Origin of the sequence: Clostridium sardiniense, from assembly GCF_019753795.1 — a bacterium.
Taxonomy (GTDB): Bacteria; Bacillota; Clostridia; order Clostridiales; family Clostridiaceae; genus Clostridium; species Clostridium sardiniense.
This window is the reverse complement of the sequence record NZ_JAIKTU010000002.1, coordinates 57,672-173,014: the sequence shown is the minus strand read 5'-3', so window position 1 is coordinate 173,014 and position 115,343 is coordinate 57,672. Positions and strand designations below refer to the sequence as shown.

The 115,343-nt window shown below is 28.2% G+C and carries 100 protein-coding genes (2 of these 100 cut by a window edge); 78 read left to right on the top strand and 22 right to left on the bottom strand.

Going from position 1 to position 115,343, the window contains the following annotated elements:
• On the top strand, positions 1-1,295 hold the end of the coding sequence (locus K5V21_RS02625) for an endo-alpha-N-acetylgalactosaminidase family protein (protein ID WP_221858896.1). 4,177 nt of this gene lie to the left of the window's left edge; only the last 1,295 of its 5,472 coding nucleotides appear in the window; the start codon falls outside the window, past its left edge; it ends in the stop codon at positions 1,293-1,295.
• Between the two features lie 80 nt (positions 1,296-1,375).
• On the top strand, positions 1,376-4,855 hold the full coding sequence (locus K5V21_RS02620; RefSeq protein ID WP_221858894.1) for a sialidase domain-containing protein: 3,480 nt from the start codon (positions 1,376-1,378) through the stop codon (positions 4,853-4,855).
• Between the two features lie 102 nt (positions 4,856-4,957).
• Here K5V21_RS02620 and K5V21_RS02615 read toward each other — a convergent pair whose 3' ends face one another.
• Positions 4,958-5,290 (bottom strand): hypothetical protein, encoded by a 333-nt coding sequence (locus K5V21_RS02615; protein ID WP_221858892.1) that lies wholly within the window; start codon positions 5,288-5,290, stop codon positions 4,958-4,960.
• A 12-nt stretch (positions 5,291-5,302) separates the two neighbouring features.
• Positions 5,303-5,575, bottom strand: coding sequence for a hypothetical protein (locus tag K5V21_RS02610; protein ID WP_221858890.1), 273 nt, complete (start codon positions 5,573-5,575; stop codon positions 5,303-5,305).
• 123 nt (positions 5,576-5,698) lie between these two features.
• On the opposite strand from K5V21_RS02610, the gene K5V21_RS02605 reads away from it, so the two are divergent.
• From K5V21_RS02605 to K5V21_RS02595, 3 genes are all read left to right on the top strand, one after another.
• A complete protein-coding gene (locus K5V21_RS02605) occupies positions 5,699-6,139 on the top strand; it encodes a GNAT family N-acetyltransferase (protein WP_221858888.1) in 441 nt (146 codons plus the stop codon).
• A gap of 276 nt (positions 6,140-6,415) precedes the next feature.
• A complete protein-coding gene (locus K5V21_RS02600; RefSeq protein ID WP_221858887.1) occupies positions 6,416-7,120 on the top strand; it encodes a response regulator transcription factor in 705 nt (234 codons plus the stop codon).
• Positions 7,107-9,275, top strand: a complete 2,169-nt coding sequence (locus tag K5V21_RS02595) for a sensor histidine kinase (RefSeq protein WP_221858886.1) — start codon at positions 7,107-7,109, stop codon at positions 9,273-9,275. The genes K5V21_RS02600 and K5V21_RS02595 overlap by 14 nt, the downstream gene beginning before the upstream one ends.
• 197 nt (positions 9,276-9,472) lie before the next feature.
• Here the strand turns inward: K5V21_RS02595 and K5V21_RS02590 are convergent, their stop codons facing one another.
• Positions 9,473-10,234: a 5'-methylthioadenosine/adenosylhomocysteine nucleosidase gene (locus K5V21_RS02590; RefSeq protein ID WP_221859175.1), complete on the bottom strand. Its 762-nt coding sequence runs from the start codon at positions 10,232-10,234 to the stop codon at positions 9,473-9,475.
• Between the two features lie 492 nt (positions 10,235-10,726).
• Here K5V21_RS02590 and K5V21_RS02585 point away from each other — a divergent pair, with 492 nt between their 5' ends.
• The 11 genes from K5V21_RS02585 (at position 10,727) to K5V21_RS02535 (ending at position 26,304) form a co-directional block, all read left to right on the top strand.
• Positions 10,727-11,791 carry a DUF2776 family protein gene (locus K5V21_RS02585; protein ID WP_221858885.1) on the top strand — a complete coding sequence of 355 codons (1,065 nt, stop codon included), beginning with the start codon at positions 10,727-10,729 and terminating at the stop codon, positions 11,789-11,791.
• Between the two features lie 258 nt (positions 11,792-12,049).
• Positions 12,050-12,700: a DUF975 family protein gene (locus K5V21_RS02580; RefSeq protein WP_245000616.1), complete on the top strand. Its 651-nt coding sequence runs from the start codon at positions 12,050-12,052 to the stop codon at positions 12,698-12,700.
• Positions 12,701-12,890: 190 nt separating this feature from the next.
• Positions 12,891-13,442, top strand: coding sequence for an N-acetyltransferase (locus K5V21_RS02575; RefSeq protein ID WP_221858884.1), 552 nt, complete (start codon positions 12,891-12,893; stop codon positions 13,440-13,442).
• A 35-nt stretch (positions 13,443-13,477) separates the two neighbouring features.
• A complete protein-coding gene (locus K5V21_RS02570) occupies positions 13,478-14,254 on the top strand; it encodes a MurR/RpiR family transcriptional regulator (RefSeq protein WP_221858883.1) in 777 nt (258 codons plus the stop codon).
• A 290-nt stretch (positions 14,255-14,544) separates the two neighbouring features.
• Positions 14,545-16,131: an alpha-glucoside-specific PTS transporter subunit IIBC gene (locus K5V21_RS02565; protein WP_221858882.1), complete on the top strand. Its 1,587-nt coding sequence runs from the start codon at positions 14,545-14,547 to the stop codon at positions 16,129-16,131.
• A 59-nt stretch (positions 16,132-16,190) separates the two neighbouring features.
• Positions 16,191-16,703: a hypothetical protein gene (locus K5V21_RS02560; RefSeq protein WP_221858881.1), complete on the top strand. Its 513-nt coding sequence runs from the start codon at positions 16,191-16,193 to the stop codon at positions 16,701-16,703.
• A 220-nt stretch (positions 16,704-16,923) separates the two neighbouring features.
• Complete coding sequence (locus tag K5V21_RS02555; protein WP_221858879.1) at positions 16,924-18,249, top strand: 6-phospho-alpha-glucosidase; 1,326 nt, start codon at positions 16,924-16,926, stop codon at positions 18,247-18,249.
• Positions 18,250-18,421: 172 nt separating this feature from the next.
• Positions 18,422-19,408, top strand: a complete 987-nt coding sequence (locus K5V21_RS02550) for a GH25 family lysozyme (protein ID WP_221858877.1) — start codon at positions 18,422-18,424, stop codon at positions 19,406-19,408.
• 240 nt (positions 19,409-19,648) lie between these two features.
• Positions 19,649-24,982, top strand: coding sequence for a discoidin domain-containing protein (locus tag K5V21_RS02545; protein WP_221858875.1), 5,334 nt, complete (start codon positions 19,649-19,651; stop codon positions 24,980-24,982).
• Positions 24,983-25,149: 167 nt separating this feature from the next.
• Positions 25,150-25,575 carry a hypothetical protein gene (locus K5V21_RS02540; RefSeq protein ID WP_221858873.1) on the top strand — a complete coding sequence of 142 codons (426 nt, stop codon included), beginning with the start codon at positions 25,150-25,152 and terminating at the stop codon, positions 25,573-25,575.
• Positions 25,576-25,689: 114 nt separating this feature from the next.
• The gene (locus K5V21_RS02535; protein ID WP_221858871.1) at positions 25,690-26,304 is read left to right on the top strand and encodes a PH domain-containing protein; all 615 of its coding nucleotides are present in this window, start codon (positions 25,690-25,692) and stop codon (positions 26,302-26,304) included.
• 88 nt (positions 26,305-26,392) lie between these two features.
• Here K5V21_RS02535 and K5V21_RS02530 read toward each other — a convergent pair whose 3' ends face one another.
• Entirely contained in the window at positions 26,393-27,031 is a 639-nt protein-coding gene (locus tag K5V21_RS02530) for a lactate utilization protein (RefSeq protein WP_204595382.1), read from the bottom strand.
• Positions 27,032-27,155: 124 nt separating this feature from the next.
• Between K5V21_RS02530 and K5V21_RS02525 the strand changes: the two genes are divergently transcribed.
• Both K5V21_RS02525 and K5V21_RS02520 read left to right on the top strand, forming a co-directional pair.
• The gene (locus tag K5V21_RS02525) at positions 27,156-28,187 is read left to right on the top strand and encodes a DNA polymerase beta superfamily protein (RefSeq protein ID WP_221858869.1); all 1,032 of its coding nucleotides are present in this window, start codon (positions 27,156-27,158) and stop codon (positions 28,185-28,187) included.
• 173 nt (positions 28,188-28,360) lie between these two features.
• A complete protein-coding gene (locus K5V21_RS02520; RefSeq protein WP_221858867.1) occupies positions 28,361-28,807 on the top strand; it encodes a DUF4829 domain-containing protein in 447 nt (148 codons plus the stop codon).
• A gap of 60 nt (positions 28,808-28,867) precedes the next feature.
• Here the strand turns inward: K5V21_RS02520 and K5V21_RS02515 are convergent, their stop codons facing one another.
• From K5V21_RS02515 to K5V21_RS02500, 4 genes are all read right to left on the bottom strand, one after another.
• Positions 28,868-29,260 (bottom strand): PqqD family peptide modification chaperone, encoded by a 393-nt coding sequence (locus K5V21_RS02515; RefSeq protein ID WP_221858865.1) that lies wholly within the window; start codon positions 29,258-29,260, stop codon positions 28,868-28,870.
• Between the two features lies 1 nt (position 29,261).
• Complete coding sequence (locus tag K5V21_RS02510) at positions 29,262-31,232, bottom strand: OPT family oligopeptide transporter (RefSeq protein ID WP_221858863.1); 1,971 nt, start codon at positions 31,230-31,232, stop codon at positions 29,262-29,264.
• A 76-nt stretch (positions 31,233-31,308) separates the two neighbouring features.
• Positions 31,309-32,763, bottom strand: a complete 1,455-nt coding sequence (locus K5V21_RS02505; RefSeq protein WP_221858861.1) for an aminoacyl-histidine dipeptidase — start codon at positions 32,761-32,763, stop codon at positions 31,309-31,311.
• 501 nt (positions 32,764-33,264) lie between these two features.
• Positions 33,265-34,272 (bottom strand): PLP-dependent cysteine synthase family protein, encoded by a 1,008-nt coding sequence (locus tag K5V21_RS02500; RefSeq protein ID WP_221858859.1) that lies wholly within the window; start codon positions 34,270-34,272, stop codon positions 33,265-33,267.
• Between the two features lie 232 nt (positions 34,273-34,504).
• Here K5V21_RS02500 and K5V21_RS02495 point away from each other — a divergent pair, with 232 nt between their 5' ends.
• From K5V21_RS02495 to K5V21_RS02450, 10 genes are all read left to right on the top strand, one after another.
• Positions 34,505-35,668 (top strand): galactokinase, encoded by a 1,164-nt coding sequence (locus tag K5V21_RS02495; protein WP_221858858.1) that lies wholly within the window; start codon positions 34,505-34,507, stop codon positions 35,666-35,668.
• A 9-nt stretch (positions 35,669-35,677) separates the two neighbouring features.
• Complete coding sequence (gene galT, locus K5V21_RS02490) at positions 35,678-37,195, top strand: UDP-glucose--hexose-1-phosphate uridylyltransferase (protein ID WP_221858856.1); 1,518 nt, start codon at positions 35,678-35,680, stop codon at positions 37,193-37,195.
• A 108-nt stretch (positions 37,196-37,303) separates the two neighbouring features.
• A complete protein-coding gene (locus tag K5V21_RS02485; RefSeq protein ID WP_221858854.1) occupies positions 37,304-38,323 on the top strand; it encodes a LacI family DNA-binding transcriptional regulator in 1,020 nt (339 codons plus the stop codon).
• Between the two features lie 263 nt (positions 38,324-38,586).
• A complete protein-coding gene (locus K5V21_RS02480; RefSeq protein WP_221858852.1) occupies positions 38,587-39,156 on the top strand; it encodes a DUF5317 family protein in 570 nt (189 codons plus the stop codon).
• The gene (locus tag K5V21_RS02475) at positions 39,153-39,614 is read left to right on the top strand and encodes a hypothetical protein (protein ID WP_221858850.1); all 462 of its coding nucleotides are present in this window, start codon (positions 39,153-39,155) and stop codon (positions 39,612-39,614) included. The genes K5V21_RS02480 and K5V21_RS02475 overlap by 4 nt, the downstream gene beginning before the upstream one ends.
• Positions 39,607-40,266, top strand: a complete 660-nt coding sequence (locus tag K5V21_RS02470) for an accessory gene regulator ArgB-like protein (RefSeq protein ID WP_221858849.1) — start codon at positions 39,607-39,609, stop codon at positions 40,264-40,266. The genes K5V21_RS02475 and K5V21_RS02470 overlap by 8 nt, the downstream gene beginning before the upstream one ends.
• A 5-nt stretch (positions 40,267-40,271) precedes the next feature.
• Positions 40,272-40,406: a cyclic lactone autoinducer peptide gene (locus K5V21_RS02465; protein WP_221858848.1), complete on the top strand. Its 135-nt coding sequence runs from the start codon at positions 40,272-40,274 to the stop codon at positions 40,404-40,406.
• Positions 40,407-40,455: 49 nt separating this feature from the next.
• Positions 40,456-42,150 (top strand): bifunctional diguanylate cyclase/phosphohydrolase, encoded by a 1,695-nt coding sequence (locus K5V21_RS02460; protein ID WP_221858847.1) that lies wholly within the window; start codon positions 40,456-40,458, stop codon positions 42,148-42,150.
• Positions 42,151-42,318: 168 nt separating this feature from the next.
• Positions 42,319-42,756 (top strand): NERD domain-containing protein, encoded by a 438-nt coding sequence (locus tag K5V21_RS02455; protein WP_221858846.1) that lies wholly within the window; start codon positions 42,319-42,321, stop codon positions 42,754-42,756.
• On the top strand, positions 42,723-44,198 hold the full coding sequence (locus tag K5V21_RS02450; RefSeq protein WP_221858845.1) for a DNA/RNA helicase domain-containing protein: 1,476 nt from the start codon (positions 42,723-42,725) through the stop codon (positions 44,196-44,198). Before K5V21_RS02455 ends, K5V21_RS02450 begins: the two co-directional genes overlap by 34 nt.
• Positions 44,199-44,269: 71 nt before the next feature.
• Here K5V21_RS02450 and K5V21_RS02445 read toward each other — a convergent pair whose 3' ends face one another.
• A complete protein-coding gene (locus K5V21_RS02445) occupies positions 44,270-44,809 on the bottom strand; it encodes a 50S ribosomal protein L25 (RefSeq protein WP_221858844.1) in 540 nt (179 codons plus the stop codon).
• A 377-nt stretch (positions 44,810-45,186) separates the two neighbouring features.
• Between K5V21_RS02445 and K5V21_RS02440 the strand changes: the two genes are divergently transcribed.
• The 12 genes from K5V21_RS02440 to K5V21_RS02385 all read left to right on the top strand — a co-directional run bounded on the left by K5V21_RS02440 (position 45,187) and on the right by K5V21_RS02385 (position 59,338).
• Positions 45,187-45,789: a DUF445 domain-containing protein gene (locus K5V21_RS02440; protein ID WP_221858843.1), complete on the top strand. Its 603-nt coding sequence runs from the start codon at positions 45,187-45,189 to the stop codon at positions 45,787-45,789.
• A gap of 201 nt (positions 45,790-45,990) precedes the next feature.
• Positions 45,991-46,548: a hypothetical protein gene (locus K5V21_RS02435; protein ID WP_221858841.1), complete on the top strand. Its 558-nt coding sequence runs from the start codon at positions 45,991-45,993 to the stop codon at positions 46,546-46,548.
• Positions 46,549-46,657: 109 nt separating this feature from the next.
• Positions 46,658-47,749: an HpcH/HpaI aldolase/citrate lyase family protein gene (locus K5V21_RS02430; RefSeq protein WP_221858839.1), complete on the top strand. Its 1,092-nt coding sequence runs from the start codon at positions 46,658-46,660 to the stop codon at positions 47,747-47,749.
• Positions 47,750-47,756: 7 nt separating this feature from the next.
• A complete protein-coding gene (locus K5V21_RS02425; RefSeq protein WP_245000615.1) occupies positions 47,757-48,998 on the top strand; it encodes a phosphoribosyltransferase domain-containing protein in 1,242 nt (413 codons plus the stop codon).
• Between the two features lie 14 nt (positions 48,999-49,012).
• Positions 49,013-50,065, top strand: coding sequence for a cysteine protease StiP domain-containing protein (locus tag K5V21_RS02420; RefSeq protein ID WP_221858837.1), 1,053 nt, complete (start codon positions 49,013-49,015; stop codon positions 50,063-50,065).
• A 25-nt stretch (positions 50,066-50,090) separates the two neighbouring features.
• Entirely contained in the window at positions 50,091-50,837 is a 747-nt protein-coding gene (locus K5V21_RS02415; RefSeq protein ID WP_221858835.1) for an HAD family hydrolase, read from the top strand.
• A 74-nt stretch (positions 50,838-50,911) separates the two neighbouring features.
• Positions 50,912-52,450, top strand: a complete 1,539-nt coding sequence (locus K5V21_RS02410; protein WP_221858833.1) for a YceG family protein — start codon at positions 50,912-50,914, stop codon at positions 52,448-52,450.
• 23 nt (positions 52,451-52,473) lie between these two features.
• Positions 52,474-53,889, top strand: a complete 1,416-nt coding sequence (locus tag K5V21_RS02405) for a toxic anion resistance protein (protein ID WP_221858831.1) — start codon at positions 52,474-52,476, stop codon at positions 53,887-53,889.
• Positions 53,890-54,639: 750 nt separating this feature from the next.
• Entirely contained in the window at positions 54,640-55,263 is a 624-nt protein-coding gene (locus K5V21_RS02400) for a TerD family protein (protein WP_204595406.1), read from the top strand.
• Positions 55,264-55,286: 23 nt separating this feature from the next.
• Complete coding sequence (locus K5V21_RS02395) at positions 55,287-55,943, top strand: TerD family protein (protein ID WP_245000614.1); 657 nt, start codon at positions 55,287-55,289, stop codon at positions 55,941-55,943.
• Positions 55,944-55,963: 20 nt separating this feature from the next.
• Positions 55,964-56,590 (top strand): TerD family protein, encoded by a 627-nt coding sequence (locus K5V21_RS02390; RefSeq protein WP_221858829.1) that lies wholly within the window; start codon positions 55,964-55,966, stop codon positions 56,588-56,590.
• A 99-nt stretch (positions 56,591-56,689) separates the two neighbouring features.
• Entirely contained in the window at positions 56,690-59,338 is a 2,649-nt protein-coding gene (locus tag K5V21_RS02385) for a calcium-translocating P-type ATPase, PMCA-type (RefSeq protein WP_221858828.1), read from the top strand.
• A gap of 52 nt (positions 59,339-59,390) precedes the next feature.
• Here the strand turns inward: K5V21_RS02385 and K5V21_RS02380 are convergent, their stop codons facing one another.
• Entirely contained in the window at positions 59,391-60,062 is a 672-nt protein-coding gene (locus K5V21_RS02380) for a YczE/YyaS/YitT family protein (RefSeq protein ID WP_221858826.1), read from the bottom strand.
• Positions 60,063-60,550: 488 nt separating this feature from the next.
• Between K5V21_RS02380 and K5V21_RS02375 the strand changes: the two genes are divergently transcribed.
• The 21 genes from K5V21_RS02375 to K5V21_RS02275 all read left to right on the top strand — a co-directional run bounded on the left by K5V21_RS02375 (position 60,551) and on the right by K5V21_RS02275 (position 77,847).
• Positions 60,551-61,681: a 1-propanol dehydrogenase PduQ gene (locus tag K5V21_RS02375; protein ID WP_221858823.1), complete on the top strand. Its 1,131-nt coding sequence runs from the start codon at positions 60,551-60,553 to the stop codon at positions 61,679-61,681.
• Positions 61,682-61,901: 220 nt separating this feature from the next.
• A complete protein-coding gene (locus tag K5V21_RS02370; protein ID WP_204595411.1) occupies positions 61,902-62,252 on the top strand; it encodes a BMC domain-containing protein in 351 nt (116 codons plus the stop codon).
• 3 nt (positions 62,253-62,255) lie between these two features.
• Positions 62,256-62,687, top strand: a complete 432-nt coding sequence (locus tag K5V21_RS02365; RefSeq protein WP_204595412.1) for a EutP/PduV family microcompartment system protein — start codon at positions 62,256-62,258, stop codon at positions 62,685-62,687.
• A gap of 18 nt (positions 62,688-62,705) precedes the next feature.
• Positions 62,706-63,281, top strand: coding sequence for an ANTAR domain-containing response regulator (locus tag K5V21_RS02360; protein ID WP_204595413.1), 576 nt, complete (start codon positions 62,706-62,708; stop codon positions 63,279-63,281).
• Positions 63,271-64,671: a sensor histidine kinase gene (locus K5V21_RS02355; protein WP_221858821.1), complete on the top strand. Its 1,401-nt coding sequence runs from the start codon at positions 63,271-63,273 to the stop codon at positions 64,669-64,671. Before K5V21_RS02360 ends, K5V21_RS02355 begins: the two co-directional genes overlap by 11 nt.
• Positions 64,672-64,828: 157 nt before the next feature.
• A complete protein-coding gene (eutA, locus tag K5V21_RS02350; protein WP_221858819.1) occupies positions 64,829-66,262 on the top strand; it encodes an ethanolamine ammonia-lyase reactivating factor EutA in 1,434 nt (477 codons plus the stop codon).
• A 19-nt stretch (positions 66,263-66,281) separates the two neighbouring features.
• Complete coding sequence (locus tag K5V21_RS02345) at positions 66,282-67,646, top strand: ethanolamine ammonia-lyase subunit EutB (protein ID WP_221858817.1); 1,365 nt, start codon at positions 66,282-66,284, stop codon at positions 67,644-67,646.
• 15 nt (positions 67,647-67,661) lie between these two features.
• Positions 67,662-68,546: an ethanolamine ammonia-lyase subunit EutC gene (eutC, locus tag K5V21_RS02340; RefSeq protein WP_221858814.1), complete on the top strand. Its 885-nt coding sequence runs from the start codon at positions 67,662-67,664 to the stop codon at positions 68,544-68,546.
• Positions 68,547-68,566: 20 nt separating this feature from the next.
• Positions 68,567-69,220, top strand: a complete 654-nt coding sequence (eutL, locus tag K5V21_RS02335; protein WP_221858812.1) for an ethanolamine utilization microcompartment protein EutL — start codon at positions 68,567-68,569, stop codon at positions 69,218-69,220.
• Positions 69,221-69,232: 12 nt separating this feature from the next.
• Positions 69,233-69,967 carry a BMC domain-containing protein gene (locus tag K5V21_RS02330; protein WP_221858810.1) on the top strand — a complete coding sequence of 245 codons (735 nt, stop codon included), beginning with the start codon at positions 69,233-69,235 and terminating at the stop codon, positions 69,965-69,967.
• Positions 69,967-71,433, top strand: a complete 1,467-nt coding sequence (locus K5V21_RS02325; protein ID WP_221858808.1) for an acetaldehyde dehydrogenase (acetylating) — start codon at positions 69,967-69,969, stop codon at positions 71,431-71,433. The genes K5V21_RS02330 and K5V21_RS02325 overlap by 1 nt, the downstream gene beginning before the upstream one ends.
• A 97-nt stretch (positions 71,434-71,530) precedes the next feature.
• Positions 71,531-71,815, top strand: a complete 285-nt coding sequence (eutM, locus tag K5V21_RS02320; protein WP_195971225.1) for an ethanolamine utilization microcompartment protein EutM — start codon at positions 71,531-71,533, stop codon at positions 71,813-71,815.
• Positions 71,816-71,896: 81 nt separating this feature from the next.
• Positions 71,897-72,688: a cobalamin adenosyltransferase gene (locus K5V21_RS02315; protein WP_204595421.1), complete on the top strand. Its 792-nt coding sequence runs from the start codon at positions 71,897-71,899 to the stop codon at positions 72,686-72,688.
• A 13-nt stretch (positions 72,689-72,701) separates the two neighbouring features.
• Positions 72,702-73,325 carry an ethanolamine utilization phosphate acetyltransferase EutD gene (eutD, locus tag K5V21_RS02310; RefSeq protein ID WP_221858807.1) on the top strand — a complete coding sequence of 208 codons (624 nt, stop codon included), beginning with the start codon at positions 72,702-72,704 and terminating at the stop codon, positions 73,323-73,325.
• Between the two features lie 25 nt (positions 73,326-73,350).
• On the top strand, positions 73,351-74,025 hold the full coding sequence (locus K5V21_RS02305) for an ethanolamine utilization protein (protein WP_221858806.1): 675 nt from the start codon (positions 73,351-73,353) through the stop codon (positions 74,023-74,025).
• A 13-nt stretch (positions 74,026-74,038) separates the two neighbouring features.
• Positions 74,039-74,311 carry a EutN/CcmL family microcompartment protein gene (locus K5V21_RS02300; protein ID WP_204595424.1) on the top strand — a complete coding sequence of 91 codons (273 nt, stop codon included), beginning with the start codon at positions 74,039-74,041 and terminating at the stop codon, positions 74,309-74,311.
• Positions 74,304-74,855: a BMC domain-containing protein gene (locus tag K5V21_RS02295; RefSeq protein ID WP_221858805.1), complete on the top strand. Its 552-nt coding sequence runs from the start codon at positions 74,304-74,306 to the stop codon at positions 74,853-74,855. The genes K5V21_RS02300 and K5V21_RS02295 overlap by 8 nt, the downstream gene beginning before the upstream one ends.
• 18 nt (positions 74,856-74,873) lie before the next feature.
• Entirely contained in the window at positions 74,874-75,971 is a 1,098-nt protein-coding gene (eutH, locus tag K5V21_RS02290) for an ethanolamine utilization protein EutH (protein ID WP_221858804.1), read from the top strand.
• A 25-nt stretch (positions 75,972-75,996) separates the two neighbouring features.
• The gene (locus K5V21_RS02285; protein WP_221859166.1) at positions 75,997-76,464 is read left to right on the top strand and encodes a cupin domain-containing protein; all 468 of its coding nucleotides are present in this window, start codon (positions 75,997-75,999) and stop codon (positions 76,462-76,464) included.
• Positions 76,465-76,634: 170 nt separating this feature from the next.
• Positions 76,635-77,144: a hypothetical protein gene (locus K5V21_RS02280; RefSeq protein ID WP_221858802.1), complete on the top strand. Its 510-nt coding sequence runs from the start codon at positions 76,635-76,637 to the stop codon at positions 77,142-77,144.
• Positions 77,145-77,196: 52 nt separating this feature from the next.
• Entirely contained in the window at positions 77,197-77,847 is a 651-nt protein-coding gene (locus K5V21_RS02275; RefSeq protein WP_221858801.1) for a TIGR01906 family membrane protein, read from the top strand.
• Between the two features lie 18 nt (positions 77,848-77,865).
• Here the strand turns inward: K5V21_RS02275 and K5V21_RS02270 are convergent, their stop codons facing one another.
• Both K5V21_RS02270 and K5V21_RS02265 read right to left on the bottom strand, forming a co-directional pair.
• The gene (locus K5V21_RS02270; protein WP_221858800.1) at positions 77,866-78,729 is read right to left on the bottom strand and encodes an SDR family oxidoreductase; all 864 of its coding nucleotides are present in this window, start codon (positions 78,727-78,729) and stop codon (positions 77,866-77,868) included.
• A 146-nt stretch (positions 78,730-78,875) separates the two neighbouring features.
• Positions 78,876-79,217: a YmaF family protein gene (locus K5V21_RS02265; protein WP_204595430.1), complete on the bottom strand. Its 342-nt coding sequence runs from the start codon at positions 79,215-79,217 to the stop codon at positions 78,876-78,878.
• 239 nt (positions 79,218-79,456) lie between these two features.
• Here K5V21_RS02265 and K5V21_RS02260 point away from each other — a divergent pair, with 239 nt between their 5' ends.
• The gene (locus tag K5V21_RS02260) at positions 79,457-80,098 is read left to right on the top strand and encodes a hypothetical protein (protein WP_221858799.1); all 642 of its coding nucleotides are present in this window, start codon (positions 79,457-79,459) and stop codon (positions 80,096-80,098) included.
• Positions 80,099-80,224: 126 nt separating this feature from the next.
• Complete coding sequence (locus tag K5V21_RS02255) at positions 80,225-81,049, top strand: hypothetical protein (RefSeq protein WP_221858798.1); 825 nt, start codon at positions 80,225-80,227, stop codon at positions 81,047-81,049.
• A 407-nt stretch (positions 81,050-81,456) separates the two neighbouring features.
• On the opposite strand, the gene K5V21_RS02250 is transcribed toward K5V21_RS02255, so the two are convergent.
• The 3 genes from K5V21_RS02250 to K5V21_RS02240 form a co-directional block, all read right to left on the bottom strand.
• Positions 81,457-82,332, bottom strand: a complete 876-nt coding sequence (locus tag K5V21_RS02250) for a LysR family transcriptional regulator (protein WP_221858797.1) — start codon at positions 82,330-82,332, stop codon at positions 81,457-81,459.
• 202 nt (positions 82,333-82,534) lie between these two features.
• Entirely contained in the window at positions 82,535-84,163 is a 1,629-nt protein-coding gene (locus tag K5V21_RS02245) for an NAD-dependent malic enzyme (protein WP_221858796.1), read from the bottom strand.
• 19 nt (positions 84,164-84,182) lie between these two features.
• Complete coding sequence (locus K5V21_RS02240; RefSeq protein WP_307495428.1) at positions 84,183-85,502, bottom strand: anion permease; 1,320 nt, start codon at positions 85,500-85,502, stop codon at positions 84,183-84,185.
• 391 nt (positions 85,503-85,893) lie between these two features.
• Between K5V21_RS02240 and K5V21_RS02235 the strand changes: the two genes are divergently transcribed.
• Positions 85,894-87,327, top strand: a complete 1,434-nt coding sequence (locus K5V21_RS02235) for an NlpC/P60 family protein (RefSeq protein ID WP_221858795.1) — start codon at positions 85,894-85,896, stop codon at positions 87,325-87,327.
• A gap of 130 nt (positions 87,328-87,457) precedes the next feature.
• On the opposite strand, the gene K5V21_RS02230 is transcribed toward K5V21_RS02235, so the two are convergent.
• The gene (locus tag K5V21_RS02230) at positions 87,458-87,727 is read right to left on the bottom strand and encodes a hypothetical protein (protein ID WP_221858793.1); all 270 of its coding nucleotides are present in this window, start codon (positions 87,725-87,727) and stop codon (positions 87,458-87,460) included.
• Between the two features lie 261 nt (positions 87,728-87,988).
• On the opposite strand from K5V21_RS02230, the gene K5V21_RS02225 reads away from it, so the two are divergent.
• The 3 genes from K5V21_RS02225 to K5V21_RS02215 all read left to right on the top strand — a co-directional run bounded on the left by K5V21_RS02225 (position 87,989) and on the right by K5V21_RS02215 (position 93,279).
• Positions 87,989-89,290: a 2-hydroxyacyl-CoA dehydratase subunit D gene (locus K5V21_RS02225; protein WP_221858791.1), complete on the top strand. Its 1,302-nt coding sequence runs from the start codon at positions 87,989-87,991 to the stop codon at positions 89,288-89,290.
• Positions 89,265-90,929: an acyl-CoA dehydratase activase gene (locus K5V21_RS02220; protein WP_221858790.1), complete on the top strand. Its 1,665-nt coding sequence runs from the start codon at positions 89,265-89,267 to the stop codon at positions 90,927-90,929. The genes K5V21_RS02225 and K5V21_RS02220 overlap by 26 nt, the downstream gene beginning before the upstream one ends.
• Before the next feature lie 265 nt (positions 90,930-91,194).
• Positions 91,195-93,279 (top strand): YgiQ family radical SAM protein, encoded by a 2,085-nt coding sequence (locus tag K5V21_RS02215; RefSeq protein WP_221858789.1) that lies wholly within the window; start codon positions 91,195-91,197, stop codon positions 93,277-93,279.
• Between the two features lie 68 nt (positions 93,280-93,347).
• Here the strand turns inward: K5V21_RS02215 and K5V21_RS02210 are convergent, their stop codons facing one another.
• Entirely contained in the window at positions 93,348-93,653 is a 306-nt protein-coding gene (locus K5V21_RS02210) for a hypothetical protein (RefSeq protein ID WP_221858788.1), read from the bottom strand.
• A gap of 205 nt (positions 93,654-93,858) precedes the next feature.
• Positions 93,859-94,485, bottom strand: coding sequence for a hypothetical protein (locus K5V21_RS02205; protein WP_221859164.1), 627 nt, complete (start codon positions 94,483-94,485; stop codon positions 93,859-93,861).
• Positions 94,486-94,674: 189 nt separating this feature from the next.
• Between K5V21_RS02205 and K5V21_RS02200 the strand changes: the two genes are divergently transcribed.
• On the top strand, positions 94,675-95,121 hold the full coding sequence (locus K5V21_RS02200) for a hypothetical protein (RefSeq protein ID WP_221858787.1): 447 nt from the start codon (positions 94,675-94,677) through the stop codon (positions 95,119-95,121).
• Between the two features lie 113 nt (positions 95,122-95,234).
• On the opposite strand, the gene K5V21_RS02195 is transcribed toward K5V21_RS02200, so the two are convergent.
• Positions 95,235-95,705: a hypothetical protein gene (locus tag K5V21_RS02195; RefSeq protein WP_221858786.1), complete on the bottom strand. Its 471-nt coding sequence runs from the start codon at positions 95,703-95,705 to the stop codon at positions 95,235-95,237.
• A gap of 223 nt (positions 95,706-95,928) precedes the next feature.
• Here K5V21_RS02195 and K5V21_RS02190 point away from each other — a divergent pair, with 223 nt between their 5' ends.
• Genes K5V21_RS02190 through bioA form a run of 3 tightly spaced genes read left to right on the top strand, consistent with a single transcriptional unit; the run spans position 95,929 to position 98,870 of the window.
• On the top strand, positions 95,929-96,492 hold the full coding sequence (locus K5V21_RS02190; protein WP_221858785.1) for a biotin transporter BioY: 564 nt from the start codon (positions 95,929-95,931) through the stop codon (positions 96,490-96,492).
• A 15-nt stretch (positions 96,493-96,507) separates the two neighbouring features.
• Positions 96,508-97,479, top strand: coding sequence for a biotin synthase BioB (gene bioB, locus K5V21_RS02185; RefSeq protein WP_221858783.1), 972 nt, complete (start codon positions 96,508-96,510; stop codon positions 97,477-97,479).
• 14 nt (positions 97,480-97,493) lie between these two features.
• Positions 97,494-98,870 carry an adenosylmethionine--8-amino-7-oxononanoate transaminase gene (gene bioA / locus K5V21_RS02180; protein ID WP_221858781.1) on the top strand — a complete coding sequence of 459 codons (1,377 nt, stop codon included), beginning with the start codon at positions 97,494-97,496 and terminating at the stop codon, positions 98,868-98,870.
• 167 nt (positions 98,871-99,037) lie between these two features.
• Here the strand turns inward: bioA and K5V21_RS02175 are convergent, their stop codons facing one another.
• The 3 genes from K5V21_RS02175 to K5V21_RS02165 all read right to left on the bottom strand — a co-directional run bounded on the left by K5V21_RS02175 (position 99,038) and on the right by K5V21_RS02165 (position 104,212).
• The gene (locus K5V21_RS02175; protein ID WP_221858779.1) at positions 99,038-100,792 is read right to left on the bottom strand and encodes a glycoside hydrolase family 36 protein; all 1,755 of its coding nucleotides are present in this window, start codon (positions 100,790-100,792) and stop codon (positions 99,038-99,040) included.
• A gap of 104 nt (positions 100,793-100,896) precedes the next feature.
• On the bottom strand, positions 100,897-102,435 hold the full coding sequence (locus tag K5V21_RS02170) for an AraC family transcriptional regulator (RefSeq protein WP_221858777.1): 1,539 nt from the start codon (positions 102,433-102,435) through the stop codon (positions 100,897-100,899).
• Positions 102,428-104,212, bottom strand: a complete 1,785-nt coding sequence (locus K5V21_RS02165; protein WP_221858775.1) for a sensor histidine kinase — start codon at positions 104,210-104,212, stop codon at positions 102,428-102,430. Before K5V21_RS02165 ends, K5V21_RS02170 begins: the two co-directional genes overlap by 8 nt.
• Positions 104,213-104,467: 255 nt before the next feature.
• Between K5V21_RS02165 and K5V21_RS02160 the strand changes: the two genes are divergently transcribed.
• The 7 genes from K5V21_RS02160 to bioD form a co-directional block, all read left to right on the top strand.
• A complete protein-coding gene (locus K5V21_RS02160; RefSeq protein WP_221858773.1) occupies positions 104,468-105,775 on the top strand; it encodes an ABC transporter substrate-binding protein in 1,308 nt (435 codons plus the stop codon).
• Between the two features lie 58 nt (positions 105,776-105,833).
• Positions 105,834-106,712, top strand: a complete 879-nt coding sequence (locus K5V21_RS02155) for a carbohydrate ABC transporter permease (RefSeq protein ID WP_221858771.1) — start codon at positions 105,834-105,836, stop codon at positions 106,710-106,712.
• Positions 106,712-107,548 (top strand): carbohydrate ABC transporter permease, encoded by an 837-nt coding sequence (locus K5V21_RS02150; protein ID WP_221858769.1) that lies wholly within the window; start codon positions 106,712-106,714, stop codon positions 107,546-107,548. The genes K5V21_RS02155 and K5V21_RS02150 overlap by 1 nt, the downstream gene beginning before the upstream one ends.
• Positions 107,549-107,577: 29 nt before the next feature.
• Positions 107,578-112,638, top strand: coding sequence for an Ig-like domain-containing protein (locus K5V21_RS02145; RefSeq protein ID WP_221858767.1), 5,061 nt, complete (start codon positions 107,578-107,580; stop codon positions 112,636-112,638).
• Positions 112,639-112,662: 24 nt separating this feature from the next.
• Positions 112,663-114,495: a hypothetical protein gene (locus K5V21_RS02140; protein ID WP_221858765.1), complete on the top strand. Its 1,833-nt coding sequence runs from the start codon at positions 112,663-112,665 to the stop codon at positions 114,493-114,495.
• Entirely contained in the window at positions 114,468-114,680 is a 213-nt protein-coding gene (locus tag K5V21_RS02135; RefSeq protein WP_221858763.1) for a hypothetical protein, read from the top strand. The genes K5V21_RS02140 and K5V21_RS02135 overlap by 28 nt, the downstream gene beginning before the upstream one ends.
• A gap of 390 nt (positions 114,681-115,070) precedes the next feature.
• Positions 115,071-115,343, top strand: the 5' portion of a protein-coding gene (bioD, locus tag K5V21_RS02130) for a dethiobiotin synthase (RefSeq protein ID WP_221858761.1). Its footprint extends 429 nt past the window's final position; the window shows 273 of its 702 coding nt (coding positions 1-273); the start codon lies at positions 115,071-115,073; its stop codon lies off the right edge, out of view.

The following is a 115,343-nucleotide window of genomic DNA, read 5'->3' as shown; positions in this document are numbered from 1 at the left end:
AATCAGGAGAAAAAGGACAAATGCTTGTTACTGACTCATCAACATTTAAGATAGAGCCAAATAAAACTTATGAATTAGGATTCTTATATTCACTTGAAAATGCAGCACCAGGATACTCAGTGAATATAAAATCAAAATCTGGTGGAGATAGCTTAGTTAATATTCCGCTTGAAGCAACAGGTGTTGAAGCTGGAAAGTATACTAATGCTAAGGAAATTAAGAAGACATTTACTACAGGAGATAGGGATGATTACTATATTTCAATTGATAAAGGCGAAGGATATAAGGAGCTTATATTAGATAATATATACGTTAAGGAAGTTAAGGAAGATGCAAATGCTAAGCTTGAACATGTTAACTTAAACACTAGCGTAAATCAAATTCCTGTTGACTTAGCAGTTGACTTTAATGTTAATGCTCTTATGAGTAATGGAGCTAATGTTGATTTATCTAAAGATCATGTTAAGGTTGAATATATTATTTCAGATAATAGTGTACTTTCAATTGAAGATGGAAAAATGAAGGGATTAAAGGAAGGTAACGCAACTGTTGAGGTTAAGGTTACATTAGATGGAAAAACTGTTACATCTAATAAAGTTAATATTACAGTTGGAGAAGGAGAGACTGAAAAGCCAGAAGTTAATAAAGATCAATTAAATGAGGCTATAGCTAAAGCAGAAGGACTAAATAAAGATGATTATACAGCTGAAAGTTATAAAGCCTTAAAGGATGCACTAGATGTAGCTAAAATTATAGCTAATAAAGAAGATGCAACTCAAGAAGAAGTAGATAATGCAGCTAAATCTATAGAAGATGCAATAAGTAAATTAGTAGACAAAGAAGAAACTCCAGACGTGGATGGAGTAGATAGAACAGCTTTAGAAAGTGCAATAAAGGCTGCAGAAAAATTAAATGAAAAAGATTATACTAAAGATAGTTTTAAGTTATTTAAAGATGCATTAAAGAATGCTAAGAAAGTTTTAAAGAATGAAAAAGCTACTCAAGAGGAGATAGATGCTGCACTTAAAGCTTTAAATGATGCGCAAAGCAATCTAAAAGTTGATAATACAAAACCAGAAGAACCAGGAAAACCTAATAAGCCAGGAAATGGAGGAAATTCAGGAAATGGTGGAAATAGCAATAAGCCAGGAAAGCCAAGTAATCCAACAACACCAGGAATTCCAGGTAATGGTTCGGGCAATATACCAGATACAGGTATGAATACAGGAGCTATGAGTATTTTCGGAATAATAGCATCAGCACTTGGAGTTACGTTCTTAAGAAAGAAAAAATAAAATATTACTAAATATTAAGAGGACATAGTTTAATTAAGCTATGTCCTTTTATATAAAATTTTAATTTATGAGGAGGTCTTATGAATAGAAAAAAAATAGTAGCCTTAATACTTACTACAATAATATTAAGCAATAGTGGGATTCAAGTTATTTTGGCTAAGGCGAGTCCAAATAATGCTCAAAAGAAACCTGTTATTGAAAGTGTAATAGATCAAAGTGAGATAAAAGCTACAGCCACATCAGAGCAGAGTGTCGATCCTGCTATAAGTGCTATAGATGGAAATTTGGAAACTATGTGGCATACAAAATGGGATGAAAGTGATGAATTACCTCAAAGTCTTACATTAGATTTAGGGAAAGAGAGAGTAGTATCATCAATAAAATTAGATTCTAGACTTTCAGAGGATAATGGAAAAATAAAAAGGTATGAAATAATTTCAAATAATGAGGTTGTTCATAGTGGGACATTAAGAACAGATATTTTAACTAATGTAATTAGATTTGAAAATCCAATAGAAACAGATAATATAACAATAAAAGTACTTGAAGGTGTTGGAGGATTTGCAAGTATTGCTGAGGTTAATGTATATGAGACTACTGGAATGGCTAAAAAGGTATCGGAATACAATAATTTAAGAATAGAAAATGGAGCTAATGGAAACTTTAATTCTGATTTAAATAAAATAAATTCTCTAAATCAAGGGACAATAATTGCAAAGTTTGATGTAAAAGGAGATGGAATACAGACAATTTTCAGTGCTAGTAATAATAAAAAGAATAATAATCACTTCCATTTATATGTACAAAATGGAGGTGTAGGGTATGAAATAAGAAATGAAGGTACAAATTCATTCAATATTAAAGGGAATATTGATGTAAGTCTAAATAAAGGAATAAATACTTTAGCATTTAAAGCAGAAGAAGGACTAGGATATTCACTTTATCTAAATGGAAAAAAAGTTAAGTTTGATAAAAGGGAAGATTTAAAATTTATATTTGATATTGAAGGAATAAATAGTGTTGATGTAGGAAAGACAGATAGACTAAATGGAAATGAATATAACTTTACTGGAGATATAGATTTTATAGATATATATGATATAGCATTAGCAGATGACTATTTAGTAAAAAAGACTGAGGAGACGAAAACTGATAAGTTACCTTTACCAGAAGGCGCTTATATAAGTGATCCAGTTGATGTATTTAAGCCAAATGATTTAGGATCAAAAGCATTTAGAATTCCATCTTTAATTACGACTAACAAAGGAACGATGATTGCGGGAATAGATGCTAGAATAAATCATGGTGGAGATTCACCAAATAATATAGATGCAGCAATTAAGAGAAGTGAAGATGGAGGAGAAACTTGGATAGATGGACAAAAAATAATAGACTATCCAGGTAATGCATCAGTAATAGATTCTTCACTACTTCAAGTAGATAATGGTAAAATATTCTTATTTATAACAGCATTTCCGGAAGGGTATGGATTTGGAGCATCAAGACAAGGAACTGGTTTTGAAGAATTCCAAGGAGAGAATTGTATGCTTTTATTTGATGGAGAAGGTACATCAGGACAAGCAGGTCAAGGCAATAAATATTATATAAAGCCAAGTGGAAGAGTATTTGATTCAGATGGTATAGAAACTGCTTATAGAGTAGATGCAAATAATTATTTATATGAAGATGGAAAAGCTAAGGCTATAGGAAACACCTTCCTTCCAACATCTAAATTAAAAGCTTATGGTACAGCATATCTTGCATTAGTAGAGAGCACTGATGATGGTAAGACTTGGAGTGAGCCAGAACTTATATCAGGACAAGTTAAAAAAGATTGGATGAAATTCCTAGGTACTGGACCAGGAAGAGGAATTCAAATAAAAAGTGGAGAGAAGAAAGGAAGAATAGTATTCCCTGTATACTATACTAATCCAAATGGATTCCAATCAAGTGCTGTGATATATAGTGATGACAATGGTAATACATGGAATATTGGAGAGTCTCCAAATGATTCAAGAAGTGATCAGTCAGCGAATTCTGATACTATAAAATCAGGAAATCAATTAACAGAGTGTCAAGTGGTTGAAATGCCAGATGGTCAATTAAAATTATTTATGAGAAATACAGGAGATTATGTTAGAATTGCAACAAGCTTTGATGGTGGTGAAACTTGGCATGAAGATGTTACTGAGGATAGAAATTTAAGAGAACCATATTGTCAATTAAGCGTAATAAATTATAGTAAAACAGTTGATGGAAAACCTGCTGTTATTTTTGCAAATCCAGATGAAGTTTATCCTAATAGAAGGAATGGAACAGTCAGAATAGGTGTAATTAATGAAATTGGAACTTATGAAAATGGTGAGAAAAAATATGAATTTGATTGGAAATATAATCAAAGTATCATTTCAGGACATTTTGCATACTCATGCTTAACAGAACTTCAAAATGGGGATGTTGGATTATTATATGAAGGAACAGGTAGTGCTGAAATGTCATATAGAAAGATGAGTTTAGATTATATAAAGACAGATTTAATAGAGAGTGCTAAGGCCGCTGAAATAGTAAGTACAGAAACTTTAGATAATGATTTGAGTTATTTACCTGGAGAAGAAATTAATATAATGGTTAACTTTAATCAAACAATAAGTTTATTTGGAAATAGAGATATTAAAATATTAATTGGAGATAGAGAAGTACAATTAAATATGAAAGAATATAAAGATGGTAAGTCAGTAGTATATAGGGGAATAATACCTTCAGATATATCAACTGGAAGTAAAAATATAGTGATTAAATCCCAAGATGGTTTAGACATAGTAACTACTACTGGAAAAGTAACAAATTTATCTAATAATATAAATACTAATTTATCTATTAAAGTTGGACAAGAGGAAGCTGAAAAGCCAGAGGTTAATAAAGATCAATTAAATGATACTATAGCTAAGGCTGAAAGCTTAAATAAAGATGACTATACAGTTGAAAGCTATAAAGCCTTAAAGGATGCAGTAGATGTAGCTAAAAATATAGATAACAAAGAAGATGCAACTCAAGAAGAAGTAGATAATGCAACTAAAGCTATAGAAGATGCAATAAGTAAGTTAGAAGATAGAGAAGAAACTCCAGAGGTAGATGAAGTAGATAGAACAGCTTTAGAAAATGCAATAAACGCTGCAGAAAAGTTAAATGAAAAAGATTATACTAAAGAGACTTTTAAGGCATTTAAAGATGTATTAAAGGATGCTAAGAAAGTTTTAAAAGATAAAAAAGCTACTCAAGAGGAAATAGATGATGCCATTAAAGCTATAGAAGATGCACAAAGCAAACTGGAAATTAATAATACAAAACCAGAAAAAACTGAGAAGCCAGAAAAGCCAGGAAATGGTGAAAACTCAGGAAATGGAAATAAGCCAGGAAAACTAAGTAATCCAACAACACCAGGAATATCAGGCGGTGGTTCAGGTAATATACCAAGTACAGGTATGAATACAGGTGCTATGAGTATTTTTGGAATAATAGCATCAGCACTTGGAGTTACTTTCTTAAGAAAGAAAAAATAAAATATAATCGTTAAAAATGAAGGACATAGTTAGTTTTAACTATGTCCTTTAAAATAATATATATTTTATTTTTTAAAGTTATTAGAGTAATAAAAGATTGAATCAAGACTTTGAAACACCAGACATATTAGATAATAATTTTACAAACTCACGTTTAATAATAGTATTTGATATAAAAAATACTTTTATTTTATTATTATAATTTGTGTAAGCAACTCTACAGTTAATAGCATTATCTAGTGGAATTTTATATTCATAGATAGTTTTACCATTATATATGTAGCTTTGAACTGATTTAATTTTGTAAGGACTACTTTTTATTATATCTGGAAGTCTAAAAAGTATATTATTTATAATTAATTCTTCATATTTTTTATTTGCTTTGAAGAATTTCTTTAAGATATTATTGTCTTCAATAATTATATTTTCCTTCATTTATTCATCTCCTTAATTAGAGGATATAATATTAAACCATAATTTACTGCTTCTTGGAAATTCACGTTTTTTTAGAGTTTTTAAAAATTTCTTTAATTTATCAAGCTTTAGATCTCTATACTCACATTGAAAAAAACCATCTTCTATTACATCAAAGGAATGTTCATTTTTTATAATTAAGATTTTTCTATCTTTCTTAAAAGGTCTAATATCTATTGAATCATTCACATTGATTTTCTTTAATGTATTTATAGTGGTTCTAATAAAACTATCAATATTTATCATAGTAGACGCCTCCCTAATTAAATTATACTGGCTATAGCTAAATAGGTTAAATATATTTTTTTTATGATAATTATTGTGTATACTTATATATAGAAAATATAAATTAGAAATGGGAGTTTTAAAATGATAAGAAGAGGACATCTAGAAGATTTTGATATATTATTTAAATGGATTAATGATGAAGATGTAATAAGATTTTCACGTTACAAAAAAGAAATGGATTTAGAAGAATTTAATTCATGGTTTGATAGCAAATTAGATAATTTATTTGTTATAGAAGAAGATTTAGTTCCACTAGGTCAAGTATCCTTTGAAGTATCAGGAAATGGCGATGAAGCTATAATTAGTTATAGTGTTGATAGAGATGAAAGAGGAAGGGGATACGGAAAGGCTTTAATACACTATATAGTAAATTTCATTAAAGAAAATAGAGATGATATTAAAATAGTAAGTGCATTTATTAGTAGTGACAATGAAATATCAATAAAGATTTTTGAAAATGAAGGATTTAAAAGAGAAGTTGAAGAGGATGATTATTTAAAAGTTACTTTAAGTATTAGATAATCTTTAAATATTTTATTTTAAAAGAGTTAAGAAATAATACATTTTGTATTTAGTCTTATCTCTTTTTTTATTCTTTAAAAAAGTCTTTAGAAAGTCTTTAGATTTATTAGTAAATTATCTTTAAAATTGTACTCTAAAATATAAATATATCAATTGAAAGGAGTGGAATACAATAATATATAAAATATTAAAATATATACTAAAAATATAAATACTTATTTACTAATATGTTATATAATGGGGACGTAAAGGGATGAGAAAAGGGGTATTTAAGATATGAAATCATATAATGTTTTAGTAGTTGAAGATAAAAGGGAGATAGCTGATGCTATAGAGATATATCTAGTTAATCAAGGATACAAAGTTTTCAAGGGTTATAACGGTTCTGAAAGCTTGAAAGTAATTGAAAAAGAAAATATTCATTTAGCAATAGTTGATATAATGATGCCAATTATGGATGGTATAGCCTTTACTATGAAGCTTAGAGAAAAGTATGATTTTCCAGTTATAATGTTATCTGCAAAATCAGAAGAAATGGACAAGATACTTGGACTTAATATAGGAGCAGATGATTATGTATCTAAACCTTTTAATTCTTTAGAGCTTTTAGCTAGAGTTAATTCACAGCTTAGAAGATATGCAAAGTATTTAAATATTGTGGAAGAGACAAAAGAAAAAGAAAATAAAGTTATTATTGGTGGATTAGAGCTTGATGTAGATAGCAAAGAGATTACTTTAGATGGGGAATTAATAAAGACAACGCCAATAGAATTTAAGATATTACATTTACTTATGAAGAGTGCAGGAAGGGTGTTCTCTTCAGATGAGATATATGAAAGGGTTTGGAATGAACAAGCTGTAAATACTGATACAGTTATGGTTCATATAAGAAATATAAGAGAAAAGATAGAGATAGATCCTAAGAATCCAAAATATTTAAAGGTGGTATGGGGAGTTGGCTATAAATTTGAAAAAATTTAATAATAAGTTAGAAAAGTTTAATGATAAAAAGAAGATAAGTGCAATAATTTTAAGTCTTATAATGATAGTTTCTATAGGATTATGTATGATGTATCCTAAAATAAATGAAGAATATAGATCGAATTTTGATAACTTCAATAGAAATGAAAAATTTTATGAAAAGATATATGGGTCGATGTATTCTAGTTATTTTTGGACATTAGGAAGTAAAGTAGATGAAAATACAGATGAAGTAGAAGAAGTTAAATATGATATTTTAGTTAAGGATAAATATAAGTACTATGCAAACTTTATAGAGGAATTTAATAATAGTCTATTTCCAGAATGGAAAGAATATTTAAATGATTATATGATGGGATCTTATTCAATCAATAAAGTAAATGATGTGCATGGTGGTAGTGGTATCTCTGGAATAGTAGAATTATTATATAACAATGAGGATAAAAGGTTTGGAAAGATTAATTTTGATTTTTATGTAATTATGGATTTTGATAAGAATGGGAATTTAACAATAACAGATATATGGGGAGATACTGAGGAGAACTTTAAAAGAAATATTAAATTGGCATCAGAAAAGAGTAGAATTCCAAGTCATTATTTAGAACCTATAAAAGATGCTACAGTAGCTTTTGGGGTCCCTAGGGGTGTTTATTATAAAAATAGTGCTATAGAACAAGCAATAAATTCTGAATCATTTATATATATAAGTATACCACTAGTGATACTTATATTACTTGCAATATTTATTCCATATAAATTATTAAAGAAAATTATTGGGTTTAAGATATTTAAAAAGCTACCCTTTGAAATAAATATACTACTCACTGTATTTATATTGTTTTTAATAATACAAGCACCAAGTTCGATTATGCTTAAAACTATAGAAGATACATTTGTTTTTTCTTCATATCTTTCAGTATCTGATGAAACTAAAAATATTTTTGTATATATTGCTAATATAGCATATTGGTTTATGTGTTTTACTTATATATTCTATGAAATAATATATATTAAATATATATTTAAAGAAGGAGTAAAAAGATATTTTAAACAAAATATATTTTTAGTTAAATTCTTTAGTACACTTAATAAGGGATTAGGTAAACTATTTAAATATGCTAGAAATATAGATTTAAGAGAAAAGAATAATAAAAAGATACTTACAATGGTAGTAATTAATTTTATTATTATATTTATGAGTTTCTGTATAGTTGTAATAGGGGCATATACCTTTGGAGGCGGAGGATATTTAATAACATTATTAACATTTTTAATTTACTTAGTAATAATGTTTATAATACTGAAAAGGTCTGAAAAGAAGATTCAATCAAATTATAAAATATTACTTAGGCAAACAAATGAAATGTCAAGTGGAAATTTAGACTTTAAGGTTGATGAAGACTTAGGTATATTTAATGAATTAAAAGATGAACTTCAAAAGATACAAGGTGGATTTAAGAAAGCTGTAGATGAAGAAGTTAAAAGTCAGAATATGAAAACTGAGCTTATATCTAATGTATCTCATGATTTAAAGACTCCATTAACATCAATAATATCTTATGTAGATTTATTAAAAAGTGAAAAAGATGAAGAGAAGAAAAAACAATATATAGAAACATTAGATAAAAAATCTCAAAGACTTAAAGCTTTAATTGAAGATTTATTTGAAATGAGCAAGGCATCTAGTGGTAATATAAATTTAAATATAATAGAAGTCAATATAATATCTTTAATAAAGCAAACTATGATAGAGCTTAATGATAAAATAAAGGACTCAACTATAAAGTTTAAGTTTAGTTATTCAGAAGAGAAGATAATTTTACCTTTAGATAGCCAAAGAACTTTTAGAGTTTTTGAAAATCTTATACTTAATATAACTAAGTATTCTATGAAGAATTCAAGAGCATATATTGATGTTATAAAAAGGGAAGATAAAGTGCAAATAACCTTAAGGAATATATCAGAGAATGAATTGGATTTTGGAGAAGAGGAGATAGTGGAAAGGTTTGTTAGAGGTGATAGGTCGCGTAACACTGAAGGCTCTGGCCTTGGACTTGCAATAGCAAAAAGCTTTGTTGAACTTCAAGGGGGAACTTTTAATATACGGTTAGATGGAGATCTATTTAAAGTAACAATAACATTTAAAATAGATTAGATTTAAAATGTGTTATTGTATTATAAAGGCACTTTATAATAATGACTATTTCAAAAATAATTATTTACTATATCTATTTAGAGAAGTAGGTATGATAGTAAATAACAAATTAAAAGATAAATGATATTAAATAGAGGCTATATAAGTTTAACAATAAACTTATATAGCCTCATTATATTATGGTGTAGTTAGTAATTTTACATTTTTTCAAACATAGATTTTAATATAGCTGTTGAATTTTTAACTCCAATTGGAATAAATTCTTTATAATCCATTGTTGCACCGTTATTTGCATTATCTGAAATTGAACGGATAATTACAAATGGAATATTATTAAGGTATGCAACTTGTGCAATAGATGCACTTTCCATTTCTACAGCAGAAGCATTAAAATTCTTTTCAATCTCAGCTACCTTATCATGACTTGCAATAAATTGATCACCTGATACTATTCTTCCTACATGAGACTTAATGTCTGTATGATCTTTTGTAGCTTCAATAGCTAAATTTAATAATTTTTCATCAGCTTTAAAATCATAAACATCCATTCTAGGAATTTGTCCAACCTTATCTCCAAATACTGATGTATCTACATCATGTTGAACATAAGTATCCCCTATAACTATATCTCCTGGATAGATATCCTTTGATACTCCACCAGCAACACCAATATTTATTAATGAATTAACTTTAAATTCACTTACTAATATTTGCGCACATGATGCAGCGTTAACTTTACCAACACCTGATACTACAGCAACTACAGGCTTTCCCCATAAGTTTCCTTCATAAAATGTTAAGTCATTTTTCTTAACTTCTTTAGTATCCTTCATATCTTTTAAAAGAACTTCAAGTTCCTCATTCATAGCTCCTATAATACCTATAGTTTCCTTTGTGTTAGTAGCAGATTTTGATGAACTGCTACAGCCAAGGAAAGTAGTTGATGTTATTAATATCATAGATATTAATATTAATAATCTCTTTTGTAATTTCAAAATTTTGTCCCCCTAAATAAGATTTAATATGTACAATTACGAATTATAAATATGATTTTATATATAATGTTCGTAATACGAAAGTTATTATACTGGAAAAATACGAATAAAACAACAAGTTTATTAAAAAAAGTTCAGTAAATATCTTTTTCACTATAAAAAATGTAAAAATAAAATAAAAACCTATTGTAATAAAAAGGTAAAAGTGAAAAAATAGTGGTTTTTATAGGTAAGTTTACAACTTCTCCAAATTCGATTAGTAATTATTTAAAAACATTCATGTTTCGTTCTTTGACTTGAATTATAAGTAGCATTAAAATTAAGAAGTACTTAGAGATAAGTGTAAATATTATAAAATTAATACAATGAATAAATAAAAATTAAAATAAATATTTGATAAAATAATATTTTAACTTTTATTTATCCACTGAATTTATAAAAATTGGAGGGATAATTATGAATATTTACATTAGCATATTGTTTCGTGCAATACCACTATTAATGGGTGTTGTATGTTTAGGATATGGTTTTTATGTTAATGCATTAAAACAAGCAACGGGAACAGGATTTATTGTTGCAGGACATGTTCTTATATTTTTAACAGCAATATGTATTGCATTATTTACAACTGCGGCAACAATCATAAGACAAATAATAAATAAATATAATAACTTTTATAAATGGATATTACCTATAATAGGTTATGCAAGTGGAATTTTTACAGTTATTGCAGGTATTTATTTTTGGAGAACAGCAGGAGATAATGCAGCTTATTTTGTATCAGGAAATATAATATTTGCTGTAGGATTAATAACCTGTTGTGTAGCAACAGTTGCAACGTCTTCAACTAAATTTTCTATGATAACTAAAAATGAAGATGATTTAAAACCAGGAGAAAAACCAAAAGGTGGATTCACAAGTGGCCAAGCTAAAGCATTAATAGCTGTCCCTATAATTTGTACAATAGTTGGACTTGCAAGAGGAGTATATCTAATATTTAGTGAAGAAATAACACCACATTTTGTAGCAGCACATGTAGTAATAGGAATATCACTAATATGTGCAAGTTTAATTGCATTAGTAGTAACTATTGTTAGACAAATACAAAATGTATTCTCTAATAAAGAAAGATGGAAATGGAGTAAATTCGTAATTTTAATGGGTACAATAGATTTAGTATGGGGTATTATAATACTTATAGTATGTAAGAGCCCAGCTTGGATTGCTCCAGGATATGTAATGATTGGACTTGGATTTGTATGTTACAGTATTTCAAGTAAGGTAATATTACTTGCCGCTGTATGGCGCCAATCTTGTGCATTAGGTAATAGAATACCATTAATTCCAGTAATAACAGCACTTATTTGCTTATTTTTAGCAGCATTTTTATTAGAAGCTGCACAATTTAATGCTGCATACTTTGTTCCAGCGCGTGTTATGGTAGGACTTGGAGCTGTATGCTTTACATTATTCTCAATAGTTTCAATATTAGAAAGTGGAACATCAAAACAAGTTGAATAATATAAATATTAAATATATAAGTATTTAATACCAACAAGCCTAAAGGAGATAAATCCTTTAGGCTTATTTTCGTAGTATAAAAATATAAGTTATAAAATAATATGTAAGTATGACTATTAATAAAAGGTAAAAAGTATAAAAAATAATATTAAATAATTATTAATATTATAAAAAGAGTTATATAATACCTTTTGAATAGGGAAGATATAGTATATAATATAAGCATATAATATATAAAAATAAACGGAGGAGATAATAATGATTAGTAGAAGTGAAATTAAAACTATGGCAAAGGAACAATTAAGGGGGAATTGGGGAATTGCAGTACTGACATTTTTAATTTATGGAATAATAATAAGTTCATCAGGATTTGAAAAGACAATTGACAGACTACCATTTATAGATTCTTCTTTATCAACTTACTATGGTTTATCTATTTCTATAAATATAATAGCTTTATTACTTGGAGGACTGGTTTCAGTTGGTATTAGTAAGTTTTCATTAAATTTAGTTAGACATGAAAATGCAAGTCTTGGAGATTTATTCTCAAACTTTAATATTTATCTAAAAACTTTGGGATTATATTTACTTATGGGAATAGCTGTTGCTATAGGTTTAATATTATTAATAGTACCAGGAATTATACTATCTCTTATGTTCTCACAAGCATATTATATTTTAAGTGAAGATAATGAAAAATCTATAACTCAATGCTTAGAGGAAAGTGCTAGATTAATTAAAGGGTATAAATGGGATTACTTTGTACTAGAATTAAGCTTTATTGGATGGTGGATAGTTTCATTAATAACATGCGGAATAGGTGCTTTATGGGTAGCTCCATATCAAGGTATAACAGAAGCAAATTATTATATGAAATTAAAAGAAGAAAATAGATTTACTAAATTATAAAAATAAAATTATAGTTATTTGGAAGCTGATTTTGTATTTTTGCAAAATCAGCTTTTTAAATTAAAGCATTTTCTAGATATGATATTATATAAAATAAGAAAAGTGATTGAATAAATAGTAAAATATACAGTAAAATGGTAAAATGAATATATTTAATTATAAATAGAATTAGAAAGTAAGGGAGTGAATAATGAAAATACTTATAAATTTAGAAAGAAAAGATGGATTAAATATAATAGCAGAAATTAAAGAATTAGATGAGACTTATATTCATAAAATTATGACACTTCAAAATAATATCATTGAGAATATTGATAATAAAGAATTGTATGCCTTAACTTCAGAGAATGAATTTAGAGAAATAATTAATGGAAAAGGAAAAGTTATTGGGTGTCTAACAAAGAATGAAGAATTAATAGCTCTCGGAGTTTATGGAAATTTTAAATATGATAAAAATAATTATGGACATGATATAGATATTAAAGGAGAGAAACTTTTAACTATAGGACAAATTGAATCAATAATAGTAAGTGAAGAATATAGAGGAAATAGACTTCAAGAAAAACTTTGCAAGATATTAGAAGAGATAGGGAAATTAAATAAAACATCTATTATGTGTGCAACAGTATCACCAAACAATCATTTTAGTCTAAAGAATTTTTTATTATTAGGATATGAAGTACAGAAAGAAAAGCTTAAATATGGTGGTATGAGAAGATATATTTTAGTGAAGCAGTTATAGTTATTTAACTGTATTAGGGGATGGGAGGATTGATCATGAAGCTTGAGGAACTTATAAATAAACATTATGATAAATTAAATCATAATGATATGCACATATGGAAGTATATATTTAATAATAAAAAGGAATGTACTAGCTTAACAATTGATGAATTAGCAGCAAAGTGTAATGTTTCAAGAACAACAATATTAAGATTTGCACAAAAGCTATTATTAAAGGGATATAGTGAGCTTAAAACATATTTAAGATGGGAACTTGATGAAAATAATTATATTGAAGAAGATATAATAAATAGGATTTGTAATGATCTTAATAAATCTATTGAAGATATGAGACAGAAAGATTTTACTAAAATATGCAGAACGATTTATGAAGCAAAGAGAGTGTTTGTATATGGGACAGGAGCTGTTCAGACATCAGTAGCACAGGAAATAAAGAGAATATTTTTATCAGGTCAAGAATGTTTTTATATTGTAGATGGTGGAGATGAGACAGAAATGCTCTTAAGAACTATCTCTTCAGAAGATCTTATAATATTAATTTCTTTAACTGGAGAATCAGATCATATAATAAATTTTGCAAAGGGCTTAAACTTAAGAAATGTACCAATAATATCAATAACAAAGCTTAAAAATAATGAATTAGCAAGATTAAGCAAAGAAAATATATACATAACAACTTCTATGCTTAATATTGGAACCGAAAGGGAATATGAAGCGACCACAGCTTTTTTCATATTAGTTGAGATATTATTTATAAAATATAGTGTGTATAAGAGTAAACGCAAGGAAGAAGTTTTAATTAACAACTAAAAATAACAACAAATAAAAGTGAGCAAATAAAAGCTTACTTTTATTTTTTAGAAAGAATAATTAAGCAAATATATTGAATTCATTAGTATTACTTCGCATTTCAGTTTATAAAGTACTAAATTTTAAATTGTGTGAAAAATCACTAATAAAGAGAGAAATCACAATATGTGAGAATGAGTGCCTATATGCTTTAAAAGTCTTGATAACGTTTAATATAATTGGTAATATCTTGAATATAAGGTGCCTCTCATTTTAACAAAGAGTTTTATAGATGGGAGAGAATAAAAGTTATGATGCAGAAAATACAACGTTTTGGGGGATCTATGTTTACGCCAGTATTGTTATTTGCTTTTGCTGGTATTATGGTAGGTTTATCAATATTATTTAAAAATGCTGAAATAATGGGTTCCTTGGCAGACCATAATGGGCTATGGTATAAATCATGGATTATTATTGAGGAGGGTGCTTGGACTGTATTTAGACAATTATCACTTCTATTTGCAATTGGACTTCCGATAGGTCTTGCAAAGAAGCAACAAGCTCGTGCATGTATGGAATCTCTTATAGTATATCTAACATTTAATTATTTTTTAAGTGCTTTTTTATCACTTTGGGGAGAGAATTTTGGAGTTAACTTTGCAGCAGAAGTTGGTGGAGGTAGTGGGCTAACTCTTATTGCTGGAATAAAAACATTAGATACTGGGATGATAGGTGCAATATTAATATCTGGTATAGTTGTATATCTACATGATAAATATTTTGATACAAATCTTCCAGAATTTTTAGGGACTTTTAAGGGATCTTCTTTTGTTGTTATGATATCATTCTTTATAATGATTCCAGTTGCATTAATTATGGCATTTATTTGGCCAAAGGTACAAGGGTTAATAGGAACTCTTCAAGGATTCTTGACATCATCTGGAGTTATAGGAGTATGGGTATATACCTTCCTTGAGAGAATTTTATTACCAACGGGATTACATCATTTTATTTATTCACCTTTTATTTTTGATGCAGCTGTAGTAGAAGGCGGAATAAATGTTTATTGGGCAACTCATTTAAATGAATTTGCAACATCATCACAAAGTTTAAAGGAAATGTTCCCAGCAGGTGGGTTTGCACTACATGGATTATCTAAAGTATTTGGGTCAATTGGTATAGCGGGAACTCTATATGCTACAGCTAAGCCATATAAGAAAAAAATTGTATTAGGACTTTTAATACCAGCTACATTAACAGCAGTTGTTGCAGGGATAACTGAACCTTTAGAATTTACATTTTTATTTATAGCACCAGTTTTATTTTTAGTACATTCGTTACTTGCGGCAACTTTATCAGCAGTATCGTTTGCACTAGGGGTTGTAGGGAACTTTTGTGGTGGACTTATTGACTGGACGGCCCTTAATTGGATACCTTTATTTAAATATCATTCAGATACTTATATTACTCAAATAATAGTTGGTCTTATTTTTTCAGGAATCTATTTTATTGTATTTAGATACTTAATATTAAAGTTTAACTTTAATACTCCAGGAAGAGAAGAAGAAACTGAAGAGACAAAACTTTATACTAAATCAGATTATAAAAATAAAAAGGGAGTAGGAAAGGAAGAAATAAAGGAAAAAGGAATAGATATAAATGTAAGTAAAGCAGAAAAATTTCTAGAAGCACTAGGAGGAAAAGATAATATTATTGATGTGACTAATTGTGCTACAAGACTTAGAATATCAGTTAAAGATGAAAAAATAATAGAAGATGCAAGCGTATTTAAAAGTGCAGGGGTGCACGGACTAGTTGTTAATGGAAAAGCGGTACAAGTTATAGTTGGATTGTCTGTGCCAACAGTTAGAGAAAAATTTGAAGCATTATTAGGTTAACATAAATAAATTTATTTTAATTTGGAATACTAAATGAATAAGTAGTTTGGAGGATAAATATGAGAGCATATACTGGAATGATAAATAGTAAATCTATAACTGATAATTCGAAAAAATATGGAAGCTTAAAATTAGCAATGACGTTATTTATAGTTTTTCCAATATTATTTTTAATATATTTATATATGAGTACAACAATGATTGGTGGAGATTTGGTAGGAGCAATTTCTGAAGATCCTATGCTAAATATTGCATTCATAATTGCAATGATAAATCCTTTTTGTGGATATTTATGCAAAGTAATATTAAAAGATATAGATGAAGGAAAAGATAAAGAGGTTATAAAGATTAATTTATTAATTCTTACAATAGCACAAGTATTTGTATTTAATATAGTTGGAGTTGTACTATTAGGTATAACTTTATATAGAAATTTTAAATGGAATAATATAAGTAAAAAACATATTGTTAGGATAATTAATGATAGATATGCTATTTCAAGGATTGTAAGTTCTAGTGCTATTTTTTTTATATGTCTAATGTGCTTATTCATAACAGTAAAATTAAAATAGTTAATATATTTAAAGTTAGATTACCTATTAAGTAGTCTAACTTTTTGTTTTGTAAATATTAAATTAAAGATAGTGAAAATTCACAGTAAATGATACTAATTAACAAGAATTGAGACTACTCCCTAAGTGGCTAAAATCCATTGTTTAAGGGGTTTTACTTTGATAGTATAAAGACATAAACAATATTAAAATAAATGGGTTAAAAAAGGGAGGAATTTTTATGAAGAAATTTTCAATAGTTATTGCAGGTGGCGGAAGTACTTTTACACCTGGCATAGTTTTAATGTTATTAGACAATTTGGACAAATTTCCAATAAGGAAAATTAAATTTTATGATAATGATAAAGAAAGACAAGATACGATTGCTAAAGCTTGTGAAATCATATTAAGAGAAAAAGCAAGTGATATAGAATTTTTAGCAAGTACTGATCCAGAAGAAGCATTCACTGATGTAGATTTTGTAATGGCTCATATAAGAGTTGGTAAATATAAAATGAGAGAATTAGATGAAAAGATTCCTTTAAAGCATGGAGTTGTAGGTCAAGAAACATGTGGACCAGGAGGAATTTCTTATGGTATGAGATCAATAGGTGGAATATTAGAAATTTTAGAATACATGGAGAGATACTCACCTAATGCATGGATGCTTAATTACTCAAATCCAGCGGCAATTGTAGCTGAAGCAACTCGTAGATTAAAACCGAATTCTAAAATTTTAAATATATGTGATATGCCAATTGGAATAGAAGGACATATGGCTGAAATTGCGGGGCTTGAATCAAGAAAAGATATGATAGTTAAATACTTTGGATTAAATCATTTTGGATGGTGGTCAAGCATTACTGATAAAGAAGGAAATGATTTAATGCCAAGAATTAGAGAACATGTATTAAAACATGGATATGAAGTTAATGTTGATGAGCATCAGCATACTGATGAGAGTTGGAATGATACATTTAGAAAGGCTAAAGATATATTAGAACTTGATAAAGATTATCTTCCAAACACATATCTTAAATACTATTTATTCCCAGATTATGTGGTTGAGCATTCAGATAAAGAATATACAAGAGCAAATGAAGTTATGGATGGAAGAGAAAAGTTTGTCTTTGGAGAATGTAGAAAAGTTATTGAAAGAGGTTCAACAGAAGGATGCGAATTACACATAGATGAACATGCTTCATATATAGTTGATTTAGCAAGAGCTATATCATATAACACTCAAGAAAGAATGCTTTTAATAGTAGAGAATAATGGAGCAATAGAAAACTTTGATAAGACAGGAATGGTTGAGATTCCATGCTTAGTTGGAAATAATGGACCGGAACCAGTTAGAATAGGAACTATTCCACAATTCCAAAAAGGGTTAATGGAACAGCAAGTATCTGTTGAAAAACTTGTTGTAGAAGCATGGATAGAAAAATCATATCAAAAGTTATGGCAAGCAATAACTTTATCAAAAACTGTACCAAGTGCAAAAGTTGCAAGAGATATATTGGATGATTTAATTGAAGTAAATAGGGAGTACTGGCCAGAATTAAAATAATTATATATATATTAAAAATAAGCTTAGGTAAATTCACCTAAGCTTATTTTATTAATTTTAAATTTAATATATAGGATTTTACTAGATTTGCATATATAGATTATATAATAGTTTGATTAAGGTGGCATTTAAGGCTTTGGTCATATATTAATAATTTATAAGAGGTGATTTTATGAAGAGTAAAAATACAAATAATATAAGAGGGATAGATATTAGTAATTGGCAAGCAAATGTGAATTTTTCTAAAGTAAAAAGTGACGGAATAGAAGTAGTTATAATAAAGGCTACAGAGGGTATTAAATTTGTAGATAAAAGACTTGATGAACACTATAAAGGTGCAAAAGATCAAGGACTTAAGATAGGTTTTTATCATTTTATGAGTGATACAACTAATCCAAAAGATCAGGCAAAGGATTTTTGGAATATCATAAAAGATAAGAAATTTGATGTAATTCCAGTTCTTGATATAGAAAAGGAGAATCAAGGAAGAAATGCAAAAGGTGTAACAGATAGATGTATTGAATTTTTAAATGAATTTAAAAATTTAAGTGGATATGAGTGTATTATATATACTTACACATATTTTGCAAAAAGTAAGTTAGATAATAGGCTTAAAAACTATCCACTATGGATAGCACATTATGATGTTAATACTCCAGGTGATAACGGGATATGGTCTGATTGGGTAGGATTCCAATATACTGATAAAGCTAAAATTAGTGGAGTTAGTGGTAATTGTGATGCAAATGAGTTTACTGACTGTATATTTATAAATAGATCAAACAATAATTCTAATTCTTCAAATTCATCAAGTAATGTTAAAAAGGAACTTTGGGAAGTTAGTATAAGTGGAAGTATAGTTAGTGATTTGCAAAAAGAACTCAATAAACAATTCGCAGCAAATTTAAAAGTGGATGGATATTTTGGTGATAAGACCCTTAATGCGTGTATCAATTTATCAAAAGGAGCAAGAGGTAATATTACAAGAATAGTACAAAGAAGGCTAGTAGCTAATGGATATTTAATTGGGAAGTTTGGCATAGATGGAGTATTTGGTGATAGTACAGAAAGCGCTATAAAAAGCTTTCAAAAAGATAAGAAATTATCTATAGATGGAATAGTTGGAAAGAATACTTGGAGACGATTATTTAGTAAATAAAGAAAAGGTGATGATTTTTCATCACCTTTTCTATTTAAAAATATTATTAGGATTTAAAAATATTTTAAACATGATTAAAAAATACTTACATATAATGTATTGGAATATATAGCAAATATCTATTGTATGAGTACAGGATTAGATACTACTTAGTATTAAATAAATTAATTTATGTATAGCTATTCTTAAAATTACTAAGACATATTCTAAGTAAGTATCAAAAATAGAAGGGGGAGTAGTATGAAAAGCTTAAAAAAGAAAAGTCGGAAAGTCTCGCTACTTATGTTATTTATTTTTACGTTTATGACTATTGCTAATTTAAATATTAAAGTAGCAAAAGCAGCAGGAGATGATTACAAGACATTAGGGGATGTCAAGGAGGTTACTAAAGATGATAATGAAGTTACAATAAAGCTTGAAAATGAAGAGGTTAAGATAACTTTTTATAAAAATGATTTATTTAGATTATGGATGGATCCAGATAAAGATTTTGATGATCCTACAAAAGGAAAGATAATAGATAAAACAGAAGAGGAGTTTATAAAGGAACATGGAAATGTAAACGTTGATAAAGAGGACGCTGGAGACTATTATAAAATAACTACAGAAAAGGTAGTTCTTAGAATATATAAATCTCCTATGAGATTAGCATTATATAAAGCTGATAATAAATCAGTTATATGGGAGGAAGAATCGCCATTAAAATATAATGGTAAGAAGACTATTCAAACATTAAAAACAGCTGATATAGAACAATTTTATGGTGGAGGAGTCCAAAATGGATATTTCTCACATAAGAATAAGAAAATAGATGTAAAATTAAAAATATCTCACTGGAATGATGGCTCAGTATCAAATCCAGTACCATTTTATATGAGCAGTAAGGGGTATGGTGTATTTAGAAATACATTTAAACCAGGACAATATGATTTTAAGAAAACTGCAACAATGGCTCATGATGAAAATAGATTTGATGCATTCTACTTCGCTGGTGGATCTTTTGATGAAGTTATGAATGGATATACTGAGTTAACAGGTAGACCACAACTTATGCCAAATTATAGTTTCTATGGAATTGATGCAGACTGTTATAAAGATACAATGGATGGATTAGAAGTTGTAAAGGGATACGTAGATAATGATATTCCAAGAGGTGTTATCCTTCCAAACGACGGATATGGATGTGGATATACTGATCTTAAAGGATTTGTAGATGAGGCATCTAAATCAGGATTTAAGACTGGTCTTTGGACAGAGAATGATTTAGATAAACTTGCAACAGAAGTTAAGGAATATGGAGTAAGAGCAATAAAAACAGATGTTGCATGGGTAGGACCTGGATACGAATTTGCTTTTGATGCTGTAGAATCAACGAATAAAGGAATAGAAAATAATTCGGATGCTAGATCATATGTTGTAAGTATTTGTGGATGGGCAGGAACTCAAAAAAATGCTGCAGTTTGGTCAGGAGATCAAAGTGGAGATTGGGAATATATTAGGATGCATATTCCAACTTATATTGGTGGTGGAATGTCAGGTATGCCGTATATTGGATCTGATATTGATGGTATATTTGGTGGTTCTGCTAAAACTTATACTAGAGATCTTCAATGGAAGACATTTACTCCAACTACTTTAAATATGTCAGGCTGGGCATCAAAGGATAAGCAACCTTGGATACAAGGAGAGCCTTATACAAGCATAAATAGAGTTTATTTAAAATTAAAATCAAGAATGCTTCCTTATATGTACACTTATGCTAATGAAAGCTATAAAACAGGTGCACCTATGATGAGAGGTATGGTTTGGGCGTATCCAGAAGATCCATATACTTTTGGAACAGAAACTCAATACCAATATATGCTTGGAAAGAATCTTCTAGTTGCTCCAGTTTATGAAGATACAGAAGTTTGGAATGAGATATATCTTCCAGATGAAAATCAAGTATGGATAGATTACTTTACTGGAGAGCAATACAATGGTAGACAAGTTATAAATAATTTTGATGCACCACTTTGGAAGTTACCGCTATTTGTTAAAAATGGAGCTATAATACCTATGTATCCAGAATCAAATTATGCAGGTGAAGTTGTAGCAGATAAAGATCATCCAATTACTTTTGATATTTATCCATCAGGAAAAACTTCATTTGAATTATATGAAGATGATGGTGAGTCAAGAGATCATAGAGAAGGTGCTTATGCAAAGACTTTAATAGAGTCAAATGCACCTAATAGTGGAGATGGAAAAGCTGAATTTATAGTTAATCCTACAAAAGGAAATTATGCAGGAATTCAAGAAACAAGAAAGAATGAATTCTCAATTCATACAAGAGTTAAACCAGAAAATATTAAATTAACTATCGGAGGAGAAGAGAAGTCAGTTACTATAGTTAATAGAAAAGAAGACTATGATAACTCAAATGGAAATGTTGCATACTTTGATGAAAATATAAGAGTAGGGCCAGATAAGATTAAAGCAGCACCAATATTATTTGTGAAAACTGAGGCTACTTCAATTAGAAATATGATAAAGGTGGAAGTTGATAAATTTAATAATGATGCGCCAAAAGGTAGTATAGAACATGATAAAGTTCCTGTGATACCTACATCATTACAAGCTACTAAAGTAATCGATAAAGAAATAATAGTTGGATGGAATGAAGTAGAAAATGCTACTTCATATGATTTAATGATAAATAATATTCTTTATACAAATGTAAAATCTCCATATACTCATGATGGATTAAAGGAATTAACAGATTATGAATTTAAAGTTAGAGCAGCTAACTCCAAAGGTGCTTCAGAGTGGAGTAATCCCTTAAAGGTTTCAACAATAGAAGATTTATTAAAAAATGTTGTTCCAGCAGAAGAGATGAAAGCAACAGCATCAAGTGAACAACCAGGAGAAACTGCTGATAAGGCTGTTGATGGAGATATAGGTACTCTATGGCATACTAAATGGGGTGAGGACGGAATACCAGCTGAGTTTGTTATAGATATGAGTAATATTTACGAATTAGAAAAATTTGAATATGTTCCAAGACCTAAAGGCTCAAATGGTAATATTACTAAATATAATCTTTCAATGAGCTTAGACGGTGTCAACTATATGCCTTTATATACTGATGGGGTTTGGAAAGATGATGGAGCTACTAAAATAATAAAATTTGAAGAGCCTATAAAATCTAGATATTTAAAAATTGATACTTTAGCTGGTAATGGAAACTTTGCATCTGCTCATGAATTTAGACCATACAAGGTTGAAGGAACCAATAAAACGCCAGTTGGAGATTACACTGGAGATAATAGGGTTGATAATGGAGATTTAGTATTTATAGATAATTACATGGGGGTTAAAATTGGTGATAATGATTGGAATTATGCTGAAAAAGCAGATTTAAACTTCAATGGATATATAGATGCTTATGATTATGCATTTGTAGCAAGTAAGATTGGATCAACTCTTGTGCCATCAGGTAATGAGGTTTCAGGAAAAATAAATCTTCTTCCAGAGAAAAAATCTCTAAAGAAGGGAGAAGAAATTGAAGTTAAATTAGTTGGTACAAACTTAAAGGATGTTTATGCATTTGATAGTTTTATTAAATTAAATAGTGATAAATATGAATTAGTTAACTGTACAGGAAGCTGTGGCAAGGATGTTGTATTTACAAAATCAGGTTTAACTAAAAATATGGATAACGTATCATCACTTAAAATAGACGATAAGGGAACTATGCTGGTTGCGACACTTTCTAATAGAGGAAATATAGCGCCGCTTAATAATGATGGAACTCTTGGAACATTTAAAATAAAAGCTAAGGTAGACACAGAATTTGATCTTAAGATAAATGATTCAAGAATAGTTGGAACAGATTATATGAGCAAAGATTCAATTGGAGAAGTTTTAAATCCAGAAGATGAGATTCCAGAACTTAAACCAGTGTATGAAAATGTAGCAAAAAATGAAATGAAAGCTACAGCAACTTCAGAAGAGACTGGCGGCGGAGATACAGCAGCTAAAGCTATTGATGGTAATGTAGATACAATGTGGCATACACCATGGTTTGATCCAATACCACCAGTAGAGGAACAAGTATTAACAATTGAGTTTAATAAGAAGACTAATATTTCAAAGTTAGGTATAACACCAAGAAAGACAGGAGATAATGGTGTAATTAAAAAGTATGAAGTCCATGCAATAAATGGAGAAGAAGAAACTTTAATTGGAACAGGTGGAGCAGAAGATATAAAAGATAGATCAACAAATATATTTGAGTTAAGAGGAAAAGAAGTATTAGCAGATAAAATAGAAATAAGAGTTTTAGAAGGATATAACAAATGGGCGTCTATAGCAGAAGTAGATGTTGAAAGAAAGAATGATGGAACTTTAGAGGTTGAATCAGTTCAGTTTAACAAAGAAAATCCATCAGAAATAAGAGTTGGAGAAATATTAGAATTTGGAGCACATGTATTACCAAAAGAAGCCACAAATCAATATGTATCTCTTAAGAGTAGCAATGAAGAAATAATTAAAATAAATAAGATAAAAACAGATGATGGAGTAAAAACTATGATAGAAGGGATTAAGGCCGGAAAAGCTATAATAACAGCTACATCTCTTGAAGGAAATAAAGAAGCTACAACTGAAGTTATAGTAAAAGATGGAGAACCTCAAGTAATACCTGTAGTAGGAATTAAGTTAGATAAAACTTCAGTAGAATTAGAAAAAGGAAGCACTGAAACTATTAAAGCTACTATAACTCCAGAAAATGCAACTAATAAAAATATTACTTGGAGTAGTCTTGATGAAAAAGTAGCAGTTATAAAAGATGGTGTTATTACAGCTATTGGAACTGGAACAACTAAGATATTAGCTACATCAGTAGATGGAGGATTTACAGGAGAATGTATAGTTACTGTTAAAAAGGATTCTAGCGAACCGGAAAATCCAGAGAAACCAAATAAAGATAAATTAAAAGATATTATAGATAAAGCATCAGCATTAAAAGAGGAAGATTATACTCAAAATAGTTTCGATAAAGTTCTAAAAGCTTTAGAATCAGCAAAATCGGTTATGGATGATGAAAAGGCAACAGATAAAGAAATAGAAAATGCTATAAAAGATTTAGAAAAAGCAATGGAACAACTTGAAAAGCCAGGAAATTCTGATGAGGTAGATAAAGAAAAGTTAAAAGGATTATTAAAAGAAGCATTAAAGATTAATAAAGATGATTATACAGAAGAAAGTTTTGATAAATTATTAAAAGCTTTAGAATCAGCTAGGCTTGTAATGACAAATAATGAAGCGACACAAAAAGAAGTTGATAAAGCAATAGATGAACTAAATAAGGCTATAGATAAACTTGTTAAGGTTAATAAACCCAATAAGCCAGGAACACCAAATAGACCAAGTAATCCAACAACTCCAGGAATAAATAATGGATCAGGAAATGCAGGGAATATACCATCGACAGGATTTAATAATACTGGTATGATTGCAGTTGCTGTAATACTAATAGGAGCAGGATTTGTACTATTCTTCTATGATAGAAAAAGAAAGATAAATAAGTAATAACAAGAAAGGATTTTTAAGGAATATTCCATTAAAAATCCTTTTTTTTATAGGAATTTAAATTTAATATTTTAAAGCTAGATATTCTGGTTAAAATCATTTACAATTAAAACCATATATGAATTATATAGGTATGATAGAAAAGCTTTAATAAAAGGAGGATTTATATGGATTTTGATAAAGAAATAGAGGAAATTTACGAAATATTTCAGCCATTACAGTATAAATTAACTTTTGTTCTATATGAGTTGGAAGATCTAGAAGATGCGCAAATGGATGCTGAAGAGGAAATTGATGTTTGGAAAGATGGCTGGAGAATAATAGGGTATAATGATTTATCAGGAGATGTTTTCTTTATTGATACCAATAAAGAAGGTTATCCAGTAGTCCAATTATATGATGAAGAAGAAGAGCAGATATTAGCAAAGTCATTAAAGTCATTTAAAGCCTTTATAAAAGAAGTTATAAATATAAAAAATAGTAAAGAAAAATATACTCTAGATGAGTTAAATTATTTTCTTGAAGAAAAAATTCAAGGATATGATAGATTTAAAATGGATCAAAATATACTAAAAAGTATTTTGGAGATATAATATATAATTTAAGTATAAAAATACTTTTTAGTAGTAGGGGAATATAGTAATTGACATTATAGAAAAGAATATATAGTATTAAAATTATTAATGAAATTAAAAGGAAGTGGATTTATGTTTACTAAAATAGCATCAGATGCATTAGGATTATCAGATATAGGAAAGATAATATCACCAAGTGATTATCATAAGGTTGATTCAGATGATTATATTTTTAATGAAGATGGAGAAAAGATATTTTTTCTAATAAAATCAAAATCAGATGAATATTGTTTTACAAATAAAGCACTTATTCATGTTGATGGACAAAATGCAATTAGTAAAAAGAGAAATTTATATAGATATGATTATTATAAATATAAAATAGACAATGTAAGTTTAGAAACAGCAGGAACTGTAGATTTAGATGTAGAGATAAAGTTTAGTATTGGAGATAAATTCTTTTCAATTGATGTAGATAAGAAACAACTAGAACAATTAAAGGATCTTTATAAAGCTTTAATTAAAATTCAAGAATTAACTCATGAAAATACAATTGGATTAGATATATCATATAAGAGTTTAGAAATGGCAGAGAGGGTCTTAACTAATACTAGAAAAGAAGGAATTGATGTTAATGCAGAAATGAAGGCAATAACAGAGTTTGCTTACAACTGGATGACTGGCTCTAGAAATACTTATGTTGTAAAAGATTTTAGTGATGTATTTAAAAAATATATAGAAAATTAAATTTTATTAAAGGTGTAGCTCTAAAAGTTACACCTTTAATTTTAAAAATAATTATGCAATGCTTGTTAACCGATTTACTAATTATAATTTAAAAACCTAATTCTTCTGGAACGATTATAATAGTTATTCTTCCTTTAAACTTCATACCATTATGAACTATAGAAGTGAAATTACATATTCTACCTCTTACGGAGCAATCATGGCACTTTCCATCTTCCGTACAAGGACATTTATGATTAATACGTTTAGCATTCATTATCGCAACTTCATTAATCCTTTTAAAGGCAGAATTTAAATCATCAACTACCTTATTAACACCAGCAACTATAATTACATTTTTAGGTCCAAATAAAATACCCGCAGCTCTATTTCCACCTGAATCTGTATTTACAAGCTCACCATTTCTAGTTATAGCATTGGTACTAGTAACTAAATAGTCTGCTGTCATTGATTCTCTCATAATTTCAACAATTTCACTAAATGGAGCATCTATATAACGGTCAAAAAGTTTATAATCTGAAGTTCTAAATTCAGGAATAATATCTAGTTCATCTAGAGTAACTGATCCACCCAAAGCTATTGATGAGCCTTTAGGAATTAACTCTAGTACCTTTTCTTTTACTAAGTCACTTGATTCTAAGTAAATAGCATTATAATTATAATCATTTAATATTTTTACAATCTCTTTAGCATCACATTGCATTTTCCACTTTTTAATTTTATTCATAAAAACCACCTTCCAAAATAATTATACATCAATAATTTGGTAAACTACTAATAGTAAACTTAAATGTTTACATTATAATATTATATTTTATATAATTAAAGAAAATAAATGGAGATATAGGCTTATGAATATAAAAGATATGAAAGATAAGATTAATTCAAAAGAATATGATATTTTAAGAAATAAAAAGGAATTAGGAGATAATATAATACTTTTAACTACTGGGGGGAGTTATGCTTATGGCACAGATATACATACTAAGGAACATGAAAGTGATTTTGATGTAAGAGGTATATGTTTAAACACATACGAAGAGATATTAATTATGAATTGTATAGATAGACCTTATGAAGATAAGGAGTTAGATTTAGTAATTTATCCATTAAAGCAAATAATAAATCTTTTAGTAAATGTAAATCCAAATGTTATAGAAATGCTTGGAACTAAAGATGAACATCTATTTATACAAAGTAAGGAAGGAAAATTAATAAGGGATAATAGAGAATTATTTTTATCGCAAAAAGCTTATGCTTCCTTTGGAGGATATGCAATACAGCAGCTTAGAAGACTTCAAAATGCATTAGCTAGAGATGAATACCCAAGGGAAGAGAAGGAAAGACATATATTGGGTAGCATAGAAAAGCAGATGAGTACATTTGAAGATAGGTACAAAGGATTAAGTAATGAAAGATTAAAGCTTTATATAGATAGCAATAAAAACACTAATAGTCAGAAGGAAATACTTATAGATTTTAATCTTAAAGGATATCCGTTAAGAGATTTAAAAGGAATGCTTTCAGAAATGAACATGGTAGTTAGAGATTATGATAAGTTAAATAAAAGAAATTCTAAAAAGGATACCCTTCACCTAAATAAACATTCAATGCATTTGGTTAGATTATTAATTATGGGAAAAGAAATATTAGAGGGTAAGGGCATAAACACTTATAGAGAAAAGGATAGGGAACTATTATTAGATATAAGAAATGGTATGTATACATATAATGAAATATTTTCTATAGTAGATAAATTAGAGAAAGATTTTAAATATGCTTATGAAAATACAGCTTTACCAGAAAAGGCTTGTATAAATGAAATAAAGGAACTTACAATAGAGATAAATAAAAGTGTAGTGAAATCATTTGAAAGTGTTTAGTATATAAATTAAAAGGAAAATAATAATAAAATTTAATATAAATTTGTATTATTTTCTTTACTTATTATGTATATGATGTGATAATATGTTGTGATATGGGATTAATTATAATAATTTATATTATTGTTATTAGATGTAAAGAAATTTAAAAGAAAAGGAAGGGATTAAACTATATGAAGAAATTAATGTTTGCTATAGTTGGGGTAATACTTGTATTTATATCTTTTTACATTGGGATCAATAGGCCAGAGATAGTTATAGAAGATTCATTTAGATATGAAAATTCACATAACAAAGAAGATTTAGCAAAATGCTATGTAAATGGAGATGAAATAGATTTTAGTTATATAGATAGTATAAAAAAGATCGAGCTAAAAGATTTAAAAAGAGTGAAGGATAATAAGGAATATGATAACTATTTAAAGAATGCTGGACTAACAGATAGTGATATAAGTAGAGAGAATATTATAATATTTAATGTGAAATATTATGTAGAAGTTAAGGCAAATAGCAAAACATATAAAGAGAAGACTGGAACATATAATAAAAAGTTTATAGTTACTAGAGAAGGTAAGCTAACAGGTTGGAAGATAAAAGAAGTAATAGATATAAAGAAGTAACTATATTAAAAATAAAGTGATAGATAAAATAGAGTATGGGTTTTACCCATACTCTATTTTTTAGCTTACCTTTTTTACTTCTTTAAATGATATCCAGCCTTTTTTTGCGATATGATGCATATATGGTACAATTCTATGAATCGAACCATCTAAACTTTCGTTACATTCGGTAGCCATTATTTTAGCTATATCATATATACATCTTTTACCATCGATAAGAAGCCAAGCTTTTGAACATAAGTCGTCAAATGTTATATCACAAGTAGGTGATGTTTTGTAAAGCCATCCTACAAATCTTTTTACAGGATCTTTAACAGAAAAGTAAATTACCACTTTGTTATCTACAAGCTTCCAATTATCATGTTTAATCTCAGGTACATAAAGTAAAAAGTTATAATTAGCTTTTTTTTCAGTTTTTGATTTTTTTTTATTACTATTTAAAGAACTAGCCATACTATTTATTTCCTTTTTGTTGTTTTATTTTAAATTCTTTTCCACCTTTAACTGATGAAGTGTAGAACCAGAATGATAGAATTAAAAACATTATAAGTGGTAGCCAGTTACTTTGAGTAACAGCTGGTATAATATTTGCAGCAAATCCAATATCAACTCCAACAGTTGTAAATATTGCAACTATAATTCCCATAATCGCACCACCTGCAACAAGCCCTGAAGCTGTAAGAACACCTTTTTCAACTGCTTCACCTTGTGCATCTTTATCTTCAGGTTTCTTGAATCTCTTTTCAACTAAAACTCTTATTACGCCACCAAATAGCACTGTTGCGTTTAAAGTTATAGGAAGATATACACCAAGTGCAACAGGTAGAATTGAAATTCCAACCATTTCGCAGAATATTGATATAAATGCACCTATAAATACTAATGTCCAAGGTATTTGTCCTGTTATAATACCATCAGCTAACATCTTCATAAGAGTAGCTTGAGGTGCTGGAACGCTTGCTGAACCTAATCCATAAGCTTTGTTTAGCATGAATATAACGACAGCAACTATAACAGCTGAAAATAAAACGGCAACCCACATCCATATATGATTATCTCTTGGGGTACCACCTATTATAAATGTTGTTTTTAAACCTTGTGATGCAGCACCTGCAACACCTACGGCAGCTGCAACTATTGAAGTAACAAGTAATGATTTTTCAATACCAACAGATCCAGATAAACCAGTTAATCTAAAGATAATAGCTATAAATAATAATGAAGCAATAGCCATACCTGAAACTGGATTATTAGATTCACCAATTATACCAACCATTCTAGCTGATACAACAGAAAAGAAGAAAGCAAATAATACTGCCAAAATACCACCAACTATTCCACCTTTTATCATTGGTAGAAGCCATGTAGCAAAAAATCCTACTAGAGCAGCACCAATAAGCCATACTATAGGAGTTTCTATATCAGTTCTCTTTTTAGTATTATCAGAATGCTTTTCCTCATGTATAAGACCAGATATAGCTTGCTTAAAGCTATTTATTATTGTAGGCATTGATTTTGCAAGAGATATAAATCCGCCCATTGCAACTGCACCAGCACCTATATATTTAATATAGTTAGACCATATTTCCATAGAAGACATTTGTGAAATTACTTTTGTTGATGGGAAAATTGCATTAGTTAGTCCAGAACCAAAGAATTTTATTAATGGAATAAGTGCAAACCATGCAACTAATGATCCACCAAACATTAAAAGACCAACTCTGACTCCGACTATAAAACCTACACCAAGAACTGGAGCCAAGGTATCAAGTCCTATCATTGTTCCTTGGTATCCTTTAAAGATATAAGTTGTTTGACTTCCCCATAATTTAAATCCATCAGATAGTAAGTTATATAAACCACCTAAACCAATACCAGTTAAAACTGTTTTAAATGAAGTACCACCTTGACTAGCAGTAACTAAAACTTCTGAGGCAGCCATACCTTCTGGATAAATTAAAGTACCGTGTTCTTCAACTATTAAATATCTTCTAAGGGGAGTAATAAAGAAAACCCCCATTGATGCACCAACAACTATGATTAAGATTATAGTTAAAAGGCTTATATTAAATCCAGCTAAAATAAGTGCTGGTAGTACGAATACTGAACATCCAGCAGCAGCTTCACCCATACCAGATAATGAACAAGCAAGGTTAGCTTCTAATATACTATTTCTCTTAAAGGATCCTTTTAAAATACCAACTGCGAGTATGGCACCTGGTATAGCAGAGGCTATAGTCATACCAACTTTTAATCCTAAATAAGCATTTGCAGCAGCAAATACACAGGCAATGATTATACCAACTATGATTGAGTAGCCTGTGGTTTCAGGCATAACATCAGAGGTTGGAACAAATGGTATATATTCGTCTCCAGTGCAACCTCCGTAGGCTGTAGATGATAATTTCTTTTTTTCTTGAGCCATTACGATCACTCCTTAAGTATTTAAGTTTAGAGAAGTCACTACTAAAATAGTGTAGTGACTTCTATATAATATTTATCTAGTTAATTTCTTTTAAAACTTCTAAAAGTAATTTATACATTCTTTCAGCTGATGATATGCATAAATGCTCATTTGTAGTATGAGCATCGTAAATACTTGGGCCAAAGCTTATCATATCAGTATCTTTCATAGTTTCTTTAAATAGACCACATTCAAGACCGGCATGAATAGCTGAAACCTCAGCACCTTTATTGAATAAATCTTTATATACATTTAGACAAAGTTCTCTTACTTTTGAATTAGGATCATATTCCCATTCAGGGTATTCAGTAAGCTTTTCAAGTTTTGCATTTAGCATTTTAGATATAACTGATAATGTGTTAAATACTTCGTATTTTAAGCTTTTCATAGAACTTCTTATAGAAATTGTGATTTCTATTCCGTCTTTAGTTGTATCTATAACGGCTATATTTAGGCTAGTTTGAACTAAGCCTTTAATATCTTCACTCATGTTTTGTACTCCATTTGGAGAAGCAACTAAAAAGTCTATAACTTCAGAAGTTCTCTTAGAAGTAAATTCTTTATCATCATTTGTGCAGCAACAGTCTGATACTTTAAGTGTTAAACCTGGGTCTGTAACTCTATATTCAGATTTAAAATCTTCTTCCATTTTCTTTACAATGGTATTAACTTTTGAAATATCAGAATCATTTTTTAATGTTATAGAAGCGATACATTCACGAGGAATTGCATTATGTTTTGTACCACCATTAATTTTTACTATATTAAATTCAATAGAAGTTTTTAGTTCAAATAGTAATCTACCCATTAATTTATTAGCATTAGCTCTTTGTTTTACTATTTCTATTCCTGAGTGTCCACCAAGTAAACCTGTTACTGATAATTGAATACACTTTCCGGATTTAGATATTAAATCATTTGAAAAGATTGTTCTAGTATTTATACCACCAGCACATCCAGTTAATAGCACTCCTTCTTCTTCTGAATCTACATTAAGCATTATTTTACCTTTTAAAAGGCTAGTATCTAAAGCCATTGCACCATCCATACCTACTTCTTCAGCAGTTGTAACTACAACTTCTAGTGGGGGATGTGGAATATCATCTGAATCTAATATAGCAAGAGCATAAGCAACAGCTATACCATCATCAGCGCCTAAAGTAGTGTTAGTTGCATATAAGTTATCTCCAACTACTCTTAATTCTAAAGGATCTTTTGAAAAATCATGTTTGCTATCTTCAGTTTTTTCACAAACCATATCCATATGACCTTGAATTATGACTGGAGTTTTATTTTCGTATCCTTTTGTACCAGGTTTTCTAATAATTACATTTAAAGCTTTATCTTGAATAACTTCTAAGTTACGTTTTTTAGCGAAGTTTACAAGATAATCACTTATTTGTTTTTCGTGATATGAGCAATGTGGAATTTTAGTTAATTCTTCAAAAAATCCAAATACTTTTTTGGGTTCTAAATTTTGACATACTGACATAAATATCGCTTCCTTTTGTATGAATATTAATAACAATTTACAAGTAATACTTAAATTTTGAATGGTACTTTATGTAATTTGTTACTTAGGTTAAATAATAGATATAAATAAAAATTAACCTTAAAAAAATTGTAGACATTTACAAGCAAATAATCAATACATTATATCTAAAATTGACTTAATTGATATATTAGTAATAAAATAGTCACAATTGTAAAATGGATTTAATCTTATTATGTAAAAAAGTTAACAATATTATAGTTTATATAAGATAGATATTGATACTTATTAAAAATTATATTTTCATTCTTTTCTATATTTAAAACTTTTACAAGAAAGATATGTAATTATAAAGAAATTATAAAAGGGAAATTAACCTTAAAATAGTATGAAAATAATAAAAGGAAGGAGTTCAGATATTTAACTCCTTCCTTTTATTATTTAAGTTTTATTATTTTATAAATAAAATATCCTAAGGTTAAAATAGTAAAAATTTATATATTATAATGTTCTAATAGATAATAAGTCCACATCTTTAGATAAGAATTCAGTATAAGATATTTCATTTTTCATAAGATCAGTAGATAAATACTTTTTATTATCATCAGGGAATACAGTGACAACTACAGAATTATTATTTTTCTCTAATAATAGCTTTAATGCTCCAATAAAGTTTGCTCCAGATGATATGCCAACTCCGAGACCAAGCTCTTTTGAAAGTTTCTGAGCCATTATAATTGCATCTCCATCCCACACGTCAACTATACTATCTAATTCATACAATTTTACTATTTTAGGAACGAATTCGTCAGATATACCTTGTATTCTATGTGATGAACCAGTATATCCATATGAAAGGGTAGGAGAATTTGCTGGTTCAAGAGGATGAACCTTTATTCTTGAATCTTTACTCTTAAGATATTTTGCTATTCCCATAACAGTTCCACCTGTACCTACTCCCGCAACAAATGTACTAGGTGTTAAATTATGTGATGATAATGACTTATAAATTTCAGGTGCAGTAGTTAAATAATGAGCCATTATATTGTCATTATTATCAAATTGAGATGGTAAGAAAACATTATTATTAGTAAGAGCAAATCTTTTAGCAAGTTCTATGCAGCGTAAGAAACCACCTTCTTGTTTTGAAACTAACTTTATATCTGCACCAAAATTTTTTATTAAGTTTTGTCTTTCAACACTCATCCATTCAGGCATAAAAATAGTAACAGGATGATTTAAAAGACTACCTATTGATGCAAAGGAAATCCCAGTATTTCCGCTTGTTGCTTCAACTATTCTGTCATATGCTTTAAGTTTATTTTCTTTATAAGCTTTTTCAAGGATATAAAGAGTCATTCTATCTTTAACGCTTCCACTGTAATTATAGTACTCCAGTTTAGTGTAGATTTTCATCTCTTTACCCTTATAAGTAAATAAAATTTCTATAAGAGGAGTATTGCCAATAAGTTCTTTCAATGAATTAAATTTATTTTCTATAGAATTCATAAAAACTCTCCTTTTTTATAAGCTTAATATTATGTATGCAGTCTTATATTAATATATTTTAAAATCTAAAAAATGATTTTAAATAGTTAAAATACTAAAAATAATAAGTAAAAATATTAGTAAAAATAAATAAAATTATTAGTAAAAAATAAGTAAAATTTTATTGAAAATGTTTTCTGATGGTGATATTATAGAAATATAAAATAAAAATTTTTAAAGGGTGGGTTGAATTATGAAAAAAGAAATTTTGAATACATTTTATAATATTTTTGGAGACAAGGAAGGTGTAAGAGCATTTTTTTCACCAGGAAGAGTTAATTTAATTGGGGAGCATACTGATTATAATGGCGGGAATGTATTCCCATGTGCCCTTAGCTTTGGTACATACGGAGCTATTTCTTTAAGAGAAGATAAAAAAATAAGAATGTTTTCAAATAATTTCAAAGATTTAGGAATTATAGAATTTGATTTAGAAGGAATAAAATATGAAAAAGATCATGATTGGGCAAATTATCCAAAGGGAGTTATAGATGTCTTAAATAAAAAAGGTCATAAAATAGATAAAGGATTTGATATTGTTATAGATGGAAATATTCCAAATGGTGCAGGACTATCATCATCAGCATCTTTAGAACTTCTTATAGCAGTTATGTTAGACAAGCTTTTTGATCTTAATATAGATAGAGTGGATTTAGTTAAATATTCACAAGAAGCTGAAAATAAATTTATAGGTGTTAACTGTGGGATTATGGATCAGTTTGCTATAGGTATGGGTAAAGATGATAGTGCCATATTACTTGATTGTAATACATTAAAATATAATTATTCAAAAATTGATTTAAAGGATGAAGTCTTAATAATAGCAAATACAAATAAAAGAAGAGGACTTGCTGATTCTAAATATAATGAAAGAAGAAGTGAGTGTGAGACTGCATTAGAAGAACTTAAAACAAAATTAGATATTAATGCATTAGGTGAGGTTAGTATAGAAGAGTTTGAAGAAAATAAAGAATTAATAAAAGATGATATAAGAAGAAAAAGAGCAAAACATGCTGTTTATGAAAATATAAGAACACTTAAAGCGAAGGAAGCTCTAGAAAAGAATGATTTAAATACATTTGGTGATCTTATGAATGCATCACATATTTCTTTAAGAGATGATTATGAAGTTACAGGTATTGAATTAGATACATTAGTAGAGCTTGCATGGGAACAAGAAGGAACTCTTGGATCAAGAATGACTGGAGCAGGATTTGGAGGATGTACAGTATCTTTAGTGAAGAGAGACTGTGCGGAAGACTTCATAAAAAAAGTAGGTGAAGGATATAAAGAAAAGATAGGTTATAATGCTGATTTTTATATTGCAAATATAGGAAGCGGAACTAGAGAAGTGTAGGAGGATATTATGAGTATCTATAGAAATATTGAAAGATTAGTTCAATATGGAATTAAAAATAATTTGATAGAAGATGAAGATAAGATATTTATAAGAAATTCACTTATTGATTTATTTAATTTAGATGAGCTTGAATATGTTAATATAGAAGATGAAAATTTAAACACGCCTACATCTATTTTAAATAATCTATTAGATTATGCTTATGAAAATGGAATTTTGGAATCAAATACTCCAATATATAGGGATTTATTTGATACAAAGATAATGGGTATATTAATGCCAAGACCATCAGAAGTTATTAGAGAATTTAATGGTAAGTATAATGAAAATCCAAAGCTTGCTACAGAATATTTTCATAATATAAGTAAAGCTTGTGATTATATAAGAACAGATAGAATAGCTCAAAATATAGTCTGGAAATCAAATACTGACTATGGAGATTTAGATATAACGATTAATCTTTCAAAACCTGAAAAGGATCCAAAAGCAATAGCAGCAGCAAAAAATTTACCATCATCAAATTATCCAAAATGTCTGCTTTGCAAGGAGAATGAGGGGTATAGCGGAAGAGTTAATCATCCTGCAAGACAAAATCTTAGAGTTATTCCAATGAAGCTTTCTTCAGAGGATTGGTATCTTCAATATTCACCATATGCATATTATAATGAGCATTGTATTGTTTTCTCAGGAGCGCATGTGCCTATGGTTATAAACAAGAATACTTTTGATAGAATACTTGAGTTTGTAGAAAAATTTCCCCATTATTTTGTCGGATCAAATGCAGATTTACCTATAGTTGGTGGATCAATACTTACTCATGACCATTATCAAGGTGGAAATTATACATTTGCTATGAATAAGGCAGAAGATGTATATAAGTTTAAAATAAACTCTTATGAAAATATAGATCTATCAATAATTAAGTGGCCTTTAACAGCTCTAAGATTAAAGGGTGATGATAGAAAGGATTTAAGTATTCTTGCAGATAAAATTTTAAAACATTGGAGAGAGTACAGTGATGAAAGTGTAGGTGTATTAGCTTATAGTGATAAAACTCCACACAACACAATTACTCCAATTGGAAGATTTGAAGATGGAAAATATGTTTTGGATCTTGTTCTTAGAAATAATAGAACTACAGAAGAACATCCTGATGGTATATTCCATCCTCATGAAGAACTTCATCATATAAAGAAAGAAAATATAGGACTTATAGAAGTACTTGGACTTGCCGTTCTTCCAGCTAGATTAAAGGATGAACTTGAAGCTATTAAAGAAAATCTTTTAAGGGATGATGAGAAAGTAACAAATATGGAAATGATGAAAAGTCATTTAGATTGGTTTTATGATATAAAGAAAAAATATTCTTTAATTAATGAAGAGAATGTGCAGGAAATAGTAAATAATGAGGTATCTGAAGTATTTACTAAAGTATTAGAGCATTGTGGAGTCTTCAAATGGGATGATAAAGGAAAAGCTGCAATGGAAAGATATATTGATGTATTAAAAACAGAAATAAATTAATGTAAAGCAGGTTGAAAAATAGGGTAATATTTTTAATATTACCCTTTTCCTTTGATAGTGAAAAGGATTTATTATATAATATTTTTTAAGAAAAGGGGTGACTAAAATTTGGCTACAATTAAAGATATAGCAAAAGAAGCAGGAGTATCAATCTCAACAATATCTAGAATATTGAATTTAGATAAAACACTTAATGTATCAGAAGAGACAAGAAAAAAGGTACTAAAAATTGCTGAAGAGATGAATTATATTACCATAAGGCAAAGAAAGCAAAAAGAAAAGTCATATAAGATAGGAGTTATAAGTAGCTTTGTAGAACTCAAAGAGCTAAATGATCCATACTTCTTATCTATAAGAATGGCTATAGAAAAAAAGTGCAATGAAGAAAATATAGATTTTAAATCTCTTTATATAAATAAAATTTTAGATAATAGTATTAATAATGAAGAAGAATTAGATGGAATAATAGCTGTTGGAATTTTTAAAGAAGAAGAGATAAAGATATTAAAGGCAATAACAAAAAATATAATATTTGTTGATTCATCTCCAGATGAATGGGAATTTGATTCTATAGTAGTTGATTTTAAGCATGGTGTTAATAGTGCTATGAAATATTTATATGAATTAGGGCACAGAAACATTGGATATATAGGTGCTAAGGTAGTTCCACATAATGATATCAATGGAGTAGAGCTTATAAATTATAGAGAAAAGACTTATAGAGAGTTTATGGAAAATATAAATAACTATAGAGATGAATGGGTATATAAGGGTAATTTTACTTTAGAGGATGGCTATGAATTAATGAAAGGTATGTTATCTAATAAAGACATACCTACAGCAGTATTTATAGCTAGTGATCCAATGGCAATAGGAGCTTATAAAGCTATAATGGAAGCGGGATATAGTATGCCAAAGGACATAAGTATAATTGGATTTGATGATATTGTAACTGCAAAATTTTTAACGCCAGCTCTTACAACTATTAAAGTTTATACTGATTTTATGGGAGAAACTGCTGTTAATACATTAATTGAAAGAATAAAAGATGATAGAGAGATGAGTAAAAAAATTGTATTACCAGTTAAACTTATAAAAAGAGATAGTTGTATAAAAACATCAGATTAAAAAGTCTGGTGTTTTTTTATGTATAATAATTATTAATAAAGTATTAAAACCATTACAAATGATATATAGAAAGTATTAATTTATTTAAATATATTAAGTTTTTTTATATATTTTTTAAAGTAAAGTATTAATAATTATATTTAAGAAAAATAATAGCTAAAAGAACAAAAATATAGAAAAAAATAGAAATTTATAGTATAATAAAAAAAAGAAGATTAAAGTAGAAATAACTTATAAAATATAGACAAAAGAGAGGATTTTAAATGCTAGAGACTATATTAGTTGCTTTAATAGTTTGCAAAATAAAAGGATATAAGATAAAGCCTTTATTTAAGAGTTGGACAGTCTATCCTGTAATTTTTATGGAAATCATAACTATTGCTATGCAAGTAAACTTATTCATGGGAAATTATACATTCATAAAATATGGAGAAATATTAAAAATATTATATATATGTTCATATCTACCTATGGTCTTCAAATATAGTCAGTATATAAGCGCCATAATAGGATCTGTATCTGTTATGATTGGTGGACTATTGAATGATATAGCTATAAAAGCAAATGGAGGAATGATGCCAGCATTCCCAAATTTATCATATATAACAGGATATGTAAAGCCTGACTCTTTTGCTAGAGTTAATGATATACATATATTAGGTAGTGCAGATACTAATTTGAAATTCTTAACGGATATATTTGATTTAGGATATAGCATTTTAAGTATTGGTGATATATTTATAAGATTCTATGTTTTTATAATAATATTTAATGTTATAAAGAGTATTAATAAATCTTTAGTTTATAAGACATCTTTGGAGGTAACACAATGACATTACATTTATCTTTTTTTGAGTTTATAGTTAGAGGTATTCCAGAAGCAGTATTATTTATTTTTGCTGTATGTATATTTTCTAGCACTAAAATTGAAATTAAAAAATTTATAATTTCTAGCTTGATTTTATCTGTGGCTACATTTTTAGTAAGAATGTTACCTATTAGCTATGGAATACATACAATACTTAATATAATTATACTTGTTATTATTACAACCGTGGTAGTTAAACTAAGTATAATAGGCTCAATAAGATCCTGTATACTTACAGCTATTTTAATGTTTATTTGTGAAGGAATAAATATGGGATTAATTCAGTTAACACATGGAAGTGAAATAGAGAGAATATTTGCAAACCCTATTTTGAAAACGGTATATGGATTACCATCTTTAATGATATTTGCAATAATATTATTACTATATAAATTTAACAGAAAAGGGATTAAAAGTGTTTAATGTAGAAAGTATATCAAATAAACTAGCGGATAAAATAGTAAAAGAGGTAAATGGCGATGAAGAGAAGAGAGCAGTAATTGCTTATGGAATTTTTGGTATGCTTCAAATAGGAATATCTATACTTTTAGTAATAATTTTTGGAATAATATTTAATATACTATTTAAAGCTCTTATAATGTCCTTTACTATAAGTATTTTAAGAAAATATTCGGGGGGGGTACATGCTAGTACACCAAATACATGCACTGTTATTGGGACATTAATATGTATTATTATACCTTTATTGATATCTAGAACTTTAGTTGATTTTAACGGAGTAGCATTGTTTGGAGTAATAGTTTTTTGTATTTCATATTATTTAATATATAAATTGGCTCCTGTAGATAGTGACAATAAACCTATAAAAAAACTAGAGAGAAGACAAAGATTAAAAAGAAAATCTATAATAATCTTAACTATATACTTAATAATAGTTATAATTTTATTATTTTTATATAAAGATTTAGAATCAAGAAAATTACTTTTATATTGTATGTGTATTTATGCAGGTGTAGTATGGCAAGTATTTTCTCTAACTAAATTAGGACATATAGTATTAGGTAAATTAGATTTTGTTTTTAATAGAATAAATATATTTACAACTAGGAGGTAATAGTGATGAAAAAAATTAACAGTAAACTATTAATGGGGATTGCTACACTTGCAACTGTATTTGCTGGAGCATTAGCTACATCAGCTTGTATGTGGAACTTTTATCAACCAGAAGAGCCAAAGAGCTTAAGAGAAGAATAGAAAAAAAAGATCGGAGATTCCGATCTTTTTAAATATGAGGATAAACAAAATGAGTGATATAGAAAGTAATAAATACAAACAAATAAATGATATAGTAGCAATAGTTAAATTAGCATCTTTATTATTTACGGGAATGATACTTCTCCAATGCTTTTTTAAAGAAAACAAATTTAGAGAAACTATATATACAGAATATAGTGTTATTGGAGCTGGGTTTTTAACATTTTTACTACTATTTATATATATATTATGGTCATTTTCTACATCTTATAAGATGATTAATAGACGTCTAAATGTTATTCAAATATTTGAGACTGTTATATTTATTTTAATATTTACTTTAGCAATAGTAATTTCCGGTGCAAACACTAGTGAATATAAAATTATATTCTTATTTATAATTACAACAACTACTATTCAATCAGGTATGAAGCATGGGATTGTAGTTTCAATAATTTCATCAATTATTATATTAGCTATGGATTTATTATGCATGCCTGGTAGTAATGTTAATGTATATTTTGAGAATGATCTAGTATTGTCTGCGATATTTATGCTTACAGCATGGCCACTTGGTTTTTATGTTAAGATAGAAAGAGAGCACATTGATAATCTTAAAAGTTTAGCTAATGAAGATGGTTTAACTGGAGTTTACAATCATAGATATTTTCATGAAACTTTAACCAACGAAATAGATAAAGCAAAAAATGAAAATAGTAAAGTCTCTATGATATTTATAGATATAGATTATTTTAAACAATATAATGATTTATATGGTCACCAAGAAGGAGACAAAGTGCTTAGGAAGATTGGAGATATGCTAAAGGAAGCAACAAGAGAGAGTGATATTGTTGCTAGATATGGTGGAGAAGAATTCTCCATAATTTTACCTAACACAGATGAAAATGAAGCTACAGATATAGCAGAACATATACGTAGCAATATAGAGAGCACATATTTTGAGGGTCAAGAAAATCAGCCTAATGGAAATTTAACTGTATCAATAGGTATTTCGGTATTTCCAGATAAAGTGAAGAGTGATGTGGAATTAGTAAAAAGTGCAGATGATGCCTTATATAGAGCAAAATTCTTTAATAAAAATAGAGTTGAAAGTTATACTTCAGTCTTAGATGAATTAAAAGATGATATAGATGAGAGTGAAGGAGAATTAGTTACATCAATAAAGGCATTAATAAGTGTAATTAATGCTAAAGATAGATATACTTATGGCCATTCAGAAAGAGTAGTATTTTATAGTAGGCTTCTTGGGGAAAGGCTTGGTCTTAATGAAGAGGATATGAGAACATTAGTATATGGAGCTTACATGCATGATATAGGTAAAATAAACATTTCAAAAGATATTTTAATAAAAAAAATGACACTAACAAATGAAGAGTGGAGTATGTTGAAAGAGCATCCACAAAGTGGGGTTGAAATAATAAAGCCAGTTAAGTCTCTTAGAAATGTTGCTCCAATTATTCTTCATCATCATGAAAAATATAATGGAACAGGATATCCTTGTGGTTTGAAAGGGGAAGAAATACCTTATCTTGCAAGAATATTAACTGTGGTAGACTGTTTTGATGCTATGACTTCTAATAGACCTTATAATAAGAGAAAAACTTATTTGCAAGGAATTGAAGAGATAACAGCATTTAGTGGAATTCAATTCGATCCAGAAATAGCAAAAGTTTTTATAGAAATAATAAAGGAAAATGAAGCTGATTTAGATCGATTATCATAGGATATATATTGCCTTAAGAAGAAGAGTTCTTTTGAATACTTCTTCTTAAGGTGTTTTTTTATATAATTATTTACAAAATTTTCTAAATAAAGAAGGAAATTGGAGTAAAGAGTAGAAGTTATATAATAATATAATTATTTGTAAGATATGGTATGGGGGAAATTTTATATGTCAATTTTATATCAAAAAAATATAGATGAAATTGCATTAATTCCTAAGGATGGAGAAATGGGCTTAGCAGAATATTTAAGAGATAATTTAGATGAAAGTTTTTATATATTTTTTAAACCTAATATAAATGGAGATAGACCATCAGTTGTTATATTAAAAAAAGGATCAGGAATTATTATAATAGAAGTTAAAGAATTCAATCTTGATGAATATGTATATGTAAATGGTGGGTATGCAGGAGCATATGGAGTTATAATATCAAAAGATAAAAGTGAGATTCCTCTTATAACACCTTTTGAAAAGGTTATGGGCTACAAGGAAAATTTGTATAACTATCATATAGAAGAACTAACTAAGAAATCCTTAATTGATGCTAATTATAGTAATTTGGTAAAACGGCTGTGTACTTTCACAACTCAACAGAAGAAGAAATAAAACTTAAATTTAGCAATAATACAAAAGAGATGAGGTCTATTAAGATATGGGGAGTAGACTCTAATATTGTAGAGGATATAAAAAGTAGTCTTATAGAAAATAAATTATTTGATGATAAGTTATATGAACAGTGTTTTGATAGATTTAGAGTTAAGTATCATGGAGGAGAAGAGGGTAAATTTAGCATATTAGAAAAAAAGAAAAGAAATTTAATGAGAAGCAAAAAAGGAGCAAATATAAAAATAAAAGGTATAGCTGGTAGTGGAAAAACAGTATTACTTGCAAATAGGGCAGTTGGAGCAGTAATAAGAAAAAAAGGAAAATGTAGAATACTTATATTAAGTTATAATATGACATTAAGAAATTATATTAAAGATAAAATTGGAGAAGTAAGAGAAAATTTTTACTGGAATGTTTTTGATATAGTACACTTTAATATGTTTATTAAACAAAAAGCTTATGAATGTGGAATAGAAATAAAGAGAAATTTAGAAAATATTATAAATGATGAGACTTATAGATTATTTAACGAAGTTATATCAAAGGAAGATAAGTATGATGCAATATTTATAGATGGAGTTCAAGACTTTAAAAGGGAGTGGCTAGACTTATTAAAAGATGTATTTTTAAAAGAAGATGGAGAATATGTGATATTTGGAGATGAAAAACAGAATATATATAATAGAGCTTTAGATGATAAAAAAAGAGTTATAACAAATATAAAGGGAAGATGGAATGAACTTACAAAATCATATAGGGTATCAACTAATATAGCAAATTTACTTAGGGAGTTTCAAAAAGAATTCTTTTTAAATAAATATGAATTAGATAATATTGAGATTGAGGAACAAATAGGACTTGCAATAAATGAAGATGAAGTAAGATATATGTATAATATTAAATTAGATTATTTAAATGTATTTGATATTAGTAAGAAATTTTTTGATAGCAAGAAAATAAATTATAATGATACCTGTATTATTGGAGACTCTATAGATGAACTTAGAGAAATGGAGTATTATGCAAGAAAAAAATATTTCATAAAGGTAGAGAGAATGTTTGAAACTAAAGAAGAGTTTATTTATGTTTCATCCCTTAGAAATAGTAAGGAAAAACTAGAACTTTTAAGAGAGAGTAGACGATTTAATTTCTTTACACAAGGGGAAGAAATTAAAATGTGTACAACTGAAAGTTTTAAAGGCTGGGAAATAGATAATCTAGTTCTTATAATAGATAGAGAGGATAAAAATACAGAACTTATATATACTGCAATTACAAGATGTAGAAAGAATTTATTAATAATAAATAGAGGAAATGAAGAGTTTCATGAATTTTTTAATAAAATAAAAAATGAAAAGATATTAAGTAGATTTGAAATTATGAATAAAGTAGAGAAAAATAAAGTTGATGTAGAAAATTTACTAATAATATATAATAATTAGACTTAAAAAGATAAAGTAAGGAGCATGTACATAAGGCGAATTATACCCTATGTGCATGCTCCTTCAATATATTAAGCATTTACAACAGCTAAAATTGTATCTGGATCAGTTACTAATTCTACACCTGATGGGATACAAATATCTTTAGCAAATACTTTATCTTCAAAATTTAAACCAGAAATATCATATTCAATTAGCTCTGGTATTTTTTCTACATTTCCATGGAATTCTAAGTCTGGAGTACATATTTCAAATATTAAATTTTTACTTTCTAGACTTTCCTCACCTAAGAAATTAACTGGAATTTTCATTTTAACAATTTCATTATGTTCTACAGACTGGAAGTCAACATGAATAACTTCTCCAAGATTACTTTTTTGTATGTCTTTTACTACACAATTTTTAATTTCTCCATCAATATCTAAAGGAATAATTGAGCCTCTAGTATTTTCTTTGAACAATCTTAAAAGAGTAGTAAATGGAATTTTTACTGGAATAGTATCAGTTAAAGATTCTCCATAAACAATACATGGTACATATCCATCTCTTCTTAATTTGTTTGTTTTTTCATTTGACGTTCTTTTACTTATCTTAAATGCTTTTTCTTTCATAATAAATTCCTCTTTTCTTTTATAAATAATAAGTGATTTTATCAAGGTATAAGCAGCTTAAGAGTTTTAATATTTATATCGATATTTAGTAAACTGTTTAGTGAACTGCTATAGCACTTGAACGCTAAATTCCACCATTTACATACGCCTCCTTCGATATGATATAGCTATATTATAACATAAATAATTAAAATATTTCATTTAAAGACAAATATAGTAAAAAGTTAATTAAATATATGATTTAAATTTAATATTGATGAAAAAGTGATAGAGTTTTATAACTTTTTAAATATTTATATTAATTAAATTGTTAGTAGACTAATTTTTAAGATTATTGTAATCTATATAATGTGAAATTTTATTAGGAGGAATTACAAATGAATACAGTAGTTTTAATAATTGTACTAGCTTTAGTTGGGGGAATTATAGGATGGATTACAAATGTTTTAGCTATAAAGCTAATGTTTAGACCAATAAATCCAATAAAAATACCAATACTAAATATAGAAATAATAGGACTTATACCAAAAAGAAAAAAAGAAATAGCAAAGAATATTGGAGAAGTTGTTTCAAATGAATTATTATCAGTAGATGATATAATTAATTCATCTATAAATGAGAATGATAAAGAAGACTTAAATAACTATATAAAAGATAAAATAAGAAATTTAGTAAATGAAAAAATGGATTTTATACCTGCGCCTTTTAGAATGATGGTACAAGGTCCAGTAGATAAAATTATAAATGAAGAAGTAGATGGTGCTTTAGAAGAATTAGAAGAAAAGATGCTTATAAAGGTTAAGGAAAGAATAGACATAGAAAAAATAGTAGAAGAGAAGGTAAATGAATTAGATCTTTTAGAACTTGAAAGAATTATAATAAGTGTTGCTAAAAAAGAGTTAAAGCATATAGAAATATTAGGTTTTTTCTTAGGGGGAATTATAGGCTTAATTCAAGGTATTATAGTTACTTTAATTTAATATTACATAATAAATAGAAAATAAAGTTAAAAAGTGAGATTATGATAAATTTTTGAATATTATAATCTCACTTTTTTTGCTTTACTTGTTTAAGTTAATAATAATCATAAAAGGATAATATATACTTAGTGTATATATTATGGTAAAATTGATACTAAATAAAGTGGGTATTTAGACTTTATATAATTGGAGGTATGAGAGATGTTATTTAAAAATATTAAAAATATGACTGAATCTATAGGGAAAAATGTATCAGACTTAGCTAATACTATTGCAGTTACTACTAGAGAGCAAGATAAGATAAATATTATGGAAAAAGAAATAAAGTGTTTAAATCTAGAGATAAAATCAGTTTATGCAGAGATTGGGGAAAGATTTGTAGAACATAAAAATTTAAATAATGAAATTGGGACATTTAATGTTGACGATGTTTTAAATACTTTGGATTCAAAAATAGCTAAAAGAGAAGAGCTTAAGGCTAAAGTAGTAGAAGCATCAAAAGAATTAAATGATAAACTAATCCTTCAAGAAAAGAAAAAAGTAAAAGAACAGTTTGAGAGCGAGAAGGAAAAATTAGATAAAGCTCTTGCTATGGATATAATAAATAAAGATGAATACCTTAAAAAATTGAAAGTTCATGAAAATAAAGTTATATATTTTGATGAAATAAAAAATATAGAGAAACAATATGAAATCAAAATAATATCATATGATGAAAAAAATGAAAAGATAAAATCTATACTAGACAGAGATGAGTAAAGGGACATTAAATTAAGAAGTATATGTAAATAAAGAGAGTCGGTCTATATAATTTATTCTATAGATCGACTTTGTATTTTATCATTTATATGAAAGAAGGCTGGATTAAGTGAAGTATTTTAATGAGGTTTTAAAGGGCATATTCTACAAAGAACCAGGAAATTTTAATAAATATATAGATAAAGAAGTTTTAAAGTATTGTTTAGGGGCGAATATGTATATGAGCGCTACAAAAAATATTTTGGAAAAAATAAAGAATAAAGAATTTAAAAATATAGGATGTATAACTCTTTGTTTTGAGGATGCAACTAAGGAAAGTGAAGTTAATTTTGCAGAAGAGAATGTATTAAAGTTATTCGGTGATATATGCAAGCTTTTGAAAGAAGGAGATTTAAATGATGAAGATTTACCTTTAATATTTTTAAGAGTAAGAGGTATAGATCAATTCAATAAATTTTCAAGTAGCCTAACAAAAGATCATACTAATATTTTGGCAGGATTTATATTTCCAAAGTTTAACTCAAACAATGGAGAGGAATATCTTTTCCATTTAAAAAAATTAAATGATAAATATGAAACAGTATTATATGGAATGCCTATAATTGAAGATGAAAAGGTTATATATAAGGAATTTAGGTATTTAGAATTAGATAAAATTAGGTCATTATTGGAGCCATATAAGAATTTAATATTAAATATAAGAGTTGGAGGAACAGATTTTTCTTCTAAATTTTCTTTAAGAAGAACTGTAAGTACATCGATATATGATTTAATGGTAGTTTCTGATTGTTTAACTGATATTTTAAACTTTTTTACAAGAAACACTGATAATTATATTATTTCAGCTCCAGTATTTGAGTATTTTTCAAAAGATATAAATTCAAAAGAGGTACAAGGCTTACTAAAAGAAATTGAACTTGATAAAGTAAATGGATTCTTAGGAAAAACAGTTATACATCCAGCACAAGTGAAATATGTAAACTCAATGTATGTTGTAACTTATGAAGAATATATTGATGCAACAAACATAATAGAAAATTCTGAAGTGGGTGGAGTTTTTAAAGGGGAAAATAATAATAAAATGAATGAAGTTTTACCTCATTTAAATTGGGCAAGAAAAGTAATTCTTAGGTCAGAAGCTTTTGGAGTATTAAATGAAGGTATATGTAATTATGATTTATTAAAGAAAGAGATGGTATAGGAGTATTATGAGTATAGATATAAATATAGATAAAAATGTTTATGACATTAATTTAGATGATCTAATAATTATGGGTAAAAGAATAAATAATAAGCTTAGAAATTTTCTGTTTATTAGCAAGGTACTTGGAAAACATATTGAAGTAAAAGCAGACGTATGCAAGGCAATAGGAATTCTTCTTGCCTCTCTTACGTACAAGCCATCTAGTGAAGAATTAGAAGATTTAAAAGATATATTAGCATATATAAAATCTACTAATTATATTGATGAGCATATTAAAGATGTAATTGATAAATTCACTTTTAATACTAGAGGTGAGAAAGTCTGTGTACTAGGATTTGCAGAAACTGCAACAGGCCTTGGTATGGCAGTTGCTTCATCAATAGAAGATTCTTATTATTTAACAACAACTAGAGAGAATATAACAGGAATTAAGTCTCTTGTTAATTTTGAAGAAGAGCATTCTCATGCAACTATGCATAAGTGTTTTCCAATATCAAAAGAAGATGTAATTAATAAAGATAGAATGATATTAGTTGATGATGAGATAACAACTGGGAAATCAATGATCAATATTATAAGAGAATTATCTAATGTAACTTCAATAAAGAAATACACAATACTTAGTATATTAGATTGGAGAAGTTCAATAAATAAAGAATTAATGAATTCTTTAGCTCTTGAAAAAGGAATAGATATAGAAGTATTATCGCTTATAAGTGGAAATATAAGTATAAATGACAATAGTGTATTTTACAATTACATAGATAATGAAATAGAGGAAAAAACATCAGTAAATAACCTTAATGTATTGGATAGAATTCAGATTAAAAGTGAGGCTGAAAATGTGGATTACTATAAAGATAGTGGAAGGTTTGGAGTAAATCAAAAAGATATTATGCTTTTAGATAAAAAATGTGAAAGCATAGCTAAGATGATTGAAGATGATATAGAAGATAGTGATAAAATATTAATTCTAGGACATGGAGAAAATATTTATATACCTAGTAAGATTGCATCATATTTAAAAAATGATACTTATTTTAAATCTACTACAAGAAGTCCTATATTTTGTGAGAATATAGATGAATACCCAATAAAGACTACACATGTATTTTATGATTCTGGTATTAAGTATTATATGTACAATAAAGAAGACATTGAAAAGAGATATGATAAGGTTATTCTTATTACAGAAAATGATTTAAATATGAAATTAACATCAAATATACTTATATATAAAATATAGATTGGGAGGCAGCTATGAAATTAGTTAAGAGTAGCTATAAGGAAGATGTAGTATTTCTTTTAAAAGATTTATCTAAAGAGATAAATGAGATTACAGTTGAAGAGAAAGAGAAGCTTATAAATAGTGGAATAAATTATTCAGAATTTATTTCGAAGGAAAGTATACCAAGCAAAGAAATGATAGAGATATTTTTAAGTCTTCTAGAAGATAAAAAAGAAGAAATAGCAAAATATGTAGAAATAATTTCAGATACTATATTTAAAGAAAAGGGTGAGAAGTTAGTAATAGTATCTCTTGCAAGAGCAGGAACACCTTTTGGAATACTTATTAAAAAGTACATTAAATTTAAATACAATATAGATATACCACACTATAGTATATCTATAATTAGAGGTAAGGGAATAGATTTTAATGCTTTGAAATTTATATTAAAAGAGCATAAAGGTGGATTAATACAATTTGTTGATGGATGGACTGGAAAGGGATCAATAACTAAGGAGTTAGATAAATCGATAAAGTTATTTAATAGAGAGTTTGGAGAAAATGTTTCAAGTGGACTAGCTGCTATAGCTGACCCTGCTATGCTATGTACAGTATGTGGAACTAGAGAAGATATAGCGATTCCAAATTGTTGCTTAAATTCTACTGTGAGTGGACTTATAAGTAGAACTATTCATAATGATAAATATATTAATGAGGATGATTTTCATGGAGCTAAATATCTGGATTATTTAGAAGAGTATGATTTCTCAAATGAATTTATAAAGAAAATTGAAGAATGCTTTAAAATAGAAGATTATGATATGGCAAAATATAAAAGAGAGAAAACAGCAGAAAAAATTGTACAAGATGTAAGAGAAGAGTTTGATGTATCGGATATAAATAAGATAAAGCTTAGTATCGGAGAAGCATCTAGAGCTCTTTTAAGAAGACAGGTTAGGTGTATATTAATAAAGGACATAGAAGAGAAAGATGTAAAGCATATAATTCAGCTTTCAAAAGAAAAGGATGTTAAAGTTTTAAAATATGATAAAACCCATTATGAATGTATTGCTATTATAAAATAATAAATTAAAAGGGGAATGCAAAGATATGGGAAAAATAAATTTTATAACAGACTTAGATAGAACTATAGTACATTCAAAGAATAAAGGCTTTAAATGTGTTGAACATATAGGGGATAGAGAAATAACCTATATGACAGAAAAAAGTTACAATAAACTTCAAAATATGCTAAAAGAAAATATTATTGAATTTATACCTTGCACTATGAGAAATATAGATCAGACCTTAAGAATCAATTTTATAAAAGAATATAATCCTAAACTTATTATATGTACAAATGGAGCACAGATATATAGGAATGGAGTACTAGACTATGAGTGGGACTTAAAAATGAAAAGTTTAGTTAAAAAAGAAGAGGTAGAAGATAGTATAGAACTTATCAGAAGTTTAAACATAAAAAATACAGAAATTAGAAATATAGAAGATTTTTATATTACGGTAAAATGTGAAACTGTTATTGATGCTAAAGAAGGTGCGAGTATTTTGATTAAATACTTTAAATCACCTTATAAAGTAATGCAAATAGGAGTTAAGATTTTTATAATACATGAGAAAATAGATAAGATACATGCTGTTGATTATGTTATAGAAAAGTTTGATATAAATAATGTATTTACAGCTGGAGATAGTGAGGTTGATATTGAATTCACAAGGAGAGGCATATGTATTCTCCCAAAGCATAGTATATTTAAACATGATGATGCCATAATTACAGAGAAAGATGGTATATATTCTACAGAAGATATTTTAGATATATTAGAAAGTCATATGTAAATTAAGGAATAAAATATTGATATTATTGGATATACTGTTATAAAATATAATTGTGCATGGGAGGAGTGATCATAATGACTATAAATTTACAGACTATAATTCACTCTATGTTTAGAAGCAAATATGATAGAAGAAATAATGGTGAATTCAGACCATATTTTTATAGATTTATAGGGGTAGAGGATACTGAAAACTATGATAATTTGTTAAAAACTATTGAAGTGAAGTGTGATGAAATTTCTGATAGAAAATTAATTTTTGATAATGGAATTCCTTTAAATGGAGAGATGGAACTTATTGAGTATATATATAATGAGTTATCTTCTATGAATATATATAACATGGCCAATGAGGATATTATTATATTTAATGATAGTCAGGTTAATAATATATTTTTAAGAGCTATGGACTATGTTATTCCACTTTCAGTTAAAAATGAAAATTTCTTTAGTGATAATGTAAGAAATAATTTCATTACAAAGTTGATTGTTTGGGCATATTCCTATTTAAGAGAAATTAATTTTAATGATGACATAAATCCAAAGTGTATTTTTTATGGGAATATAGAAAGACACGAAGTATATTTTTTAATGATTTTATATTTAATGAATTTTGATGTAATCTATATTAATCCGTTAAAAGAAGAATATTTTGAAGGAATTGATACAGATAAGCTTAGCACAGAAATTAAGAAAATGAACATACTAGATGTTAAAAGTTTTAGTGAAAGAACTTCAATGGGAAGAGTAATAGAAAATAATGAGACTTTAACTAAAAAGCTTCAAAGAGATGTAAGAGAAGAATTGTTTACTAATACAGGAATGTATGTCCCTTGGCAATTTAGAGGGAAATATACAAAAAGTGTATTATTAAATGGAATAGATGAAGATATATTTATATATTGGAATGAACCAGCAAAATTAAGAGAAGGATTTAAGACATCAACTGAAACGGTTAAAGTTCCATGTTTTTTCCAAAAGTTTGATGGGGAATATTTAGATAAAGATAAATATTATAAATTAGTAAAGCACTGTACAGATTCTACAAACACCTTATTTTTTAATAATGGAGATATATCAGAAGATGTAGAAGTTACAGATGATATGTTTCAACTAATGTTCTGTCAATTAAGTGATGGAACATTTGATATTGAAGAGATAAAGAAGCTTCCAATATATAAATTTTCTAAATATAGTATAGAAGTTCAGGATCTACTTTTAAATAAATTTAATGAGGTACTATTAGATAAAACATTGTTTGTAGAACCACTAGATAAAAATACAATTTTGAAATTATTGGTTTTAGTAATTTCTTTAAATAAAAATATTGTTAGATTAATTGATAACTTTGATTTTACATCAAATATTCCAAAGATAGTTATATACTTAAATGGAGAAGATGAAATTAATGATGATATAACAAGATTACTTGCATATTTACATATTGTAGGAATCGATATAGTAATCTTCAATCCATCAGGACTATATAATATATGTAAAATTATAAGAAAAGATAGAGTAAATATAATTAGATTAGAAGAAATGAATTACAAATCAAAATATAAAAAGCTTGAACCTGTAAATAACAGTATTTTTTCTAGATTGTTTAAATAAATATTTAAGGAGAATTGAGAAGAATGAATGATAATGATATGAATATGATGGGCAATGAAGATATGATAAATAACCAAGATATGATGGGTAATCAAAATATGATGGATAACCAAAACATGATGAATAATCAAAATATGATGGATAAGCAAAACATGATGAATAATCAAAATATGATGGATAACCAAAACATGATGAATAATCAAAACATGATGAATAATCAAAATATGATGAATAATCAAAACATGATGGGTAACCAAAATATGATGGGTAACCAAAATATGATGGGCAATCAAAACATGATGGGTAATCAAAACATGATGGGTAATCAAAATATGATGGACAATCAAGGTATGATGAATGGGTATGGCCATCAGCAAACAACTCAAGAAGCTAATATTATGGAAAATGCAGAAGCGTATAAGAGTAGATTAAGACAATTGTCAGAAGTACAAGCCTTGACAAGTGAAGTTGAAATAGCTAATCCTAATTCAATAATTCAATTTGGCCAACAAGCTAGTTCGAATATATCAAAAATTTCAGATGAGCTTTTAAGTTCTATGAAAGAAGTTAAATCAGAAGAAGTTAGTGAGATGCTAGTTCATTTAACAAAGATAATGGACAAGTTTGATGTGAAAGAACTTGAAGATATAAAGGAACCATCTTTTATTGGAAAGATATTTAAAGCAGCTCAGACAAGTGTAGCTAAACTTTTCCAAAAATATGACACTATGGGATTGGAAGTTGAAAAAGTATATGTGTTGTTAAAGAGATATGAATCTGAAATAAGAGAGTCTAATAATAAGCTTAAAAGATTATATGACGGAAACATAGAGTTTTATCAATTACTAGAAAAGTATATAGTTGCTGGTGAAATGGCAATAGAAGAAATTAATTTATATATAAATCAATATGAATATAATAATCAAATAAATCAAGAAGAAAAACAAATGATGGTACAAAAGCTTGAGACAGCAAAGGAAATGTTAGATCAACGTGTGTATGATTTAAGAATAGCTGAAAATGTTGCAATACAGGCTGTACCTATGATTCAAAATATTCAAATGTCAAACTTTAACTTAATGAGAAAAATAAATTCATCATTTATCATAACATTACCTATATTTAAGCAATGTTTAGCTCAAGCTATAATATTAAAAAGACAAGAAATACAAGCTAAGTCAATTAAACAATTAGATGATAAAACAAATGAGCTTATACAAAGAAATGCTGCAAATACAGCTACTCAGTCAGCTAATATTGCAAGGATGGCATCTACAAGCTCAATCAGTATAGAAACTCTTGAAAAGTCTTACAATACTATTATGAAAGGTATTGAAGAAACAAGAGCGATTCAAGAAGCAAATAAGCAACAAAGAGGCCAAAATGTTGTAAAACTTGAAAGTATTAAGCAAGATATGAAAAAGACTATAAAACTATAATTCATATAAAAGGAATCTAAATTATAGAATATATAAGCTTTAAGAGTAAGGTAAGTTATATAAGAGATACCTTACTCTTTTTTGTATCTATAATTATTGATATTATATTTTAAATTGATTTACTTATATAAGTCTGCTGCAAGGTTTATTAACATAGTATGCTTTATAACTTCAAAAAATATTGATACATTTCTCCAATTGACATCAACTAATTATTTAGGGATAGATGTACTTATAATAGTATGTATTACAAACATGGCGGTAGGAATACAAAAACATTCACACGAAAGAGTTGTATAAACAGCTGAAAAAGTTTAAGCTGATTTGTGCAAATTGGTAGCTAAGATAATAGAAAATAGAGAATAAAAATTTATTTTGGAGGAGTTCTTAAAATAGAAAAAGTTACAAATACTGTATAAATAAGTAATTTAAATCAAAAATTATCAACAGATTAAAAGCAGTAAGAAAACAAAACAAATCCTATATCTTAAATTATAAGATATAGGATTTGTTTTATAAGTAGATAGAATCACTATATAATTTTAACATTACTAGTCTAATTTCCGAATAATTATTACAATAATGTATATTTATTTATTAATATATAAAAAATGTTATAAATTGCAATATATTGACATGAAGATACTATATGTTAAAATGAAATTAGTTATTAAATATAGTTATTATGTATGATAAAACTAGTAGTTAATAATAAATTTTATATTATATATCTAATTTGGGAGGGATATTATGGCTATAAACTTAGGTGGAAATTTTAATCCAGGAATGACAAATAATCAAAATTCAGTAGGAGCATTAAATTTAAAGAAAAATGACGTTTTAAATTTAACTAAAAAGGAACCAGGACTTGAGCAAGTAATACTAGGTGCTGGATGGGACGTAGCAGAAACCGGTAATAGTTTTGATTTGGATATATCAGCATTTTTATTAAACGCAAATGGAAAAGTAACTGATGTACAACAAAATGTTATTTTCTTTAATAACATGCAAGGACAAGGTATCCTTTTAGAAGGAGATAATAGAACAGGAGCTGGAGATGGTGATGATGAAAGAATTCAGATTGATTTATCACAAATAAGTCCAGCAGTTCAAAAAATAGTTTTCGTAGTAAGTATATTTGAAGCTATGAGCAAGAGACAAACTTTTGGAATGGTTGAGAATTCTTTTGTAAGATTATTAGATGCAAAAAATGGTGAAAGAGAAATCTGTAGATTTAATCTAAAAGAAAATAGTTCAACTGCAACTTCAGTAATATTTGCAGAACTTTATAGAAATAATGGAGAATGGAATTTTAAAGCTATAGGAGAAGGTAAAATAGCAGACTTAAATGGTATATTAAATTTATATATGTAATATAAGATTGGAGAATGTGAGATATGTTTGGACTTTTTAAGAAAAAATTAAATGAATTAGAAAATAAGTCTATCGAAAATACAAATACTCAAAATGTAAATACTCAAAATATGGGACAAGGTATATTAAATCTTCAAAAAAATGATATTCTTGATTTAACAAAAAGAAATCCATCTCTTAATAATGTGATAGTTGGTGCTGGCTGGGATGTTAGTAGAAGAGGAGCAGATATCGATTTAGATTTAGTAGCTCTACTATTAGATGGAAATGGTAAGCTAATCAAGAAAAAAGGATTAGTATATTTTGGGTCAAAGAAATCACAAGGGATATATTTAACAGGAGATAACTTAACTGGAGAAGGTGATGGTGATGATGAGAGAATAATAGTTACATTATCAAATCTTCCACAAGAGTGTACAAAGGTTATTTTTTCAGTAGTTATATATGGTGCAAAAAGAAGAAGACAAAATTTTGGAATGGTACAAAACTCATATGTTAGATTACTAGATGCAGATAATAGAGAAAAAGAAATTTGTAGATTTAACCTAATGGAAAACGGTGGAGATAATACAGGAATATTATTTGCAGAGTTATATAGAGACGGATCAGATTGGAACTTTAAAGCATTAGGAAACCTATTACAAATAACAATAGAAGATTTAGAAAGAGAATATAGATAATTTACTAAGGAGTGAAATAGATGGGAATAAATTTAGGTAACTTAGGTGGTAATTCACCTTTAAATAATAGTAATAATCAAGCAGCAAATATTTTAAATTTAGAGAAGAATACAGTTTTAGATTTAACAAAAAGAAATCCAGGTCTTGAAAAAGTAATACTTGGAGCAGGATGGGACATAGCAAGTGGAGGAACAGATTTTGATTTAGATATAGCTGCATTTATGCTTGATGCTAATAATAAGTTTAATACTGTGTCCAATGTGATATTCTTCAACAATAAAGTAGGACAAGGAATTCAATTAGGAGGAGATAATAGAACTGGAGCTGGGGATGGAGATGATGAAAGAATCTCTATTGATTTAGGCGCCGTAAGTTCAGAAATACAAAAAATTGTATTTGTAGTTACTATAGATAAGGCTAGAGAAAAAAGACAAACATTTGGAATGATTAATAATTCATATGTTAGACTATTGGATGTGAATAATGGGGAGAGAGAAATCTGTAGATTTAATTTAAAAGAAAATGGATCTACAGCAACTTCAATAATATTTGCAGAACTTCATAGGGATGCTGGAGAATGGCAATTTAAAGCTATAGGAGAAGGTAAAATAGCAGACTTAAATGGAGTTTTAGCATTATATCAATAACATTATAATAATTACATGGGTTTGGGTTGAAATACTATGTTAATCTGAAAAGATTGACATAGTATTTTATATAATATTAAAAGATAGGAGTATAGAGAATTGTATAGTGGGTTAAATAAAAAAGAGGTAGAAAAAAGCAGGGATAAATATGGTCGCAATATAATAGTAGAAGCTGAACCTGAGACGTTTTTTCATAAATTTAAAGAGGCCTTTGGAGATCCCATGATTAAATTGTTACTAGCAATTGCAGCAATACTTGCAGTTATGGCTTTTATGGGATATGCAGAATGGGGAGAGCTTGTTGGTATTGTTATATCTGTATTTTTAGTAACATTTATATCAGCTAAAACAGAAATGGCATCTGATAATGAGTATAGGAAACTTAAAAGTAGTGCTGAAAAAGATATCTGTAAAGTCTATAGAGACGGTAAGGCTATAGAAATACCAGTTGATGATGTAGTAGTTTCTGATTTAGTAATTCTTGAGTTTGGTGATAAAATACCAGCTGATGGTATTTTAATAAGCGGTGATTTAAGAATTGATAATTCAGCTTTAAATGGAGAGGCAGAAGAGTGTGAAAAGATTGCTGTATCTAAAGATTATATATATGATGGAGAGGTTGCAGTTACAGGAGATATTTTTGTAGATAAATCATCTTTATTTAGAGGTGCTGTTGTATTTAACGGTTATGGAGTAATGGAAGTTAAAAAGGTTGGAATGAGTACTGTTATGGGATCAATGGCTGAAGATATGGCTGAAGAGGATGTTGAGAGTCCATTAAAGGTTAAATTAACAGATTTGGCTGATAAAATATCTAAATTTGGATATATTGGAGCTGTTGTTATTGCTTTAGCATTAATATTTCATAAGGTACTTATAAGTGGAGGTATTAATGCATATTTAGATACTGGATTTGCATTTGTACTTAAAGATTTTCTTGAAACTATAATGCTTGCTGTTGTAATAATAGTAATGGCAGTTCCAGAGGGGTTACCTCTTATGATTGCTATAGTTCTTATGAGAAATACTGCAAAAATGCTTCAAAGAAATGTATTAGTTAGAAAACCAGTTGGAATTGAAACAGCAGGATCACTAAATATATTATTTAGTGATAAGACAGGTACAATAACAAAAGGAAAGCTTGAAGTTGTAGAGTTTTTTGATGGTAACTTAGAGAATAGTTATAACAAAAGTAAAACAATTAAAGAACTAGTCTCTCTATGTATAGGTAAGAATACTACAGCAATGTTTGATGCGGATAATCAAGTTATTGGTGGTAATGCAACAGATAAAGCCTTATTAAACTTCTTAACAAAAGAAGAAATGGATAAGTATTCTAATATAGTAGTAGAAGGAACTCAACAATTTAATTCAAAAAATAAATATTCAGCAGCTCAATTAAAACATACAACTGTATATAAAGGAGCACCAGAGAAATTATTGGCTAATGCTAATAGATATGTTGACAAAAATGGAGAAATACAAGAACTAAGTAGAGATAAGATAGAGAAAAAGATAGATCAATTAGCAGAAAAGGCAATGAGAGTACTTGCCTTTGCATGTAGCGACAGTGAATTAGTGTCTGATGAACTTCCAAACGATTTGGTGATTGTAGGATTTGTAGGAATAAGAGATGATGTAAGACCAGAAGCAAAGATAGCTATAAAAGAAGTTCAAAACGCAGGTATACAAGTAGTTATGATTACTGGAGACAGAAAAGAGACTGCTGTAGCTATAGCTAAAGATAGTGGTTTAATAAATAGTAGTAATGATATAGCTTTAACATCAGATGAACTAAATAGTATGACAGATGAAGAAGTTAAAGAAATACTTCCACGTTTGAAGGTTATTTCAAGAGCATTGCCAACAGACAAATCAAGAATGGTAAAATTGGCACAAGAATTAGATTTAGTCTGTGGAATGACAGGTGATGGAGTAAATGATGCTCCAGCGCTTAAGAGGGCGGATGTTGGATTTGCTATGGGATCTGGTACAGATGTAGCAAAGGAAGTCGGCGATATAGTTATACTAGATGATAATTTTAAATCGATAGAAAATGCGATACTATATGGTAGAACTATATATAATAATATATTGAAGTTTATAAAATTCCAATTAACTATAAACGTAGCAGCTGTAGCTGTTTGTGCCATTGCACCATTTTTAGGAATAGAACAACCTTTAGGAATTACTCATATTTTATGGATAAACCTTGTAATGGATGGACTTGGAGCCTTAGCCTTAGGTGCGGAACCACCTCTTAAGGAGTATATGGAAGAAAGACCAAAATCAAGAAGTCAAAGTATTGTTTCTAAAAAAATGATGACTCAAATTTTATTTGCAGGATTCTGGGTTACTTTAGTTAGCTTTATATTCTTAAAAACACCATTCTTCTTAAGCTATTTTGGAAGTGAAGCAGAGCTTATGACAGGATTCTTCTCAATGTTTGTATTCATGGCTGTAGCAAATGGATTTAATGTTAGAAATGAAGGCGTTAATATATTAGAAAATATTAATGAAAATAAAGGTTTCTTAAAAGTTATGGGAATAATAGTGTTAGTTCAAATTGGATTAACATATGTTGGAGGAGATTTCTTTAAATGTACTCCAATAAGCTTAAAGGGATGGCTATTAGTAGTTGGTATAGCGTTAACTATTATTCCGTTTGATATGATAAGGAAAATTATAGTAAAAGCAAAAAATAACGGTAAGGAAAGAGATGAAGAAAAAGAATTTGCTGTTAGATAAAATTGGGTAAATAAAAAAGGGTGCTTATTAGCACCCTTTAGCTTATCTTAAATTATTCTGCTATTTCATTAGCCATAGCTTCTAATTGATCGTCAGTATATATAACTCTATGTACAAATTTTTCTAATCTAGGCATAAAGAATTGTATTAAAGGTCCTTGAAGTAATGCTGCGATTACAGTACCTATACCAATTACTCCTCCTAGCAAATATCCAACAACAAAGAATGTTATATCCATAGCTATACGAACTACACGATATTGAAGTTTTGATTTATCTGATAATAAAAATGGTATTACATCATTTGGAGCAACTCCAAGCTCAGTAGCTTTAAGTAATGAAAAACCTATAGCGATTATTACGCAGCTAAGAACTAGTAATAACATTTTAAATACGATATTTAGGTTTTCAAAGTGCATGTCTCTAAAAACTCTAATCATTAGATCAATAAATGGACCAGCAGATATCATAGCAAGAACTGTACCTATATTTATGTAGTGTCTTGCAAAAATTAATATGATAACTAAGAAAGTAAATGTAATAATCATATTACCTATTCCAGGTGTTATACCTACAACCTTAGCTAATCCTTGAGTAAATACTGTAAATGGGTCAGAACCTATATTAGTTCCTATAAATATTGCTACACCTATTTGAATTATCCATACACCAAGAAAGAAAAATACTAGTTTCTTAATTAATTGTTTACAATCAAGCTTTTTCATCACTTAACCTCCGTATTAAAAAATATATAGTGCTCAAAACCACTCAAGCACGAAATAAAGAATATCACAAAAGTTTTAATAAATGAAATTGAGAAAATTTCAAATGTGCATGTTTACATATATCATTTACATAAAATATTTCAATGTAACAAGTATTTACATAAGTTTTTGTTAAGAAAATAATTGATTTATTAAAATAATGATAATTTTATTCTTGTATTTTATCTGTCATAAAATATCCATAAACATTCAATTTCTGTCATAAGTCTATGTGACAGAAACTAAAAGTGTCACTACTTGGAAATTGTGTAAGTAAAAAATATCTACTATAAATACAATATAAAAAGTAAACATATAGATTGACAATGATTACACAACAGAGTATATTTTTTATATACACAATGAAGTGTATAAGAGAGCAAAGGAGCTCCATAGATATCTATGGAGCTCCTTGTTTTTTTATATGGAAAAGTATAGGAGGATGTAAAATGAAAAACTTTGGGATTAAAACAAATATATATTTTGGTGAGGGTTCTTTAGAGTATCTACAAAATATAAAAGGTAAGAAAGTGTTTGTAGTAACAGATCCATTCATGGTTAAGTCTGGAACAATTAATAAAATTACTGATAATTTAATAGGAAGAGAGTATGAAGTATTTAGTGATATAGTACCAGATCCCCCAATAGAGCTCGTTGTAAGTGGTATAGAAAAGATAGGAAAGTTTAACCCAGATACTATTGTAGCTTTAGGTGGAGGTTCTGCAATTGATGCGGCAAAGGCTATTATGGATTTTTCAAAAAAGATAGTAAATATTAAAGAAATAGAGTTTATTGCAATACCGACAACTAGTGGTACTGGTTCAGAGGTTACATCTTTTGCTGTTATAACAGATAAGGAGAAGGGAATAAAATACCCATTAGTTTCAGATGAACTATTACCTAATTCAGCAATATTAGATCCAGAACTAGTTAAAAGTGCTCCAGATTTTATAACGGCAGATACTGGAATGGATGTTTTAACTCATGCAATTGAAGCATATGTATCAAAAAATGCAACAGATTTTTCAGATGCACTTGCAGAGAAGGCTGTAAGTTTAGTATTTAAATATTTAATTAGAGCATATAAAGATGGAAATGATATGGAGGCTAGAGAAAAAATGCATAATGCATCATGTCTTGCAGGACTTGCTTTTAACGCAGCATCTTTAGGAATAAATCATAGTATAGCACATGTTCTTGGAGGTAAATTCCATATTCCTCATGGAAGAACAAATGCAATTTTATTACCTCATGTAATTGAATATAATGCTAATATTTCAGGCTATACTTCTACAAATTATTCTATTACTGCAAATAAGTATTCAAATTTAGCAAAAATTGTAGGATTATCAAATTCTAATATAAGAGGAAATGTTAAGAGTTTAGTAAATGAGATAAAGAAAATGCAAAAAAATATGAATATGCCAACTACCCTTTCAGAATGCGGAATTAAGAGTGATGAAGTTCTAAAAGTGAAAAATGAAATAGCTGAAATTGCAATTAAAGATGCTTGTACAATTACTAATCCAAGAACACCAAACGACATAGAAATAATAGACATTTTGCAAAAAATTAAATAATATAAAAAAATATTGACAACTATTTACTTAAGCAATATAATTTAATTATCACAAAGGTGTGATGTTTAAATTGAAAGCAACGGGGCTTCTTAAAAGATACTCTATCCAATGAAGGATTTATCTTTAAGGAGCTTTTTTTGAACAATGGATGAAAAGGTTTTATAGAAATTTAAAGTTATTCAAATATATTTAAATTTCTAAGATAAAAGGTGGTATAAGTATGGGGAATGAAGAAAAGCAAAGAGTTGTCCAGGAATATGTTCCTGGTAAGCAAGTTACTCTTGCTCATATAATAGCAAATCCAACAGATGATATTTTTAAGAAGCTTGGATTAGTCTTAGATAATAAAGATGCAATTGGTATTTTAACAATAACACCAAGTGAAGCATCAATAATAGCAGCAGATGTTGCAACTAAAGCTTCAGGAGTAACACTAGGATTTATTGATAGATTCAGTGGATCAGTAGTTTTTACTGGAGATGTAAGTTCAGTTGAATCTGCGTTAAGTGAAGTTTTAGATGTTTTAGGAAACTTACTACAATTTACATCAACTGTAATAACGAGGACTTAAGATATGAGTAGAGTTATATTTATAGGAAAAACAGGAAGTGGAAAGACTACTCTTTGTCAAAAATTAAATGAATTAGAAATTAAATATAAAAAGACTCAATCAGTAGAAATATATGATAATTCAATTGATACTCCAGGGGAATATTTAGAAAATAGAAATTTATATAGTGCACTAATAGTAACAGCAGCAGATGCTGATATTATAGCACTTGTATATGATTCTACAGAAGACGAAGGGTATTTTGCTCCTGGTTTTGCAAGTATGTTTTGTAAAGATGTTATAGGAATTATAACTAAGATAAATAAAGTTTCTAAAAATAGAATAGAGATTGCAGAAGATAGGATAAAACAAGCTGGAGTTTCAAGGATTTTTAAAGTTGATACTTTAGATGATGTAGGAGTAGAAGAATTAAGTAATTATTTAAAAGCGTTTTAATTTGAGGTGAATGGTTAAATGGAAAAAAACATAGTAATAGTCGACGATGAGCCTATTACAAGGATGGATATAAGAAGCATCCTAGAAGCTAAAGGCTACAATGTAGTAGGTGAAGCAAATGATGGATTTAATGCAATAGAAGTTTGTAAAAAGTACAAGCCAAATCTAGTAATAATGGATATAGATATGCCAAATTTAGATGGAATAAGAACAAGTAAAATAATTACTAAGGATAATTTAGCTGGAGGAGTAATACTATTAACTGCCCATGAAGGTGATGAGTATTTAGAAAAAGCTAAAAGTGTAGGAGCATTTGGGTATTTAGTTAAACCTATAGAAGAGAAATCTTTTATAAGAAATATTGAAATGTGTTTATCTAAAGTTTCAGAGTTTGAAAAGTTAAAAAAAGATTTAGATAATGTAAGTAATAAATTAAATGAAAGAAAAATAATTGAAAGAGCAAAAGGTATATTAATAAAGGAATTTAATATATCAGAAGACGAGGCTTATAGAAGAATTAGAAAACTTTGCATGGATAAAAGAACTACGATGGCAGAGATTGCTAAGGTAATAATATTAGGCTATGAAGATTAGAGATACAATTTATGACTTATGTATAAAAAACACATATCTAAAACAAAATGATATAGAAAAAATTATAGAAGTGTCCAAAACAATAGGTGTTATGGCAGACTTTTATGATGGAGATGTGTTTATAGATGTTTTATCAATGGATAAAAATAAAGCAATTGTAGTATTTCATGCAAAACCAAGTACTGTAAAATCCATGTATTTAGAGGATATGACGGGTGAAGAAGCATTAAGAGAAAATGAGCCCGGTGTATTAAAAACTTTAGAAACTGGAGTTCCTTGCAAAGATATAACAGCAGTAACTCAAGAAAATAAAATTGTAAAGCAAAAGATACAGCCTATTGTAAATGATAATAAAGTTATAGGTGTAATAATTGCAGAAAAAGATATAAGTGAAGAGGTAAAAGAAGAGTTTAGGATAAAGAACTCAAATGAAGAACTTGTTGATTTAATGAAGAATAATGATATTATAACAGATAGCTTAGATGATGCTGTTTTAATATTTGATAATACAGGCAAATTAATAATTAGCAATAAAAATGCTAGTGACATATATAAAAAATTAGGATATCTTCAAGATATAAAAAATATGAGTTATGATAATTTATCATTGACTAAAATTAAATATAATGAGTTAATTAAAGAGCTTAAAAAAGAAAATAAAGTGATAGAAGAAATTAAATTTGCTGATTATTACTTTAAAATAACAAGAACATTTATAAATAATGAGGGAGAATTTCAAGTTCTTAGTGTAATAAAAGATATTACATATATAAAAAGAAAAGAAAAAGAAATGGAACTTAAAGAAGTTGAAGTTAGAGAAGCCCATCATAGAATAAAAAACAATCTTCAAACAACAGTGGCTTTACTTAGAAGACAAAGTAGAGATTGCATTTATGATGAATCAAAAGAAACACTAGATGAGAGCATAGGTAGAATATTAACAATTGCTACAACTCATGATTTATTATCAAGATGCAAAAATAATAAAGTAAGTATTAAAGAGTCTATAAATTCAATTATAGATAATATAAATTCAATAGAATATGATAGTAGAATTAAAATTTCAATATATGGACAGGATTTTGAAATTTATGGAGAGAAGGCAACGGCGCTATTACTTGCCATAAATGAAATAATACAAAATGCATATAAGCATGCATTTAAAGGTAAAGACACTGGAAATATTAAAATAATTTTAGATAAAGAAGATAACAATATTACAATAACTATCTTAGATGACGGAGTAGGATTTGATTTAAATACTGTTAACTTAGGAGGCCTTGGAATGGGTATAATAAATAGTTATATCACAGAGGTATTAGGAGGGCATATAGAATTATACTCTGGACATGATGGTACAAAAACAATAATAAAATTTTTAAACAATTAAATATATTGTAAAGAATAACTATGAATTACGAAGACGTAGTTTGAATTGAGCAAAGAGGCTTAAGGTTATAGATAGATTAAATAGGAATTATAAAAATTCCATTTTATTTACTGTAACTTTAAGCCTTTTTAGTTCCATAAAAATAGGAGGTGATTATATGAGAGAGGAAATGTTAAGTGTTGGAATAGATATAGGAACGAGTACAACTCAACTTATATTTTCAAAACTAATAGTTGAAAATACAGCATCAAGCTTTTCGGTTCCAAGAATTTCAATAGTGGATAAAGAAGTTATATACAGAAGTGAAGTTTATTTTACTCCATTAGTATCTAATAATGAAATCAACGGAGAAAAGATAAGGGAAATAGTAGAAAAAGAATATAAAAAAGCCTGTGTAAATAAAGAAGATATACAAACTGGTGCAGTAATAATAACAGGAGAAACAGCAAGAAAAGAAAATGCAAATGATGTATTACATACATTAAGTGGATTTGCTGGTGATTTTGTTGTTGCAACAGCAGGCCCAGATCTTGAAAGTATAATTGCAGGAAAAGGTGCAGGAGCTCATATATATTCAAAAGAACATTCAACTTCAGTCGTAAATATTGATATTGGTGGCGGAACAAGCAACCTTGCATTATTTACAAGAGGAGAAGTTAAAGAAACAGGATGCTTAGATATTGGTGGAAGGCTTATAAAATTAGACAAAGTAACTAAAGAGATAACTTATATTTCACCTAAAATAGAAAAGATTATTAAAGACAATAATCTAGGGTTAAAGATTGGGACAAAAGGGACAGTAGAAAATATTAAGCCTGTAGTAGATATAATGGTTAGATTTTTAGAAGAGAGTGTAGGGCTTAGAGAAAAAGAAGATTTGTTTAACTTTATAGTTACAAATAAATCAATTGCTCTAAATGAAAAAATAGAATGTATATCATTCTCAGGAGGAGTTGCAGATTATATATATAACGAATCAGAGATTGATGACTATTTTAAATTTGGCGATATTGGAATAATACTTGGAGAGGCAATTAAAACTTCAAGATTATGTAGTAGCTTAAAAGTAATAAAAGCTATAGAAACAATAAGAGCTACAGTTGTTGGTGCAGGATCTCATACAACAGAAATAAGTGGAAGTACTATTACTTTTACTGAAGATAATTTTCCAATAAAGAATTTACCTATATTAAAGCTTTCAAAGGAAGATGAAGAAAATGGACAAGATTCCATAAAGAAAGCAATAAGGGAAAAACTTAACTGGTTTAAATTAGAGAATGACATTCAAAGAGTTGCAATAGCTGTAGATGGAAAAAAGAGTCCTTCTTTTAAGGAAGTTTTAGAATATGCAAATGGACTTATAGAAGGGATGGAAGAATTAGTAGAGAGAGAGTTACCACTTGTAATTGTTGTTGAAAATGACATGGCAAAGGTACTTGGACAAACTATTTATTCATTATTAAATTTTAAAAAGGATGTAATCTGCATTGATAGCATTAAAGTTGACAATGGAGACTATATAGATATTGGAGGGCCAATAGCTGAGGGTAAAGTATTACCAGTAGTTATAAAAACTTTGGTTTTCAATTAGGATGAGAGGAGAACAACAGATGATTTTAAAAACTAAATTATTTGGACGTACTTATGAGTTTAAGAACTTATACGATGTAATGGCAAAGGCTAATGAAGAAAAATCTGGTGATAAATTAGCTGGTTTATCAGCTGAATCATCAGAAGAAAGAGTTGCAGCTAAGGTTGTTTTAGCTAGTATAACTTTAAAAGATTTGAGAAATAATCCAGCAGTACCTTATGAAATAGATGAGGTTACAAGAATAATCCAAGATGGAGTAAATGAAAAAATTTACGAAGAAATAAAGTCATGGACAGTTTCAGATTTAAGAGAATGGATTTTAGATGATAAAACTACTTCTCTAGATATAAGAAGAATCTCAAGAGGATTAACTTCAGAGATGGTAGCAGCTGTAACTAAGCTTATGTCAAATATGGATTTAGTTTGTGGTGCTAAAAAGATTGAAGTTACAGCACACTGTAATACAACAATAGGTAAAAAGGGAACATTATCTGCAAGACTTCAACCAAATCATCCAACAGATGATCCAGATGGAATACTTGCATCTTTATTAGAAGGATTAACTTATGGTATTGGAGATGCAGTTTTAGGATTAAATCCAGTTGATGACTCTGTTGAAAGTGTTGTTAAAGTATTAAATAGATTCCAAGAAATAAAGGAGAAATTTAATATCCCAACTCAAAACTGTGTACTTGCTCACGTAACTACACAAATGGAAGCAATAAGACAAGGAGCACCAACTGACCTTATATTCCAATCAATAGCAGGTTCAGAAAAGGGAAATGAAGCATTTGGATTTAATGCAGCTACTATAGAAGAAGCTAGACAATTAGCATTAAAACAAGGTACAGCTTCAGGACCAAATGTAATGTACTTTGAAACAGGACAAGGATCAGAACTTTCATCAGAAGCTCACCATGGAATAGATCAAGTTACAATGGAAGCTAGATGTTATGGATTTGCTAAGAAATTTGAGCCATTCTTAGTTAATACAGTTGTTGGATTTATAGGACCTGAATATCTTTATGATGGTAAGCAAGTAATAAGAGCAGGTCTTGAAGATCACTTCATGGGTAAACTTTCAGGATTACCAATGGGATGTGATGCTTGTTATACAAATCATATGAAAGCTGATCAAAATGATATAGAAAATTTAGCGGTATTACTTACAGCAGCTGGATGTACTTACTTCATGGGAATTCCTCATGGTGATGATGTAATGCTTAATTACCAAACAACAGGATATCATGAAACAGCAGCACTTAGAGAAATGTTTGGATTAACAGCAATAAAAGAATTCGATGAATGGATGCAAAATATGGGCTTTATTAAAGATGGTAAATTAACAGATAAAGCTGGAGATGCATCAGTTTTATTAGGATAGGAGGATCAGAACACCATGAATGAAAAAGAATTAAAATTAATGGTTGAGCAATTAGTAAGCCAGATGGTTGGAAGTGGTAATACTGACATAATAAATGAAGCTATAAATAAAGTTTCTAAGACAGTTATAGATACGGAAGGATGCCTTGATGACATTACTGAAATAGATTTAAAGAAGCAGCTGCTAGTTAATAACCCAAAGGATAGAGATGCTTATTTAGATATGAAAGCTAGAACACCAGCTAGACTTGGAACAGGAAGAGTTGGATGTAGATACAAAACTATAACTGCTTTAAGAGTTAGAGCTGACCATGCAGCAGCACAAGATTCAGTATTCTCATACGTAGCAGAAGATTTTGTAAAAAAGAATAATATGCTTTCAATTGAGACTTTATGTGAAGATAAAGATACTTATTTAACTAGACCTGACCTTGGAAGAAAGTTCTCAGAAGAAACTTTAAAATTAGTTAAAGAGAAGGTTGGAACTAACCAAAAGGTTGTAATAATGGTAGGGGATGGACTAAGTTCAGCAGCTATAGAAGCAAATATAGAAGATATTATTCCTTCAATAAAACAAGGGCTTAAGATGTATGGAATTGAGCCAGCAAATGAAATAGTATTTGTTAAGCATTGTAGAGTAGGAGCTATGGATCAAGTTGGAGAAGTTACTGGAGCAGATGTTGTTTGTTTATTAGTAGGTGAAAGACCAGGACTTGTAACTGCAAAATCAATGTCAGCATATATAGCATATAAGCCAACTATAGGTATGCCAGAAGCAAAGAGAACTGTTATATCAAATATTCACGAAGGTGGAACAACAGCAGTTGAGGCAGGAGCTCATATAGCAGAATTAATTAAAACTATGCTAGAGAAGAAAGCTTCAGGAATTGACCTTAAATAGATATTTAGGAGGAAAAAGTTTTGAAGAATGATGCAATAAAAGTAAATGTATTAAGTACGAAAATAATATCAAATGTTAGCCCAGAAATGGCTAAAAAGCTTAATTTAGAGTCACATCATAAAAGTCTTGGATTAATAACTTCAGATTGTGATGATGTTACATATACTGCTTTAGATGAAGCTACTAAAGCTGCTGAAGTTGATGTTGTATATGCAAAGTCAATGTATGCAGGAGCAGGAAATGCTTCAACTAAACTTGCAGGGGAAGTAATTGGTATAATTGCAGGACCAAGTCCAGCAGAAGTAAGAAGTGGACTTAACGCAGTTATTGATTTTATAGAATTTGGACCAAGTTTTATAAGTGCAAATGATGATGATTCAATAGTGTACTATGCGCACTGTGTATCTAGAACAGGTTCATATCTTTCAAAGGTTGCAAATATAAGAGAAGGAGAAGCATTAGCTTATCTAGTTGCTCCACCTCTTGAAGCAATGTATGCATTAGATGCAGCACTTAAGGCAGCAGATGTTGAGTTATGTGAATTCTTTGAACCACCAACAGAAACAAACTTTGGAGGAGCATTACTTACAGGATCACAATCAGCTTGTAAAGCAGCTTGTGATGCATTTGCAGAAGCTGTAAGAAGTGTTTCAGAGAATCCATTAGGATTTTAGTAGGCAAAAATTATGAGTAAAGCATTAGGCCTTATAGAAGTAATAGGATTAACTCAAGCTATTGTTGCAGCTGATGCAGCTGTAAAGTCTGCAAGTGTCAATATACTTGGCATTGAAAAAGTTACAGGTGGAATAGTAACAGTTAAGATTATAGGAGATGTAAGTGCTGTAACTGCTGCTGTAGAATCAAGTAAGTCAATGATTGAGCATAGTGGAAACTTAAGAAGTGCACATGTAATCTCAAGACTTCATGAAGATGTATTTAGCATAGTAGAAGAAATAAATACTAATAATAGGATTTTTAAGGATCAATTAGATATTAATAAAAAAGAATCTAACGGTGTAGACAATGTAGAGACTCAAGGATTAGAGGTTGAAACTTTAATTGTACAATCAGATATAAAGATTGAGAATATTAAAGAAAATTTAAAAATTGAAGAAATACAAGTTGAAAACTTAGATATAGAGATTGAAAAAGTCCAAGAAATAGATGAAATAAAAAACTTAGAAGTTATAGATGAAAAGGAAGGCAAAGAAGATTTAGTAGTTAGTTCTATAAAAAAAGAAGAAGCTAACACAGAAAATAAGTTTAACAGAGAAGAGTTATTAAAAATGACTGTTAAAGAACTTAGAAGATTAGCCTTAACTTTAAAACCAGCAAAGACTTCAAGTAAAATAAAATATCTTAAAAAAGAAGAATTAATAGAGTTACTATTAAAACTAAGCAAAGAAGAGGGGCGTAATTAATGGAACTTTTAGATAAAGATTTATTATCCCTGCAAGAAGTTAGAACTTTAATTAAGGATGCCAAAGAAGCTCAAGAGAAACTAAGTAATATGAGCCAAGAAGAAATAGACAGAATTGTTAAAGCTATTGCAGACGCAGGATATGAAAATGCAGAAAAGCTAGCTAAAATGGCAAATGAAGAAACAGGCTTTGGAAAATGGGAAGATAAAGTTATAAAGAATGTTTTTGCATCAAAGATGGTATATGAATCACTTAAAGATACAAAGACAGTTGGAATAATCAATGAAGATAAAGAAAAGAAAGTTATGGAAATTGGTGTTCCAGTAGGAGTTGTTGCAGGGCTTATTCCTTCAACAAACCCAACATCAACAGTAATTTATAAAGCTATGATAGCACTTAAAGCTGGAAACTCAATTGTATTTTCACCACACCCAAATGCAAAAAATGCAATCTTTGAAACTGTTAGAGTTATAACAGAAGCTGCAATTAAAGCAGGATGTCCTAAAGGTGCAATTGGATGTATGACAATTTTAACAATGCAAGCTACAGATCAATTAATGAAACACAAAGATACAGCATTAATTCTTGCAACTGGTGGAGAAGCAATGGTAAAAGCTGCATACTCATCAGGAACTCCAGCTATTGGAGTAGGACCAGGAAATGGCCCAGCATTTATAGATAAGAGTGCTGATATAAGACTTGCAATTAAAAGAATAATTGACTCAAAGACTTTTGATAATGGAACAATATGTGCTTCAGAACAATCAATAGTAATTGAAAGAGCAATGGAAGCTGAAGTTGTAAGAGAACTAACTTCTCAAGGAGCTCATATATTAAGTGAGTTAGAAAGCAAAAAACTTTCAAAGTTTATAATGAGAGCAAATGGAACTATGAATCCTCAAATTGTAGGGAAAAGCGTTGAAGCAATTTGTGCTTTAGCAAATCTTGAAGGAGTTCCAAGTGGAACGAAAGTTTTAGTAGCTAGAGAAAATAGAGTTGGACACGATGTTCCTTTTTCAAGAGAAAAGCTTACACCAATACTTGCATTCTATGTTATGGACAACCTAGAAGAAGCTATAAACATATGTAGAGATATTCTATTAAATGAAGGTGCTGGACATACATTTAGTATGCATGCTAATAATGATGAATTAGTTAAGAGATTTGCTCTTAAGATGCCAGTATCAAGAATGGTTTTAAATACACCAAGTACTCTTGGAGGAATTGGTGCAAGCACTGGATTAATACCTGCATTAACATTAGGTTGTGGTGCAATTGGAGGAAGTTCAACTTCAAATAATATAGGACCACTTGATCTTCTAAACATAAAGAGAGTTGCAGTAGGAACTTTAGAGTTAGATGACTTAAGAGGAAATGCACCAAAGAATACTGAGAACATTAGCTTAGATGACAAAGAAGAATTAATAAACTTATTAGTTAAAAGAATACTTAAAGAATTAAATTAAATTAAATTAAATTACCAAAACAAAAATAGCTTACAATAAAAATTTATAAATAAAGAATAAAAAATATAAGTATATGAAAATTTAGGAGGAATTTATTATGGCAAACGCAAACGCATTAGGAATGATAGAAACTAAAGGATTAGTAGGAGCAATTGAAGCAGCTGACGCAATGGTTAAAGCAGCAAACGTACAATTAGTAGGAAAAGAACAAGTAGGTGGCGGATTAGTTACTGTAATGGTAAGAGGAGACGTTGGAGCAGTTAAAGCTGCAACAGATGCAGGAGCAGCTGCTGCTGAAAGAGTTGGAGAATTAGTATCAGTTCACGTAATCCCAAGACCACACTTTGAGGTTGATGCTATATTACCAAAGGTTACTGAATAGTTTAAATAAATCTTTATAAGATGTGCTACCTGAAATTAAGGTAGCATATTTTATAGATTTTTGATAGGAGATGTTAGTAATATGGCAGTATTAACGGAAAGTGAAATCAGAAACAGATTAAAAAGAGCAGATTTAAATGAGGTTAAGGAATTTGTCATAGAAAAAGGACAGATAATAACACCTTCTGCAAAATCTTATTTAGCTGAAAAAAATATAGTTTTAAAATACAAGGATGAAGAAGAAAATAATAATTCATCTAAATATAGAGAGCAAAAAAGAGTTGAATTTAAAGAAATAAAATCAGAAGAGCCTAAAGAAAAAAAATATAAGTATGTTACAGTGTTTGGAACAAAACTTGATTATAAACCTGAGCATATGACACATTTAAAGGGAAACCTTCTAGTATTTAAGGACCATAAAAGAATAGTTTTTAGAGGCAGGATGGATACACTAGAGTCAAAAATTTTAGAGAGTCAAATTTTATGTCAAAAAAATGGCATACCAAAGCTTGTAGATGAACTTCAAGAGATGTTGATTTTTGTAAGAAATATGATAAGAGCAGAGGTTTTAGATGAGGATCTTAATGATTTTACACTTCTAGGTCTTAAAGAAGAGGAATTAAGAGCTCAATCACATAATCCTAAAAAATACTTTGGTATTGGGCATGAATTTCCAGACTATAGAATGGGTGAAGTAGTTGTTTCAATAAACAGTTTAAGAGCCTTAACTAGGGAAGTGGAACTTGCTGCATTTGAAGCGTTTAAAGGTGAATATGGCAGTGTTACTAGAGAAGATATAATAAGAGGATTAAATAGATTGTCATCAGCATTCTGGATTATGATCTTTAAAGTTAGAACAAATAAGTACAAGTAACCAGGAGGAAAAAATGAAAGATCTATTAAATAGCATTATAGATGAAGTTGTTAAGAGAGTTAAAGATGAAGCATTTATAGAAGTAGAAGCTTCAGGAAGACATGTTCATTTAACTGAAAAAGATGTAGAAAAATTATTTGGAGCTAATTATAAGCTTACTAAGATAAAAGATTTATCTCAGCCAGGACAATTTGCATGTAAAGAGAGAGTTACAATTAAGGGTCCTAAGGGAAGCCTTAAAAATGTTGTTGTACTTGGACCTACAAGACCAGAATCACAGGTTGAAGTTTCTCTTACAGATGCATTATCATTAGGAGTTAAACCACCAGTTAAAATCAGTGGAGAGCTTTTAGATACTCCAGGTATTACGATTGAAAGTGAGAGAGGATCAGTTAATTTAGATAGAGGATTAATAGCAGCAAAGAGACATATACACGTGTCAAAGGAAGATGCTAAAAAATTTGAAGTTAAAGATAACGATTTAGTTAAAGTTAAGGTTTTTGGAGAAAGACCACTAATATTTGATGATGTAGTTATTAGAGTAAGTGAAAAGTATAATACTTTTATGCATATTGATTATGATGAAGCAAATGCATGTGGATTTAAAACAGGAACATTTGCAAGAATAATAAAATAGACACCTCATAAAGGAGGGACAATATATGAATTATGATGATTTAATTAATTCAATAGTTGAAGAAGTATACAAAAAATTAAACGAAAAAGCTAATTCAACTATTAATGATAAGATTATAGATAAGAAAAAAGCTATTGTGCTATGGGATGATAATTTAGATAATTATTCAAAGTTAAGCTCTAAGTATGAAATAATATCATATGAAGAGGGCATAAGAGAGTATGATGTAGTTATAATTTCATCATTATGTCTTAGAGGATTATCAAATTTAGCACAAGGTTCAAGTATATCAAGTGAAGAGAGATTTATCTTAAAAGCCATTATGCTTGGAAAAGAAGTATACGTAATGGAGAATGGTATAGAATACAGAAGATACAAGGATACTGCACCAGAAGAATTATATAAGAAATTTGTTTTATTTGAAAGAGAATTGGTAAGTTATGGTGTACATGTTATAAAGGATATAGATACTTTACTGCTAGATAGAAATAGTAAAGTTACTAAAGAGAGAGAAATATCAAATGTAGAGATTGAGGAAAAAGTTATAGAACTTAGAAATAAGAAACTTATTTCTGAAGGAGATTTAAAAAAGCCTCATATAAATGGAGCAAAGAAAATTATTGTTGATAAAAAGACAATGATAACTCCTCTAGCATCTGATTATATAAGGATACATCATTTAAAAGTAGAAAGAATTTAAGAGAGGTACTACTATGGAGATAGGAAGAGTTGTAGGAAATTTATGGGCTACAAGAAAAGATGAAAAACTTAGTGGTCAAAGGTTTCTAGTTGTAAAAATTTTAGAATCTAAAGATACTGTGAAAAATGGGTTATATGTAGCTTGTGATAGCGTAGGAGCTGGGAATGGAGATTTAGTTTTAATAACTAAAGGTGGTGCAGCAAGACAAGCAGTTGGTTCAAAGGATGTACCAATTGATGCGACGATTGTTGGCATAATAGATTCCCTTGATATAGACGATGAATAAGAGTATAGGGTCAATTGAATTTAGAAGCATAAGCAAAGGGATAGAAATTGCTAATGAGATGGTTAAGAGGGCAGATGTAGATGTGATTTACGCAAAAAGTATATGTCCTGGGAAGTTTATTATAATGATAAGCGGAGATGCTTCTGAGGTTCATGAGTCCGTTAATTATGGGTTAAAATTTGATAAAAAGTATATAGTTGATTCTTTTATTTTAAATAGAGTTCATGATGATATAGTAAATGGTCTAAAAAATAGATATAAATCAAAAGATATTGAAGGTTTAGCCGTTGGAATTATGGAAACAAACAAAGTTTGTGCTGGATTAGAGGCATTAGATAAAGCTTTAAAATCTGGAGATGTTAACTTAGTTAAGCTTCAATTGGCATTTGCAATTGGTGGAAAATTAGTTTATATATTATCGGGTACGTTAAGTAGTATAGAGCATTCTATTAATACAGCTATTGAGGAAGTAGAGTCTAAAGATATAGTAGCAACTTCAATTATTCCATCTCCAGAAGTGGAGTTTATTAGACACATAATATAATTTGAGGGGGAAAGCAAAATGAGTATTAATGAAATTATCATTTACATAATGGTATTCTTTATGGCTTTAGGAGCTATAGATAAATGTTTAGGAAATAAATTTGGGTTAGGTGAACAATTTGAAGAAGGAATAATGGCTATGGGTTCACTTGCAGTTGCAATGGTTGGAGTTATTTGTTTAGCACCTGTACTTGCAAATGTATTAAGACCAGTAGTTGTACCAATTTTTAATGCATTAGGTGCAGACCCTGCTATGTTTGCGGGATCAATACTTGCAAACGATATGGGTGGAGCTCCTCTTGCTATGGAACTTGCAACTAACCCAGAAGCAGGTTTATTTGGAGGATTAATAGTAGGAGCAATGATGGGACCTACTATAGTGTTTACTATACCGGTAGCACTTGGAATTATTGAAAAGAGAGATCAAAAATATTTAGCTACAGGAATATTAGCTGGTGTTATAACTATACCAGTTGGAGCTTTTGTTGGAGGATTAGTTGCAGGCTTCCCAGCAATGATGATTCTTAAAAACTTAGTTCCAATAATAATCTTTGCAGCAATAATTGCTCTAGGACTTATGAAATTTGAAAAAGCTATGATAAAAGGATTTACTTACTTTGGTAAAGGGGTTGTAGTTGTTATAACTTTAGGTTTAGCTGCAGCTATTATAGAGGCATTAACAGGAATAGTAATTATTCCAGGAATGAATCCAATTAGTGAAGGAATTGAAATAGTTGGAGATATTGCAATAGTACTTGCAGGAGCATTCCCTCTAGTATATGTAATAACAAAAGTATTTAAGAAACCTTTAATGGCACTTGGAAAAGTACTTGGAATGAATGAAATTGCAGCAGCAGGAATGGTTGCAAGTTTAGCTAACAGTATTCCTATGTTTGGAATGATGAAGGACATGGATAATAGAGGTAAGATTATAAATGTTGCATTTGCAGTTTCAGCAGCATTTGTATTTGGAGATCATTTAGGATTTACAGCAGGATTCAATCAAGATATGATTTTCCCAATGATAGTTGGAAAGTTAGTTGGAGGGGTAACAGCTGTTATATTAGCTATGTTTATAGCAAATAAAGTATTATCAAAAGAAGAAGTTACTAAATAGGGTAAGGAGAAGAAGTAATATGGATATGAATAATTTAGACAAATCATTATTAGAGAAATTAGTAAGACAAATAATAGAAGAAAAAATTAATGGATCAAATGATTCAGTAGATTTTGAAAGACATAAAGATATAAGTGGAATAACTTCAGTAAAGCTTCAAACAGTTAAGGTTGATGAATCAAATAGGTTAGATACAGGAAACCCAAATGATGTAGTTTATACTAAAGATGTATTTAATCTTAAAGAAAGTGAAAGATTAGGTTGTGGAATGATGGAAATGAAAGCTACAACTTTTGATTGGACTTTAAATTATGATGAAATAGATTATGTTATTGAAGGTCACTTAGATGTAATTATTGATGGAAGAAAAGTATCAGCAGATGCAGGAGAAATAATTCTTATACCTAAAGGTTCAAAGATACAATTCTCAGTTCCAGAATTTGCAAGATTTATGTATGTAACATATCCAGCAGATTGGGCATCACAAAATTAGAATTATAAGGTTACTTAAATACATTTATAAATAACACTTCTTTAAAAATCCTCTTTGAATAAAAATCAAAGGGGATTTTTTAGCTTTACTTAATAAAAGATACTATATTATATAAAAATAAAGCATACTATATTATATATATATATATATAGTTAGTGGAAGGAATTATTATGAAAAGAATAAAAAATTTTGTTATAATAATATTATTACTGACAGTTTTTGGAGGATGTTATTATATATCATATGCTAATGATGATGGTACTATAAAGTATAAAACTTATGAAAATGAAAGATATGGATTTTCTATAAATTATCCGAGCTTTCTAGTGGAAGATAAGCCATCTACTAATAATGATGGAGTACTTTTTAAAAATAATGATGCTACAGAAGAGTTAATAGTATTTGGGTATAATAATATTGAAAATAAAAGTTTAAAGGAAACTTATGATGAGGATGTTAGTTTAATAAATGATATAAAATATAAGAGTATGGCTGATAATTGGTATGTTATATCATGGGAAGAGGATGGAAGTATATATTATAAGAAGGTAGTAGTTGGGAAAAGGTCAACAAATATATTTTCTTATAAATATCCTAGTAATAAAAAGAAATTATATGATGTAATAATAGAAGAGGGAATAAGAAGTTTTAAGACACCTCTTATTGATGAATATAATTAATTTATTATAACTAATGAATAGAGATTAATTTACTATATAATCGGAGGGGTTTATGAAGAGAAAATTAAAGGAAATACTATTTTCTTTATACATGTTTTTATTTGCATTAGTAACTAGTGTATTAGTTGTATTAAATGCAACTATAATATATAGAATATGTATATCAGCTTTTAAATTAGAAGAGAGTACTGGAGTTTCAGCAAATGCACTTATGGAGGATTATACAAGGGTTATTAATTACTTAAGGAATCCTTTTAATAATAGTCTTAAGTTTGAGAATTTTCCTATGAGTGAACAAGGAGCATATCATTTTTTTGAAGTTAAAAACATATTTTTTGTAATAGAGATTTTGTTTATTATATTTTGTATTATAGCTATCCTGCTTTATACAATGAATAGGATAAATGTTTTTAGTTTTCCAATGAGAAGTCTGAGCTACTTATTTAATACTACAATAATAATATTTGGATCACTTTTAGTGGGATTTTATCTTAATTTTAATTATGTATTTAATAAGTTCCATGAAATATTCTTTAATAATGATTACTGGATATTTGATGAAAGAACTGATCCTATAATTACGGCATTACCAGAAGAATTTTTTATGATTTGTGGAATAGCATGCATAGTGCTTACTATAGGAATTGCATTAGTTTCAAAATTAATATATATAAAATATAAAAGAAAAACTCTAAAGTTATAGTACTCTAGAGTTTTTCTTTTATATTATGTTAAAATCCTTTAAGCATTTATATATGGATTCTTCAGTAGTTGAAAAATAGATAGAATTATTTCTTAATTTTTCATTTGATATTCTAAGGTCTCTGTATTCATCTTTAAATCGTTCAGAGTCTTTAATAAGGAGTGAGCCTTCTCTATGTTTAATATTGAGAAATTCTAAAACTTTAAGAGCTACATCATATGTTGAAAGATTATTTTCACTTCCAAAATTGTAATCTCCATAAGGTGATTCAAGTAATTTTTCAAAATTTTCTATAACATCATAAGCATAGCTTATCCCACGAAATTCATTTGGAGAAAAGGCTATAGGATCATTTTTAATTATGCTATTTAAAATATTATATAGAATATTTTTATTAGTCTTTTTATTTCTCTCAGGTAATGAGAATAGCCAAGTTAATCTTAGATTATAGTGAGAATCTAAGATTTCTTTTATTGATTTTTCAGCTTTAAGTTTAGATACACCATAAACATTATTTGGATAGGGAATAGTTTCTTCAGTATAAGGTCCTTTTTCTAAATTACCATTATAAACTTGGTCACTACTTGCAAATACAAGAGTAGAATTATTTAAGCTACATCCTTTAGCTATATTAACTGTACCTCTAAAATTTACTTTTTCACAAAGACTAGGATCCTTTTCACAAATAGCGGTATCAGAAATAGCAGCAGAATGAAAGACTATATCAATTTTATTATTTTTAAAGAAATTTAATACTTTATTTTCATCTGTAATATCTAAAAAATTATGAGATCCTTTTATTACTTCATATTTATCTTTATAAATCTCTATAAATCTAGAAGATAAAAAGCCATTACTTCCTGTAACTAAAATTTTTTTCATAAAACGCCTCTCCTTAATGCTTTATAATAATATTTTAAATTTAAAGTTAATAAAAAACAATTAAAATGCATGAAAGTATTTAGAAGCTTAGGAATTAAAAGCAAAATAAAGAGCAGTATATTGCACTGCTCTTTTATATAAAAAAGTTAACATTCAACGAAAATAGGTGCTTCTATTAAAGTTGCAAAAATAAATTCATGTCTATGTCCATCATTACAGCTTGTAACGCCATATACAAAATGAACATGTCTGCCGTCTCCAACAGGAATTGCAGGACCAGTACAAACTTCTATAAAATGAAAATGGTCGAAGAAGTCAGTTCTTGTACATATTTTATGGACATGACTGTCTCCCTTTCTTATAGCTTGTCCACTTACTCCAGCAAAGCGATGATTATGAACATCATCTGATCCTAATTCAGCTAATCTTACACTTCCTAAAAATTCATGAACGTGTCTTTGACTATCATCATCACAATGTGATCTCATAAAATCAACTCCTATATATTTTAGTTATAATACATAATATACAGGAAGTAGAGTAAGTGTTACTACTTTTCATAATATTTTATAGTATTAAAAATATAATAATTTATAAATGACAGCTAAAAAGTAAAAAATAATAAAAAATACAATTTATAGTAAATTAATATTATAAAATAACAGAATTTTGAATATTTATATAATGAAATAATGAGAGGTTTAAATCAATAGTAGAGGAGGGTTAAATGAAATCAATATTAAAAATAATGGTTAATATAAGTGTATGTCTACTAATTTTTTTGGCAGTAGCTTTTATAGAGGAAGTATTTGAAAAAAGTAATACTTCAGTATATGTTAAAAATAGTATTCTAGTTTTAATTTATATAATAGGAGCAGCCTTATTTGTTATAAAAGATTTTTTAAAGGTACAAAACAAAAATTATATTATGGATAAAAAGATATTATATGAGTATAAAGAGGAAAGATTTAATAATATAATTATTATTTTTGCAGTTATAAATTCAATTATTGTAATTAAACTATTAACACTCCTTAATACAGGTTATATAGAGATATCATATAGCACTAATTTATTTATTTCATTATATACATTTTTATTTATATCAATTTTAACATTTACATTTTATTTTATTACTGCATATAGATATAAGAATAAAATATTTGAAGAGGGAATTGAACTTTATACATCAGAATTTAAAAAGTTTAATGAAATAACGAAAATAGTATATAAGAGTACTATATATGGAACTAGATGCAAATATAAAATATTTTTTAGAAAAGGAAAAACTATAATTAATATAGATGAAGGAGATTCTGATTATATAAAAGAAATATTAGAGAAGGCCTCTAATATTAAAGTAAAATAAAAATTAAAATTATGGCTATCTATAGTAATATCTTAATAGATTAGAAAGATTCTATAATTTAAAAGCAACATTTTATGAGTTATAATTATAGAAATTAATGTTGTATAAATAGTGGAGGAATTTAATATGATTATTGAAATACTTAAGCTAAGTATAGTATTTACTATAGGAATAACTATAATTTTAATAGCTTTTGGACTTATAATAGGACAAGTAGAAAAGAAAAGTAATGGATTAATATATGGTACTTTTGGAAGGCGTGGAATAATTTTCACAGGAATAATTGGAACTACTGTACATGAATTTAGTCATTATATAATGTGTAAGTTATTTTTTCACAAAGTAACAGAAGTTAAATGGTTTTCTATAAAATTAGATGGAAGTGGAGAATTAGGCCATGTAAGGCATACTTTTAATCCAAAGAATATATATCAAAGAATAGGTAATTTCTTTATAGGGGTGGCTCCAATATTTGTAGGAACTTTGGTGATAATAATAACTTTAAGACTACTACTTCCGAGTACATACTTACAAATAGTAAAAAGTATTAATATAAATGAAATTTCATTATATATAAGTAGCTTAAATTTCATAGAGTTTTTCAAAGAGTTATCAAATGAGTTATTTACTATACTTAAGTATTTATTCTCTATAGAAAATTTAGTATCTTTTAAATTTTGGATTTTTATAATTATATCTTTATCAATTAGCAATCATATGTCACTTAGTAGGGCTGATGTTAAGAATTCTTTAGATGGGATAGGATTCATATTTTTATTAAGTATATTAATTAGTGCTATTTGTATTTTGTTTGGGATAAGTTTCAATAATGTGTTGGTAGAGGTAATTACTTTTAATAGTTTACTTATAGCATTTTTATCAGTAGGATTATTATTTTCAGTAGTAGCTCTGATACTTTCAATGCTTATATGTTTTAAAAGTTATTTATAATAAAAATAAAGAGCAGTTTTACTACTGCTCTTTAATATTAAATTTTAATACTTTGCTAGAGGAGAAGAATAAATTTTTATTTCTCTCTGATTATCATTACAGAGTGTGTCTTTACAGAAATTGGGGGATGTAAAGCACTTAAAGAAATTCTGCTAAATCAGATTAAATAAAAATAATTAAAAGTTATTAAAAACAAATTTATTTCTATGATAAGGTTGACTATTAGAAGACTGGTAGATTAATTTGTTTATAAATAAAAATGATGATTATAAAGTTATGATATTGTAATTAGCTTATATGATAAACTTTATAAAAATAATTATTTTATATTAGCGTGTGAGTTTTTTTAGTTTATACTACATAATATAAAAAAAGTAGAGATTTGTTACTACTTTTCATAATATAATTTATTTACTTTTATTAATTATAAGTTCTCTTATAGAATTTTCCTTAGAAGTCATATAATGATCTCTTTTAGTTGTAAGAGATATATAAAAATCTATTGGATTTAAAAGAGGAATAGCTTTAATTTCAGTTCTTTTACTAACTGCCATGCTTATAAGTATACCAATGCCAAGTCCTGATGCTATAAGAGATTTTGCTGTTTGTATTTCATTAGTATAATATATTTTTTTAGGTGCTATATCATTTTTTATGCATAAATCCTCAAAAACTTTATTATGTATATAAGAATTTCCAAGAACTATAAACTGTTCATTCTCAAGATTTTTAAAATTAATTTTTTTACTTTTAGAGAGTGAATGTTTTTTACTTACACATAGCATAAATTCATCCTTTTTTAATATAACTGAATCTAAAGTCTCATCTGTAATTGGAGAAAGAGAACCAATCAATGATATATCAACTTTTCCAGTAAGCAAAAGCTCCTTCATAGCTAGTGAGCCAGTCTCTACAAACTCAATACACTCTGCAAAACCTTCTTTTAATAGATCCTCTATATAAATAGGAAAGAAATAAGCACCTATTATAGGGGGAATTCCAAGCTTTAATTTATTACTATTTATTTTTGATATTTCAAGTTTTGCTTCATTCATTTGATAGAGTATATTTTGAGCACGTTTTTCAAATACAATTCCCGCTTCAGTTAAAGAAAGTGCTTTTTTTGAGTGGTCTCGTATTATAAGTTTTGCATTTAACTCTTTCTCAAGCCTATGAAGAGACATTGTAATTGATGGCTGGGAAACGTAAAGTGCTTCAGCAGTTTTAGTAAAACTTTTTGTATTACATAAAGAATGAAAGTATTCTAGATCTCTAAGATTCATATGTACAACTCCTTTTGTATTAGAATACACTAAGAATTTTATGAATGAATGAACAAAAAGTAAAAATATGCTTATAGAAGAAATAAAAGGTCACAATGAAAGAATAAAATCTTTCATTATGCCCTCAGGGTGTCGGCAAAGTCGATACTCTTTTGTTTTTAAGTTAAATAAGTTGATGTGATTTAATCAATATATTTTATAATTAATAATTTGCATCCCAAATTTCTTTTGCAACAGCTTCTGTAGCATCTAATATTTCTTTTCTATTTAAACCTTCTTTAACAGTTTCTGAAACAACAGATATAGCAACTAATTTAGAAGCTTCTTTAAGTTTTGAAACTGGTGGTAGTATTGGAGCACCGGGCTCGCTAAGATCTTGAAGAGATACTATTCCGTGTGCTGCTGCAGATAGCATATCATCTGTAACAGTTTTAGATTTTGCCACAATTATTCCAAGACCAAGTCCAGGATATAATAAAGCATTATTTGCTTGACCTATAGTGTATGTTATTCCCTTATATTCAACAGGATCTGAAGGACTACCTGTAACTACTAATGCTTTACCATCTGACCATTTTATTATATCTGATGCCTTAGCTTCGCAAAGTCTTGTTGGATTTGAAATTGGCATAATGGCTGGTCTTTCATTTATTTCTGCCATAGCACGAACAACTTCCTCTGTAAATGCTCCAGGAACTCCTGATGTTCCAATTAAAACTGTTGGCTTTACAGTTCTAATTATTTCAGCAAGGTCAGTTAAAGGCTCTTTTATTTCACCAATTTTTCTTGCATACTTTTTTTGACCATCTGTAAGTCCATCCATATCTTTTGTAAGAAGACCTTGTCTATCAACTAGGTAGAAATCATTTTTAGATTCTTCCTCTGTTAAACCACTTCTTATTTTTTCAAATAGTATTTGGTCAGATACCCCAACACCAGCAGTACCACCACCAAAGACTAATATTTTATGATCTTTCACAGGGATATTAGTTACCTTAGCTACAGCATTTAAAGCAGAAACCATCATAACACCTGTTCCTTGGATATCATCATTAAAGGTACAGATTTTTTCTCTATACTTTTCAAGTATTCTTCTAGCATTATCGCGACCAAAATCTTCCCAGTGAATAAGAGTATCAGGGAATAATTTTAATGAAGTAGAGACAAACTTATCTATAAAATCATCGTATTGATCCCCTCTGATTCTAAGATGTTTATTTCCTAAATAGAAAGGATCATTTAAAAGTTTTTCATTATTAGTACCAGCATCAATAACAACTGGAAGTACATTCTTTGGATTAACTCCAGCAGCTACTGTATATACTGCAAGTTTACCAATTGAAATATCGACTCCTTGAACACCCCAGTCTCCAATACCAAGTACACCTTCACCATCTGTAACAACTATTAATTTTATCTCTTCAAGATCCTTTAAAGCTGATTTTAATGAAGATTCAATATTATCAGGGGCATCAACAGATAAAAATACAGCATCTTTTGGAGTATCAAAAGTTCTAGAGTAATTTATTACTGCATCACCTATAGTTGGTGTATAAATTATAGGAAGAAATTCTGTAATATGTTTTCCTATAGTGTAGTAAAATAATGTACGATTTGTATTGTATAGATTCATAAGAAATAAATGTTTATCTAGGTTATCTTGTATAGACTTAGTCATTTCATAAACTAATATTTCTTGTTCTTCTATTGTTCTAACAGTACTAGGAAGTAATCCTTTTATATTGTATTTTTCTCTTTCTTCTTCTGTAAAAGCTGTTCCTTTATTTAAGAAAGGATTTCTTAAAATATCTTGTCCTTTTAAAATATTCATAATTAACACTCCTTTAAATTTAATATAATCCAATTACTTTCCACCATAATGAGCCAATTCCAAGCCATATGATGAAGTATATTATTCCAAGAATAAAGTTTAGGCTCCACCATTTGTTTTGTGGAACATAACCAGTACTGTAAAGTAGAGGGGCGGGTCCATTGCTATAATGAGTTGTTGAAGCAAATAGATTTCCAAAGAAAGCTAATGCTAAAGCTGCAAGCATTGGAGGTACACCTTCAGCAAGTGCAATACCAAGAAAAGCTGAATACATAGCACTTACATGGGCAGTAGCACTTGCAAAAATATAATGGCTATAGAAATATACTAAAAGTAAAACAATTAATATTATAGGCCAAGAAAAACCTGTTAAATCTGTTTTTACTATATCTCTAAGGTAAGAGATCAATCCAAGTTTATTTAATTGATCTGCCATCATTACAAGTACAGAAAACCAAATTAGTACGTCCCAAGCTCCTTTTTCAGATTTTACATCATCAAAGTTTAATATTTTAAATATTAGAAGTAATGATAATCCTATAAATGCTGTAAGGGTTGGATTAATATTAATTAAACTTCCTACTATCCATAAAATAAGAACTGTAATAAATATTAATGCCATTAGTATTTCGTCTTTTTTCATTTTACCCATATTTTGAAGAGCATTTTCTGCAACTTTTGGGGCATTTGGAGTTGACTTAATTTCTGGTGGGTAAAGTTTATATATAACAATGGGGATAACTATTAATGATATAATACCTGGAACAAGTGCTGCTAAAAACCAAGAAGACCAAGTTATATCAATTCCAAAGCTTGCTGCAAGTGATTTAGCAAGTGGATTTGCAGCCATAGCTGTCATAAACATAGCAGAAGTAATTATGTTCCCATGAAATTCAGAAAACATAAGAAATGATCCAATCTTTCTTGCAGTTCCATCCTTAGGATTAGAATTAAATGTTTTTGCAAGGGATTCAATGATAGGTGTTATAATTCCTCCAGCTCTTGCTGTATTACTAGGTGTTGCTGGAGCTAATATTAAATCACAAAATATTATAGAATAGCAAAGGCCTATTGTTTTTTTACCAAAATGTTTTACAAATTTATAAGCTATTCTAGATCCAAGACCAGTTTTTATAAAACCTCTTGATATAAAAAATGCCATAACTATAAGCCATATACTACTTTGACTAAAACCACTAAGAGCAGTATTTAACTTAACTGTATTAGTAAGAACTGTTACTGTTAGACCTATTATTGCAACTGATCCTATAGGGAATGGCTTTAGTATGCAACCAGCTATAGTAGCAATAAAAATAGCTAGCATATGCCAAGCTGTTATAGAAACTCATGTAGGTGGTGGTATGAGCCATATTATTAAACCGATTACAATTGTTATTAAAAATTTTATATAAGTATTAGATAGCAACTGTGATGATTTTTTAGTATTATTCATATTTTAATCTCCTTTCAGATATTTCCTATTTTTATTATAAAACTATAGTTTAAATAACAGAAATATTGTTTATTTATTTACTTATAAGTATTATTTATAACTAATGCTTAAAATGTAAAAGTAATATTTAAGGAAGTTTTAAATTCTATCTATATATAATAATAATAATTAAATAAAATATTAAAAGTATATCTAAATATTAAATAAAATATTAAATGCATGACAAATTTCCTTTTTTTATTATTAAATGTAATATAATCTAAAATGAGGTGATTATATGAAAAAAATAAATAAATTTACAGTTGCTATTATTATATTTTTTCTTGTTGTAGGTATTAATCTTACTAATACTAAAAAAGTAAATGCAGCTGAAAAAGGAAATACTGAAACAATTAAAAATGGTGTATTGCAACAATCAAAAACAGGCTGGATTACTAAAGATGGTAAAAAATATTATGTACAAGCTAACGGAGAAGTAGCAAAATATACGCAGACTATAGATGGTAAAACATATTATTTTGTTGATAAAGATGGAGAAATGTTTACAGGATGGCTTAAATATGAAGATAATAATGAATGGCATTATTTTGATAAAAATGGAGTAATGCAAACAGGATTCATTAAAGTTGATGGTAAAACATATTATCTGAATAAAGATGGTGCAAGGGTAAAATATACGCAGGCTATAGATGGTAAAACATATTACTTTAATGGCAGTGGAGTAATGCTAACAGGATGGATTCAATTTTCAAGTAATAATAAATGGCGCTATTTCAATGAAGATGGAGTAATGCAAACAGGATTTATTAAAGTTGATGGTAATACATATTATCTGGATAAAGACGGTGAAAGGGTAGAATATTCACAGACTATAGATGGTAAAACATATTACTTTAATGGCAGTGGAGTAATGCTAACAGGATGGATTAAATTTTTAAGTAATAATGAATGGCGCTATTTCGATGAAAATGGTGTATTACAACCATCAAAAACAGGTTGGATAAATGAAGATGGTAAAAGGTATTATATGCAAGCTAATGGAGAGTTAGCAAAATATACGCAGACTATAGATGGTAAAACATATTATTTTGTTGATAAAGATGGAGAAATGTTTACAGGATGGCTTAAATATGAAGATAGTAACAAATGGAGTTATTTCAATAAAAACGGTGAAATGGTAAAATATACGCAGACTATAGATGGTAAAACATATTATTTTGATAAAGATGGAGAAATGTTTACCGGATGGCTTAAATATATAGATAATAATGAATGGCATTATTTCAGTCCTAAAGATGGACATATGATGACTAATACTACTATTGATGGTTATTATATTTCAGAAAGTGGAAAACGTGAAGATAAAGATGATAAAGGTGATAGAGTAGTTAACTATGCTAAAAAGTTTTTAGGAACAAAATATGTATATGGTGGAACTACTCCTAGCGGTTTTGATTGTTCAGGATTTACTCAGTACGTATATAAACATGCATTAGGTATAGACATTAGTAGAACTACATATACTCAAATAAGTCATGGTAAAGCGGTATCAAGATCAGATTTAAAAGTTGGAGATTTAGTATTCCCGCATGCAGGACATGTTGGAATTTATATTGGCAATGGTAAAATAATACATGCACCTCAAACCGGAGATGTGGTTAAAATATCTAATATTTGGAGTTTTTATGCAGCAAGAAGAATAATAAACTAAAAAATGAAAATGTTGATGAATACGTTGTCTAAAAGATTTAGAATTAAGACAAGAGAGTGTCGACTTTGTTGACACTCTGAAAGATAGCAAAATACTATTTGCTATCTTTCTTTTTTTAGTACTAAATATACTAAGTTTGATGCACATCAAATCTAAGAAGCTGACACTTAGGAAATTCTCTAATTCGTATTTCTTCTAGAAGATCCTCAAGCTTTTCTAAGCTAATATTTAAATATAGAGCTTTTTTAAAGCCTAATTCATGAATTTCTACAAAATTTTCTTTTTTTATTATAAGAATTTTTCTATCTTTCTTAAATGATTGCACTTCAATAAAATCATTTATATTTAAGAGAGGTAGCTTCCTAAATGTTCTAAATATAAGATCTTCTGAATTAATCATCTTTGTTCTCCTTCACAAATATTTATACCCTTTGGAATACTATACAACTTTATGATATTTATTTGAAATACATAAATTTTATAGTAATTATTAAATTTAGTTATATAAGATATTTTAATATCTAAGTATATTTATAAAATAATTGTTATCTTTATCAATTTGTTAAATTATTGTACACAAAATGGTAAAAAGAAATAGATGTATTTAATATATAATAGATAATGTTTTATAAAAATAAAAAATATATATTAAGGAGAAATTATGGACTTTATAAAAATTTATAGTGATATTTTAAAAAAGAATAGTGATAATCCAGATAAGGTAAGAAAAATGCTTAAAGCAGGATATAATTTAGAATACATAAATTTAAACTTGTTCGGTGATAAAAATCTTCCGAAATCACTTAGGTATTTAGCTAAACTTTGTATGAAATTTACTTTAGAACCATTACGTGACCCGGAGAACACAGCTTTTGTAAATGTATTTACTCCAACAGAGTTTTTACATGCTTTTGATATGCATCCACAGCTTATAGAGGCGTATTCATCTTATATATCAGGAACAAGATGTGAAGATATGTTTATTGATAAAGCTGAAAGTGTTGGGGTAGCTGATAGTCTTTGTTCTTATCATAAAACATTTTTAGGGGCAGCTATGAGTAATGTAATCCAAAAACCTAAATTTGCAATTACAACTTCAACTGCTTGTGATGGAAATGTTAATACATTTAGATGTCTTGCAGATATTTATAAGATAGATAAGTTTGTAATAGATGTTCCTTATGAATACTCAAGAGATGCAGAAAATTATGTTGAGGAACAATTAAAAGAAATGGTGACTTTCATTGAAGATAATACTCATAAAAAATTAGATGAAAGCAAATTAAAGGAGATTATCTTAAATGAAAATCAATCTATTGATTACTACAAAAGATATTTAGAAAGCTTAAAAAATAAGTATTTCCCAAATACATTAACATCAGAGATGTTTAAGGTATTTACAACTCATCCAGGAATGGGAAGAGCAGATACACTTAAGTTTTATAAACTTTTAGCAAAAGATATAGAAAAATATCCAGATGTAAAGGCGAAAAAGAGATTGTTATGGGTTCATTTATTACCATTTTACAGTGAATCAATAAAGAGTTTCTTAGATACAAATGCAGATTATCAATTACTTATATCAGATATGAATGCTGACTATCTACATAAATTAGATGTTGATAATCCATATGGATCAATTGCTAAAAAAATAATCTTAAATTCATTTAATGGGTCATATAGCAGAAGAGCTAATAATATATTAAACCTTTCTAAAGAACTTAATGCAGATGGAGTTATTAATTTCTGCCATTTTGGATGCAAACAATCAAGTGGTGGTTCATTAATATTAAAGGATTTACTTGAAAAAAATAATATTCCAATGCTTAGCATAGATGGTGATGCAGTAGATAGAAGAAATAGTCAAGAAGGACAAAATAAAACAAGATTAGAAGCCTTCTTTGAAATGATTGATAGAAATGAGGAGGAAGTAAAAGATGATAGCTTGTATGTGCAAATATAGTCCTTTTGCAGTTTTTGATGGATTTTCAGAAGAAGGAATAATTATAGATAGTGAAATAGATCAATTCAATGAATCAGATACTCTTCTTCATCCTAATATGTGCTCATATAGTAAGGCGCTTTTAGATACCATAGCAGAAAAGAAAATTGATAAGGTGTTTTTAGTTAATTGTTGTGATTCAATAAGAAGACTTAAAGATACATTAGAAAAAATACCATCAATAAAATTTGTTTATATGATGGATCTTCCAAGAAAAAATAATTGCTGTGCTAAAAATATGTTGAAAAATGAAATACTAAAATTTATAGATGCATATGAAAAGTTTAGTGGTGAAAAGTTTGATGTTAGTAAATTCAATAAGGGACTTTATAAATATTTAGATTCAAATAAAAGTCCAGAGAAGCCATATATTGCAGTTATTGGTGCTAAAGCATCTAAAGATTTTCTACATAAAGTAGAAGATTCTTTAGATTATCAATTAGTAAATCATACTTGCTCTAGAGAGCATTATTTAACAGAAGTAAAAAACTTTAATGAAAAAGAAGAAGCCATGGCCTGGTATGCTAATGAAATACTAGGATATACTCCTTGTATGAGAATGGAAGATACTACAAATAGAAGAGCATTAACAGAAGATCCAAATCTTAAAGGGATAATATATCATACAGTTAAGTTCTGTGATCACTATTCATTTGAATATATAAATCTTCAAAGGGGAGAGATTCCAGTATTAAAGATTGAAACTGATCTTACAAATCAAAGTAATGGACAAATTAAAACGCGTATAGAAGCATTTAATGAGCAGTTAAGTGGAGGAAATATTAAAATGAAAAAAATAATAGATAAAGATAAAATATATGTTATGGGTATAGATAGTGGATCAACTTCTACCAATGTAATAATTTTAGATAAGAATAAGAAAATTTTAAGTAGTATAATAGTAAAAACTGGAGCAAAAAGCATGGACTCTGCAAATAAGGCATTAGAGTGTGCCCTTAAAGAATCAGGACTTAGTAAAGATGATATGACACTTATAGTTGGAACGGGTTATGGAAGATATAATATACCTTTTGTAGATGAGAATGTAACTGAAATAACATGTCATGGAAGAGGAGCACATTTCTTTAATCCGGAAGTTAGAACTATAATTGATATTGGAGGACAAGATAGCAAAGCTATAGGACTTGATGAAAATGGTAATGTAAAGAGTTTTGTTATGAATGATAAATGTGCAGCTGGAACAGGCAGATTTTTAGAGATGATAGCAAAGACATTAGAAATAGATTTACAAAAGATGTCAGAGGAAGGGTTATCATATAAAGAAGATTTAACAATAACAAGTGTTTGTTCAGTATTTGCAGAATCAGAAGTTGTATCTTTAATTGCAGATAATAAAGAAAGAAAAGATATTATTCATGGAGTTAATAAGTCAATTGCTACAAAAACAGTTGGACTAGTTGAAAGAGTTGGAAGACATGAAAAGTATATGATGACAGGTGGAGTTGCTAAAAATAAAGGAGTAATTAAAGCTATAGAAGAAAAATTAAATAGTAAATTATTTATAGCAGATGAACCACAAATATGTGGAGCACTTGGTGCAGCACTTATAGGACTTGATAAAATTTTAGAAGAAATATAATTAAAATAGCTTCAGAGAGTTAAAAAATCTCTGAAGTTATTTTTTTATAGGGAAAGCTAATCTTAATTTATAATTATAGAAATTTGTTTAAATTTAATATCTATAAGTATTAATTACTACAATATCCAACAAAAATAATAAAAAAATTAAAAAATTTTATTTTTTTATTAAATTAAAGTATTATAATAGAGAAATATGATTTATAATAGTAAGCTGGACTTAAATATGAATAATTATGTTAATAATATAGATAGAAGGTGATAATATGACAGATAATAGATTTTTACCAATAAGTAAAAAAGATATGGAAGATAGAGGTTGGGAACAATGTGACTTTATAATAGTTACAGGGGATGCATATATAGACCATCATAGTTTTGGTACTGCAATTATTTCTAGAGTATTAGAAAATGCAGGATATAAGGTAGGAATAATAGCTCAACCAGATTGGCATAGTACTGATGATTTTAAAAAACTTGGTAGACCAAGACTTGGATTCTTAGTAAATGGCGGTAACATGGACCCTATGGTTAACCATTATTCTGTTAGTAAGAGAAGAAGAGATAAGGATTTATATACTCCAGGTGGAAAGATGGGAGCTAGACCAGATAGAGCTACTATTGTTTACTGTAATAAAATTAGAGAAGCGTACAAGCATGTAAATCTTATGATTGGAGGACTTGAAGCAAGTCTTAGAAGATTAGCTCATTATGACTATTGGAGTGATACTGTAAAAAATTCAATACTTATAGATAGTGGAGCAGATCTACTTATGTATGGTATGAGTGAAAAGCAAGTGGTTGAAGTTGCAAATTGCTTAAATGATGGATTTGAAGCTAAATATGTAAGACACGTAAATGGTACTTGTTATGCAGTTGAATCTTTAGATGAAGTTTATACTGATTATGTTGAGCTTCCATCTTGTGAGGAAGTGTCATCAGATAAAAGAAAATATGCAGAAGCATTTAAAAAGCAATACGAAGAACAAGATCCTATAAGAGGAAAGCAACTTATTCAAAAGCATGGTAATAGATATGTTGTTGTAAATAAACCAGAAATGCCACTTTCAAGAGAAGAACTTGATGAAGTTTATGCACTTCCATATGCTAAAAGCTATCATCCTGTTTATGAAAAAGATGGTGGAATTGCAGCTATTGAAGAAGTTAAGTTCTCAATAGTAAGCTCAAGAGGATGTTTTGGTAACTGTAACTTCTGTGCTATAACATTCCATCAAGGTAGAGCAGTTCAAAGTAGAAGTGAAGAATCAATACTTGAAGAAGCAGTTGAAATAACAAATATGAAAGACTTCAAGGGATATATTCATGATGTTGGTGGTCCTACTGCAAACTTTAGAAAACCAGCATGTAATCATCAACTTACTATAGGTGCATGTAAAAATAAACAATGCTTAACTCCAGGTGTATGTAAGAACATGGATGTAGACCATACTGAATATTTACATTTACTTAGAAAGATAAGAAAACTTCCTAAGGTTAAGAAAGCATTCGTTCGTTCAGGTCTTAGATATGATTATATAATGGCTGATAAGAATGATACATTCTTTAGAGAGTTAGTAGAGCATCATGTAAGTGGTCAGCTTAAAGTTGCACCAGAACATGTAGCACCAGAGGCTCTAAAATATATGGGTAAGCCATCAGGAAAGACTTATGATAAATTTAGAGAAAAATTCTTTAAGATAAATAGACAGCTTGGAAAAGAGCAATACTTAATTCCATACTTAATGTCAAGTCATCCAGGATGTGGATTAAAAGAAGCTATAGAGCTTGCAGAATACTTAAGAGATACTAAGTATCAGCCAGAACAAGTTCAAGACTTCTACCCAACTCCAGGAACAATGTCAACTACAATGTTCTATACAGGGCTTGATCCATTAACAATGAAGGAAGTATATGTTCCAAAAACTAGAGAAGAAAAAGCTATGCAAAGAGCACTTCTACAATTTAAAAATCCTAAGAATTATAACTTAGTTTATGATGCTTTAGTTAAAGCTGGAAGAGAAGATTTAATTGGAAATGGACCAAAGTGTTTAATTCAATCAAAGGAAACTAGATATCTTGCAAGTACTAGAGGTTTTGGACATGGAAATTCTTCAGGCTATAAAGGAAAGAAGAAAAATAACTCTAAAGGCAAAGATAATGACACTAGAAGAAGTGGTAAATCAAACAGTAATTCTCAAAATAAGGGAAGAGGAAAAGCTGGAAATAGAGAAAAGTTTGCAGATACTGATCCAAGAGGAAAGCGAGATCAAAGACCAAAGGATGACTCACCAAGATATAAAGGTAAAAAGAGTAGAGGACCTGCAAGACTTAGAGTTAAAAAGAAAAGATAAATATAAGAAGCATACTTAGAACTATTCTAAGTATGCTTTTTTTATGATTATATTAAATTTAAAATGCATCAACAGTTTGAAAATGCATCAGCAGTTTTATGTTCATATGGACATATTTTTTTAGAGTGTTTAATTATTCTCTTCTTTGAAAGGTAAGAACAGATAGAATCAATGTATTTAGATGGATCAGATGAAGCTATCCTATCATTTAGCATTAAAGTAGCTTTTAAGTGGCTATAAGACACTGAATTTAGCATTGCATCAATTTCATGGGATGTGAAGTACTTACCAGGATTTGATGATAAAAATAAGTTAACATCATTAGCTAGTGAGTAAAGTACTTTATCTTGATTATCATTTACTTTTGTATTCATTTAAATCACTCCTTAATATAAAATTCAATCTATTTTATTTTACTATTAGCATTTACAAAAAAAGTTGTCTATGTAAATGTTTACTATAATATAAGTATATCAAATACTTAAGAAAAATCAATGAGTAATACAAAAAGATTTATTTTAAATTTATATAATAATATATGAAAAAAGATGCATTAACTATGCATCTTTTTTAAATATGTTATATTTCTACTTTTTCTAAATTACTTCTTCTATTATCTAGAGGATTAAGGTTTATATGGTGAATAGTTTCACTATCACTTGGCTTCATAATTATTCTATCTAAATGAATTCTTCCATCTGGTGTGTTAGCTATAACACATATATCATTATTATTTCTATAGTAGACCCAGCTATAATCATCGTTTACTACAGTATGTAAGTCTGATGATGAGATTAATGCTTTTGCTTGTTCTTTTCCGTATTTATCCTTTAGACTTATAGCAAATGTATCAGCATCTATCTTTTCATATTCATTTTTTGTATTTCTTTGAACTATCTCTAAGTTACATCTTCTGTTATCTAGAGTATTTCCATTTATGTGTCTAATTGGAGTAGTGCTAGAAACGTTTAGTATTATACTTTGTAAACTTTGCTTTAAAGGTTTATTCTTCTTATTTTTTTCAGTATTACTTATGTTTAATACTAGATAATTATTAAAATCTTTATTCCATTCGGCAAACCAAGTTCCAATAGATTTGACACTATCAAGGTCTGAGCTATCTATTTTAGCAATAAGTTCATCACCATTTTTCTTTAATATTGTTATAAAAGTAACGCCTTCTTCTGTCTTAAAATTGTTCTCTATATTTTTGTAATTATTTTTAATTTTAAACACCTCTTCTTATATTAATTAGCATTACTAAGTATATCAGAATTAGGATTAAAAAGATATATAATAAAAAAATAGAGGCTTAAAGATAATATTTTTACAATTACTATATTAAATTGATATAATATATATATTGTAATGTAGACTTAGATAGGGGGGACAATAATGGATATTATAGATTTTAATAAGGTATATAGGGATAAGATAGAGAAGAAAGCATATGAGAGTCTAAGTGTTGTAAAACTTGATGATGATAGCTATTTAATAAATGATAATAGTTCATTTTCAGATGATATAGAGTATGATTTTATAAAGGATAGTAGATTTAATGAAGAACTTGCAGATCAAATAAAAGAAATGAAATGCAAAGAAGGAGATTGTCTAAGCGTTACTATAAAGTACTACAATGATAATGATAAAAATGTATTAGAACTTGTAAATTTATCAAGTGAAGAAGTTATAGAACTTAATGTAGATATGAATTTAGATTATGATACAAGAGGAAAAGTAGTGAATTTTATAGCTTATAATTTAGATAGGGATGATTTAGCAGTTTCATTTTATCTTCATTATAATTTTGAACTTTTACGTGACTTAGTTGAATCAATATAAAAAATTATATTATAAAAATCTAATATAATGGTTGAAAATTATATATATTATGATGATTTTAATAATGAAATATTAAAAAGATAATTAATTTAAATTAATTATCTTTTTTTAGTTTAAATATTATTAAGATCAATAGTATTACAGTCTATATCAGGATATAAAGTTTTATCCACAGGTAATACTTTAAATATACTATCATCTTTTTTAAATTTACTATTTGAAGTAAGTTTATATCCATACATTCTTGGAAGATTTATAAATTCTACAAGTTTATTATCTTTTATAAATCCAAGCATAACAATATTTTCATCATGACTTATATTAAAATTTTTATTATAAGTAGTAACCTTTTCATCTTTTAAAATATCTCTTGGATTTGAATAAGGATTAAAAACAAATAAATTATCCCAATCAAATTTCGTAATTTTAGATAAGTCTAAATAAGCAGATGAGTCTATAGATTTAATAATTTGATTTTTCAAATCTATATTTTCTTTTGTTATATTAGATTTCACAAATAAGATATAGAATAATGAAAGTACGGTTATAGTTAGTAATGATATGAATAATTTCTTTTTTAACATATAATCCTCCCAAAATAAATATAAAATTGCTTAACTTATATCAAAATTATACCATAATTAAAATTAAATGTAATAATGAGAGGCGAAGTATTAAAAGGTGATAGAAAGGAAATAGTACAATTTCATTGTCACCCAATTAAGAAAAATATGGTTGACAATATAAAAAACAAAAGGTATTATTTTAATATACTTTGATAATCAAAATATATTTGGAGGGAATTTTATGAATTTAAAGACAAGAGATTTAACGCTTATTGCGATGTTTGCAGCACTTACAGCTATAGGAGCATTTATTAGAATACCACTTCCTATAGTTCCATTTACACTTCAGTATTTCTTTTGTGCATTAGGTGCAATTATTCTTGGAAGTAAGAAGGGTGCTCTTGCACAAATATTATATGTAGGAATTGGACTTATAGGTATTCCAGTATTTACAAAAGGTGGAGGACCACAATACATACTTCAACCAACTTTCGGATACTTGATAGGATTTATATTAGGAGCATTTATAATTGGAAAGATAACTGAAAATATGAAAGAGTTAAATATAAAGAAAATTTTTATAGCATGTATTATGGGATTGTCTGTAGTTTATTTATTTGGAGTAATTCATATGTTTATTATTTATAATTTTTACTTAGGACAAGCTATGGGTGTATGGACAGCTATTACTGTTGGAGCAATATCATGCTTACCTAGTGATTTATTACTAAGCTTTATAATTTCATTAGTTGGATCAAAAGTTGTACCTACCCTTAGAAGACTAGGTTATGCAGATGCAAAATAAGGAGAAATAGATAATATGGATTTTATAAATGAAATAAAATTAAAAGTTTTAAATGGGTATAAGGTAAGTAAAGATGATGCTTTAAAATTATATTTAGAGAAGCCTGAGGAGCTTTATAAAGCTGCCAATTGTATAAGAGAAAAACTATGTGGTAATAAAGTTGATCTTTGTTCTATTATCAATGGTAAAAGTGGAAAGTGCACAGAAAACTGTAAGTATTGTGCTCAATCAATTCACTTTAATACTGGAGTAGAAGAGTATAAATTATTATCTTATGAAGAAATAAAAAAGAGTGCTAAGGAGAATGAGGAAGGTCATTTAGACAGATTCTCTATAGTAACTTCAGGAAAAGGATTGAAAGGAAAAGAATTTAAAGAGGTTGTAGGTTATTATAAAAAATTAAATGAAGAATGTAATATAAAGCTTTGTGCTTCTCATGGAATATTAGATAAAGGTTCATTATTAAAATTAAAAGAAGCTGGAGTTTTAAGATATCATCACAATATAGAAACATCAAGAAATTACTATAAAGAAATATGTACTACACATACTTTTGACGATAGAATTAATACAATAAATTTTGCTAAAGAGATAGGTTTAGAGGTTTGTTCAGGCGGTATTATAGGGCTTGGAGAGACAATAGAAGATAGAATAGATATGGCAATAGAACTTAGAGATTTAGATATAGTATCTATTCCAATTAATGCTTTAATGCAAATAAAAGGAACGCCTCTAGAAGATAATGTTCCATTAGAGGAAGAGGAGATATTAAAGACTATATCATTATTTAGATTTATAAATCCTACAGCTAATATAAGACTTGCAGCAGGGAGAAATCTTTTAGAAAACTACGGAGAAAAGGCATTTAAAGCTGGAGCTAATGCAACTATATCAGGAAATCTACTTACTACATGTGGCAGTAATATTAAAAAAGATAGAGATATGATAAAGGATTTAGGTTTAGAAGTAAAGGGAGATACTATTTAAGAGAGGTAAATATAATGAATTTAGTTGAAAAAGATTTAAAGTATATATGGCATCCATGCTCACAGATGAAAGACTATGAAACATTAAAACCTATAGTAATAGAAAAAGGTGAAGGTGTATACCTTTATGATATAGATGGTAATAAATATCTAGATGCAATAAGCTCATGGTGGTGTAATTTATTTGGTCATTCTAATAAAAGAATAAATAAAGCAATAAATGATCAAGTGAATAAAATAGAACATGTTATATTTGCAAATTTTTCTAATATACCAGCAATAGAACTATCAGAGAGATTAGTGAAAATAACACCAGATAGACTAGAGAAATTATTTTTTGTAGATAATGGGTCAGCGGCAGTTGAAACGGCTCTAAAAATGAGTTTTCACTATCATCAACAGCTAGGAAAAATTAAAAAGAAAAGGTTTGTAGCAATAACTGATGCTTATCATGGAGAAACTTTAGGGGCATTATCAATGAGTGATTTGGACATATATAGTAAAGTATATAAACCTCTTATGCTTGACACTATAAGAGTTAATGGGCCAGATTGCTATAGATGCTCATTTAATAAAGATAGAGACACTTGTAATAGTGAGTGCTTTATTGATATGCAGAAAGAAATAGAGGATAAGCATGAAGAAATATCAGCAATTATAATAGAACCAATGCTTCAAGGTGCAGCTGGTATGAAGATATACTCTCCTACTTATTTAAAAAAGTTAAGAGAATTATGTGATAAATATGATATAAATTTAATAGCAGATGAAATAGCTGTGGGATTTGGTAGGACAGGAAAAATGTTTGCTTGTGAACATGCAGGTATAAGTCCAGATATAATGTGTATTTCAAAAGGTTTAACAGCTGGATATTTACCTATGGCAATTGTTATGACATCTAATAAAATATATGATGTTTTTTATGGTGACTACAATGAAAATAAGGCTTTTTTACATTCACATACTTATTCGGGGAATGCACTAGGTTGCTCAGTAGCATTAGAGGTATTAAAGATTTTTGAAGAAGAGCCTATCTTAGAAACTGTAAATCAAAAAGGAAAATTTCTAAATGAACTATTAAGAAGAGAGCTAGGGGATCATTCTTTAGTTGGGGAAATTAGAAATATTGGAATGATAAACGCAATTGAGTTAGTAAAGGATAAAGAAACAAAAGAACTTTTTAGTAGCGATCTGAGAATTGGTTATGAGATTTTTAAGATTGCACTTGAAAAAGGTGTAATCTTAAGACCTTTAGGGAATGTAATATATTTCAATCCACTTTATGTCATAAGTGAAGAAGAAATGATTGAAATGGTAAAGGTTTGTAAAGAAAGTGTTAACATATGGGAAAAGTCCCAAAATGATGATTCCTTATCATATAAGAGAAAATAGTAGATTAGTTTTAATGAAGTAATATAGGATTAAAGAATAAAAAGAAGGTAAAAATATTTAATTCCTCAAAAAATTATTATTTCTGAGGAATTAAATTTACATAATTTATTAAAATATATTCTATAATAGAACTGAAATCTTAATTTATACTTACATTTAAAAGTAGACTATTTAAATTCGGCAACAGAAGAAGGTGGAAGTGAGAAATTATTGTAACCTATCTTTATATCTATTAAATCATTAAATAAAATATCTCCAGTACAATTATAAATAGTTAAATTCTTTTTAATAGGTGTATCTTTATTCATTATGTGCAAGCAATTTGAGGAAGTACCATTTACAAACACCATGTTTTTATAAATTGTATCAATATCTATAATTTCACTGCTATGATAAGAACATACAAATGTATCTTTAAATATTCCTTTAATTACGTTAAATCTGCAATTAGGATTTAAAGGAATAAAATCACCATTAATAAATGCATCACGATATTCATTCCATAAATTTAGATAGAATTTTAACATCGTATAATGTTTTTTAGGAATCTTATCAATAAGCATTGAAATTTGAGGAACACTAAAAAGTACATTTATTAATTGAAGTGAAGCACTTTCAACTGTATCTTTATAATTCCACATTATCATATCTGAATGAACAGCTGAATTTCCTGATATTAATCGTATATCAGTAATTCTAATACGGTTTTCTAAATCATCTAGTGGACAATCAACAGCTCTAAATATATTTCCATAAGTTCTCATCATTGGTCCATTATATGTTTGCCTAAATTCTAGCATTATATTTGGTTTTATGTTTTTTAACCTACTTATACAGTCTTTTAGAAGTCTATCAGAGGCTTCAGTTATTGATGAATAATCTCGTCTGTTATCGTCTTCTTTTCCACTAAATGGAGTGACGACAAACTCATCAACAAAATCAAGCTTAAATCCATCTAAGTCCCAATCTATAAGTGCAGTTTCATAAATATTTATAATATAATCACGTACTTCTTTATAACGAGGATCTAAAACATACCAATCACGATTATTTTTAGGATCTATAATCATATCATTAAATCTTTCGAAGGCTTTCGAGTATTTGCCAATGAATGGAACACTATACCATACAAGTATATTCATACCTTCTTTGTGTACATTATCAGTAAAAGTTCTCATTTCCTTAATTTTAGAAGAAGATTGCCAATCTCCACAATAAGCATATCCACGATTATTATTATCTGTTTGCCAGCCATCATCAATAATAATTGATTTTAATCCAAGGTCTTTTGATAATTTACATTGATTTATTAATTCTTGTTCATCAAGAATTTGATGAAAACTATACCATGATGAATACATTGCTTCCTTTGCAAGAGGAGGAACATATGCAGGAGTATTATTTTCTAAGCTTTCCCACCAAAGTGATACATCAGACAATGAGCTAAAGTAAGGAATTTTTCTTCTATCAATTCGTATATCTAATGAATAATTCTTTATCTTTGTATCACAATTTTCAAATAGCTTAATAGAATATTCAAATTCAGCTGTTTCTTCAGAAATAACAGATTGAAATTTAATTGTATTTAGAGTATCTGACAAAGCAAACGTAAATCTATTTTCGTTACTATTAGACATTAAACATTCAACAGGGGCACCTGTAAATGCATTACAGGTATTTAAGTTATTAAACCAATCTAGATTTAATGACTTATTTAAATGTATTTTTGGATTCCATTTATAATGTATATCTATTGCTGGTATAAATAGTTTAATAGTAAGTTCTGGAAAAATGATTTCTTTATCATTATTAATATCTATAGTGATATATTCGATACCACTATCATCAATTCTATAGGTTTTATTTATATTTACTTTTGATTCATCGTAAGAAATATCAAACTTAAGTCCATTTATATTCATAGTAGCCTCCTTAAAATTTTATATTAAAAGTATCTTAATAAAGATAATAAAGGAAACTATACAATTTTAAAATGTGTTTTTATGACATAAATATATGTAAATTTCTAGTCTTTAGAAAATTTAAGTTTATATTCACTTGGTGGAATACCTACAATTGATTTAAAGGTTTTACTAAAATAAAATTGATCAGAATAGCCACAGAGTTCAGAAACTTCTTTAACAGTAAAATCATTATTCTCTAATATAGTACAAGCATTTTTAATCCTAATATTTGTGATATAAACTATTGGTGAAATCCCAACCTGCTTTTTAAAAATACGACTAAAGTAAGTAGGGGAGACGGAAAATTTATTGGCTATGTCATTAACATTAATATCTTCAGAAACATGTTTTTCTATATAATCTTGAGAGACTTTTACAATATCATCTATATAATTATTTTTATGATGAATTCTAGAATATTCATCAATTAACTCTTTAAATACTATAATTAAATTCGAAGATAAGTCAGTATAATTCCTAGAAATAGATATACATTCATCTATTTTAAGTTCTATATCTGATAGATTATTTCTAATTAAGTAATCTAAGGTACATTTATTAATCATATTTTTAAAACATTTCTCTATTTCCATCTGAGTAGCATTTTCTTTACTAAGTTGTGTAATTAGCTTATTACATTCGTAAATGAATCCATCTTCTTGATTATTTTGCAGGAAAATTTTAAGTCTTTTTTCTATATTATCGGTAAGAAAAAATCTATGATTATGAATATGAATATCTATTTTAGAGCAATCTAAAAGATTGGATTTAGAAAAAATAATATTTTTTCTAAGGATGGTTCTAACTATTTGACTTCTAATTCCTATATTTTCAATATGCTTAATTGCTCTACTTATACCAATTGTCATATTTATACCTTTACTTTCAGAATAATCTATAACAAAGGAAGCAAATTTTTTAAGGGAATTCATATCAGTATTGTTTGTTGCAAAAATACATATAGCTTCATTGCTAGATTTTCCTTTAACAAGAAAAACTTTTTCATCTGCATATATATAGTTTCTTGAAAGCTTAATTAAATCAATATCATCAAAAGCTTGACAAAAAGGTGTAGCATAATCAATTGTAAAACTTGCATAAGGACCGGCATTAAAAATAACAACATAGTAATTCTTATAATTAAAATTTATATTAATAGTAGGATGATTTGTTACAGTAGAGTTAATTAAATCTTCTACTATATGTCTCTCATAGTCATTTTGGCTCATGGAAATCTTATTTTTAAGATTTTGTAAAATAGTATTTATATCATCTACTAAAATAGGTTTTAGTAAATATTCATCAACACCAGTAGTAATAGCTTCTCTAGCATAATCAAAGTCTTTATAACCACTTATTATTACGAATTTAGTATCTAAATTTTCTTGTTTTACCTTTTTAATCATATCAATACCACTAAGTATAGGCATACTTATATCAGTAAAGACGATATCAGGTTTAAATTTAATAATTTTTTCATAACCATCTTGTCCATTAATTGCAGTAGCTATAATATTTATGTTATCACCGCACTTTGATATTTTATTACATATATCTTTTAATATTAATTGTTGATCTTCTGCTACAACTATATTAATCATTTTCATTCATCCCCTTAATGATAATTTCAGATCCAATATCTGTATTAAATATTTTAAGTTCAACATTATTTTTATAAAAAATAGAAAGACGAGAATGTATATTCTTAAGTCCTAATCCACCTATCTTTAAATCTTTATATATATTGTTAGATTCATTTAAGTTATATTCCTTTATAAATTTATTAAAATCATCTAAAGAAGATTTTTTAAATCCACCTCCGTTATCCTTTATAGATATAAGAAAACCATCTTTTGTGACATTGCAAATTAATTCTATATGCCAGGGAGGTAGAGAATCTTTAAAAGCATGTTTAAAGCAATTTTCAACAAGAGGTTGTATAGTTAATTTTGGAATGATTAAATCATATGCCTCAATAGGAATATTTATTTTATAATTAAAGTTATCTCCATTAGATATTTTCATAAGTTCTAAATAATTAGTTACATGATTTATTTCATCTATTAATTTAACATTATAATTATTAGAGGTCACATAACGCATCATGAAGGATAATTCCTGACACATCTTAGTTGTAACTTCGCTACCATATATTTCACTAGCGGCACTTATAGCATTTAATGTATTATATATAAAATGTGGATTAATTTGTGCTTGAAGTGCTGTGAAGTTTGCATTTACTTCACTAATTTTAGATTCATAAGCTAATGCCATAGAAGATTTAAGTTTTATTACCATTTGATTAAAGGATTCATTTATTACTTGAAATTCATCAAAATTATTGTTTTTAATACATAGCGTAGTATCTTTATCTAAACTAATCTTATTTATATAATCTATTAATTCTTGCAAAGGGCTTGATAGCTTTTTAGTAATAAAAAATATAATGCTAAGGGTTGTAAAAAGTATTACTGATACAAAAATAATAGTTGAAATAATGAATTGAAATTTTTGATCCTTAATATGAGCGTTATTTGACAGTAGAACTATATTAAGTTTTGTATAATCAGAATATGTAGAAGAATAACTATAATCACTAGTTGAATAGTTTGCATTACCTTTTTCTAAGTTATATTTTAAATCTTCTATTAGGTTTTTTTTAATAACTGAAATATCTTTATTAAATGGATATATAACATTAAAATTATTATCAAAAATTACTATCTCTTTATTATTTTTAAATGTTTCGTGATTACATATATTTTCAAGTGATTTATATGAGGCTTGTACCTCAATTATGGTATTTTTGGTAATTGTATTACCACTAAAATTTTTATAAATAGAGATTACAGAAGAAGAACTTGGATTCCATTGATTTCTGTGTGGTGGTAACATAATGGAGGAGTGATTATTTTTTAAACTATATAAATAATCATTTTTTTTTAGTTCTTTTTTAATATAATCATTATCTTTTAAATAATGTCCTGAATAATAAAAATAATCCTTTTTAGCATTAAATAAAAGTACATTTGAAATATTAGGAAAGAATAAAATACTTCTAAGATTATTTTCAATAATTTGTTTCATATGTATTTGTTCAATTTCAGGTATTTTATTGTCAGTACTATTTAATGATTGTAAGGTTGTCTTAAGCTGAGGATTATGAATTAATGAATTAAGAGCTGTATCTAATTCGTTATATAACTGATCAATTTGACTAGATACACTTTCTAATACCATTTTAGAACCTTGCTGTTCTGATTTGTTTAGATTTGCAATGGTAGAAAAGTAGTAAAACATCGATGTTAAAATTATTATTATGCTTACAACTACAGTAATATTTACAAATAATTTATATCTAAAATTTTGTTTGTGCAAAATACGCCTCCTTTTGATAACGTTTTCTAAAGGGTTTTGAAGTATTAGTACATATCTAATTAAATTTTATATAATTTGATTTTATGGAATTTTTATACTTCTACATTATTTTAATATGCTTTGTAATATAAATCAATAAGAATGTAAAAAAAATACATACAAGATAAGTAGAAAATTACATTTAATAATCTTAATTAGATTAATATAATGAGAATGTAAACAATTAAATGTGAAAATACAAATGGGGGTATTAAAATGAGAAAAATATTTAAACACGGTATTACAGCACTTACAGCAGGACTAGTATCATTATCAATGGTATCTTGTGGTGGTGGAAGTGAGACCGCATCAAACGATGTTTCAAAGGGAGGAAAGACCATAACAATTGGGATGAAAGCAACTCAAGTTGAAGTTTCAAACATAGAATATCATAAAGAAAAGTGGGAAGAGAAAACAGGAAATAAATTAGAAATACAAGCTGTTGATGATAATCAATTTGAACAATTAATGCTTACAAAAATGGCATCTGGAGGTATGTGGGACTTATTTATAGGGGATACTGGAACCCAATCAGATAAGTACAAACATGCTGAAAATTTAGTTGATTTATCAGGAGAAGAGTGGGTTAACAATTTAAGTGATTTAGGTAAAGAGTTTGTTACAGTAGATAATAAAATTTACTGTTTCCCAAATGGCGGAGTTAATTCTTTTGGAATAGTTTATAACAAAGAGATATTTAAGAATAATAACATAGAAATTCCAAAAACATTTGATGAATTCGAAGCTGTATGCGAAACGTTAAAAGCTAAAGGGATTACGCCTTTAATGATATCAATGAAAGACGGATGGACTGTAAATCAAATAATGAATGCAGAATGGCCAAATATATTAGCTAAGAATCCAGATATACTTGATAAATTAAATAAAAATGAAATAAGATGGGATGAGGTTCCAGAGTTTGTAAACTTATTTGAAAGAATGAAAGGATGGGTTGATAAAGGATATTTAAATAAAGATTTATCAACAACTAGCTACGAAATGGCACAAAAGGAAATTGGATCAGGGAAAGCAGCTATGATGTATATGGGTGACTGGGCAGATCCAGAGTATGCAAAAACAGAACCTAAGGCAAAGGATAATATTGGTATGTTTGCTGCTCCAACAAAGGATGGAAAGAGTTATTTAGCTGCAGCTGGTCCTGGTGGAGTGTATATTTCAAATAAGAGTAAAGAAATAGATACTGCTAAGGATTTTGTGAAATATATGGCATCAGAAGAAGCTATTAAATATGATTTAGAGAAAAAAGGTTGTACATCAGTTTGGAAGAACATAAGCAACGATAAGTTAAGTGGTACACTATCAGATTCACAAGTTTATTTTGATAAGGGTATGAGTCAAAAACATTATAATCAAACTTATGTAATTATGCCGTCACCTGAAGCTGAAAGTGCATTGCTTTCTGTATTATTAGGACAAAAATCACCTAACGAAAGTGCAAAAATTTGGAGTGATGAAATGGTGAAAGTAGGTAAACAATTAGGACTTGAAGGATTCAGTAAATAATAAATTCTTTCGCCAGCTAAGGGGTTTTAGCTGGCGAAATTATAAAGGAGAGTAATAAATGGGCAAATTAGAAAAAAAATATTATCCTTTGTATTTAATGATACCAGCATTAATTATTTTCACTATATTTTATATAGGATCAATAGTAGGTGGATTTATATTTTCTTTTACAAATTGGAATATATATAATTTTAGCAATCCACAGTTTGTAGGGTTAGAAAATTTTAAGGACTTATTTACATCAACAAGCTTTATGCCAGCGCTTTGGAACGTGGTTATTTTTGCAATTATAACTACAATAGTTAAAGTTTCACTTGGACTTTTAATAGCGATACTTCTAAATAATAAGTTTAAAGGAAGAAATTTTTTCAGAGCAGTTTCCTTTTTACCTTGTACAATAGGTACATTAGTAATCGGATATGTATTTAGCTTTATACTACAACCCGAAACAGGGGTATTAAACATAATTCTTAGAGGAATAGGACTAGAATCTATTGCTATGAATTGGCTTGGAGATCCAAATATAGCTTTATATTCTGTTGCAGGAGTAGAATCATGGATATGGATAGGATTTAATGTTGCTATTATTTTAGCTGGATTACAATCAATACCTTCTGAACTTTATGAAGCGGCTCGTATTGATGGAGCTACAAGATTTCAGAAGTTTAAGGAAATTACATTACCACTTTTAAGGCCAACAATAAATACTACAATAACACTATGTGTTATAGGAGGATTTAATGTATTTGACATCATAATGTCTATGACAAATGGGGGGCCAAATGGAGCAACACAAGTTATTAGTAAATTATCCTATGATGCAATGAGAACAGGAACTATGGGATATGCATCAGCAATAAATGTTGTGCAATTACTTCTTATATTACTTGTTATTACACCTTTACTTAAAACTCTTAAACGAAGGGAGTATCAATAATGGCAATTTCAAAAAAGAATAGGAAAATTGGAAATAAAGTAGTGATATATGCACTATGCTGTATTATGGCAGTTGTAGTAATAATGCCATTATACTTAGTTTTACTAAATTCATTTAAGACAGTTCCAGAGTCAGCAGTTGTAGGGCTAAGTTTACCTGAGAAATTCATGTTTGAAAATTACCCATATGTAATTAGAGAAGGAAAACTTATAAGGGCATTTATAAATAGTATATTTATAACAGGAAGTACTGTAGTAATAACAGTTTTAATAGGATCTGCAGCAGCATTTGTTATATCGAGAAGAACTGATAAAATAGCAAAATTAACATCAAATTATTTTTTAATAGGATTAATAGCACCAATAGCATTAATTCCAGAAGTAGCAATTGTTAAAGCGCTTGGATTAAGTGGAAGTTATGCAGCTGTAATACTTATTCATGTAGCTGTCAAATTACCTTTAAGTATTATGCTTTACTCAGGATTCATGAAAAGTATACCTAAAACTTTAGATGAAGCTGCTATGCTTGACGGATGTTCACCTATCAAAATGTTCTTTAAAGTAATATTCCCACTTTTAAAACCAGCCACGTTTACAAATATAATAATAATATTCATGGGGGTTTGGAATGATTTTCAAATTTCATTATACTTCATCACAGATGCAGCGAAGAATACTCTTCCTATGAGCATATATAATTTCGTTGGATATATGACATATAAGTGGAATTATGTTTGTGCATTCATTATATTAACTATATTACCTATATTAGTTATATATGTATTTGCTCAAAAGTATATAGTAGATGGAATGATAGCTGGATCAGTTAAAGACTAAAATTTAATAGAATAATTTAGGAGGTAGAAATGAAAATTTTAAAAGGAAATTTTAAAAGAATTATATCTTCTGCAATAGCTGTTGGAATGTTATCTAGTATGGTAGTTGAGGCTAAAGTTTTAACATCAAGTAAAGACAAAGCTCAAATTATTGTAGATTATAACACCAGTATTGGAACTGGAAGTAAGTATTTATTTGGAGGGTCTGGAATACCGAATCCTAATGAACAATTAGCATGGTCTTTAATGAATAACGAAATGGGTGTTAAGTTAATAAAAGTACCTGTAGATTTAGCAAGACTATATCCAAATAAGAATGGTGAAATTGATACAAATGTAAAAGAAGAATACTTACATGTAGCATCTGGACAGTTAACAAGAGCTAAGGGGGCAGGAATGGATGTTATGCTGGAATTCATTAATTTACCATCATGGTTAGATTTAAATAATGATAAAAAATTTGATGATGAAGGCAAATATACATCTATGATTAAAGAATTTTTAAATGAAGCAAATGACTATAAGGACATAATAAAATTTGTAGAAATAGTTCCAGATTCAGCATTAAGTAGCAATGATTTTATTGATGTTTATTTTAAAACAGCAAAAGCAGTTAGGTCTGTAAGTGCTAACTATAAAATTGGTGGACCTGGATATGTACTTACTAACAAAAATGATTCTAGACTTGGAAAAATAGAAAATCTTTTAAATGAATATAAGAATGAAAAGGATAAAAGTTTGATCCAATATGTATCTGTTAGAGCATATGATGTAAACGTTAATTCAAGTGAAAAAGATTATTTTGGTGAATTTAAAGAGGGAAGGAAAAGTATTAGAAGATGGTCTGAAAATGCAGATTTACCTATTTATATGACAGGTTGGACAACTGTCTCCAAAAACTCAAATACCCCAGATGAGAACATAACTGAAAATGTAGGAATAAAGCAACAGGCATCAGCTTTATTTAAAGGGATGAGAGATGGCTGGAGTGGAATTTTATTTAATAGTACTACATCAAATAAGCAATCTCCTTCAAGTTACACATATAAAGTAAATGAAAATGGTGATGTTATATTGAATCCTTTTGCAAAAGCTTGGAATTTACTTTCAAATAAGCTTAAGTTAGGGAGTGGTGATTTTAAAGTTGTTTCCACAGATATGGGAAGTAACTGGATTGTAGATGACTCAATAGCTATGATAAATAGTTTAGGAGAACCAGTTATATTAGCAACAAACTTTAGTGATGAGAAGAGAAATATTACTTTAGAGCTTAAAAATATTCCATATGAAGATGGAGATGTAGAGCTTGAATGTTATGTTGCAAGTGCAGGGAAGGATGTAAATTCTCCATATGTAAAGGTAGCTGGAAAGGTTGTAAATGGTATATTAAATGCAACTATTCCATCTATTCCATCAAACGGTGCAACAGGTATCATTGTTAAGAATGGAAGACATAAAGAATTGCCTGCACAAACAATATATGAATTTGAAAGTCAAGATAATCATTTTGGAGGAAATACTGAAATTACATGGAAGACAGAAGCTTCATTTAATAGAATTGTAAAAAATTTTAATGGAGTAGATAACTTTGTTACTTTAAGAAAAGTTCAGGCAGATGGAGATGGAACTTATAGAGCATTACTTTATATATTAGGAAAGAATTCAAGGATTAATGTTTCTGTAAATGGTAACGAATCTAAGATTATAGATGGAAGTAATGGAAGTTTAAGTAAACCTGTAGAATTTGATATTAATTTAAATGCAGGAAATAATAATACTATTAAATTTTGGACCGATTCTGGTGAATTAAATGCTGATAAATTAGTACTAGTTCCTAAAGATATAAAGTTATCAATTGGTTTTCAAAATCTTGATAAACTAGGAACAGAGGGAAGTGGGGGTAATATGAGGTATATTCTTCCATTAGAGCGTAAAGACTTTACTGTAGATGGCAGAATATTCCCAGAAAACTCAGGCACATCAAATAAATTAGAATATACATCAAGTAATCCGGATGTTGTATCTGTAAGTAATTCAGGGTTACTAACACCAATTAAGACTGGAGAAGCAGTAATTACTGCCAATATTCAAGGAAACAATGATATTTCTAATTCATTTAAATTAGTTGTAAAAAATGCAGTTGCAAGTATAGAAGTTAATCCAAAGAATATAACAATGAAAAAGGATGAAGAGGCAGTTATTGAAGCAACTATAAGTCCAGAAAATGCAGAAACTAAAGATGTAGTCTGGACAACCTCTAATTCAAATGTAGTAAAAATTGAAAAAGAAATTGGAAATAAAATAACTATAAAAGCAATTTCAGAAAGCGGGAATGCAATAATAACTGCGAAATCTGTAGATGGTGGTTATGAGGCTACTTCTTCAATTACTGTTGTTAAACCAATTGATGGTGGAAGTATAAATATTGATTATGGAAACACAATAGCAGAAGGTTCTAAAGATATATTTGGAGTAACTCATTACCCAAGCATTAATAAAAAGGATAATGATATTGGAAATCATTCAAAGGTTTGGGAAATGTTAAGGGATGATATGGGCGTTAAATTTATGAGAGCAGATGCTCGTCTTCAAGAAATATTACCAGTTTGGACTAAAACTCCAAATACAGATTGGGCTAGTAACTCAGATATTAAACCAGGCCAACCAAGTTATGTTGAAGCAGATTACTACTATGTTGAAGGACCAGATGGTGTTAAACGTCAATTCTCAGTTGAAGGTTATAAAAAAGATATGGAGTATTATAGAAGTCATGGAAAGTATTTAAATGGAATGTCAAATCCTGAAAATTGGAATACTGATAGGCTTATGAGTTGGGTTAAAAAAGCTAAAGAAATGGGATTTGATGTTATGGTAATGACGTTCCAAATTCCTGAATGGTTAGCATCAGGATATCCACTTCCAGGTGCACCGCATACGGAGAAAGCTTGTAATAGTGCTCCGAAGGATTGGGAAATATTTAGAGATATAGTTAAAAAGGTATATAAAATGCTAAAGCCATATGCTGATTATTATGAATTGTTAAACGAGCCACATTGGTATATTCCACAAGGAGGAAATCAACTTAGACCAGATGGAACCCAATATCCATCAAGCAATAAAGTTAACTTGATTGCAGCAGATACAATGTATCAAGCAATTGATGCTATGTATGAAGCAGAAATAGAGTTTACAGGAAATCCTAATGCAAAACCAACAATGAAATTAGGTGGAGGATCAGATGATAGCTGGGGCGGAGAATATGGAGTTCTTGGAACCTTATTTTCAAAAGAATATGAAAATTGGCATGATAGAGTAGAATTTGTATCTATTCATAAATATGGATCAAGACCTGCAAATCAAGATACATCAAATGAAGGAGCTAATAGTAGAAATCTTAAATATTGGCTTAGAGATAAAACAGGGAAAGAAATGCCTATATTTTTAAATGAATATAATGCAAGTACAGGACAACCTCATGAGTATCACACTGGAGCTAAAAGTATGTCATATCACGGAAGAAATTTAATTGATATGATGATTGATGGTTATTCAGGTGGAGGATATTATACATGCTATCCAAGTGATGTTCCTATGGACGACTATGAAGCAAGTAAAGGATGGGTTGAAAGAGGAAAGGGAGTTTATGCATGGAATAATGGTTCACCTACTCTTGCAACATTTACTAAAACATGGAATCTACTATCAAAAAAATTAGGACTTGGAGATGGGGATTTTAAAGTTAAATCTACAGAAGTTAAGAATAGTAAAATAAGTGATGGAATAGGAGCTATAAATATAGCAGGGAATCCTATTGCATTCTTAACAAATTATTCAAATGAAGAGTATGGAAATATAACAGTTAAAATGAATAATTTACCTTTTAAAAGTGGAGCAAATATAAAGGCAAAGGTTTATTCAATGACAACTAGCTCATCAATAAATATTAAACCAGTAGAAAATACCTTAAAAGTAAATAAGGATGGCTCTGTTGAAGTCACAATTGATTCAATTGGAGCAAATGGAATAGCTGGAATAATTTTAGAAGGAGATACAATTAGTATAAATAATAAAACTTTAGAGTTCGAATCATATATGAATACTTTCACAGGCACTTCTAAAATTTTAGTAGAAGAAGATGCATCAAATGGTAGATGGTTGTCAGGAATTTCTGACGGAGAAAACAACTCAGTTACACTTTCAATAGATGCTAATAAAAGTGGTAGATATAAAGCAAATATCTATTATGAAGGAAAAGAAAACTTCAAAATGGATTATAAGGTTAATGAGGGGGATAAAAATTCTGTAAATTTCGATAAGACATTGGGAATTTCCAAAAAAGAAATTGAGATTGCAGTTAAAGAAGGAATTAATAAGATTAAATTTTATTCAGATGAAAAAAAATCAGGAAGTCTAGATAAATTGGATATTAGTAATTTTTATGAAGAAGAAAAACCAGTAGTAAATAAGCACGCTCTTAAAGAATTAATAGAAAAAAATAAAGATAAAAATGAAGAAAAGTATACAGAAGAAAGTTTTAAGAAGTTCAAGGATGCTTTATCTAAGGGAGAAAATGTATTAAACAATGAAAATGCAACTAAAGAAGAGGTGGAAAATGCAATAAAAGAATTAGAATTAGCAATTAAAGGTTTAATAGAAAAGCCAACTGACGAAAAGCCAGTAGTAAATAAGAACGTTCTTAAAGAATTAATAGAAAAAAATAAAGATAAAAATGAAGAAAAGTATACAGCAGAAAGCTTTAAGAAGTTTAAAGATGCTTTATCTAAGGGAGAAGATGTATTAAATAATGAAAATGCAACTCAAGAAGAGGTGGATAATGCAATAGAAAGATTAGAATTAGCAATTAAATGTTTAGTTCTTAATAAAGAAGATAGTAGTAACAATAATGAAAATAATAGTGATAATGATGTAAATAGTGATAATAATTCAAATGAAAGTAATAATGATTTAGAAGATGATAGTGATAAAAATAATTTACCTGCAACAGGAAGAAATCCAATTTTACTTATAACTATTGGAATTATTGCTTTAGTAGGTGGAGTTATTGTATACAAGAAAAGAGTTGTAAGATAAAAGAATTTATATTGGAGGATATTTATGGACAAGTTTATATTAAATATAGTACACAGGCCGGAAATGGTTCCTGAGTATTCACAAAAAATAACTGATCAGGGAAAAGAAGAGGATATTACTAGAGAGAGTTTAATTACCGAATCCCTTGATATATTTAAGCTTCAGCAGGAAATTGCTCACGAAAATGGATTTAAGACAACAATTCAAATGACTTATGCAAGTTTATTTAATGAAGAAGCTATAAATCTTGCAAAGGAGCATCATGAAAAGTATGGAGATGAAATATCACTTACATTGCTAGGTCTTCCATGCAAAGAGTTCCGCGATAAATATAAAACTAAAGATTTTTGTATTTGGATGTTTTCAATGGAGGATAAAATTTCAATAGTAAATGATGTATTTAGTAAATTTTATGAAGTATTTGGTTTTTATCCGGAATCAACAGGATCATATTACATGGATGCTGAATTAACTAATTACATTAAAAGTAAATATCCTACTGTAAAGTGTGCTGTTGCAACATGTTGGGAAGAAGGTCCAAAGGCGTATAGAACATGTAATAATTCTTGGTATACACTATTTGATGGAGGTCCATGGAATCCATGGATTCCATCAAAAGCTAATACTCATGCACCAGCAGCTAATGAGTATGAGGATAGCGGAATAGTTGCAATTCCTCACCTTTCAAGAGATTTACTTGCTTGTTTTGATGGAAATGGATCAAATTTTGGGACTCACCCACAAAATGTTTTAAGAGGTATGATTTATAAAGATGGTGAATATCCATATCTGTACAATTTAATAGATCAATACAGATCTCTTAAAAAATATAACAATGGCTATTCTTATAATATGATGTTTGTAGGTCCTGGATGGATGAATAAGATGGGGCGATGGGAAGCTCCATATGAATTATTAGAAAAAAGTTATCGCGATGGTATGGCATATTATGCAAAACTTAGAGATGAGGGAGAACTTACAGAAATGACAATGACTGAGTTTGCAAAGTGGTATAGGGAGAATAAAACTTATACTGAGCCAGAATGTGCATTATGGAAGGATATTCTTTATGGTTCAGAAAAACAATTATTCTGGTACAGTGATCCATATATGCGTACATGTATAGATATGAATCAAGGTGGAGCATTAATTGATTTAAGACCATATGTTGCAAAATTAGAGCGTCCAGTTGGAATTGGAACAAAACATGTACAAGATGCATCATATCCTTATTTAATACAAGCAATGTACCGTGCAGGTTATTTTACACATTATGCCGGAGAAGGAACAATAAGAAGTTGTAAGTTAGCTTATGATGGAGAAGAAGTTGATTTATGTTTATGTCGTACAAAGGCTAAATTTTCACAAAAGGGAAAGAATAGAATTTTAACTCTTAATCCAGTAGAAATTAAATTTAATAAATTAACAATAGAACTTATTTCAGAATTTACATTTGCAGAGGATACTGGAGAAATAGTAGTATCACGTAAGATTACAAAATCAAGTATTGAGGATGCTAAAGTTCAAATAAATGAATATATGACTGCATGCTACGGAACGACAGAATATCCAGAAGATATGCTTGGAATTACATTAAGATGTAGAAATGATGAAGAGGAAAAGGAAATTACTTATGGATATAAATGTCGAGAAGAGAATATAAATAATTTAAAATTAGTAGAAGCTATTGTTCCACAAGTAGATACTAAGATATCATTAAAAGCTTTAAATTGCGATGTTAAAGGATATATAAAAGAAGGATATGCTTTCTCACCAATGTTTACAATTGGACTAAGTAAAGAAATAAAAAACAATGAGGAGTTGATTACATGTCTCAAGCTGGAAAAGGTAAATTAAATTATAGGTGTCCATCATGTTTTATGAGAGATTTAGATATTGATATGTTTTACGAGAAAGAAAAGGATGAATATTATTGCTTAAGATGTCAATTTGTAGGTAATGAGGAAGATGTTAAGAAATTAAATGAGATGGCAAGATTTCGTTATAGAAGAATGATGGAAAGAATAGAAAAATTTGAATAGTAAATATTGTTTAATATAAATAAATTATTAATAGCTAAGCATTTTAATGCTTAGCTATTAATTTTAAATAAATAGTAATAATAGAAGAAACAGAGTAGGAAGAAATAAAAACAGTAAAAAGTAAGTTGAATTTTATTACAACATTTTATGAAATTTATATAAGTATAAAACAAATATTTTATAAGGGAGTTAATTTTATGAAAAAGAATTGGATTATAGAAAATTACTCAAAATAATGATAGACTATTATAAAAGGTAAAATAGGTATAGAATTTAGAGTAAGTAAATTTAGAATTTATAAAGTAATTTAGTAGTATAGAAGATTAGATTAATAATTTACTTATAGAAAATATATGGCTTTAACAAATAGTAGAATTGAAGGTGAAGGTAATGAAAAGTGGAATATTTGTAACAGGGACAGATACAGAAGTAGGAAAGACGTTTATTTCCTCACTGTTAGTAAAAGCATTAAGAGATTATGGAATTAATGCAGGATATTTTAAAGGGGCATTAAGTGGAGCTATAGAAAAAGATGGTGAGTTAATACCTGGAGATGCACAGGAAGTTTGTGAAATGTCTGGTCTTAAAGAGGAGTATAGCAATATGATTTCATATACATTAAAAAATCCATATTCACCACATTTAGCAGCACATGTTGAAGAG

Bases quoted from the DNA above. Each gene is read 5' to 3' on its own strand.
- galT (WP_221858856.1), top strand. From the start codon at position 35,678: ATGAGTATCTATAGAAATATTGAAAGATTAGTTCAATATGGAATTAAA.
- K5V21_RS02555 (WP_221858879.1), top strand. From the start codon at position 16,924: ATGAAGAAATTTTCAATAGTTATTGCAGGTGGCGGAAGTACTTTTACA.
- K5V21_RS02295 (WP_221858805.1), top strand. From the start codon at position 74,304: ATGAATAAGAGTATAGGGTCAATTGAATTTAGAAGCATAAGCAAAGGG.
- K5V21_RS02560 (WP_221858881.1), top strand. From the start codon at position 16,191: ATGAGAGCATATACTGGAATGATAAATAGTAAATCTATAACTGATAAT.
- K5V21_RS02500 (WP_221858859.1), bottom strand. From the start codon at position 34,272: ATGAATTCTATAGAAAATAAATTTAATTCATTGAAAGAACTTATTGGC.
- K5V21_RS02515 (WP_221858865.1), bottom strand. From the start codon at position 29,260: ATGGCTAGTTCTTTAAATAGTAATAAAAAAAAATCAAAAACTGAAAAA.
- K5V21_RS02140 (WP_221858765.1), top strand. From the start codon at position 112,663: ATGGACAAGTTTATATTAAATATAGTACACAGGCCGGAAATGGTTCCT.
- K5V21_RS02215 (WP_221858789.1), top strand. From the start codon at position 91,195: ATGACAGATAATAGATTTTTACCAATAAGTAAAAAAGATATGGAAGAT.
- K5V21_RS02270 (WP_221858800.1), bottom strand. From the start codon at position 78,729: ATGAAAAAAATTTTAGTTACAGGAAGTAATGGCTTTTTATCTTCTAGA.
- K5V21_RS02495 (WP_221858858.1), top strand. From the start codon at position 34,505: ATGAAAAAAGAAATTTTGAATACATTTTATAATATTTTTGGAGACAAG.
- K5V21_RS02405 (WP_221858831.1), top strand. From the start codon at position 52,474: ATGAATGATAATGATATGAATATGATGGGCAATGAAGATATGATAAAT.
- K5V21_RS02260 (WP_221858799.1), top strand. From the start codon at position 79,457: ATGAAATCAATATTAAAAATAATGGTTAATATAAGTGTATGTCTACTA.
- K5V21_RS02530 (WP_204595382.1), bottom strand. From the start codon at position 27,031: ATGAATAAAATTAAAAAGTGGAAAATGCAATGTGATGCTAAAGAGATT.
- K5V21_RS02210 (WP_221858788.1), bottom strand. From the start codon at position 93,653: ATGAATACAAAAGTAAATGATAATCAAGATAAAGTACTTTACTCACTA.
- K5V21_RS02150 (WP_221858769.1), top strand. From the start codon at position 106,712: ATGGCAATTTCAAAAAAGAATAGGAAAATTGGAAATAAAGTAGTGATA.
- K5V21_RS02360 (WP_204595413.1), top strand. From the start codon at position 62,706: ATGGAAAAAAACATAGTAATAGTCGACGATGAGCCTATTACAAGGATG.
- K5V21_RS02300 (WP_204595424.1), top strand. From the start codon at position 74,039: ATGGAGATAGGAAGAGTTGTAGGAAATTTATGGGCTACAAGAAAAGAT.
- K5V21_RS02535 (WP_221858871.1), top strand. From the start codon at position 25,690: ATGTTTACTAAAATAGCATCAGATGCATTAGGATTATCAGATATAGGA.
- K5V21_RS02395 (WP_245000614.1), top strand. From the start codon at position 55,287: ATGTTTGGACTTTTTAAGAAAAAATTAAATGAATTAGAAAATAAGTCT.
- K5V21_RS02620 (WP_221858894.1), top strand. From the start codon at position 1,376: ATGAATAGAAAAAAAATAGTAGCCTTAATACTTACTACAATAATATTA.
- K5V21_RS02225 (WP_221858791.1), top strand. From the start codon at position 87,989: ATGGACTTTATAAAAATTTATAGTGATATTTTAAAAAAGAATAGTGAT.
- K5V21_RS02275 (WP_221858801.1), top strand. From the start codon at position 77,197: ATGAAGAGAAAATTAAAGGAAATACTATTTTCTTTATACATGTTTTTA.
- eutM (WP_195971225.1), top strand. From the start codon at position 71,531: ATGGCAAACGCAAACGCATTAGGAATGATAGAAACTAAAGGATTAGTA.
- K5V21_RS02250 (WP_221858797.1), bottom strand. From the start codon at position 82,332: ATGAATCTTAGAGATCTAGAATACTTTCATTCTTTATGTAATACAAAA.
- K5V21_RS02315 (WP_204595421.1), top strand. From the start codon at position 71,897: ATGGCAGTATTAACGGAAAGTGAAATCAGAAACAGATTAAAAAGAGCA.
- K5V21_RS02170 (WP_221858777.1), bottom strand. From the start codon at position 102,435: ATGATTAATATAGTTGTAGCAGAAGATCAACAATTAATATTAAAAGAT.
- K5V21_RS02230 (WP_221858793.1), bottom strand. From the start codon at position 87,727: ATGATTAATTCAGAAGATCTTATATTTAGAACATTTAGGAAGCTACCT.
- K5V21_RS02220 (WP_221858790.1), top strand. From the start codon at position 89,265: ATGATAGCTTGTATGTGCAAATATAGTCCTTTTGCAGTTTTTGATGGA.
- K5V21_RS02610 (WP_221858890.1), bottom strand. From the start codon at position 5,575: ATGATAAATATTGATAGTTTTATTAGAACCACTATAAATACATTAAAG.
- K5V21_RS02445 (WP_221858844.1), bottom strand. From the start codon at position 44,809: ATGAAAGAAAAAGCATTTAAGATAAGTAAAAGAACGTCAAATGAAAAA.
- K5V21_RS02255 (WP_221858798.1), top strand. From the start codon at position 80,225: ATGATTATTGAAATACTTAAGCTAAGTATAGTATTTACTATAGGAATA.
- K5V21_RS02460 (WP_221858847.1), top strand. From the start codon at position 40,456: ATGAGTGATATAGAAAGTAATAAATACAAACAAATAAATGATATAGTA.
- K5V21_RS02465 (WP_221858848.1), top strand. From the start codon at position 40,272: ATGAAAAAAATTAACAGTAAACTATTAATGGGGATTGCTACACTTGCA.
- K5V21_RS02440 (WP_221858843.1), top strand. From the start codon at position 45,187: ATGAATACAGTAGTTTTAATAATTGTACTAGCTTTAGTTGGGGGAATT.
- K5V21_RS02145 (WP_221858767.1), top strand. From the start codon at position 107,578: ATGAAAATTTTAAAAGGAAATTTTAAAAGAATTATATCTTCTGCAATA.
- eutD (WP_221858807.1), top strand. From the start codon at position 72,702: ATGAAAGATCTATTAAATAGCATTATAGATGAAGTTGTTAAGAGAGTT.
- K5V21_RS02605 (WP_221858888.1), top strand. From the start codon at position 5,699: ATGATAAGAAGAGGACATCTAGAAGATTTTGATATATTATTTAAATGG.
- K5V21_RS02325 (WP_221858808.1), top strand. From the start codon at position 69,967: ATGGAACTTTTAGATAAAGATTTATTATCCCTGCAAGAAGTTAGAACT.
- K5V21_RS02285 (WP_221859166.1), top strand. From the start codon at position 75,997: ATGAATAATTTAGACAAATCATTATTAGAGAAATTAGTAAGACAAATA.
- K5V21_RS02400 (WP_204595406.1), top strand. From the start codon at position 54,640: ATGGCTATAAACTTAGGTGGAAATTTTAATCCAGGAATGACAAATAAT.
- K5V21_RS02435 (WP_221858841.1), top strand. From the start codon at position 45,991: ATGTTATTTAAAAATATTAAAAATATGACTGAATCTATAGGGAAAAAT.
- K5V21_RS02235 (WP_221858795.1), top strand. From the start codon at position 85,894: ATGAAAAAAATAAATAAATTTACAGTTGCTATTATTATATTTTTTCTT.
- K5V21_RS02415 (WP_221858835.1), top strand. From the start codon at position 50,091: ATGGGAAAAATAAATTTTATAACAGACTTAGATAGAACTATAGTACAT.
- K5V21_RS02345 (WP_221858817.1), top strand. From the start codon at position 66,282: ATGATTTTAAAAACTAAATTATTTGGACGTACTTATGAGTTTAAGAAC.
- K5V21_RS02135 (WP_221858763.1), top strand. From the start codon at position 114,468: ATGTCTCAAGCTGGAAAAGGTAAATTAAATTATAGGTGTCCATCATGT.
- K5V21_RS02200 (WP_221858787.1), top strand. From the start codon at position 94,675: ATGGATATTATAGATTTTAATAAGGTATATAGGGATAAGATAGAGAAG.
- K5V21_RS02590 (WP_221859175.1), bottom strand. From the start codon at position 10,234: ATGATATTAATAACATCAACTACTTTCCTTGGCTGTAGCAGTTCATCA.
- K5V21_RS02600 (WP_221858887.1), top strand. From the start codon at position 6,416: ATGAAATCATATAATGTTTTAGTAGTTGAAGATAAAAGGGAGATAGCT.
- K5V21_RS02580 (WP_245000616.1), top strand. From the start codon at position 12,050: ATGATTAGTAGAAGTGAAATTAAAACTATGGCAAAGGAACAATTAAGG.
- K5V21_RS02245 (WP_221858796.1), bottom strand. From the start codon at position 84,163: ATGAATATTTTAAAAGGACAAGATATTTTAAGAAATCCTTTCTTAAAT.
- K5V21_RS02510 (WP_221858863.1), bottom strand. From the start codon at position 31,232: ATGGCTCAAGAAAAAAAGAAATTATCATCTACAGCCTACGGAGGTTGC.
- K5V21_RS02265 (WP_204595430.1), bottom strand. From the start codon at position 79,217: ATGAGATCACATTGTGATGATGATAGTCAAAGACACGTTCATGAATTT.
- eutA (WP_221858819.1), top strand. From the start codon at position 64,829: ATGAGAGAGGAAATGTTAAGTGTTGGAATAGATATAGGAACGAGTACA.
- K5V21_RS02475 (WP_221858850.1), top strand. From the start codon at position 39,153: ATGACATTACATTTATCTTTTTTTGAGTTTATAGTTAGAGGTATTCCA.
- K5V21_RS02565 (WP_221858882.1), top strand. From the start codon at position 14,545: ATGATGCAGAAAATACAACGTTTTGGGGGATCTATGTTTACGCCAGTA.
- K5V21_RS02525 (WP_221858869.1), top strand. From the start codon at position 27,156: ATGAATATAAAAGATATGAAAGATAAGATTAATTCAAAAGAATATGAT.
- K5V21_RS02330 (WP_221858810.1), top strand. From the start codon at position 69,233: ATGAGTAAAGCATTAGGCCTTATAGAAGTAATAGGATTAACTCAAGCT.
- K5V21_RS02615 (WP_221858892.1), bottom strand. From the start codon at position 5,290: ATGAAGGAAAATATAATTATTGAAGACAATAATATCTTAAAGAAATTC.
- K5V21_RS02175 (WP_221858779.1), bottom strand. From the start codon at position 100,792: ATGAATATAAATGGACTTAAGTTTGATATTTCTTACGATGAATCAAAA.
- eutC (WP_221858814.1), top strand. From the start codon at position 67,662: ATGAATGAAAAAGAATTAAAATTAATGGTTGAGCAATTAGTAAGCCAG.
- K5V21_RS02410 (WP_221858833.1), top strand. From the start codon at position 50,912: ATGACTATAAATTTACAGACTATAATTCACTCTATGTTTAGAAGCAAA.
- K5V21_RS02195 (WP_221858786.1), bottom strand. From the start codon at position 95,705: ATGTTAAAAAAGAAATTATTCATATCATTACTAACTATAACCGTACTT.
- K5V21_RS02155 (WP_221858771.1), top strand. From the start codon at position 105,834: ATGGGCAAATTAGAAAAAAAATATTATCCTTTGTATTTAATGATACCA.
- K5V21_RS02480 (WP_221858852.1), top strand. From the start codon at position 38,587: ATGCTAGAGACTATATTAGTTGCTTTAATAGTTTGCAAAATAAAAGGA.
- K5V21_RS02365 (WP_204595412.1), top strand. From the start codon at position 62,256: ATGAGTAGAGTTATATTTATAGGAAAAACAGGAAGTGGAAAGACTACT.
- K5V21_RS02550 (WP_221858877.1), top strand. From the start codon at position 18,422: ATGAAGAGTAAAAATACAAATAATATAAGAGGGATAGATATTAGTAAT.
- K5V21_RS02455 (WP_221858846.1), top strand. From the start codon at position 42,319: ATGTCAATTTTATATCAAAAAAATATAGATGAAATTGCATTAATTCCT.
- K5V21_RS02540 (WP_221858873.1), top strand. From the start codon at position 25,150: ATGGATTTTGATAAAGAAATAGAGGAAATTTACGAAATATTTCAGCCA.
- K5V21_RS02370 (WP_204595411.1), top strand. From the start codon at position 61,902: ATGGGGAATGAAGAAAAGCAAAGAGTTGTCCAGGAATATGTTCCTGGT.
- K5V21_RS02520 (WP_221858867.1), top strand. From the start codon at position 28,361: ATGAAGAAATTAATGTTTGCTATAGTTGGGGTAATACTTGTATTTATA.
- K5V21_RS02420 (WP_221858837.1), top strand. From the start codon at position 49,013: ATGAAATTAGTTAAGAGTAGCTATAAGGAAGATGTAGTATTTCTTTTA.
- K5V21_RS02575 (WP_221858884.1), top strand. From the start codon at position 12,891: ATGAAAATACTTATAAATTTAGAAAGAAAAGATGGATTAAATATAATA.
- bioB (WP_221858783.1), top strand. From the start codon at position 96,508: ATGGATTTTATAAATGAAATAAAATTAAAAGTTTTAAATGGGTATAAG.
- K5V21_RS02570 (WP_221858883.1), top strand. From the start codon at position 13,478: ATGAAGCTTGAGGAACTTATAAATAAACATTATGATAAATTAAATCAT.
- K5V21_RS02585 (WP_221858885.1), top strand. From the start codon at position 10,727: ATGAATATTTACATTAGCATATTGTTTCGTGCAATACCACTATTAATG.
- K5V21_RS02425 (WP_245000615.1), top strand. From the start codon at position 47,757: ATGAGTATAGATATAAATATAGATAAAAATGTTTATGACATTAATTTA.
- eutH (WP_221858804.1), top strand. From the start codon at position 74,874: ATGAGTATTAATGAAATTATCATTTACATAATGGTATTCTTTATGGCT.
- K5V21_RS02305 (WP_221858806.1), top strand. From the start codon at position 73,351: ATGAATTATGATGATTTAATTAATTCAATAGTTGAAGAAGTATACAAA.
- K5V21_RS02280 (WP_221858802.1), top strand. From the start codon at position 76,635: ATGAAAAGAATAAAAAATTTTGTTATAATAATATTATTACTGACAGTT.
- bioA (WP_221858781.1), top strand. From the start codon at position 97,494: ATGAATTTAGTTGAAAAAGATTTAAAGTATATATGGCATCCATGCTCA.
- K5V21_RS02160 (WP_221858773.1), top strand. From the start codon at position 104,468: ATGAGAAAAATATTTAAACACGGTATTACAGCACTTACAGCAGGACTA.
- K5V21_RS02190 (WP_221858785.1), top strand. From the start codon at position 95,929: ATGAATTTAAAGACAAGAGATTTAACGCTTATTGCGATGTTTGCAGCA.
- K5V21_RS02505 (WP_221858861.1), bottom strand. From the start codon at position 32,763: ATGTCAGTATGTCAAAATTTAGAACCCAAAAAAGTATTTGGATTTTTT.
- K5V21_RS02380 (WP_221858826.1), bottom strand. From the start codon at position 60,062: ATGAAAAAGCTTGATTGTAAACAATTAATTAAGAAACTAGTATTTTTC.
- K5V21_RS02545 (WP_221858875.1), top strand. From the start codon at position 19,649: ATGAAAAGCTTAAAAAAGAAAAGTCGGAAAGTCTCGCTACTTATGTTA.
- K5V21_RS02390 (WP_221858829.1), top strand. From the start codon at position 55,964: ATGGGAATAAATTTAGGTAACTTAGGTGGTAATTCACCTTTAAATAAT.
- K5V21_RS02375 (WP_221858823.1), top strand. From the start codon at position 60,551: ATGAAAAACTTTGGGATTAAAACAAATATATATTTTGGTGAGGGTTCT.
- K5V21_RS02355 (WP_221858821.1), top strand. From the start codon at position 63,271: ATGAAGATTAGAGATACAATTTATGACTTATGTATAAAAAACACATAT.